The organism is Haloarcula amylovorans (assembly GCF_004681185.1).
Classification (GTDB): Archaea; Halobacteriota; Halobacteria; order Halobacteriales; family Haloarculaceae; genus Haloarcula; species Haloarcula amylovorans.
Window position 1 is genome coordinate 110,070 of the sequence record NZ_SRIF01000001.1, and the last position, 112,388, is coordinate 222,457.

111 protein-coding genes, 1 tRNA gene and 1 pseudogene (1 of these 113 only partly in view) are annotated in these 112,388 nt (G+C 66.1%); 64 read left to right on the forward strand and 49 right to left on the reverse strand.

The genetic code is table 11. The features are described from left to right. Positions 1–168 precede the first annotated feature (168 nt). The 5 genes from E4S61_RS00580 (at position 169) to E4S61_RS00600 (ending at position 5,834) form a co-directional block, all read left to right on the forward strand. A complete protein-coding gene (locus tag E4S61_RS00580) occupies positions 169–1,599 on the forward strand; it encodes a carotenoid oxygenase family protein (RefSeq protein ID WP_135301964.1) in 1,431 nt (476 codons plus the stop codon). A gap of 70 nt (positions 1,600–1,669) precedes the next feature. Continuing rightward, complete coding sequence (locus tag E4S61_RS00585; RefSeq protein WP_135301965.1) at positions 1,670–2,686, forward strand: M48 family metallopeptidase; 1,017 nt, start codon at positions 1,670–1,672, stop codon at positions 2,684–2,686. Positions 2,687–3,022: 336 nt separating this feature from the next. Then, on the forward strand, positions 3,023–4,228 hold the full coding sequence (gene lhgO / locus E4S61_RS00590) for an L-2-hydroxyglutarate oxidase (protein WP_135301966.1): 1,206 nt from the start codon (positions 3,023–3,025) through the stop codon (positions 4,226–4,228). Between the two features lie 63 nt (positions 4,229–4,291). Then, positions 4,292–4,642, forward strand: a complete 351-nt coding sequence (locus tag E4S61_RS00595; protein WP_135301967.1) for a cupin domain-containing protein — start codon at positions 4,292–4,294, stop codon at positions 4,640–4,642. A 52-nt stretch (positions 4,643–4,694) separates the two neighbouring features. Beyond that, positions 4,695–5,834 carry an acyl-CoA dehydrogenase family protein gene (locus E4S61_RS00600; protein WP_135301968.1) on the forward strand — a complete coding sequence of 380 codons (1,140 nt, stop codon included), beginning with the start codon at positions 4,695–4,697 and terminating at the stop codon, positions 5,832–5,834. A 32-nt stretch (positions 5,835–5,866) separates the two neighbouring features. On the opposite strand, the gene E4S61_RS00605 is transcribed toward E4S61_RS00600, so the two are convergent. Continuing rightward, entirely contained in the window at positions 5,867–6,655 is a 789-nt protein-coding gene (locus E4S61_RS00605; RefSeq protein ID WP_135301969.1) for an enoyl-CoA hydratase/isomerase family protein, read from the reverse strand. Positions 6,656–6,956: 301 nt separating this feature from the next. Here E4S61_RS00605 and E4S61_RS00610 point away from each other — a divergent pair, with 301 nt between their 5' ends. After that, the gene (locus E4S61_RS00610) at positions 6,957–8,429 is read left to right on the forward strand and encodes an acetyl-CoA hydrolase/transferase C-terminal domain-containing protein (RefSeq protein ID WP_135301970.1); all 1,473 of its coding nucleotides are present in this window, start codon (positions 6,957–6,959) and stop codon (positions 8,427–8,429) included. Positions 8,430–8,493: 64 nt separating this feature from the next. On the opposite strand, the gene E4S61_RS00615 is transcribed toward E4S61_RS00610, so the two are convergent. The 7 genes from E4S61_RS00615 to E4S61_RS00645 form a co-directional block, all read right to left on the reverse strand. Next, positions 8,494–8,745 (reverse strand): hypothetical protein, encoded by a 252-nt coding sequence (locus E4S61_RS00615; protein ID WP_135301971.1) that lies wholly within the window; start codon positions 8,743–8,745, stop codon positions 8,494–8,496. Continuing rightward, positions 8,742–10,733 (reverse strand): TRAP transporter permease, encoded by a 1,992-nt coding sequence (locus E4S61_RS00620; protein ID WP_135301972.1) that lies wholly within the window; start codon positions 10,731–10,733, stop codon positions 8,742–8,744. The genes E4S61_RS00615 and E4S61_RS00620 overlap by 4 nt, the downstream gene beginning before the upstream one ends. 62 nt (positions 10,734–10,795) lie before the next feature. Next, positions 10,796–11,923, reverse strand: coding sequence for a TAXI family TRAP transporter solute-binding subunit (locus E4S61_RS00625; RefSeq protein WP_135301973.1), 1,128 nt, complete (start codon positions 11,921–11,923; stop codon positions 10,796–10,798). A gap of 192 nt (positions 11,924–12,115) precedes the next feature. Continuing rightward, positions 12,116–12,937 (reverse strand): fumarylacetoacetate hydrolase family protein, encoded by an 822-nt coding sequence (locus tag E4S61_RS00630; protein ID WP_135301974.1) that lies wholly within the window; start codon positions 12,935–12,937, stop codon positions 12,116–12,118. Then, a complete protein-coding gene (locus E4S61_RS00635; RefSeq protein WP_135301975.1) occupies positions 12,934–13,281 on the reverse strand; it encodes a cupin domain-containing protein in 348 nt (115 codons plus the stop codon). The genes E4S61_RS00630 and E4S61_RS00635 overlap by 4 nt, the downstream gene beginning before the upstream one ends. After that, positions 13,278–14,066 (reverse strand): SDR family oxidoreductase, encoded by a 789-nt coding sequence (locus tag E4S61_RS00640; RefSeq protein ID WP_135301976.1) that lies wholly within the window; start codon positions 14,064–14,066, stop codon positions 13,278–13,280. The genes E4S61_RS00635 and E4S61_RS00640 overlap by 4 nt, the downstream gene beginning before the upstream one ends. A 62-nt stretch (positions 14,067–14,128) precedes the next feature. Continuing rightward, positions 14,129–15,427 carry a DUF362 domain-containing protein gene (locus E4S61_RS00645; protein ID WP_135301977.1) on the reverse strand — a complete coding sequence of 433 codons (1,299 nt, stop codon included), beginning with the start codon at positions 15,425–15,427 and terminating at the stop codon, positions 14,129–14,131. Between the two features lie 93 nt (positions 15,428–15,520). Between E4S61_RS00645 and E4S61_RS00650 the strand changes: the two genes are divergently transcribed. Both E4S61_RS00650 and E4S61_RS00655 read left to right on the forward strand, forming a co-directional pair. Next, positions 15,521–16,630, forward strand: coding sequence for a mandelate racemase/muconate lactonizing enzyme family protein (locus E4S61_RS00650; RefSeq protein ID WP_135301978.1), 1,110 nt, complete (start codon positions 15,521–15,523; stop codon positions 16,628–16,630). After that, the gene (locus E4S61_RS00655; protein WP_135301979.1) at positions 16,627–17,844 is read left to right on the forward strand and encodes a mandelate racemase/muconate lactonizing enzyme family protein; all 1,218 of its coding nucleotides are present in this window, start codon (positions 16,627–16,629) and stop codon (positions 17,842–17,844) included. The genes E4S61_RS00650 and E4S61_RS00655 overlap by 4 nt, the downstream gene beginning before the upstream one ends. Positions 17,845–17,857: 13 nt before the next feature. On the opposite strand, the gene E4S61_RS00660 is transcribed toward E4S61_RS00655, so the two are convergent. Both E4S61_RS00660 and E4S61_RS00665 read right to left on the reverse strand, forming a co-directional pair. Beyond that, on the reverse strand, positions 17,858–18,823 hold the full coding sequence (locus tag E4S61_RS00660) for a D-2-hydroxyacid dehydrogenase (RefSeq protein WP_135301980.1): 966 nt from the start codon (positions 18,821–18,823) through the stop codon (positions 17,858–17,860). 55 nt (positions 18,824–18,878) lie between these two features. Continuing rightward, positions 18,879–20,129 carry an MFS transporter gene (locus E4S61_RS00665; RefSeq protein WP_135301981.1) on the reverse strand — a complete coding sequence of 417 codons (1,251 nt, stop codon included), beginning with the start codon at positions 20,127–20,129 and terminating at the stop codon, positions 18,879–18,881. A gap of 150 nt (positions 20,130–20,279) precedes the next feature. Between E4S61_RS00665 and E4S61_RS00670 the strand changes: the two genes are divergently transcribed. Next, a complete protein-coding gene (locus E4S61_RS00670; protein WP_135301982.1) occupies positions 20,280–21,056 on the forward strand; it encodes an IclR family transcriptional regulator in 777 nt (258 codons plus the stop codon). Between the two features lie 625 nt (positions 21,057–21,681). Here the strand turns inward: E4S61_RS00670 and E4S61_RS00675 are convergent. After that, on the reverse strand, positions 21,682–22,638 hold the full coding sequence (locus E4S61_RS00675) for a hypothetical protein (RefSeq protein ID WP_135301983.1): 957 nt from the start codon (positions 22,636–22,638) through the stop codon (positions 21,682–21,684). A gap of 259 nt (positions 22,639–22,897) precedes the next feature. Between E4S61_RS00675 and E4S61_RS00680 the strand changes: the two genes are divergently transcribed. From E4S61_RS00680 to E4S61_RS00710, 7 genes are all read left to right on the forward strand, one after another. Beyond that, complete coding sequence (locus E4S61_RS00680) at positions 22,898–24,316, forward strand: sulfatase (protein WP_135301984.1); 1,419 nt, start codon at positions 22,898–22,900, stop codon at positions 24,314–24,316. Positions 24,317–24,322: 6 nt separating this feature from the next. Next, the gene (locus tag E4S61_RS00685) at positions 24,323–24,733 is read left to right on the forward strand and encodes a GtrA family protein (protein ID WP_135301985.1); all 411 of its coding nucleotides are present in this window, start codon (positions 24,323–24,325) and stop codon (positions 24,731–24,733) included. Positions 24,734–24,794: 61 nt separating this feature from the next. Then, positions 24,795–26,783, forward strand: a complete 1,989-nt coding sequence (locus E4S61_RS00690; protein WP_135301986.1) for a hydantoinase/oxoprolinase family protein — start codon at positions 24,795–24,797, stop codon at positions 26,781–26,783. Then, a complete protein-coding gene (locus tag E4S61_RS00695; RefSeq protein WP_135301987.1) occupies positions 26,780–28,414 on the forward strand; it encodes a hydantoinase B/oxoprolinase family protein in 1,635 nt (544 codons plus the stop codon). The genes E4S61_RS00690 and E4S61_RS00695 overlap by 4 nt, the downstream gene beginning before the upstream one ends. Before the next feature lie 40 nt (positions 28,415–28,454). Further along, on the forward strand, positions 28,455–29,300 hold the full coding sequence (locus E4S61_RS00700; protein ID WP_135301988.1) for a DUF4129 domain-containing protein: 846 nt from the start codon (positions 28,455–28,457) through the stop codon (positions 29,298–29,300). After that, positions 29,297–31,150 (forward strand): DUF58 domain-containing protein, encoded by a 1,854-nt coding sequence (locus tag E4S61_RS00705; RefSeq protein ID WP_135301989.1) that lies wholly within the window; start codon positions 29,297–29,299, stop codon positions 31,148–31,150. The genes E4S61_RS00700 and E4S61_RS00705 overlap by 4 nt, the downstream gene beginning before the upstream one ends. Further along, entirely contained in the window at positions 31,147–31,623 is a 477-nt protein-coding gene (locus tag E4S61_RS00710) for a DUF7519 family protein (protein ID WP_135301990.1), read from the forward strand. The genes E4S61_RS00705 and E4S61_RS00710 overlap by 4 nt, the downstream gene beginning before the upstream one ends. Here the strand turns inward: E4S61_RS00710 and E4S61_RS00715 are convergent. Continuing rightward, complete coding sequence (locus E4S61_RS00715; protein ID WP_135301991.1) at positions 31,620–32,567, reverse strand: AAA family ATPase; 948 nt, start codon at positions 32,565–32,567, stop codon at positions 31,620–31,622. The genes E4S61_RS00710 and E4S61_RS00715 overlap by 4 nt on opposite strands. 96 nt (positions 32,568–32,663) lie before the next feature. On the opposite strand from E4S61_RS00715, the gene E4S61_RS00720 reads away from it, so the two are divergent. Together E4S61_RS00720 and E4S61_RS00725 are read left to right on the forward strand one after the other, a co-directional pair. Beyond that, positions 32,664–32,748 (forward strand) — tRNA-Ser (locus E4S61_RS00720). Positions 32,749–33,062: 314 nt separating this feature from the next. Further along, positions 33,063–34,652: an FG-GAP repeat protein gene (locus E4S61_RS00725; protein WP_167768373.1), complete on the forward strand. Its 1,590-nt coding sequence runs from the start codon at positions 33,063–33,065 to the stop codon at positions 34,650–34,652. Between the two features lie 27 nt (positions 34,653–34,679). Here E4S61_RS00725 and E4S61_RS00730 read toward each other — a convergent pair whose 3' ends face one another. The 4 genes from E4S61_RS00730 to E4S61_RS00745 form a co-directional block, all read right to left on the reverse strand. Then, the gene (locus E4S61_RS00730; RefSeq protein ID WP_135301993.1) at positions 34,680–35,144 is read right to left on the reverse strand and encodes a hypothetical protein; all 465 of its coding nucleotides are present in this window, start codon (positions 35,142–35,144) and stop codon (positions 34,680–34,682) included. 74 nt (positions 35,145–35,218) lie between these two features. After that, entirely contained in the window at positions 35,219–37,081 is a 1,863-nt protein-coding gene (locus E4S61_RS00735) for a DUF2070 family protein (RefSeq protein ID WP_135301994.1), read from the reverse strand. Between the two features lie 52 nt (positions 37,082–37,133). Further along, positions 37,134–37,703 (reverse strand): GMP synthase subunit A, encoded by a 570-nt coding sequence (locus E4S61_RS00740; protein ID WP_135301995.1) that lies wholly within the window; start codon positions 37,701–37,703, stop codon positions 37,134–37,136. A 146-nt stretch (positions 37,704–37,849) separates the two neighbouring features. Beyond that, positions 37,850–38,500 carry a DUF7097 family protein gene (locus E4S61_RS00745; protein WP_135301996.1) on the reverse strand — a complete coding sequence of 217 codons (651 nt, stop codon included), beginning with the start codon at positions 38,498–38,500 and terminating at the stop codon, positions 37,850–37,852. 106 nt (positions 38,501–38,606) lie between these two features. Between E4S61_RS00745 and E4S61_RS00750 the strand changes: the two genes are divergently transcribed. After that, the gene (locus tag E4S61_RS00750; RefSeq protein WP_135301997.1) at positions 38,607–38,951 is read left to right on the forward strand and encodes a DUF192 domain-containing protein; all 345 of its coding nucleotides are present in this window, start codon (positions 38,607–38,609) and stop codon (positions 38,949–38,951) included. A gap of 1 nt (position 38,952) precedes the next feature. Here E4S61_RS00750 and E4S61_RS00755 read toward each other — a convergent pair whose 3' ends face one another. Continuing rightward, positions 38,953–39,294: a HalOD1 output domain-containing protein gene (locus E4S61_RS00755; protein ID WP_135301998.1), complete on the reverse strand. Its 342-nt coding sequence runs from the start codon at positions 39,292–39,294 to the stop codon at positions 38,953–38,955. A gap of 490 nt (positions 39,295–39,784) precedes the next feature. Between E4S61_RS00755 and E4S61_RS00760 the strand changes: the two genes are divergently transcribed. Further along, positions 39,785–41,329: a (R)-citramalate synthase gene (locus E4S61_RS00760; RefSeq protein WP_245180520.1), complete on the forward strand. Its 1,545-nt coding sequence runs from the start codon at positions 39,785–39,787 to the stop codon at positions 41,327–41,329. Positions 41,330–41,489: 160 nt separating this feature from the next. On the opposite strand, the gene E4S61_RS00765 is transcribed toward E4S61_RS00760, so the two are convergent. From E4S61_RS00765 to E4S61_RS00780, 3 genes are all read right to left on the reverse strand, one after another. Then, entirely contained in the window at positions 41,490–41,780 is a 291-nt protein-coding gene (locus E4S61_RS00765) for a HalOD1 output domain-containing protein (RefSeq protein WP_135302000.1), read from the reverse strand. A gap of 116 nt (positions 41,781–41,896) precedes the next feature. Then, entirely contained in the window at positions 41,897–42,256 is a 360-nt protein-coding gene (gene trxA / locus E4S61_RS00770) for a thioredoxin (RefSeq protein ID WP_135302001.1), read from the reverse strand. 245 nt (positions 42,257–42,501) lie between these two features. Continuing rightward, positions 42,502–43,623, reverse strand: coding sequence for an MBL fold metallo-hydrolase (locus E4S61_RS00780; RefSeq protein WP_135302003.1), 1,122 nt, complete (start codon positions 43,621–43,623; stop codon positions 42,502–42,504). Positions 43,624–43,816: 193 nt separating this feature from the next. Here E4S61_RS00780 and E4S61_RS00785 point away from each other — a divergent pair, with 193 nt between their 5' ends. Next, positions 43,817–44,185 (forward strand): rhodanese-like domain-containing protein, encoded by a 369-nt coding sequence (locus E4S61_RS00785; protein ID WP_135302004.1) that lies wholly within the window; start codon positions 43,817–43,819, stop codon positions 44,183–44,185. Positions 44,186–44,268: 83 nt separating this feature from the next. On the opposite strand, the gene E4S61_RS00790 is transcribed toward E4S61_RS00785, so the two are convergent. The 6 genes from E4S61_RS00790 to E4S61_RS00810 form a co-directional block, all read right to left on the reverse strand. Next, positions 44,269–44,673 carry a helix-turn-helix domain-containing protein gene (locus tag E4S61_RS00790; RefSeq protein ID WP_135302005.1) on the reverse strand — a complete coding sequence of 135 codons (405 nt, stop codon included), beginning with the start codon at positions 44,671–44,673 and terminating at the stop codon, positions 44,269–44,271. Between the two features lie 83 nt (positions 44,674–44,756). Next, positions 44,757–45,755 (reverse strand): sulfite exporter TauE/SafE family protein, encoded by a 999-nt coding sequence (locus E4S61_RS00795; protein WP_209309426.1) that lies wholly within the window; start codon positions 45,753–45,755, stop codon positions 44,757–44,759. A gap of 2 nt (positions 45,756–45,757) precedes the next feature. Then, on the reverse strand, positions 45,758–45,907 hold the full coding sequence (locus tag E4S61_RS25120) for a DUF7512 family protein (protein ID WP_167768374.1): 150 nt from the start codon (positions 45,905–45,907) through the stop codon (positions 45,758–45,760). A gap of 96 nt (positions 45,908–46,003) precedes the next feature. Next, complete coding sequence (locus E4S61_RS00800) at positions 46,004–46,471, reverse strand: DUF6691 family protein (RefSeq protein WP_135302006.1); 468 nt, start codon at positions 46,469–46,471, stop codon at positions 46,004–46,006. Then, positions 46,468–46,968 carry a YeeE/YedE family protein gene (locus E4S61_RS00805; protein ID WP_135302007.1) on the reverse strand — a complete coding sequence of 167 codons (501 nt, stop codon included), beginning with the start codon at positions 46,966–46,968 and terminating at the stop codon, positions 46,468–46,470. The genes E4S61_RS00800 and E4S61_RS00805 overlap by 4 nt, the downstream gene beginning before the upstream one ends. A 2-nt stretch (positions 46,969–46,970) precedes the next feature. Beyond that, entirely contained in the window at positions 46,971–48,152 is a 1,182-nt protein-coding gene (locus tag E4S61_RS00810; protein ID WP_135302008.1) for an MBL fold metallo-hydrolase, read from the reverse strand. A 205-nt stretch (positions 48,153–48,357) separates the two neighbouring features. Here E4S61_RS00810 and E4S61_RS00815 point away from each other — a divergent pair, with 205 nt between their 5' ends. Together E4S61_RS00815 and E4S61_RS00820 are read left to right on the forward strand one after the other, a co-directional pair. Then, positions 48,358–48,600 (forward strand): sulfurtransferase TusA family protein, encoded by a 243-nt coding sequence (locus tag E4S61_RS00815; protein ID WP_135302009.1) that lies wholly within the window; start codon positions 48,358–48,360, stop codon positions 48,598–48,600. A 64-nt stretch (positions 48,601–48,664) separates the two neighbouring features. Continuing rightward, positions 48,665–49,237: a DsrE/DsrF/DrsH-like family protein gene (locus E4S61_RS00820; RefSeq protein ID WP_135302010.1), complete on the forward strand. Its 573-nt coding sequence runs from the start codon at positions 48,665–48,667 to the stop codon at positions 49,235–49,237. Positions 49,238–49,270: 33 nt separating this feature from the next. Here E4S61_RS00820 and E4S61_RS00825 read toward each other — a convergent pair whose 3' ends face one another. From E4S61_RS00825 to E4S61_RS00835, 3 genes are all read right to left on the reverse strand, one after another. Further along, positions 49,271–51,670 (reverse strand): bacterio-opsin activator domain-containing protein, encoded by a 2,400-nt coding sequence (locus E4S61_RS00825; protein ID WP_135302011.1) that lies wholly within the window; start codon positions 51,668–51,670, stop codon positions 49,271–49,273. 116 nt (positions 51,671–51,786) lie between these two features. After that, a complete protein-coding gene (locus E4S61_RS00830) occupies positions 51,787–52,443 on the reverse strand; it encodes an HAD family hydrolase (protein ID WP_135302012.1) in 657 nt (218 codons plus the stop codon). 38 nt (positions 52,444–52,481) lie between these two features. Next, the gene (locus E4S61_RS00835) at positions 52,482–52,931 is read right to left on the reverse strand and encodes a bifunctional nuclease family protein (protein ID WP_135302013.1); all 450 of its coding nucleotides are present in this window, start codon (positions 52,929–52,931) and stop codon (positions 52,482–52,484) included. 73 nt (positions 52,932–53,004) lie between these two features. On the opposite strand from E4S61_RS00835, the gene E4S61_RS00840 reads away from it, so the two are divergent. Further along, positions 53,005–53,283, forward strand: a complete 279-nt coding sequence (locus E4S61_RS00840; protein WP_135302014.1) for a hypothetical protein — start codon at positions 53,005–53,007, stop codon at positions 53,281–53,283. A 68-nt stretch (positions 53,284–53,351) separates the two neighbouring features. Then, complete coding sequence (locus tag E4S61_RS00845) at positions 53,352–53,639, forward strand: hypothetical protein (RefSeq protein ID WP_209309427.1); 288 nt, start codon at positions 53,352–53,354, stop codon at positions 53,637–53,639. A gap of 12 nt (positions 53,640–53,651) precedes the next feature. Here the strand turns inward: E4S61_RS00845 and E4S61_RS00850 are convergent, their stop codons facing one another. From E4S61_RS00850 to E4S61_RS00860, 3 genes are all read right to left on the reverse strand, one after another. Next, positions 53,652–53,888, reverse strand: coding sequence for a DUF3194 domain-containing protein (locus E4S61_RS00850; protein ID WP_135302015.1), 237 nt, complete (start codon positions 53,886–53,888; stop codon positions 53,652–53,654). 2 nt (positions 53,889–53,890) lie between these two features. Beyond that, entirely contained in the window at positions 53,891–54,289 is a 399-nt protein-coding gene (locus tag E4S61_RS00855; protein WP_135302016.1) for a prefoldin subunit beta, read from the reverse strand. Positions 54,290–54,397: 108 nt separating this feature from the next. Continuing rightward, on the reverse strand, positions 54,398–54,709 hold the full coding sequence (locus E4S61_RS00860; RefSeq protein WP_135302017.1) for a DUF7344 domain-containing protein: 312 nt from the start codon (positions 54,707–54,709) through the stop codon (positions 54,398–54,400). 180 nt (positions 54,710–54,889) lie between these two features. Here E4S61_RS00860 and E4S61_RS00865 point away from each other — a divergent pair, with 180 nt between their 5' ends. Then, positions 54,890–55,132, forward strand: a complete 243-nt coding sequence (locus tag E4S61_RS00865; RefSeq protein WP_135302018.1) for a HalOD1 output domain-containing protein — start codon at positions 54,890–54,892, stop codon at positions 55,130–55,132. 52 nt (positions 55,133–55,184) lie between these two features. Here the strand turns inward: E4S61_RS00865 and E4S61_RS00870 are convergent, their stop codons facing one another. Beyond that, complete coding sequence (locus E4S61_RS00870; RefSeq protein ID WP_135302019.1) at positions 55,185–55,697, reverse strand: hypothetical protein; 513 nt, start codon at positions 55,695–55,697, stop codon at positions 55,185–55,187. Continuing rightward, complete coding sequence (locus E4S61_RS00875) at positions 55,694–55,996, reverse strand: UPF0175 family protein (RefSeq protein WP_135302020.1); 303 nt, start codon at positions 55,994–55,996, stop codon at positions 55,694–55,696. The genes E4S61_RS00870 and E4S61_RS00875 overlap by 4 nt, the downstream gene beginning before the upstream one ends. A gap of 344 nt (positions 55,997–56,340) precedes the next feature. Here E4S61_RS00875 and E4S61_RS00880 point away from each other — a divergent pair, with 344 nt between their 5' ends. The 3 genes and pseudogenes from E4S61_RS00880 to E4S61_RS00890 all read left to right on the forward strand — a co-directional run bounded on the left by E4S61_RS00880 (position 56,341) and on the right by E4S61_RS00890 (position 60,565). After that, positions 56,341–57,171 (forward strand): pantoate kinase, encoded by an 831-nt coding sequence (locus tag E4S61_RS00880; RefSeq protein WP_135302021.1) that lies wholly within the window; start codon positions 56,341–56,343, stop codon positions 57,169–57,171. A gap of 106 nt (positions 57,172–57,277) precedes the next feature. Continuing rightward, entirely contained in the window at positions 57,278–58,021 is a 744-nt protein-coding gene (locus tag E4S61_RS00885) for a 4-phosphopantoate--beta-alanine ligase (protein ID WP_135302022.1), read from the forward strand. 2 nt (positions 58,022–58,023) lie between these two features. Continuing rightward, positions 58,024–60,565, forward strand: a pseudogene (locus E4S61_RS00890) (AAA family ATPase). A 16-nt stretch (positions 60,566–60,581) separates the two neighbouring features. Here the strand turns inward: E4S61_RS00890 and hutH are convergent. The 4 genes from hutH to hutU are packed head-to-tail and all read right to left on the reverse strand — an operon-like array spanning position 60,582 to position 66,112. Beyond that, positions 60,582–62,186 (reverse strand): histidine ammonia-lyase, encoded by a 1,605-nt coding sequence (gene hutH / locus E4S61_RS00895; protein ID WP_135302023.1) that lies wholly within the window; start codon positions 62,184–62,186, stop codon positions 60,582–60,584. Positions 62,187–62,205: 19 nt separating this feature from the next. Further along, entirely contained in the window at positions 62,206–63,453 is a 1,248-nt protein-coding gene (gene hutI, locus E4S61_RS00900) for an imidazolonepropionase (RefSeq protein WP_135302024.1), read from the reverse strand. Then, a complete protein-coding gene (gene hutG / locus E4S61_RS00905; RefSeq protein ID WP_135302025.1) occupies positions 63,450–64,373 on the reverse strand; it encodes a formimidoylglutamase in 924 nt (307 codons plus the stop codon). The genes hutI and hutG overlap by 4 nt, the downstream gene beginning before the upstream one ends. Then, positions 64,370–66,112 carry a urocanate hydratase gene (hutU, locus tag E4S61_RS00910; RefSeq protein WP_135302026.1) on the reverse strand — a complete coding sequence of 581 codons (1,743 nt, stop codon included), beginning with the start codon at positions 66,110–66,112 and terminating at the stop codon, positions 64,370–64,372. The genes hutG and hutU overlap by 4 nt, the downstream gene beginning before the upstream one ends. Before the next feature lie 82 nt (positions 66,113–66,194). Here hutU and E4S61_RS00915 point away from each other — a divergent pair, with 82 nt between their 5' ends. Together E4S61_RS00915 and E4S61_RS00920 are read left to right on the forward strand one after the other, a co-directional pair. Continuing rightward, a complete protein-coding gene (locus tag E4S61_RS00915) occupies positions 66,195–66,839 on the forward strand; it encodes a helix-turn-helix domain-containing protein (RefSeq protein ID WP_135302027.1) in 645 nt (214 codons plus the stop codon). Positions 66,840–66,923: 84 nt separating this feature from the next. Beyond that, positions 66,924–67,322 carry a hypothetical protein gene (locus E4S61_RS00920; protein ID WP_167768375.1) on the forward strand — a complete coding sequence of 133 codons (399 nt, stop codon included), beginning with the start codon at positions 66,924–66,926 and terminating at the stop codon, positions 67,320–67,322. A gap of 134 nt (positions 67,323–67,456) precedes the next feature. Here the strand turns inward: E4S61_RS00920 and E4S61_RS00925 are convergent, their stop codons facing one another. Next, entirely contained in the window at positions 67,457–68,878 is a 1,422-nt protein-coding gene (locus tag E4S61_RS00925; protein WP_135302028.1) for a YjiH family protein, read from the reverse strand. A 133-nt stretch (positions 68,879–69,011) separates the two neighbouring features. Here E4S61_RS00925 and E4S61_RS00930 point away from each other — a divergent pair, with 133 nt between their 5' ends. After that, the gene (locus E4S61_RS00930) at positions 69,012–69,941 is read left to right on the forward strand and encodes a sulfide-dependent adenosine diphosphate thiazole synthase (protein WP_135302029.1); all 930 of its coding nucleotides are present in this window, start codon (positions 69,012–69,014) and stop codon (positions 69,939–69,941) included. Positions 69,942–70,116: 175 nt separating this feature from the next. Here the strand turns inward: E4S61_RS00930 and E4S61_RS00935 are convergent, their stop codons facing one another. Continuing rightward, the gene (locus tag E4S61_RS00935) at positions 70,117–70,767 is read right to left on the reverse strand and encodes a helix-turn-helix domain-containing protein (protein WP_167768376.1); all 651 of its coding nucleotides are present in this window, start codon (positions 70,765–70,767) and stop codon (positions 70,117–70,119) included. Between the two features lie 245 nt (positions 70,768–71,012). On the opposite strand from E4S61_RS00935, the gene E4S61_RS00940 reads away from it, so the two are divergent. From E4S61_RS00940 to E4S61_RS01015, 16 genes are all read left to right on the forward strand, one after another. Further along, complete coding sequence (locus E4S61_RS00940; protein WP_135302031.1) at positions 71,013–71,639, forward strand: hypothetical protein; 627 nt, start codon at positions 71,013–71,015, stop codon at positions 71,637–71,639. Beyond that, positions 71,639–72,322, forward strand: coding sequence for a QcrA and Rieske domain-containing protein (locus E4S61_RS00945; RefSeq protein WP_135302032.1), 684 nt, complete (start codon positions 71,639–71,641; stop codon positions 72,320–72,322). Before E4S61_RS00940 ends, E4S61_RS00945 begins: the two co-directional genes overlap by 1 nt. Further along, positions 72,322–73,710, forward strand: a complete 1,389-nt coding sequence (locus tag E4S61_RS00950; protein ID WP_135302033.1) for a cytochrome b — start codon at positions 72,322–72,324, stop codon at positions 73,708–73,710. Before E4S61_RS00945 ends, E4S61_RS00950 begins: the two co-directional genes overlap by 1 nt. Next, the gene (locus E4S61_RS00955; protein WP_135302034.1) at positions 73,703–73,897 is read left to right on the forward strand and encodes a hypothetical protein; all 195 of its coding nucleotides are present in this window, start codon (positions 73,703–73,705) and stop codon (positions 73,895–73,897) included. Before E4S61_RS00950 ends, E4S61_RS00955 begins: the two co-directional genes overlap by 8 nt. After that, entirely contained in the window at positions 73,894–76,785 is a 2,892-nt protein-coding gene (locus E4S61_RS00960) for a nitrate reductase subunit alpha (protein WP_135302035.1), read from the forward strand. The genes E4S61_RS00955 and E4S61_RS00960 overlap by 4 nt, the downstream gene beginning before the upstream one ends. Then, positions 76,782–77,840, forward strand: a complete 1,059-nt coding sequence (gene narH / locus E4S61_RS00965) for a nitrate reductase subunit beta (RefSeq protein ID WP_280662976.1) — start codon at positions 76,782–76,784, stop codon at positions 77,838–77,840. The genes E4S61_RS00960 and narH overlap by 4 nt, the downstream gene beginning before the upstream one ends. Next, positions 77,830–78,648: an ethylbenzene dehydrogenase-related protein gene (locus E4S61_RS00970; RefSeq protein WP_135302036.1), complete on the forward strand. Its 819-nt coding sequence runs from the start codon at positions 77,830–77,832 to the stop codon at positions 78,646–78,648. Before narH ends, E4S61_RS00970 begins: the two co-directional genes overlap by 11 nt. Before the next feature lies 1 nt (position 78,649). Beyond that, on the forward strand, positions 78,650–79,366 hold the full coding sequence (locus tag E4S61_RS00975) for a molecular chaperone TorD family protein (RefSeq protein WP_245180526.1): 717 nt from the start codon (positions 78,650–78,652) through the stop codon (positions 79,364–79,366). Continuing rightward, positions 79,363–80,292 carry a phosphate ABC transporter permease gene (locus tag E4S61_RS00980; RefSeq protein ID WP_135302038.1) on the forward strand — a complete coding sequence of 310 codons (930 nt, stop codon included), beginning with the start codon at positions 79,363–79,365 and terminating at the stop codon, positions 80,290–80,292. The genes E4S61_RS00975 and E4S61_RS00980 overlap by 4 nt, the downstream gene beginning before the upstream one ends. Beyond that, complete coding sequence (locus E4S61_RS00985) at positions 80,289–81,125, forward strand: HEAT repeat domain-containing protein (protein ID WP_135302039.1); 837 nt, start codon at positions 80,289–80,291, stop codon at positions 81,123–81,125. The genes E4S61_RS00980 and E4S61_RS00985 overlap by 4 nt, the downstream gene beginning before the upstream one ends. A 2-nt stretch (positions 81,126–81,127) precedes the next feature. Continuing rightward, positions 81,128–82,483 carry a P-loop NTPase gene (locus tag E4S61_RS00990; RefSeq protein WP_135302040.1) on the forward strand — a complete coding sequence of 452 codons (1,356 nt, stop codon included), beginning with the start codon at positions 81,128–81,130 and terminating at the stop codon, positions 82,481–82,483. Between the two features lie 46 nt (positions 82,484–82,529). Beyond that, positions 82,530–83,210: a molybdenum cofactor guanylyltransferase gene (gene mobA / locus E4S61_RS00995; RefSeq protein WP_135302041.1), complete on the forward strand. Its 681-nt coding sequence runs from the start codon at positions 82,530–82,532 to the stop codon at positions 83,208–83,210. Positions 83,211–83,356: 146 nt separating this feature from the next. Further along, positions 83,357–83,881, forward strand: coding sequence for an HTH domain-containing protein (locus E4S61_RS01000; protein ID WP_135302042.1), 525 nt, complete (start codon positions 83,357–83,359; stop codon positions 83,879–83,881). 98 nt (positions 83,882–83,979) lie between these two features. Then, complete coding sequence (locus tag E4S61_RS01005; RefSeq protein WP_135302043.1) at positions 83,980–84,750, forward strand: DUF7001 family protein; 771 nt, start codon at positions 83,980–83,982, stop codon at positions 84,748–84,750. Between the two features lie 65 nt (positions 84,751–84,815). Continuing rightward, positions 84,816–85,802, forward strand: a complete 987-nt coding sequence (locus E4S61_RS01010; protein WP_135302044.1) for a patatin-like phospholipase family protein — start codon at positions 84,816–84,818, stop codon at positions 85,800–85,802. Positions 85,803–85,936: 134 nt separating this feature from the next. Further along, complete coding sequence (locus E4S61_RS01015; RefSeq protein ID WP_135302045.1) at positions 85,937–87,205, forward strand: glycosyltransferase family 87 protein; 1,269 nt, start codon at positions 85,937–85,939, stop codon at positions 87,203–87,205. Here the strand turns inward: E4S61_RS01015 and E4S61_RS01020 are convergent, their stop codons facing one another. From E4S61_RS01020 to E4S61_RS01035, 4 genes are all read right to left on the reverse strand, one after another. Then, positions 87,206–87,856, reverse strand: coding sequence for a class I SAM-dependent methyltransferase (locus tag E4S61_RS01020; RefSeq protein ID WP_135302046.1), 651 nt, complete (start codon positions 87,854–87,856; stop codon positions 87,206–87,208). Further along, positions 87,853–88,749, reverse strand: a complete 897-nt coding sequence (locus E4S61_RS01025) for a thiamine-phosphate synthase family protein (protein WP_135302047.1) — start codon at positions 88,747–88,749, stop codon at positions 87,853–87,855. Before E4S61_RS01025 ends, E4S61_RS01020 begins: the two co-directional genes overlap by 4 nt. A gap of 1 nt (position 88,750) precedes the next feature. Continuing rightward, positions 88,751–89,338, reverse strand: a complete 588-nt coding sequence (gene dcd, locus E4S61_RS01030; RefSeq protein WP_135302048.1) for a dCTP deaminase — start codon at positions 89,336–89,338, stop codon at positions 88,751–88,753. Between the two features lie 81 nt (positions 89,339–89,419). Continuing rightward, positions 89,420–90,175, reverse strand: coding sequence for a Yip1 family protein (locus tag E4S61_RS01035; protein ID WP_135302049.1), 756 nt, complete (start codon positions 90,173–90,175; stop codon positions 89,420–89,422). A gap of 77 nt (positions 90,176–90,252) precedes the next feature. Between E4S61_RS01035 and pth2 the strand changes: the two genes are divergently transcribed. The 3 genes from pth2 (at position 90,253) to psmB (ending at position 92,091) form a co-directional block, all read left to right on the forward strand. After that, positions 90,253–90,591: a peptidyl-tRNA hydrolase Pth2 gene (pth2, locus tag E4S61_RS01040; protein WP_135302050.1), complete on the forward strand. Its 339-nt coding sequence runs from the start codon at positions 90,253–90,255 to the stop codon at positions 90,589–90,591. A gap of 73 nt (positions 90,592–90,664) precedes the next feature. After that, positions 90,665–91,399: an archaeal proteasome endopeptidase complex subunit alpha gene (psmA, locus tag E4S61_RS01045; protein WP_135302051.1), complete on the forward strand. Its 735-nt coding sequence runs from the start codon at positions 90,665–90,667 to the stop codon at positions 91,397–91,399. Beyond that, positions 91,399–92,091: an archaeal proteasome endopeptidase complex subunit beta gene (psmB, locus tag E4S61_RS01050; protein WP_135302052.1), complete on the forward strand. Its 693-nt coding sequence runs from the start codon at positions 91,399–91,401 to the stop codon at positions 92,089–92,091. Before psmA ends, psmB begins: the two co-directional genes overlap by 1 nt. An 86-nt stretch (positions 92,092–92,177) precedes the next feature. Here the strand turns inward: psmB and E4S61_RS25125 are convergent, their stop codons facing one another. Beyond that, positions 92,178–92,342: a hypothetical protein gene (locus E4S61_RS25125; protein ID WP_167768377.1), complete on the reverse strand. Its 165-nt coding sequence runs from the start codon at positions 92,340–92,342 to the stop codon at positions 92,178–92,180. 165 nt (positions 92,343–92,507) lie between these two features. Here E4S61_RS25125 and E4S61_RS01055 point away from each other — a divergent pair, with 165 nt between their 5' ends. Beyond that, positions 92,508–93,890 carry an MFS transporter gene (locus tag E4S61_RS01055; protein WP_135302053.1) on the forward strand — a complete coding sequence of 461 codons (1,383 nt, stop codon included), beginning with the start codon at positions 92,508–92,510 and terminating at the stop codon, positions 93,888–93,890. A gap of 17 nt (positions 93,891–93,907) precedes the next feature. Here E4S61_RS01055 and E4S61_RS01060 read toward each other — a convergent pair whose 3' ends face one another. After that, complete coding sequence (locus E4S61_RS01060) at positions 93,908–95,767, reverse strand: molybdopterin biosynthesis protein (protein ID WP_135302054.1); 1,860 nt, start codon at positions 95,765–95,767, stop codon at positions 93,908–93,910. A gap of 73 nt (positions 95,768–95,840) precedes the next feature. Here E4S61_RS01060 and E4S61_RS01065 point away from each other — a divergent pair, with 73 nt between their 5' ends. Next, the gene (locus E4S61_RS01065) at positions 95,841–96,716 is read left to right on the forward strand and encodes a molybdopterin synthase (RefSeq protein WP_135302055.1); all 876 of its coding nucleotides are present in this window, start codon (positions 95,841–95,843) and stop codon (positions 96,714–96,716) included. A gap of 18 nt (positions 96,717–96,734) precedes the next feature. Here the strand turns inward: E4S61_RS01065 and E4S61_RS01070 are convergent, their stop codons facing one another. Continuing rightward, entirely contained in the window at positions 96,735–97,925 is a 1,191-nt protein-coding gene (locus E4S61_RS01070) for a molybdopterin molybdotransferase MoeA (protein WP_135302056.1), read from the reverse strand. 78 nt (positions 97,926–98,003) lie between these two features. Between E4S61_RS01070 and moaA the strand changes: the two genes are divergently transcribed. Continuing rightward, a complete protein-coding gene (gene moaA / locus E4S61_RS01075) occupies positions 98,004–98,978 on the forward strand; it encodes a GTP 3',8-cyclase MoaA (RefSeq protein WP_135302057.1) in 975 nt (324 codons plus the stop codon). Between the two features lie 298 nt (positions 98,979–99,276). After that, positions 99,277–101,394 carry an assimilatory nitrate reductase NasA gene (gene nasA / locus E4S61_RS01080; RefSeq protein WP_135302058.1) on the forward strand — a complete coding sequence of 706 codons (2,118 nt, stop codon included), beginning with the start codon at positions 99,277–99,279 and terminating at the stop codon, positions 101,392–101,394. A 93-nt stretch (positions 101,395–101,487) separates the two neighbouring features. Here the strand turns inward: nasA (E4S61_RS01080) and nasA (E4S61_RS01085) are convergent, their stop codons facing one another. After that, positions 101,488–103,629 carry an assimilatory nitrate reductase NasA gene (nasA, locus tag E4S61_RS01085; protein ID WP_135302059.1) on the reverse strand — a complete coding sequence of 714 codons (2,142 nt, stop codon included), beginning with the start codon at positions 103,627–103,629 and terminating at the stop codon, positions 101,488–101,490. Positions 103,630–104,206: 577 nt separating this feature from the next. On the opposite strand from nasA (E4S61_RS01085), the gene E4S61_RS01090 reads away from it, so the two are divergent. The 5 genes from E4S61_RS01090 (at position 104,207) to E4S61_RS01110 (ending at position 108,698) form a co-directional block, all read left to right on the forward strand. After that, the gene (locus E4S61_RS01090; protein WP_135302060.1) at positions 104,207–105,526 is read left to right on the forward strand and encodes an MFS transporter; all 1,320 of its coding nucleotides are present in this window, start codon (positions 104,207–104,209) and stop codon (positions 105,524–105,526) included. Between the two features lies 1 nt (position 105,527). Next, positions 105,528–106,112, forward strand: a complete 585-nt coding sequence (gene mobA, locus E4S61_RS01095; protein WP_135302061.1) for a molybdenum cofactor guanylyltransferase — start codon at positions 105,528–105,530, stop codon at positions 106,110–106,112. Positions 106,113–106,188: 76 nt separating this feature from the next. Further along, positions 106,189–107,559 (forward strand): tRNA pseudouridine(13) synthase TruD, encoded by a 1,371-nt coding sequence (gene truD, locus E4S61_RS01100; protein ID WP_135302062.1) that lies wholly within the window; start codon positions 106,189–106,191, stop codon positions 107,557–107,559. Positions 107,560–107,618: 59 nt separating this feature from the next. Then, the gene (locus E4S61_RS01105; RefSeq protein WP_135302063.1) at positions 107,619–107,888 is read left to right on the forward strand and encodes a hypothetical protein; all 270 of its coding nucleotides are present in this window, start codon (positions 107,619–107,621) and stop codon (positions 107,886–107,888) included. Positions 107,889–107,963: 75 nt separating this feature from the next. Beyond that, positions 107,964–108,698 carry a DUF2103 domain-containing protein gene (locus tag E4S61_RS01110; protein ID WP_135302064.1) on the forward strand — a complete coding sequence of 245 codons (735 nt, stop codon included), beginning with the start codon at positions 107,964–107,966 and terminating at the stop codon, positions 108,696–108,698. A gap of 21 nt (positions 108,699–108,719) precedes the next feature. On the opposite strand, the gene E4S61_RS25130 is transcribed toward E4S61_RS01110, so the two are convergent. Then, positions 108,720–108,893, reverse strand: a complete 174-nt coding sequence (locus tag E4S61_RS25130) for a hypothetical protein (protein ID WP_167768378.1) — start codon at positions 108,891–108,893, stop codon at positions 108,720–108,722. 121 nt (positions 108,894–109,014) lie between these two features. Here E4S61_RS25130 and E4S61_RS01115 point away from each other — a divergent pair, with 121 nt between their 5' ends. The 4 genes from E4S61_RS01115 to E4S61_RS01130 all read left to right on the forward strand — a co-directional run. Beyond that, positions 109,015–109,323, forward strand: a complete 309-nt coding sequence (locus E4S61_RS01115) for a 50S ribosomal protein L37ae (RefSeq protein ID WP_209309449.1) — start codon at positions 109,015–109,017, stop codon at positions 109,321–109,323. Positions 109,324–109,349: 26 nt separating this feature from the next. Further along, positions 109,350–109,484 (forward strand): DNA-directed RNA polymerase subunit P, encoded by a 135-nt coding sequence (locus E4S61_RS01120; protein ID WP_004517024.1) that lies wholly within the window; start codon positions 109,350–109,352, stop codon positions 109,482–109,484. Then, entirely contained in the window at positions 109,484–109,726 is a 243-nt protein-coding gene (locus tag E4S61_RS01125; RefSeq protein WP_135302066.1) for a KEOPS complex subunit Pcc1, read from the forward strand. The genes E4S61_RS01120 and E4S61_RS01125 overlap by 1 nt, the downstream gene beginning before the upstream one ends. 97 nt (positions 109,727–109,823) lie before the next feature. Beyond that, on the forward strand, positions 109,824–112,388 hold the 5' portion of the coding sequence (locus tag E4S61_RS01130; RefSeq protein ID WP_135302067.1) for a PAS domain S-box protein. It continues 993 nt past the right edge of the window; the window shows 2,565 of its 3,558 coding nt (coding positions 1–2,565); the start codon lies at positions 109,824–109,826; the stop codon falls past the right edge of the window.

The following is a 112,388-nucleotide window of genomic DNA, read 5'->3' on the forward strand; positions in this document are numbered from 1 at the left end:
CTGACAGCGCCCACCGGATGTGGAGGGGGTCTCCCCAGGAGATATTCCGACAGTGAGCATCCTATACTTACCCTCCGGTAGGTGTTACAGCCCCTAAAACACCCTGCCGCAGGCCGGCGATTATCCGGCGTGGGGAACCCTCATACGAGCGGCCACCCAAGGGGGAACGTGCCCACTCAGCACCGACACGGATTCGAGACACAGCGGGAGACGGTCGCCGGTCACTCGCTGCCGGTCGAGGGGACGATTCCCGAGTGGCTCTCGGGGCGGTACGTCCAGAACGGTCCGGGGCAGTTCGAAATCGGCGAGACGGCCCTGCGCCACTGGTTCGACCCGCTCGCGATGCTCCGGGGCTTTCGAGTCGACGATGGCGAGGTCACCTACACCAACCGATTCGTTCGCAGTCGGGACTTCGAGTTCGCGCGCGAACACGACAAGGTCCGGACGCCGTTTCCCGGGACGCCAGCGCAGCGGCCGGTCTGGCGGCGGCTCTGGCAGGCGCTCACGGGCGAGTTTCCGGACAACCCGGTCATCGGCGTCGCCCGCATCGGCGACGAACTCGCCGCTGTCACCGAGTCGCCGGTGGCACTGACTGTCGACTCCGAGACCCTGGAGACGACCGGGCGTATCGACCTGACCGCGGGCGTCGACGCCGACCTAACGCTCGGGCATCCACACTACGACCCGCGGCGGGAGGCCCTCGTCAACCTCGGCGTGAGCTACGGACGGAAGACGACGTTTACGCTGTTTCGCCGCGGTGAGTCCGGCGTCGAGACGACGATTCGCCTGCCGTTCGAAGACGCCCCGTACGTCCATTCCTTTGCGCTGACCGACCGGTACGCCATCATCCCGGCGATGCCGTTCGGGCTCGACCGCTCCTCGCTGCTCGTCGGGGCGGTCACCGGCCGCACCTTCCTCGATGCCTTCGAGCGGTTCGACCGCGACGGCGAGTTCGTCGTCGTGGACCGCGAGACGGGATCGGTCGTCGCTCGACCACAGGTAGCCCCCTTCTTCGTCTACCACCACGCCAACGCGTTTCCTGACGGCGACGAACTCGTGGTTGATTTGGTCGCCTACTCCGACGAGCGAGCGGTGACGGACCTCACACTGTCGAACCTTCGGAGCGCCTCGCCGTCGGTCCCGCAAGGGGACTTGCGCCGGTATCGCCTGCCGCTCGACGGCGGCCGGGCGACCCACGAGACGCTCCGTGAGGGTCACATGGAATTTCCTGTCGTCGACTACCCGCGCCGGTTGGGCGAGCCGTACGACCACGTCTACGTCGCAGAGACGGACGCGGCGTCGAGCCTGCCGACTCGATTGGCGAAGGTTTCGGTCCCCGACGGCGGGGCGACGACGTGGGCTGAGGACGGGACTTTCCCGGGCGAACCGATGTTCGTCCGCACGCCCGGCGCGACGGCGGACGACGAGGGTATCGTCTTCTCGATAGTATTGGACGCCGAGGCCGACCGCTCGTTCCTGCTGGTGCTCGACGCGGCGAGCTTCGAAGAGTTGGCGCGTGCGCCGCTCCCTCATCGGCTTCCCTACGGCTTTCACGGCCAGTTCTACGCCGACGACGACCCGGTGCGGAGCATGGCCTGAGCCGTCGAGGGTCGCTCCGAACGTCCGAGCGAGGCCGATATTTATCCCGCGTTCGGCCGAACACCGGAGCATGGATTGGTCTCCTGCTCGCGGCCTCCGGATACGGATGGCTGTAGCGTTGTTCTTCCTCCTCGCCGCAGTCGTCGCGGCGACGCTGGCGACCGGTGCTGTCCTGACGCTGTTGCTCGGCGGTGCTGTGGCCATCGCGGCACCGAACGCGGAACTGCTCACGCTCGAACTCATATTGCTGATCGGCGCGGCGGCGACGCTCGTCGTCCTCCTCGCGGTCGTCTGGGGCGAGCGCGACACACCGAGACACGCCGTCAGGGCGGTCGGTGCCCGGCGAATCGACGACTACTCACACCCCGACCTGTTGACGGAGGTCCGCGCGGTCGCTCGGCAGGCCGACGTGCCGGTCCCCGCGGTGTACGTCGCTCCGACGGACACGCCGCTGTCGCTGGCGACCGGCTTTCGCCCCGTGAACGCGAACCTCGTCGTCAGCGAGGGGCTGCTCGATTTGCTCTCGGCCGCGGAGCGCGAGGCGGTCCTCGCTCACGAACTCGCTCACGTCGCCAACCGGGACGCCGCGGTGCTGACCACGGTGTCCCTGCCCATCGGCGCGGCCGAGCGAGTGCTGGACCTGCTGTCGGGACCGACCGCTGGCGTCGAACACGGCGAACCGAGCGAAGCCGACTACGCCGACGGCCTCCTGACGGTCGGTTTGGGACTGGTCGCGCCGGTGTGGCTCGCCGCGCAGTTGCTCGCGGCGTCGCTGTCCCGAACGCGGGAGTTCAGCGCCGACGCGGGCGCGGTGGCCATCACGGGTGAGCCATCGGCACTGGCGAGCGCGCTCGAACGCATCGACGCGGCCGTCGCCGAGCGGCCGAGCCGGGACTTCCGGACCAACTCGGTGGCCGCCTTCGCCATCGTCGAACCGTCGGCCGACGACGCCGGTGACGGCGTCCTCGCGCCGCTCCGTCGACTGATTAGTCGTGCGTTCGCCACCCACCCGCCGACGGAGGCGCGACTCGCGCGGCTCCGAGAACTGACACGCGAGGCGGGCGAGACGACGCCGAAAGACGACTGACTGGGGCAACGCTACTCGTCGTTCCCTGTGGACGGGAGAAATACATAGCTATCGAAGCTACTTCTGTCTACACCTACCTGCTATCTTGTCTACTTTGCCTAATTAGATATCATAAATAGGGAAGTATGGATATACTTCGTCACATATCTGCCAGATAGCGCCTATATTAGTATACTATGGACTTTTATATGAATATATCGAATATCTCTATACAAATTTCGGATATTTACACTCATACCTGGACGAGTGCGTGCGACGTGCCCTCACGTCGTCCGACGCGCTCGCCGAAGCGATATACATAACTGACGCCCCGTCGAATCGTGGCACTAGTCAGCAATGATGAGCCACGATGTCGCCGTCGTCGGCGGCGGCTGTGTCGGACTCTCTGTCGCGAAGCATCTCACCGAGCGGACGGACCTCGACGTGGCCGTTCTCGAGAAGGAACACCACCTCGCCCAACACCAGAGCGGCCGGAACTCCGGCGTCCTCCATCCCGGATTCAACTACCCCCCGGACTCGAAGAAGGCCTACTTCGCTACCGAAGGGACGCGGCGGATGAAGGAGTACTGCGCCGAGCATGGCGTCCCCTGTGAGGAACTGGGCGTTCTCGTCGTGGCGAAGACCGACCGCGAGGAGGCCCATCTAGATGACCTCGCAGCGCAGGCCGAGGCCAACGGCGTCGAGTACGAACTCCTGCGTTCCCAGGAGGCGATTCGCGAACACGAGCCCCACGCCGTCGGACAGGCGGCCCTCTACGCGCCCGAGGCCGCCTCGGTCGACTCACAGCAGTACGTGTACGCGCTCGCACGCGAGATTCAACGGCGTGAGAACGCCTCGCTGTACACCGGACACGCCGTCTCGCAGATAGAACACACGGCGGCGGGCTATCGCCTCACGACGAGCAATAGCGACGTCGAGGCGTCGTATCTGGTTAACGCTGCGGGGCTTCACGCCGATACGCTGGCCCACCAACTCGGCGTCGGTGAGGAGTATCAAGTCGTCCCGTTCCGCGGGGAGTACTACGAGATAACACCGGACCGGGCGGACCTCTGTCAGACCATGATCTACCCGACGCCGGACCCGGACCTCCCGTTCCTCGGCGTCCACTACACGCGCCGGACCGACGGGAAGGTCATCGTCGGGCCGAACGCGGTGCTAGCGTTCGGCCGCGAGGCGTACGATAACACGGACGTGAACCCCGCCGACCTCGCGGAGACGCTCACCTACGAGGGATTCCGGAAGCTCCTCTCCTCGAAGATGATGCTGTCGGTCGCGTGGGACGAACTGAACAAGTCCTACCGGAAACAGAAGTTCACAGAGGCGTCACAGCGGCTGGTCCCCGACGTCCGTGCCGAGGACTTAGAGAAGAGCTACGCCGGGATTCGCGCGCAACTCGTCAGCGACGACGGCGAACTGGTGAAAGACCCCCTCTTCGTCGAACGCGAGAACGCGGTCCACATTCTCAACGCGGTCTCACCGGGCCTGACGTCGTCGCTTCCCTTCGGCGAACACATCGCCGAGACGCTGGCCGCGAAGGTCTGAGTCCGTTGGACCCGCCTCGCGGAGAGCTACCTGACTTATGTGGCTGGCCGTTCACTCGCTCGCATGGAGTCGATAGCGAACCTCACCGTCGGAACGTGGGACGACCCGTTCACAACTGAGCAGGCCTACGAGGGCATCGAACGGCGCGTGCTCTGTTTCGACGACGAGACGATGCAGGTCCACTACACCGTCGAGGCGGACGCAGTCTTTCCTGAACACGAACACGAGGAGACGAAACAGACGGTGTACGTCATCGACGGCGCGATAGACCTGTTCGGCGACCACGAGCGGCGCTTAGAGGCGGGCGACTCGTTTATCGTCGGTCCGGGCGTCCGTCACGGGGTGCGCGGCGTGGCCGAGCGGACCGAACTGCTGGATACGTTCACGCCGCGCATCGAGGCGTACACGGAGTAGTCTGCCCGCTGATTCCGACCATTTATAATGCGGTATTCGAAAGACTAGCGTGATGCGAACCCTGACAGCGGAGCAACGCGACTACGCCGAGCGTGCGGAATCGGTCGCCGCGGAGTTCGCCGACGAAGCGTACACCTGGAACGGCGACGTCCCGTGGGAGAACCTCCAGCGACTCGCGGAGGCGGACCTGTACTGCCCGTCCATCTCCGAGGAGTACGGCGGACAGGGATTGTCCGACGTGACGGCCATGCTCCTGACCGAGGCGGTCGGTCGGGAGTGTCCCGACACCGGCTGGTTCACCTACATGCAGAGCATCGTCGCACCGCGGGCCATCGACCTCTTCGGCTCCGAGACGGTCAAAGAGGAGTTCCTCCCCGCCGTGACCGCGGGGGAGAGTTTCGTCTCCATCGCCATCTCAGAACCGGAGGCCGGCTCGGACGTCGGGTCGATGACGACGGAAGTGACCGAGGAAGACGGTCAGCTGGTCTGCAACGGCGAGAAGACGTGGGTCGGCGGTGTCCCCTTTGGCGACGCTGCGGTGACGTGGGTGCGGTTCCCTGAAGGACTTGGGTCGGTCGTCATCCCGTACGACGATCCTGGCGTCGAAATCGAGGAGGTGTACACGAACATGGCGGGCTACGCGCAGACGCACTTCACCATCGACGACGTGGTGATTCCGGAGACCCACGTCCTCACTCGCGGGAAGGAAGCGTTCAAAGAGCAGTTGGTGTCGCTCAACTGGGAGCGACTCGGGAGTTCGATTCTCACGGTCGCGTGGGCCGAAGCGGCGCTGGAACAAGCCTTGGAGTACGCGAGCGAACGCGAACAGTTCGGCCAGCACTTAGACGAGTTCCAGGGCATCGAGTGGAAACTCGCCGAGATGTACCGACAGGTCGAGACGGCCGCCTCGCTTGTCTACATGTCCGCGGCGGGCGCACAGGGTCACGAACGGGCCCCACCGCGACTACAGACTTCGACTGCCAAGCTCCACTGCTCGCAGATCGCCGAAGAGGTCGTCAGCGAAGCCGTCCAGATAGTCGGGGCTCGGGCTTACCAGCAGGGCCACCCGCTGGAGCATCTCTACCGATTCGCCCGGAGCAGGCGCATCGCCGCGGGCACCGACGAGATGCAGTTGAACACCATCGCCGGAGCGCTGAAAGACGACGGACTTCCCGCCGTCTCGGAGCGGTAGCCGACCCGCTCTCTCCTTTTTATCTTCTCTCCTCAGTCGTCGTAGGACCGGTCGAACTCCGGCGTTCGCCCCTCGTTGAACGCCGCGACCGCTTCCTTGTGTTCGTCGTCGACGACGCAGTCCCACTGGTACTCCGCCGCTTTCCGGCAGTACTCGTCGAAGCTCTGCTGGGGGTCGACGAGCCGGTTCGTGTGCTGGACGGCCGTCGCGGGTTTGTTTCGGATCTCCGCCGCGAGGTCGCCGGCCGCCGAGAGCGCGTCGTCGGCCTGTTCGACGGCGAGTCCGATATCGACGGCGTCCTCGGGAGCGATGTCTCGGCCGGTTAGCAGGTACTCGCGGGCCTTCGACTCGCCGACGAGGCGGGGCAGGAGCCACGCGCCGCCGTCGCCGGGGACTAGACCGACGTTGACGAACCCCTCGCGCATGACGCCCTCCTCACCGACGACGCGCAGATCACAGGCCAGCGCGAAGTCACAGCCGGCACCGATGGCCGGGCCGTTGACGGCGGCGATGGAGGGGGTCGCCATCGTCCGCATGTTCCAGACGAACTGCTGGATGAGCCAGAGGAACGCGCCGTACTCCTCGGGGGACTGTTCGTCCCAGTCGGGCATCTCCGTCGTGTCCGCGCCCGAGCAAAAGCCCTTCCCGGCACCGGTCAGCACGACCGCGTAGACATCCTCGTCGGCCTCGGCCGTCCGAGCCGCGTCGTTGAGTTCGAGCACCGTATTTCGCGTGAAGGCGTTGTAAACGTCCGGTCGTTCGATAGTGATGGTGGCGATACCGTCGGTGACGCCGTAGCTGACGTCCTCGTAGCGCTGCATGTCTCCGGTATCGGTCCGTTCCCACATATAGGTGGTCGTTGGGTCATGACCTCGGGCCGCTCCCTCGGCAAGGCGTACCCTACGATTTATTGTCTCAGATACCGATATCAGAGTAGCGACCGACAATCGGCGGCCAGTCCCGAGCGACAGCGAGAGCTACGGCGGACGTCGCCGGACACTGCGCCGCGTAACACCAGACAATGCCCCCTTTCACCGACGGTGGCGGCAGGACCGCTACCAGCGACAGTCGCATCGCTCGAATCCAGCACTCGGCTCGACGACGGCTTCGGGGTGTGCGCTCGTGACCCGCGCACCGCCGAACGACGGACCGGTCGAACGCCGGCTATACGGTGACCCGCCGCTCGTCGACGCGGCCGACGCGGCGGCGGACATCGCGGCCGACGCGACGATACTCACGAGCGGGTTCGGGAGCGTCGGCTACCCGAAAGCAGTCCCGCTCGCACTCGCCGAGGACGGCCGCGACCTCGCGCTCACCATCGTCCACAGCGGCAACGTGGGCGAGGAGATAGACGTCGACCTCGTCGAATCGGGTGCTATCGAGCGACGCTTCTCCTATCAGTTTTCCAGTACCGCGAGGGCGGCGACCAACCGCCGCGAGATTGCGTTCAGTGACCGCGACGCTTCCTCCATCGGCGACGAGGTGCAGTACGGTGGGTTAGTCGACCCCGACGTTGCGGTGGTCGAGGCCGTCGCGGTCGGCGAGGGGTGGTTTATCCCCTCGACCTCTATCGGGCAGGTCCCAGCGTTCGTCGACGCGGCAGATAGCCTCGTCGTCGAACTGAACCGCACGCAACCGCTCGAACTGCAGGCGCTCCACGACGTCTACCGACCCGGAAAGCCGCCCGAGAGAGAGCCGATACCGCTCACCGACCCGGGCGCGCGAATCGGAACGAACCACGTCAGTTTCGACCCCGAGAAACTGGTCGGGGTCGTCGAGACGGACATCGCCGACTCGACGTACACCTTCCGGGAGCCGACCGACGACGACCTCGCTATCGCGGCCAACCTCGGGTCGTTCCTCGCCCGGGAAATGGAGCGGTCGCCGGTGTTCGACGACGCGATTCACCTCCAGTTCGGCGTCGGGTCGCTCGGGAACGCGCTGATGGGCGAGCTGAAGGAACTGGACTTCGGCGACCGGGACGTCGTCTACTTCGGCGAACTCATCCAGGACGGCCTGTTCGATATGCTTGACGCCGGTCGCCTCGAATGTGCGAGCGCGACGTCGATGGCGCTCACCGACGAAGGACAGGAGCGTCTCTTCGACGACATCGAACGGTACGCCGAGGATATCGTCCTCCGACCGGCCGATATCGCCAACCACCCGGGGCTCATCGACCAGTTCGGCGTCGTCGGTGTCAACAGCGCCATCGAGTTCGACATCTACGGCAACGTCAACTCCACCCACGTCGGCGGGACGCGGATGATTAACGGCGTCGGCGGGTCGGCGGATTTCAACCGCAACTCGCTGGTCACCGTCTGCGCGCTCCCCTCCTCGTTGAAGGGCGGCGATATCTCCCGGGTCGTGCCGATGACGTTCCACGTCGACCACACCGAACACGACATCGATATCTTCGTCACCGAACAGGGCGTGGCCGATGTCCGCGGTCTCTCGCCCGTCGAGCGGGCGGAACTGATAATCGAGAACTGCGCTCACCCGTCGTTCGCCGACGACCTGCAGGCGTATCTAGATGACGTGCAAGAACAGGACAACCACATCCCACACGACGTCGAGCGTGCGGCGACTTGGCAGTAGTCTGTAGCCCATTTTTCGGCTTCCTTACGGGAAGGGGCGAGAATAGCGGGAGCGGCGAGTTCCCTCAGATAGGTGAGCCCGAGCCGCCCAGCAGGAAGAGATACACCCACCAGATGTAGCCGCCGGTGAGCGCGATGGCGGTCAGGACTTCGAGGGCGGCGACGTATTTATCGCCGTGGGTCTCACGGAACGACTGGACGCGCTCGACCTGCCGCCACGCCGGCATGAGTGGCTCGGGAATGACCTCTCCGAGACCGCCGGCCTTCTCCATCGATTCCTCTGCCATTGCTTCCGGGGTTTCTTCGTTCGAACTCATTGGCTTGCACCTCTGTTGAACGGTAGTTCCAGACCGCGAGTCATCACTTTCTCACCGAGGAAGACGCCGGCGAACACGAGGATGCCGGCGATCTTCACGAGCCGTCCCGGGTACGTCATGATGAGGACGCCCAGCACGGTCAGTGCGGCTCGGAGGAGAGAGCGCTTGCCGATGCTCATCCTGAACGGGTAGTTCAGCCCGTATATCATGGTAATCGCACCTAACATCACGAGCGTCCCGACGACGAGCGTGGTGAGGCCGACGTCCATGGCGATGAGGCCGGGGTTGTAGACGAACGCGATTGGGAGGATGAATAGCGGTGCGGCGATCTTGATGGCCGCCCCGCAGGTCTTCCAGAAGTTCGCCTCGGCGATGCCGGCCGCGACCACCGCCGCTGTAGCCACCGGGGGCGTGATACCCGCTAAGATGGCCGCGTAGAAGACGGTGTAGTGAGCCGTGATCTCGGCGACGCCGAAGTCCGAGACGAACGTCGGGACGATGAGGATGGCGACGATGACGTAGGCCGCGACGGTCGGCATCCCGACGCCCATCAGGATGGCGACGCCCATCCCCAGCAGGACGGCGAACAGCAGGACGCCGCCCGAGATGTTGATCATCAACAGCGCGATCTTCGCCGGGACGCCGGTCGTCCCGAAGATGTTGACGACGCCGCTGATAACCACGAGAATGATGGCGATGGGCGCGAGGATGACGGCCCCGCGGCGGAAGCCGAAGACGGTGTTCTTCAGTTCCGTGACGAACGTACTGCCGGGGCCCTTCTCGGAGCTACTCGCGAGGCTCTGGACGACGGGTATCGTGATACCGGTAATCACCATGGAGATGACCGTGTACAGCGCGGAGGTCATCACAGTGAACTGCGCGAACCCGAGCAGATAGATGAGTAAGCCGAACGGAATCCCGAACCGGATCGCCTCGAACAGCTTCTCCTGGTTCGACAGCGGGTCGTCGAAGAACTCCGAGAACTCCATCTCCTGACTGCTGGAGTCGCTGATCGCGGTGTAGTGGACCGCGATACCGATGGAGGCCACCAGAATCGCCGCCGGCATGAGGCCCGCGACGACGATGTTGAGGTACGGCACGCCGAGGTACGATGCCATCACGAACGCAGAAGCGCCCATGACCGGCGGGAGCACCTGTCCAGAGGTCGACGCGACGGCCTCGATGCCGGCCGCGCGGTGACCGGCCATCCCGCTCTCTTTCATCGTTGGAATGGTGAACGACCCAGTCATCGCGGCGTTGGCGGTGTATGAGCCGTTGATGGAGCCGATGACGGCCGAGGCCAACACGGCGGTCTGTGCGACGCCGGACTTGACGTACTTCGCCGCCACGATGGCGATACGGAGGATGAGGTCGAACGCGCCGTAGGCGAACAGCAGGCCCGCATACAGCAGGAACGGCGCGATCCACGAGGCCGTCAGCTGGGTCAGCGAGCCGTAGAACCCGTACAGGTCGGTCACTGTCGCCTGCAACAGGGTCAGTTCGCTCATCCCCGCGTGCCCGAGGACGCCCGGGATGGCGTCCCCGAAGAGGGCGTAGATCATCACGCCGATGACCAGTCCGAGGAACAGGTTCCCGAACTCCCGCCAGGTCAGGTACAGCAGGGAGATGATGATGAGTCGCGCCAGCATGTACTCATGTTCGAGCGCGAACCCCTGTCGGAGGAGGTACACCTGCTCGAAATTCGCCGCGAAGTACGCGGAGGCGGTGATGAGGACAATAGACGACGGTAGCAACACCGCACCGTCGACCCAGTCACCGTCCGCCATGGCCTGTCGGGTCTCGTTGAGGGCGTACACCGTCATGATTCCGCCGACGAACACCGTCGCGTATCGCACCGTCGACCACGTCTGGGTCGTGGACCACCAGATGACGATACCCCAGAAGAGGACTGCAGCTATCGTCACCGTGATCTCCAGCCCCTGGGCGAGCCCCGAGGAGTGGTCAGCGTGTTCAGTTTGTGTGCTCATTATTGGTTGAATCTATGTAGCGCCTGGCGTCCGTCACCGGAGGACACCGCGCTCGGCATCGCTTACTCACCGACCGTGAGGCTGTCGTCCCACGCGTCGTTGTCTTTGTAGTACTGGGCCGCACCGGGGTGGACCGGGATGCTCTCCCGGGCGGACCCGTACATCTCCTCGACGTTGGCGAAGTCGTTGAACTGCGCCTCGCCCTCGTTGACCACGTCGTTGTTCTCGTAGACGACACGGCAGAGTTCGTAGACGGCCTCGTTGTTGGCGTCGGGGTTGAACGTGTAGTTCACCTCGAGGTCCCAGTGGAACAGTTCGTCCGTGTCGAACTCCAGGTTGCCGAGCTGCCAGTCGCTGTACGGTGTCGTGCTGGCACCGGCCCCGCCGTAGGACTCGGCGGACTCGCGGAGCGCGTCGGTCGGTTCGACGTAGTGGACGTCGAGGCGGGACGCGATCTCGGTCACCCACCCGGTGTAGCGGACGCCGGGGGTCCCGTAGGCGATACAGGCGTCGATGTTGCCCTCCTCCATCGCACCGGGCGCGGAGTCGACGCCCATGTTCTGGATGTTCATCTGGTCGTAGACGTCGGCCGTCGGGTCCTGCGACCAGACGTCGAGCGTCGTCGCTCGCGTCGAGTAGCCCGGCTCGGCCGGGTAGACGTTCGCGCCCGCGAGGTCGGAGAACGTCTCGATGCCCGTGCCGTCGCGGGCGATGACGTAGATGCTGTACGGGAACGCGAAGAATCCGTAGTGCGGGATGCGCTCGACGGCCTGTTCGGAGAACCGACCGCGCTCTTGCTGTGCCTTGAGCAGGGAGTTGTTGTCGGTGATGCCCGCGTTGAACTGGCCCTGAGCCATCCGGTAGATGGTCCCGATGTATCCCGGGCTCTCGATGGTCGAGTAGTCCAGCGAGTCGCTCGACTGGCTGACCGCGCGCTCGACGGCTAGGCCCACGTCGCGGGTCCCGCCGGCGGAGGTCCCGACGCGCAGCGAGAGGTTGCCGCTACCGCCGTCGCCGCCGTCGCCACCCTCGCTGGTGCCAGTGCCGGTCGACCCGCCGTCGCCACCGTCGCCGCCCGATCCGCCGTCGCCGCCGTCGCCACCGTCGCCGCCACAGCCGGCCAGGCCGATGACGCCAGCAGTTGCCGCTCCGTACAGGAATTTGCGTCGCTGCATACTCTCGTCTGACATCGTCATTAGTGGACACTACCGGCATCCTTAACAATCTATCTATTTTGTCCATGAATGTCCGTTGGCAATATTCGACCAGTCCTCAGGCGGTACCGTCGCTGAAAACGTCCGAAATACCGTGAAAGCGTCGGAGAACGGTGCTACATGGATTAGCGTGCCAGCGCAACGTTCGAGTTCGCCAGCGAGACGGAACTACCGCGTCACGGGCGCGTCGACGGAGCCGATTCCTTCGACGGTCGCGCGCACGTCGTCGCCGGGTTCGATGGGAGCCGCGCCGGGCGTCCCCGTACTGAACAGGTCGCCGGGTTCGAGCGTCATCACGTCGGAGTGGAAGGCGACGATCTCCTCGGGCGGAAACAGCATGTTCCGAATCTGGTTCTCCGACCGTACCTCGCCGTTGACCGCCGTGCTGACGGTCACCTCCGTGAGGTCCAGCGGCTCCTCGGGGACCGCGATGGTCGGGCCGACGACGAGGAAGGAGTCGTAGCTCTTCGCGCGCGTGAGGAATCGCGGGTTGCGCTGGAGCACGTCCTCGGCGGTCATGTCGATGACCGGGAGGTAGCCGGCGACGACGTCGTCGGCCTCGGCTTCCGAGACGCCGCGACAGGTCTTCCCCATCACGACGGCCAGCTCCGCCTCGGCGGTCACGCGCTCACTCTGTGACTCCGGCGGCAGGCGAATCGGTCCGCCGGGGCCGGTCAGCACCGTCGAGGGTTTCATGAAGCTCGCCGGTTCCTCCGGGCGCTGTTCGTCTAAGTCGCCGGCGTGTTCGGCGTAGTTCAGCCCGATTCCCCAGAGCTTCCCGAACCGTTCGAGCGGCGGCCCGAACGTGAGGTCGGCAGCCGGCACTCGCTCGGCGGGTGCGTCTGCGACGTCCCCCAACGTTCCGGCGGCGGCCCGGGGTAGCGCCTCGCGGACGCTGTGGAGGTCCGACTCGACCGCTCCGAGCGGCACGAACCCCTCGTCGTCCCCGAGCAGCGGCCGCCCGCTCGCGGTGCGTGCGAGGTAGTTCATTCCTCTCGGTCCGTCCAGAAGTCGAACGAGCGGCCCGGTGCGAAGACGTCGAGCCCGACCGCCAGTTCGTCGCCCGTGTTCTCGACGCGATGGGACTCGTTCGATTCGAGCAGGACCGAGTCGTTCGGTTGGAGCGTGACCTCGTCGTCCTCGGTGGCGACGGTGAGTTCCCCCTCCAGACAGAGACAGACCTGCTCGTTCTCGTGGTCGTGCATCGGCGAACTGTGACCTGGCGGCTTCTCGAACCACTCGAAGGAGAACTGGTCGCTGCCGGCCATCGAGACGCGCCGCCACCCGTCCTCGGGTTCGTAGGTCTCGGCCTCGTCGAACGGGACGGGTTTCATAGGTTCGCCCCCGTCGAGCCGCCGTCGATAGGCAGGGCGGTGCCGTTGATGAACCCGGACTTCGGCGAGGAGAGGAACGCGACGGTGTTGCCCAGTTCCATCGGGTCGCCGATTCGCTCTAGGGGGTTGCCGGCCCAGCCCTCCAGTCCCTCCTCGTAGGAGTCGTACTCGCCGCGGTCGACGGCGGCGTTCACGAGGTCCTGAATCCGCGAGGTCTCGTGGGGGCCGGGGAGGACGGCGTTGGCTCGCACCTCGGGAGCCAGTTCCTTCGAGAGCGTCTTCTCCAGTCCGATGACGCTCATCCGGACGGAGTTCGACAGCACGAGACTGTCGAGGGCCTCTTTGACGCTCCGGGAGGTGATGTTCACGATAGTGCCGTGGTCGCTCTCTTGGAGGTGCGGTGCCGCCTCTCGCGCCAGTCGGACGACGCTCATCACGAGCAGTTGGTAGGCGTGTTCCCAGTCCTCGTCGTCGGTGTCCATGAACGCGCCCGACGGCGGGCCGCCCGCACTCGTGACGAGATGGTCGAGACCGCCGAACTCCTCGACGGTCGCCTCGACGAGTGCCACCGTCTCGTCCGGGTCGGTGAGGTCGCCGGACTGTGCGAGCACCTCGCCGGTCGCGACCTCCTCGATTTCGTCTTTGGCTTCGGCCAGTCGGTCCTCGTCGCGGCCGTTGATGACCACGTTCACGCCCTCGCGGGCGAGGGCCTTGGCCGACGCTTTGCCGAGTCCGCTGGACGATGCTGTCACGAGCGCTGTGTTCCCGTCTAGTTGCAGGTCCATGTGACACCCAATCAGAGTCGAGCGTGAAAACGTTTCCGTACAGGCAACCGCCGTGGGCGAGCCTACGGGCCGGTGAACGCGGCGGTCCCGTCGGTGAAGGTCAGCGCCGCTCGTTCGACGACTTCCGCGGTGTCGGGCAGGGCAGGAAGTACCGGCTCGGAGACGTACAACTCCCCGAGATCCTCCGTGTTCTGTATCCAGAGGATGCGGACCGTCTCCGGGTCGTACCCGCCGAGGGCCGAAAGCGCCGTCCGTATGGCGAACTCGTCGTCCGGCGCGACAACCGGGAGTTGCCCCTTCGCGAGCGACCCGCTGGTGAACGTGTTGGCGTAGGTCTTCCGGAGGTCCAGTTGGTCCAGCGCTGCTTTGCGAGTGAGGTCGGCCAGCCCGATGCCGATGCCGTTGCCCTTCGTCGCCTCGGTGAGGCCGCGGGCGTAGATGATGTCTATCGCTGGCGTCTCGGGGTCCGGCGCGTTGAGGACGCGGTACCGACCGATGACGTTCGTGTCCATCCCGGCCCCGGATATCTCCTTGCCGAGTTCGTCGACGACCAGCAGGTCTACGTCGTCGACAGGCAGGGTCGGCATCTCCTCGTAGGCCCGTTCTAAGAGCGCGGGCTCGCGCTCGATAAACGATCCGGCCGGGACGGCCTCGACGTGGGCGATCTCCTCGTGGAAGTTCTCGACGAGAGCGATGCCGCCGACCAGCGGGGCGGCGTCTTCGATGGCCGACAGCGCGGGTTTCAGCGTCTCCAAGTACCCCTCGGCGATCGCCGTCGAGTGGAAGGACTTCGCTCCGCGCTGTTTGCCCAGGCCGACGACGGTCATCTTCGTTAGGCCGCTCTCGACCGGCCCGGTGAAGTTGGTGTGAGCCTTGACGCGGTTGACGACGAAGACGGCATCGGATTCGAGCGCGGCGACCGAGAGGTGGACCGGCATCTCTGTCTCACCGACGGTCACCGTCGCCACCTGCTCGGTGTCCATCCGTGCGTCTATCGAGGCGTCCATCTCCGATTGGGTGATGCCGAGCGACGCCAGCACCTCCCGCTGGCCCTCGGGGGTCGCCCCGCCGTGGCTCCCCATCGCCGGGACAACGACGGGGTCGAAGCCGCGCTCGGCGAGTCGCTCGACGACGGCGCGCGTGATGTCGTCGATGGCGTGGATACCGCGGCTCCCGACGCCGACGGCGACGGTGGCTCCCTCGGACAGGCCGTCGAGCGGGAGACGGCTGAGTTGCTCGCGGGCCGCTACGGCGGGCTCGGCGACTGTCTCGACGGGCGGTTCGTACCGGACCCGTGCGAACGACGGGAGCGGCTGGGGCTCGATGAGGTGGTCGACGTCACTGCGTTCGGGTACGTCCATACCGGCGTGTATCGACCGAGACGTACAAATGTGTGGGTGGTAAGTATTGCCGCGACGGCGGGCTATTACTCCGTGTGTCGCGGCGCTGTGTCTATGGAAATCGTAGATGTAGAATCGTATCCGATAGAGATTCCGCTGGAGTCCCCGGTCTCCTTCTCGAACCGGACGCTCACCTTCCGCGACCACGCGATAACGCACGTCCGGACGGCAGACGGTCGAGAGGGCGTCGGGTACTCGCTGGGCTACGAGGGGGCCGGCCTCATCTCGGAAGCGGTCGAGTCGCTTCTCGAACCCATACTGCTCGGAGAAGACCCGCGAGACACCACACGGCTCTGGCAGGAGATGTACGACGGCAACGTCCAGATCGGGCGGACGGGGCTCTTCCTGCGGGCCATCTCGACGGTCGACATCGCGCTCTGGGACCTGAAGGCGAAGGCCGCCGACGAACCGCTGTACAAACTGCTTGGCGGCTACGCTGATTCGGTTCCATCCTACGCCAGCGGTGGCTACTACCGCGACGACAAGGGTCACGAGGGCCTGCGCGAGGAGATGCGCCGGTACCTTGACGAGGGTCACGACGTCGTCAAGATGAAGGTCGGTCGCCGCTCGGTCAGCGAGGAAGAAGCACGGGTCGCCGCCGTCCGCGAGGAAATCGGTCCCGACCGGACGCTCTTACTCGACGCCAATGGCGTCTGGTCCTCGCCGACGGAGGCTATCCGGGCCTGTCGCGCCTTCGAACCGTACGACCCATACTTCATGGAGGAGCCGGTGATGATAGACAAAGTCGAGACGATGGCCGAGGTCAACGACGCCATCGACTACCCGGTCGCGACCGGCGAACTGGAGGGGACCCGGCACAACTTCGCCCGACTCAACGATACAGGCGCGGCGACCGTCCTGCAACCGGACGTGACCGTCTGTGGCGGCGTCACGGAGTGGCTCCGCATCGCCAACTACGCGGCCGCCTACGACATCCCCATCGCGCCCCACTACAACTGGAACATCCACGCCTCGCTGTTGGGGGCCATCGAGAACGGTCTCTGGATAGAGTACTTCTACCGGGACATGGACGTGAAGGTGTTCGACGACGTGGTGGCCGAGCCGCTCGCGCCCGACGACGACGGAATGATTCCGCTGCCCGAGACACCCGGCCACGGTGCACCGCTCGATACAGACGCACTCGACGAATTCAGAACTCAATGAGAGATTACTCCGACCAGATAGCGAACCGCGACCCGGACCGTGACGTAGAGATAACCGACATCAAGACCTGCGTGGTCGAAGGCAACTTCGAGTGGAACCTCATCAAGGTCGAGACCGACGCCGGCGTCACCGGCATCGGCGAGTCCTACCGGGGCGGCGGCGTTCCGGAACTCGTCGAGTACACCAAGCGGTTCCTCCTCGGGGAGAACCCGCTCGACGTCGAGCGCCTCAGTCGCTACATCTTCCAGGAGATGTCCGGACACGGCGGGACGACCGGCAAGGTCGTGACCGCCGCCTCGGGCATCGAGGTGGCGCTGTGGGACGCCGCCGGGAAGCTACTCGACCTTCCGGTCTACCAGTTGCTCGGATCGAAGTACCGCGACGAGGTTCGCCTCTACTGTGACTGTCACGCCGGCGAGGCCTACGCCGTCGAGGACGGCGCGACGGCCTACGCCGAGGCGGAGGCGTACTCGCCGGAGGCGTACGCCGCCGAGGCGGCCCGCGTCACCGACATGGGCTTTACCGCGCTGAAGTTCGACCTCGACCTGCCGGCGGACAACGAGCCTGACCCGTACAACGGCCGCCTGACGAACGCGGCCATCGAGGAGAAACGCGAAATCGTCGAGGCGGTGCGAGACGAAATCGGCTACGACGTCGACCTTGCCTTCGACTGTCACTGGGACTACTCCGTCGAGAGCGCGAAGCGACTGGCCCACGAACTAGAGGAGTACAAGCTGATGTGGCTCGAAGACCTCGTGCCCCCCGAGAACATGGACGCCCAGAAGGAGGTGACGAAGGCCACGCGAACGCCCGTTGCCACCGGCGAGAACCGCTTCCGGGTGTTCGAACTCTCGGAACTCGTCTACGATCACGGCGTCGACATCATCACACCGGATCCGACGACAGTGGGCGGCCTCGCCGAGACGATACGGGTCGCCGACCGGGCCGAGGAGAATTACATGCCGATGTCCCCGCACAACGTCTGTAGCCCGGTGGGGACGATGGCCTGCGTCCATCTGGGCGCGGCGACGCCGAACTTCGACCTCTTGGAGTACCACGCGCTGGAGGTCGACTGGTGGGACGACATGCTCGCCCGCGACGAGCCCCTGATTCAGGACGGCTACATCGAGGTGCCCGAGGAACCAGGGCTGGGTATCGAACTGGACGAGTCCGTCGTCGAGGAACACCGGCTCGACGGGACGACCGGGTTCTGAGGCCGAACCCGCCTCAGACGATCTGGTTCCGGAGGTTCTCGTAGACGCCCGATTCGGCGACTCGCTCCAGATTCTCCACGAGGATATCCGCGCGCCGCTCCCAGTACTTCGGGGTGTGCCCCGATACGTGGGGCGTGAGAAAGACGTTCTCGAACCCCCAGAGGTCGTGGTCGCTCGGGAGCGGTTCCGGGTCGGTCACGTCCAGCGCCGCGCCGTGAATCTTGTTCGACTGGAGCGCCCCGACCAGCGCCGGCGTGTCGACGACGCCGCCGCGGGCGACGTTGACGAGGACAGCGTCCGTCGGCAGGATACCGAGCTCGGTCTCGCCTATCAGTTTCTCCGTCGTCTCGGTCAACGGACAGGAGAGGACCAGGACGTCCGTCCGGGCTAGCGCGTCGTCGAGGTCGTCGTAGCCCATGACCTCGTCGGTCGGCCCGCCTTTCGACGGGGTGTGACGCACGCCGAGCGTCGTCACGTCGAACCCCGAAAAGCGCTGGACGATGGCCTCGCCGATGGAACCGAGACCGACGACGGTCACGGTGCTCCCGGCGAGTTCGGCGAACGACTGAAACCGTCGCCACTCCCGTCGCCGCTGCCGACGGCGGCCCTCGTCCAGTCGCCGGGTGAACGTCAGCACCCAGCCGAGGACGTGTTCGGCGATGTTTGGGCCGTGGACGCCCGAGGCGTTCGTCACGGCGATTCCCCGCTCGGCGAGCGCATCGAGTGGCAGCTGTTCGACACCGGCCGAGTTACAGGCGAACAGCCGGAGGTTCTCGGCGGTAGCGAGGTCGGCTTCGTCCAGTCCGCTCCCGGCGACGACGGTCGCCGTCCCGAGCAGTCGCTCCCGGTCGGAGGGCGTCCCCGCGAGACTGATGGTGTGGTCGGGCAGTCGTCGTCGGAGAACGTCGGCGTACGCCGCGGCGGGAATTCCGTGTGCGTCGTGGTCGAGGACCGCGATGTCGGGTCTGTCCGTGGACATGTGCTCTGTCGAAGGGAGTCGAGGCCGACTGACAAAGTACCCGCGGTCGCCCCACCTAGGCCTCTATCCGAATCGGTGACGACACGCTCATCAGGAGCAGGCAGACGATTCCGACGCCCGCCCCGACCGCTGCTGTCGCGATACCGACCAGTCGAACCGAGGAGACGAACCCGAGTTGCGGGTTCAGGACGGCGATGGCGATGCCCATGAGGATGGGCGTTATCGTCGCCGCCGCGCGGCCGCTCCCCTCGCTGAGACTCACCAGCCCGCCGCGGAGCGTCGGCGGTGCGAGCGTGGTGATGACGCTCCGGTATATCGAGAGGACGACGCCGAATCCGAGGCCCATGAACACGACGCCGACGCCCGCCAGCCAGAGCGCGTCGGCGAGGAAGACGACCGCGAGGCCGGCACCCAGCGAGACGTTCATCGCGACGAGCGGGTACAGTCGACGGTCGAAATGCGCGGTGATGCGACCGGCTTGTGTCGCCGCGACCGCGTAACTGGTGCTAGCGAGGGCCGCAAGTATGCCCGCCTGCGCCGGCGTTCCACCGAGGCCGTCGACGACGACGATGGAGTTGTAGGTGAGAAAGCCGAACCACACGAGGTTAGCCGAACCGCGGGCGACGACCATCGTCCACGCTCGCCTGTGCGAGACGAGCGTCCAGAGGTCGCTCAGTTGTGCTCGGAGCGGGCGCTCGTCGTCGGTGTCGGCGTCGGAATCGATGGGCTCCTCGAACCAGACGTAGACGACGGCGGCGATGGGGAACGCGATGGCGTACAGGAGAAACGGATACTGCCACGCGAGGCCGACCAGGAGCCCGGCAGTGAGCGGGAAGACCGTTTGCGTGATGCCGGACCCAGTGAAGCGAAAGCCCTGCGCCGTCGCCTCCTTGGTCCCCGAGTAGAGGTCGCCGATGCTGGTGATGATGACCGGCGTGAGCGCGGCGAAGCCGAATCCCTGACAGAACCGCAACAGTAGGGCGGCCTCGAACGTCGAGACGAGCGAGATGGCCGTGCCAGTGATACCGAACCAGAGGAGCCCGACGAGGATGACCGGCCGTCGCCCGTACCGGTCGGCGAGGACGCCAGTGATGGGGATGACGACGACGGCGGGCGCAGTGAACGCCGACATCATCAACCCGATATTCGCCGGTGTCGCGCCGAGTGGCTCGACGAGCGAGTTCAACACCGGGGAGAGGAGTGCGGTTCCGAGCGGCGGGAGCATGTTCGTGAGGAACAGCAACTGAAAGGGACGTTCACGAATGACGCCCGCGTCGGTCCCGGCGATCGATGAGAGCGATGCCACAGGCCCGACCACTCGGCTGAGCGAATTAAATCTGACCATTAGTCGGCCGCCCGGCAGTATCGACGACCGCCGTACGAGGTGAGTCCCCGCCGCCCTCTCCCGTTCGAAGCCGTCGAACACTTTTTATCGTTGAGGATATACTGACTGTGTATGGGAATGCAATCCGGCGGCGAACTGGCCGATTCGGTCAAGACGGCCCAGACACTGTTCGACGTCGTGCAGTTCGTCAAAGAGGAGGAGGGAACGACGCTCACGGAGATGGCGGCCGAACTCGACTACGCGAAGAGTACGATTCACCGCCACCTCCGGACGCTCGAACACCTCGGATACGTCGTCGAGCGAGACGACGGCTATCAGGTGGGCCTTCGCTTTCTGGACATCGGCGTGACCGCACGGAACAGCTACTGCGGGTACAAACTCGTCCGCGACAAAGTCGAAGAGATTGCCAACGAGACGGGCGAACGCGCGCAGTTCTTCGTCGAAGAACACGGTGAGGCAGTGTATCTCGCTCGCTCGGTCGGTAACCAGGCGGTACACACTGACCCAGGAATCGGGAGTCGTATTCCCCTCTACGCGGCGTCTGCGGGAAAAGCGATTCTCGCGGAACTTCCGGAACCGAAGCTGTTCGAAATGGTCGAACTGATGGACTTCGAACCGGTGACCGAGTACACGATAACCGACCCGGACGAGCTGTTGCGGGAACTCGACGAGATACGCGAGCGAGGATACGCCTTTAACCGCGAAGAGTCGCTGCAGGGGACACACGCGGTCGGTGTCTCTATTTGCGATTCAAACGGTGATGTCATCGGTGGACTCAGCGTCACGGGTCCTTCTCACCGACTGAAGGGCGAACGGTTCGAGACGGAACTCCCCGACCTGTTGCTCGGGGCCGCGAACGAACTCGAACTCAACATCGCCCATTCGTAGCTCACGCGCTCTCTGGACCATCTATTGATTCGAGGGCATCGCTACAGCTCGATGACGTACACGGTGACAGCCGCTCCTGTGCCTCTATTCGAAAATATCGAACGCATGTCGCTGATGACCGAGTCCATTTCGCAATCACTGTGGTGTGTGTTGTCACGTTCCATTGAACGTCTTGAGACACGCTCACAGTGGAATAACATGCGTACTATAGTTAGTACCTGCCGGTCGTGGGGCGCTACTGCAGTTCCCCACACGTGATCGCTCTAACGGCATCGAAAGTCAGAGACGCTCTCGGCCGACGTAGCGTGTTCGGCGACATCGAACCTCCTATAAATACAATAATTCAGTATCAGAACGATCGCTAGTATATTCATATATCAGTCGTATATTTAGAAATCAGGATAATCTACGCAAAGTGTGAGTTTTGAAGAACAGAATGGGGTGAAAATAGATATAGAATACGATACTATATATCTGATAGCAGAAGCGCCGGAAAGATGGATATAAAACTCTCATATTAGCCGATACCTCTCTATATATCTCCTGCCTGCGCCCATCTAGTAGGGATATAGGTCTATATGGGTGCGATAGAGATATGCTGGGCCCTGAGCCGAGTCCGGCCGCGCTACGCCTCGACGTACAACTGGCAGTCGTAGTACGCGCCGTCGTAGGCGAGATACTGCGTCTCGTAGGCCTCGTTCTCGCAGTTCGACTGCGAGCAACCGAGCGCTTCTCGAAGGTGGAGCGCCGACAGCAGCGACTCGAAGTCTGTCGAGAGCGGCATCGTCTCGGTGTACGTCTCCCGTCTACGCGCTCGTTCGAATAGGTCGCGCGCGTCCGCGCTCAGGTCGCTTGAGGAGAGGCGAACTTCGACGGTGGCGGCGTCGGCGACAGCGGCGAACGCCTTCGGACTCGTGGCGACCTGCGTCGCCGTCGCCGTGTGTTCGACTTCAGTCAGCGTCTCGTAGCTCACGTCCACTCGGAGAACGGTGTCGTGGACCGAGACGTACTCGTGGTCAGGCGTCGGCGTCAGTTCGCTTTCGGCCCGGTCGGCGTAGCGATAGACGTAGCCGCCTTCTTCGACCAGATCCCACGGGGCACCACCGTCGTACTCCCGGGCGCGAGCGGCGAAGTACGCCGGCAGCACGGCGTGCTGGTCGAGTTCCGGGAGCGAGTCCCGGGGAGTCGCGTCCGGCACGTTTTCCTCGTCTGCGCGATCGACCCAGTGCAGTCGCAGCACGGGGCGTTCGATCCGCTTGCTTCCGGTGACGGCGTCGTGGAGCTGATAGTACGTGCCGTCGTGTTCGGTGTACTCGCCGTCGGGGACGGCGCTGTGTCCGTAGGTGCTGTCCCGTTGGCCGGTGACCGCGGCCGCCCACGCGTCGCGGCGGACGGCGGCGTACGGGTCGTCCTCGTTCGTCTGGGGTTTCCACTGGATGATTTCCGTGAGTGGGCGGTCCGGCGTCTCGACGTAGAGCGTGTACTCGACGCTACGACTCGACTGGAGTGAGTCACAACCGGCCAGCGAGGCGAGACCGGCAGACGTCGCGCCGATGAAGGTCCGGCGATTAGTGGAGGGCATCGAGTGAGGTGTTTACGAGTGACCGCCTAAAGCTATCGATTAAAAAACACGAACGCTACTGATTCTCAGGCTATCGCGGTACGGCACGGGTCTCGCTGTCGCTCTGTTCTCACGCTCGGAACCGAGGAAACCAGAACATTCAGTACCGCCTGCCGCGTTTGAGGGGTATGCACGATTCGTGTGGCGCAGTTGCGGCAGCAACGCCCCATCCGCTGTCGTCACCGCGTCACCCCTTTGGCGGGACAACGAGGTGGCACCGATGCCACACGACGTGAACAACGTCGTTCTCGTCACCGTCGATTCACTACGGGCCGACGCGCTCGGCGGCCCTGACAGCGTCTCGCCGGTGTTCGACCGACTCGCCGAGGAAGGCGTCGTTTTCGAGAACGCCATCGCCCACGGCAACTGGACGCCCTTTTCGTTTCCCAGTATCCACGGCTCGCGGCCGGTGTTCGACGAAGGGAGCGACATCGGCGTCGCCTCGACGCCGACGCTGGCCGAACGCCTCTCTGCGGCAGACCTATCCACCGCCGGCTTCAACGCCGCCAACGGCTTTCTGACCGAGCACTGGGGATACGACCGCGGGTTCGACGAGTTCGAACCGTTCGTCGAGAGCAGCGTCTACAGTAAGTATCTGGCCGCCCACCCGACGGTACAGGCGTGGGTCCAACTCCTCACGTCGCCGTTTCGCCGGGCCGCCACGATACTCGGGGGTGGGTCGGACGAACGCCCCTTCGCCGACGTTTCGCGGATGGGTGACCTCGAAGACCACGCGACCGAGTTTCTCGAATCGACGGACGGGGGTTTCTTCCTCTGGGTCCACTACATGGACACCCACACGCCCTACGTCCCGGCCCCGCGCCACCTTCGAGAGGTCTCAGACACGCACTTCGGTCTGTTCCGGATGCTGGGGTCGCACGTCCGGACTGGACTGGGCTGGGACATCGACGAGAAGCGACTCGGAACGCTCCGGACGCTGTACGACGGGACGATTCGGCAGGTGGACGCGAGCGTTGGCCGGCTGCTCGATACGCTCGAAGGCGAGGGACTGACCGACGACACGGCCGTCGTCGTCGCCGGCGACCACGGCGAGGAGTTCTTAGACCACGGCCATCTCGCACACTATCCGAAACTCTACCGCGAACTCGTCGACGTACCGTTCTTCGTGACCCACCCCAACGGGGAGAGCGGAACAGTCGAGCAGCCGGTCGGCCTGAACACGATCCCGCCGACTGTCTGTGAGTTGCTCGGCATCGATCCGGCCGAGGCGTGGGAGGGCGAGTCCGTCGCGCCAGCGTTGGACGGCGACGAAATCGAGGACCGGAGCCCGATACTCTCCGTCGCCGTTCGCGGCGAGAGCGTGACGAGCCAGCCGATACCGCGCCGCCTCGACGACGGCGAGTTGCTCGTGAGCGCCCGCGACGCCGACTGGACGTACATCGAACACACGAAGTCGGACCACTGCGAACTGTACGACCGCCGTGAGGACCCAACCGAGCAGCGAGATCTCTGTGCCGAGGGCGTCGCACCGCCGCCGGTCGTCGACCGACTCTCCGAGGCTGTCGCCAGCCACGTCGACCGACTCGAAACGGCGTCAGACGCCGATTCAGGGGAGGGAGCGGCGGAAGAAGCGTCAGACGAAATTGCGGCACGCTTAAAAGCACTGGGTTACAAGTAGGCCGACATGTCGTACGCCGTCGCAACCTCACCGCGACGACAGCGACTCCTTCGGTTCTTCCTCGTCGGGCTGAGTGCGGCGGCCGTCCAGACGGTACTGCTCTGGGCGTTCGTCGACATCGGCGGGTTGAACTACCTGTTCGGGGCGTTCGTCGCCATCGAGATCACCATCCTCTTTCAGTACGTCCTCAACAACGCGTGGACGTTCCACCGCTCGAAACACACCTCGCGCCGGGAGTACATTATTGGGATGGGGAAGACGAATCTCGTCCGGGGCACCGCCATTCCCCTGCAGTTGGGGATCCTCTACGCCCTGGTCTCGGCGACCACGATTGAGTATCTCATCGCCAACGGCATGGCCATCGCCGTGACGGGCCTCTATCGGTACGCGCTCGACGCCACCTGGACGTGGAGCTGACGACGAGACAGAACTTGCGACGACGCCCACCGTTTTTGCCGCCCCCGACCCGAGTAGTCGCATGGACGATTCGGTTCGACTGGGCGTCGACGTCGGCGGGACGTTCACCGACGTCGTCCTCGCCGCTGTGGACGGGGTGACGACGGCGAAGGTCCCGACGACGGACCCACAGCACGAGGGGGTCTTAGCGGGCATCACGACGGCCTGCGAGACGGCAGCCGTAGACCCCGACTCCGTCTCCCGGTTCCGCCACGCGACGACCGTCGTCACGAACGCACTCTTAGAGGAAGACGGGGCCGAGACGGCGCTCGTGACCACCGATGGGTTCAGAGACGTGTTGGCCATCGGTCGGCAGGACCGCCCGGAACTGTACGACCAGTCGGTCGCGCGACCGACCCCGCTGGTGCCGGCCGAACGCCGATACGAACTCGACGAACGCGCGACGACCGACGGTATCGAGCGGCCGGTCGACCCCGACGCGGTTCGTGACCTCGCTGGCGGCATCGAGGCCGACGCCGTCGCGGTGTCGCTGCTCCACGCCTACGCGCATCCCGACAACGAGCGCCGGGTCGCCGAAATCCTTCGCGAGGAACTGGACGCGCCCGTCTCGGCGAGCCACGAGGTGCTGTCGGCGTTTCGCGAGTACGAGCGCACCGCGACGACGGTGGCCGATGCCTACGTCACGCCGGTCGTCGACGCGTATCTCGGTCGCCTGGTCGAGGGCGCGACCGGACGCGGCCTGCCCGAACCGCGGGTGATGCAGTCCAACGGCGGCATCGCCGACGCCGACACCGTCCGCGAACACGCCGTGACCACTGCGCTCTCCGGACCAGCGGCGGGCGTCGTCGGTGCCAGCGCGTTCGAACCCGACGCGGCGGGCGTCGTTACCTTCGACATGGGCGGGACCTCCAGCGACGTCTCGCTGGTTCGCGACGGCGTGATCGAGCGCACGACCGACGCCGACATCGGCGGTCGGCCGGTCCGAGTCCCGATGGTCGACGTGGAGACGGTCGGTGCCGGCGGCGGGTCTATCGCGTGGGTCGACGCCGGCGGTGCGCTCAGAGTCGGCCCGCGGTCGGCCGGTGCGGACCCCGGTCCGGCCTGCTACGGACAGGGCGGCAGCGACCCGACGGTGACGGACGCGGCGCTCCTGTTGGGATATCTCGGGCCGAATACGACGCTCGGGTCGGGGCTGTCGCTCGATGCCGACGCGGCCCGAGAGGCGCTCGCGGAACTCGCCGACGACGCGAATCTCGACGGGCCAGTAGCGGCCGCCCGCGGGGTCTACCGCGTGGCGAACGCGACGATGACCCGGACGATTCGCAGCGTTACCGCCGAGCGCGGCGACGACCCCCGCGAGTTCGCCATCGCGGCCTTCGGCGGCGCGGGACCGATGCACGCCGCGGCGCTGGCCGACCGACTCGGCGTCTCGACGGTCGTCGTGCCGCGAGCCAGCGGCGTCCTCTCGGCACTGGGACTGCTGGCGGCCGACGAACGCCACGATGCCGTCCGAACATTCCGCGCACGTCTCGACAGCGTGGACCCCGACTCCGTCGAGAGCGTTCTCGGAGCTCTCGAAGATAGCGTCCTCGACGAGACGGCGACGCCCGAGGCGGCGACAGTCACGTTCGAAGCCGACTGCCGCTACGTCGGGCAGAGTCACGAACTGGGCGTCGGTATCGAGGATTTCGATCGTGCCACGCTGGCCGCACGCTTTCAGGCGGCCCACGAACGAGCCCGCGGCTACCGCCTCCCCGACGCCGACGTCGAACTCGTGACGCTCCGGGCGACGGCGACCGTCAATCACGCGATGCCGGACCTCACACGCGCCGCAACTGACGACACGGACCCGCAGACGGGGACGCGAGACGCCGCCTTCGGCGGGGCGTGGCACGAGACGCCGGTGCTCGGCTGGAGCGGACTCGCTGCCGGCACCCATCGGAACGGCCCGGCCCTCGTCGAGGGCGGTGAGAGCACCGTCGTCGTCCCGCCCGAGTGGTCGCTTTCCGTCGACGACCGGGGGACGCTCCGACTGGAGGGTAGCGAATGACCGCGAGCCACGGCGATACCGACCTCGACGCGGTCGAGTTAGAGATTCTGCGAAACCAACTGGAGAGCGTCGCCGAGGAGATGGGGCAGGTGTTGATCCGGGGTGCGTTCTCGCCGAATATCACCGAGCGACGGGACTGCTCGACGGCGCTGTTCGACGCGTCGGGCAAACTCGTCGCCCAGGCCGAGCACATCCCCGTCCACCTGGGCGCGATGCCCGAAGCCGTCGATTCGGTTCTCGACCGAGACCCGGACCCCGGCGACGTGTTCGTCCTCAACGACCCTTTCGAGGGCGGGACGCACCTCCCGGACGTGACGCTCGTCTCGCCGATCGTTCCCGACAGCGAGGCGCTCCGCGCCTCGAAGCGGTCAAGCGGCTGGAGGGCGCGAGACAGCGAAATCGTGGGCTACGCCGTCTCGCGCGCCCACCACGCCGATGTGGGCGGGATGGCTCCCGGGAGCATGCCCGCGGGCGCGCGAGACATCCAACAGGAGGGGCTTCGCATCCCGCCGACGCGACTCGTCGCCGACGGCGAGCGACGCGAGAGCGTCTGGAACCTCTTGGCGGCGAACGTCCGCAATCCCGAGGAACGCAGGGCCGACCTCAGCGCGCAGCTGGCGGCCAACGACCGCGGGGCCGAGCGAGTCGAGGAACTGCTCGACGACCACGGCGACCGCTTGCTGCACGCTTTCGACGCGGTGCGGGCGTACTCCCGTCAGCGCGTCGAGGCGGAGATTCGGGCGTTTCCGGACGGCGTCTACGCCGCCAGCGACGTGCTGGAGGGCGACGGCGTCGTAGACGACGACATCCCCATCGAGGTGACGGTGACCGTCGACGGCGCGACGCTCGACGTGGACTTCTCGGGGACCGCCCTGCAGGTCGCAGGCAACGTCAACGCGCCGCTGTCGGTCGCGAAGAGCGCGGTGTACTTCGTCGTCCGGTCGGTCACCGACCCCGACGTGCCGCCCAACGGCGGTTGTTACGACCCCGTGACCGTGCGCGCGCCGCCGGGGTCGCTCCTCAATCCCGAACCGCCGGCGGCCGTCGTCGGCGGGAACGTCGAGACCAGTCAGCGCGTGACCGACGTGGTGTTCAGAGCGCTCGCTGAGGCAGTGCCCGACCGCGTCCCGGCGGCCGGACAGGGGACGATGAACAACGTCGTCGTCGGCGGCCCCGAGTTCAGCTACTACGAGACGGTCGGTGGCGGGATGGGCGCGAGCGCGGACGCGGACGGTCCCTCGGGCGTGCAGGTCGGAATGACGAACACGCTGAACACGCCCGTCGAAGCGCTGGAAGCGGCCTACCCACTCCGCGTCGAGGAGTACGGCCTGCGGTCGGGGAGCGGTGGCGACGGCGAACACCGCGGCGGCGACGGGCTGATTCGGGAACTCACCGTCGAGGCGGCCGCCACCGTCTCACTGTTGACCGAGCGCCGCCGTCACGCACCGTGGGGGCTAGCGGGTGGCGACGACGGCGAACCGGGCCGAAATCTCCTCGACGGGGAGTCCGTTCCGGCGAAGGTGACCCGCGACGTCGAGGCGGGAACGACGGTCAGAGTCGAGACGCCCGGCGGCGGCGGCTACGGTCGCGACGGTGACGGTCGCAGTGGAGACGATACCGAACGACGCTGAGTAGGACGTGATTTTTGTTCTCTCGCGTCACAGCCAACGCATGGACAGCCGACCGCTCTACGCCGCGGTCGCCCTCCTCACCGTGTTTGCCCTCGTCGTCGGTGCGCCGACGCTCGACCGGCCCGTCGAGTCCGGCGACGGAAGTGTGGTCAGCGGCGAGCGCCGCGGGTTCAGTTCCAGTAGCGCCGAGGCACCCTCGGCGCTCCGCGACGTTTCCCTGCTCGTCTTCCTCCTCGTCGGCGCGGGCGCGCTCGCCTACGGACTGCGACAGTATCGGTCGAGCGACTACGTGACGATGGGCGTGACCGTCGTCGTCCTCACGATTGTCTTCGTTGTCGTCGGCTGGAACCCGAGCACGGCGGGCGGGTTCGCCGGCCCGGTCGTCAACAACGCCACCGCTGGCGCGGTCGCCGCGACCCGACCGGGTTCGCAGTCGGCGTGGCTCGTCGGCGCGGTCGGCTCGTTCGCACTCGTGGTCTTGGCGGGCGTCGTACTCGTTCGGGCGACGGACGCCGAAACGTGGACGGTAACGGACGCCGACTCCGATGCGGAAGACGGTTCGGCGACCGAGGACGCGACAGCGCTCGGCGAGGCGGCGGGCCGAGCGGCCGACCGAATCGCCGAGGACGCGTCCCTCGACAACGCAGTCTACCGGGCGTGGCGCGAGATGACCGACGCGCTGGACGTCGCGGACCCAGCGACCATCACTCCAGGCGAGTTCCAGACGGCGGCCGTGGACGCCGGGATGGACCCCGAGGACGTAGCAGTGTTGACGGACCTCTTCGAGACGGTTCGCTACGGCGACCAGTCCGCGACCGAGGAGCGCGAGCGGCGGGCCGAACAAGCCCTGCGGAACGTCGAACGGACCCACGGGGGGACGTCGTGAACTATCGCCGTCGAGCGGCGCTCGTCGTCGGCGTCCTCGTCGTAGTCGCCGGTCTCTGGGGCGCGCTAACCGGGGCGTTCTCGCTGTCGCTCCGGCCAGGGACGGTCGTCTTCGTCGGCGTCTTCGCTGTCGGGCTGGGGTTGTACGGTGCGTACCGACGATACCGGACAGAGCCGCGAAGCCCCGTGCTGCGAGACCCCGCGACCCGCGACGTCTCGCCGCCGGAACCGGCGACCGATGGGTTCGGCTCCGGATCGACGCGACGCATCGAACAGCACCGACTGACCGAGGACGTTCGGTCGCTGCTCCGACGGGCGCTCACTCGCGGCGAAGGCGACACTGACGCCGCCGACGCGGCTCTCGCGTCGGGCGAGTGGACTGACGACCCGTCGGCGAGCGCCGCGTTCGAGCGCGACGTGGGACGACGCCGGCAGTACCGCGACCGGCTGGCCGCACGGCTCGGCGAGACGACGCGACTGGCCTATCGACTCGAACGTGCGGCGACCGGTCTCCGGTCAGTGCTGGGGCTGACGGCGGACGACGATGCGCTGCCCGAACCGCGGCGGACCAGCGGACTGGGAACGGTCCAGACCGGACGTTGGGCGGGCTTTCGGGTGGTGCCGTTCGTCTTCGTCGGCGTCGGGCTCGTTGCCCGTCGGCCGGGACTCGTACTGGCGGGGGCTGTCGCCGTCGTCGCGCTGGCAGTCAGCGCTGCTTCGCGGGCCCCCGACCCCGACCTGATCGTGAATCGCGCCGTCGACGCCGCTGACCCGACCCACGGCGAGGAGGTGACCGTGACGATGCAGGTGCGCAACGACGGCGACCGGACGCTGTTCGACTGTCGCCTCGCGGACGGCGTCCCTGACACGCTTGCCGTGACCGAGGGGTCGGCGCAGTTAGCGACGGCGCTGCGCCCGGACGCGACGGCGACTGTCGAGTACACCGTCCGCGCGACCCGCGGCGACCACGCGTTCGGCCCGCCGCGGGCGGTCGTCGGCGACGCGGCCGGAACCGCGGCGACGGTGACCGAGCCGACCGTCACCGGCGACGACTCGCTCTCTGTCTCGCTGCCGCCAGAGGACCTTTCGGTGCCGGTTCGGTCCCGGACGACACAGCACCGCGGCCGCATCAAGGCCGATTCGGGCGGCGACGGCATCGCCTTCTACGCCACCCGCGAGTACCGCCCGGGCGACCCCCTCTCCCGAATCGACTGGAATCGCTACGCGAGCACGCGTGACCTCTCGACGCTTCAGTTCCGGGAGGAACAGGCCGCCACCGTCGTCGTCCTCGTTGACGCTCGCCCGGCGGCCTACCACGCGCCGACCGACCCGTCGCTGGATACGACCGTCGACCGGGCCGTCGTCGCCGCTCGCGGCGTCGTCGGGGCTCGCATCGACGCAGAAGACCAGGTCGGACTAGCGGCGCTCTCGACGGAGCGCCTGTTCGTCCCGCCGGGCGGGGGCCACGCGCATCGGAGTCGGCTGGAGACGGTGCTGTCGAGCGCGGACGCGTTCGGGCCGACGCCGGCCGACGGCGAGTTCTACGTCGGGCCGACGTTCCGCTGGCTCCAGCGCGAACTCCCGAACGCGGCGCAGGTGGTCTGCTGTTCGCCGCTGACCGACGACACCGTCGTCCGAACGTTGCGATATCTGGCCGCCTACGGCCACCCGGTGACGGTCCTCAGTCCCGACCCGGGAACCCGACCGACGGCGGCGGGGACCGTCGCGGCCGCGAAGCGTCTGTTCAGACTCTCCGACCTCCGACGGCAGGGAATTCCGGTAATCGACTGGCGACACGGGGAGTCGCTCGCGGCTGCGATCGAACGACAGGGACGGGAGTGGTCAGCGTGAGACACCTTCGTCCCGTCGGCGTCGTCGCCGTGGTGGCCGCGCTGTTCGGCGCGCTCGCCGTGGCGACGACCCGCGGTGGCCCAGTCGCACTACTGGGCGTCGTCGCGGTGATCGGCGGCGTCGTCCGCTCACACCGCGGCGCGGTGACGGTCGGCGCGGCGGTACTCGCACTCGGCGTCCTCGTCGCCGGCGTCTTCGGGAGCAACACCGTTTCCCTCCTCTTCGGCGTCGCGGCGGCGGTGCTCGCGTGGGACTTCGGCCACTACGCGGTCTCGCTCGACACCAGCCTGACCGAGGACGCGGTGACGCAGAACGCAGAAGTAGTTCGGGTTGCTGGCGGCACGCTCCTCGCCGCGCTCACGGTCGGCGTCGTCTCGGTCTCGGGGCTGGTGGTCGCCGTTCCCGCCGTAGATACGTTGACCGCGACGCTGCTGTTCGCGGGGACGATACTGACAATCTACGCGGTTCACTAGACTGTCGGGACCGGGATCTGTCCGAGTACGTCCGCCAACACGTCGCGTTTGTCGACCTGCTCGACGCGGGCGTCCGGCGTCAGAACGAGACGGTGGGCCAACACCGGCTGGGCGACGCGCTTGATGTCGTCCGGCGCGACGAACTCCCGGCCCTCGATGGTCGCCATCGCTCGGGCAGCCTCGAACAGCCGCTGTGTCCCGCGCGGGGAGACCCCCACCTCGACGCGGTAGTCCTCGCGGGTGGCACGCGCGACGTCGGCCATGTACGATAGCAGGTCGTCGTCGACGGTGACCGTCTCGGGGACGGCGCGCAGGTTCTTCACTTTCTCGTCGTCGAGGACGGCCTCGACGCTCGGACTCTGCTCGGTGCGGCCGGCCCGGCGGCGGAGCAGTTCGACCTCCCCGTCGCTGTCGGGGTAGCCGATAGTACTCTTCGCGAGGAATCGGTCCACCTGCGCCTCCGGCAGTTCGAAGGTCCCCTCCATGTCGACGGGGTTCTGTGTCGCGAGGACGAAGAACGGTTGGGGCAGTTCGTAGGTGTCGCCATCGACCGTGACCTGTCCTTCCTCCATCGCTTCCAGCAGGGCGGACTGGGTCTTCGGCGGGGCGCGGTTGATCTCGTCGGCCAGCACGACGTTGGCGAAGATCGGGCCCTTCGTGAACTCGAACTCGCGGGTCTGCTCGTTGAAGACGTGCGTGCCCGTGATGTCGGCGGGCAGGAGGTCGGGCGTGAACTGCACGCGCGAGAAGGACAGCCCCAGCGCCGTCGCCACGCTCTGGGCGGTCAGTGTCTTCCCCGTGCCGGGCACGTCCTCCAACAGGACGTGCCCTTTCCCCACCACGCCCAGCAGAACCGTCTCGAAGAAGTCGCGGTCCGCGATGACTGCGCTTCCCACCTCGTCCAGGACCTGATTCGACAGGTCACTCGCCTGAGTGACGTCCATATGCGCCCATGTCACGCATCCGGTAAATGCGTATCGAGAACACGACACCCGACGAATCGAAACGCCTAAAGACCAAACGGCGAAACTGTTGGGTGAGCCGAGGTAGCCTAGCCTGGCCAAGGCGGTTGCTTCGAGAGCAACTGTCCTCACGGACTCAGGAGTTCAAATCTCCTCCTCGGCGTTTCTGGCGGCGCAATACGCCGAGCGGCACGAGTCGTCAGCGCCGGCAAACGATTCAGTGGAGATTTGAGCCGACGAGTCGCAGCCCGCGAGTCAACAGAACCGTCTCGGCTCGTTCAAATCTCCTCCTCGGCGTTCCTGTCGAAAATCGACCTGTGAGCGGTGCGTTTTGGCAGTGAGAAGTAACTCTCTTCCGGACTGTTTCGGCGTTTAGTATCTCGATAGTTACGACTGTCGGTGACGAGGTGTGCATTGATGGAGTTGCCAGTGGGACGCGATGACTCAGACGGCGATCAGGCGGAAGATACGATTTCGATGTCACGACGTGACACGCTCAGGTCCGCAGTGGGACTCGGAAGTCTCAGCCTCCCGACGCTGGGCGACGGTCGCGGCTTCTTCGACCGACAGAGCGCCCTCGAAACCGACTCGGCAGGCAGTGGCTGGCAACAAGAGGCGAAACTGGTTCCACCAGACCCGAACTCGGACTTCAGTTACCCGCTGGCAGTGAGCGGGGACACTGTCATCGTCGGCGCACCCTGGGAGCGGAGAGAGCGGTTCGCTTCCGGAACGGCGTACGTGTTCACCCGACAAAACGACGAGTGGGTCCAAGAGGCCAGACTCCTCCCGGACCCGACGAAGCGCCAACGCGACCGCTTCGGTCGTGCGGTCGCGTTGGATGGTGACACCGCTTTCGTCGGGTCGAGGAGCGGGGTGTCGGTGCTGGCTCGTCGAGACGGAGAGTGGGCCCACCAGACGATACTACCTGACCAGACGTCGAACGGGAACATCGGGTCACCCATCGCCCTGAGCGGCTCCACGGCCGTCGTCGGCGTCGGATTCACCGACCGCCCCCAGTACCGTACCGGGTCGGTGCTCGTCTTCACTCGACGGGACGGCGACTGGGCCTTCGATGCGAGCTTACGGGCGGACGAGGGCGACATTTTCGACGGCGACATCGCGGTGAGCGGGGACACGATCGTCGTCGGCGGGAGGGACGAGAACGACGAACCGACCGCGCCCGGGTCGGCGTACGTCTTCACTCGGGAGGGTGGCGAATGGACCAAACAGGCGAAACTGCTCGCGGAGAACGGATACGTCGGAGACAACTTCGGTCAGAACGTGGCCGTCGACGGCGACGTGGCCTTCGTCGGCAAGCCCGGACGCTTCCAGTCCAGAGTGATCAGCGACGAACCCCTGCCGGGACTCCCGGGGAGAACGAGACCCGGAGAGGTGTACGTCTTCACCCGGAAGGGCGGCGAGTGGAGCCAAAAGCAGAGACTGACTGCCGACACGGAAGATACCAAGGGGTTCTTCGGGGCGTCTGTCGAATTCGACGGAGAGCACGCCGTCGTCGGCCGCGGGCCGGACGGCGCGGCCTACGTCTACGACTTCCGAGACGGCGAGTGGACACAGGCGGCGAAACTGCGCCCACCCGACGGAGGCTTGTCCGGATTGACGGTCGTGAGTCAGGGGAGAGTCGTCACAAGCGCCGTAAGAGCGGTGTACGTGTTCAGCGAGGACCGCTGTTCCGACGGCGCGCCTGAAGCCACGATAGAGTGTGGCGAGAGCCGAACGGAGTCCCTCGGAGACGACGGGCGAGACGCGCCCGACGGTACTGGATTCCGCGGCCCCTCTTACTATCAGGACGCCTTTGCGTTCGACGGCACTCAGGGAGCGCGCGTCGTCATCACGATGCGGAGACAGGACGACTCCGGCGACCCCTATCTGATACTTCTCGGTCCCGACGGAAACGTCGTCGCAGAAAACGACGACGGGGGAACAGGTATCACCGCCTGTTTCTCACCGCAACTTCCCGAGGACGGTGAGTACACGGTCGTCGCGACGAGCGCCGCGTCGAACCAGACGTTCGAATACACGCTCAGCGTCGAGTGCCGTCGGCCCTGAGCGTCCACCAGTCGGAGGGCAGCCGTCTCAGACCACTGCATGCGACTTGACCTCGACGGTCCCGTTCCGATTGACGACCAACTCGTAGAACTCGTAATGCTTGACGGTTCGGTTCCATCGAGTCTCGCCGCCTACGCGAACTGTAACGTGGTAGTCCCGTTCCTCGACGAAGACCGACTCGTTGTCGTTGAACGCGGGGAACGTGTCGGTCGTGTAGTTCCGGTCGACGACGACGCCGCGACCGTCCGCCCCGAGTTCTTCGACCGTGACGTGGACCGACGAACCCGTATAGAGTGCGAGGTCGACGTCGGCGGTGGTGGCCGGCACTACGCCGGTCACAGTGGCCGTTCGGTCAGCAGTGGGGGTCGGTCTCGGGGCGGCGGTCTGTGTGCCGTCAGCTATGGCGGTCTCGTCAGCCCCGTCGCTCGCGGTGGGCATCGCACACCCCGCAGAGACGACGAGCAGGCAGGCGAGTAGCGTTCGGAGGGCCATCGCTCGAGACGAGACAGACTGATGATAAGTGCTTTCTCCCGGCTGAGCGGTGTAACGCTCCGAGCGCCGCCGACTCAGAGCCCCGCCAGAACGAAGATGAGGACGCTGATGACCATCACGACGATGATGAACGCGGCCGCGAGCGCGCCGCCCAGCGACACCATCGCGTTGGCCGTCGAGGCCAACGTCTCGGTGCGGTCGTTGCCGAAGACGGTCACTTCGGCCGTCTCGCTGGCCATTCCCGCCTCGACGGGTTCGAGGTCGGCGACGGCGCGTTCGACGAGGTCGTCGATGAGTGCCACCACGTCTTCCTGGGGAATGGCCTGGCCGACCTGGTTCTCGGCTTCGACGGTGTTGACGATGTGGGTGTCGCTCGTCATCACTTCGAGTCGGTCGACGCCGTCGACGGCGGCGAGGATGCGGTCCCGGAGCCCCGGTTCCATGTTGTTGCCGTCGACGAGGACGTAGGCCGTCCGCTCGTCGTTGACCTCGAAGACGCAGGCGCGGATGCCGAGCGGACCGATACCCTCCTGGGGTTCCCACTGCGTTTCGTCCCACGCGACGCCACAGCGTAGCGGGCCGGTCTCGCTCCCGGTCAGCATCTCACCGAGGCGACCCGTGCCGTATATCATGTCGAACGAGCGCTGACTACCGGGGACGACGTGACCGAGGTCCTCACCGTCGAGGCCGTCGTTGCAGTTGTGGGCGTCCACGAGCAACACCTCCTCGACGTTGTCGGAGCGCGCCTCGGACATCGCCGAGAGGCCGACTGAGTAGTCCACGTCGTCGGCACAGCCGGGTGCGTACGTCGTCACGACGAAGGCGTCGCCGCCGAAGGCCTGTCCGGTCAGCGTCGCTTCGCCCTCGGTGATACGGTGACTCGTACTCGCCTCGGCGCTGTACTCGATGTTCTCGAACGCGGCCTCGGCGGTTTCGAGTATCTTGTCGACTTCGCCCTCGGTGACGAGATTGAAGTCGTGGCCGGCGGTGGCGTGGGGCGGGAACGCCACGCCGTCGGAGGAGTCGGCGACGCGCTTGGGGAGGTTCCCGCCGCCGATTTCGCCCATCGGTCCGGGGTGTATCATCGGCAGGACGAAGCGGGCCTTCTCTTCGCCGTCGGGACGGCGGACCGAGAGCACGGTCACGGGAACGATGGCCGCCTCGCCGATGTCCTCGAAGAACGCCTCCAGTTCGTTGGAACCCTCGGCGATGTGGCCGATGAACCCGCGCAGGAAGTCCAGCGCGGAGACGCCGAGCGAGGAGCGCCACGGGCGGTCGATGGTGACGAGGAAGAGCCACACCGCCAACGCGTAGAGGGCACAGATGACGCCCAGAAGCAGGAAGTCCTCGGGGATGAATCCCTGAATCTCCGGCGGGGCGACCTCCGCGCGGGCCAGCGTCTCCCGTAGGGTGGGATTGTCGAGGAGCAGCGCCGTCGCGCCGCTGTAGATGGCCAGTAAGCCCGCCGCGGCGACGGTCTGGACGCTTGCTGGAATGGCCGCCTTCAGCAGGGAGTGCCGCGAGACGGCCATCAGGATGAGCAGGCGAAACGCGAAGATAGAGGCTAACGCGACCAGCAACACGTCGAAGACGAAGTTCTGGCCGAGCCGCGGCGTGAGCACCGCGATGGCTCCCGCGACTGTCAGGAAGGCGATGGTGATGAGTTCGCAGATGAGCGCGAGCAGCGACGCGCGGTTGGGCGTCAACTGGCCGTCGAGCCGTCGGTCGACCCACGGCGTCACCGCGCTGGCGATGGCCGTCGGAAAACCGATGAAGAATACGCCCTGCCACGCGTCGTCTAAGACGAACCGGGAGTCGAAGGCGGCGACGCCGGTGACGGCGGCGATGAACAGGGCGAACGCGAGACTGGAGTACCAGTTCGGGGCCCGGAAGATGAACCGGGAGAGACCGGCGAGGTTCCCCTGTGTCGCGGTCATGTATCGTGTAGAACCGCGCGCCCGCACATAAGCGGGTCGCTCTCCGGCCCGTCTACTGTTTCGGAGCCGACTGCTGGGTACAGACCGCAAGGAAGTTCTCGAACACTTCTTCACCCTCCTCGGTGTGGGCGACCTCGGGGTGCCACTGGACGCCGTAGAGGTTCCGGTCTGTATCACTCATCGCTTCGACACCACAGACGTCCGAGGTTGCCGTACACTCGAAGCCCTTCGGGACCTCTTTGACCTCGTCGGCGTGGCTGGCCCAGACGCGCGTCTCGGGAGCGAGTGAGCCCACGAGCGGGTCCTCCTCGTCTAAAATCTCGACGGTCACGTCGGCGTAGCCGCCGTACTCGCCGCCGCCGACGCGTCCGCCCAACTGCTCGGCGATGAGTTGCATCCCCAGACAGATGCCAAGGACGGGCACGTCGAGGTCGAGATATTCGGGACAGTTGCCGATGTCGTCCATGTCCGGACCGCCCGAGAGAACGATTCCGTCGGCGTCGATCTCTTCCGGCGGCGTGGTGTTGTCGACGAGTTCCACGTCGACGCCCATGTCCCGGAGCGCGCGTTGCTCCAAGTGGGTGAACTGGCCGTGATTGTCGATGACGACGATGTGAGTCATTGGATAGTGTCACGCTCGGGGCGCGTATATATCCCCTGAAACGCCGCTAGCGGTGAGCGTCGATTCGAGTGTTGCGGGAGGTTTGACGACCGAGAACAGCCAGAAAGCCCCCTTTCAGTCCCACCCGTTGTTCGGTCGGTCGGCCATCACTCGCCGTTGTCGTACCGTTCGGCGGCCGACTGAAAGCCAAGCTCTGATTGCTCTTTCGTGCGTCGGCCCTCTTTCTCCGCGATGGCCTCGGGGTCGGGGTTCACGTCGTCGTCGATGCGCGCCCACGACCCGTGGACCTTCGAGTGACACCACCGACAGAGGTAGACCGTAATCTCGTGGGCGGGATTGTCCTCCTCGGCCGACTCGCTGTCTCGCGGTTCGCGTCGCTCCTCGCGCGCCTCGCTATACGACAGGTGATGCTCTTCCAGCAGCGGTCGCTCGTCGGAATGAGCCATCCGGCGCTCTTCGAGCCCACAGCGGATACACTCCCGGTCGCGGTTCCGACAGCGAAAATGTGGGCAATCAGACCAGTCCCACTCGGCACCCTCGGGGTCGCCGTCGACTCGCGGGTCGCGTGTCTCACACTCCCCGCTCGATTGGTCCGAGACGCGTTGCGTCTCGCTCGGTCCGACGGCCGCCGGACACCGGAACTCCTCGGCGCTTCGAGCGTTGGCGAACTCGGGGTCGTGCTGGCCGTGTTCGCGCGCCCACCGGCACTTCCCCTCGTCGGTGACGAAGTCACAGCGGTCGACGTGGTCGTAGGGGTCGTCGACGCCGACGCTCGTACCGCCCGGTGCCTTCTCCATACCCTCGCGTCGGGGCCGACGCTACCTGAATCTGTCTCCGGCAGTCGCAGGAACCCCTCGCGTTTCCGGCAGAATGCTTTTGCCGCCGCCCCCCATCGCCCGGCGTATGCCTGTCGTCCACGACCCGGAGGGGCGGTCCCGAACTATCGCCGCGACGGTCGACCGGGCCGAGACGATGTTCGAACAGTCTCGGGGCCTGATGTTCCGGCGATCCATCCCCGAGGACTACGCGCTGGTCTTTCCGTTCGATAGCGTCGGTCGGCGGTTCATCCACATGCTGTTCGTCCGCTTTCCTCTAGACGTGATCTGGCTGGCCGACGAGACGGTTCAGCGCGTGAGTACGTTACACCCGTGGCGGTCGATGGGCTACGCGAAAGCCGATGCCGTCCTCGAACTCCCGGCGGGCGCAGCAGACGGTGTCGAAGCGGGCGATAGCGTCGTCGTCGAGTAACTCAGGCCGCAGTATCGAAAATTCTGACCGTGCCGTCGCCGTGAATGCTGATTCGGAACCCGTGGAGGAAGAAGGTAAGCTGGCCGTTTCGTTTCGTCCCGTCCGGTAGCGGGCGAAGTATCCGCTCCATCGCGTCGGGGTTGACGGCTTCGTTGATCTTCGAGACGAACTTCGCGGGAGAGACGTTCAGCTCGCTGGCAATGGCGTCGACGATGAGAACTGTCAGCTCGTCGGTCTCGGTGCCGTACTCGTGGGTCGTCTCGAAGACGAGACTCGACGATGCGTCCTCGTTCGACGGTTGCAGGTCAGCGTACTCTGAGTTCTCGTTGACAGTCATGGTCATCGTAGCGCGAGTCTCCACGAGGTGTCTGCGAGGCTGATGGTGGTCGTTTCGAGAGTGAAAGTCTCTGAGGGTCTGTGAACGGAACGAGTCGCGTAACGCTGCTCCATAGTTATCCAATTAGATACCACTTCAATAATATCTGCCCGTATACTGATAGCCATTCCATATGCATATAGAATATAATGTTAGTCTGGGTGGCCCCCGGCGGGTAACGTGCGGTAGCACTATGGATCCACTCAGACGGCCACAGACGAACCTTGTACAAAAAATTTCTATAAACATTTTCCGAACCGAACTGTCAGCGGTTCGGCGGCTGACGGGACGAATTAGTATTCAGGCCGTCTCGGCGCGGCGACATCCAACAGACTTTAGACCATGAACGTTCGAGTGGGTAGCACTATGTCGGAACACCCGACGGAGGATAGAGGAAGTCGCCGCGAGGCGGCTGGGTGCGAAATTCGCCCCACAGCGTGAAGGACGTGAATCTTCTGTGAGTCAGCACACATTGTTCGGGGACCATCCAGCGACGCGTCCCCTCGAGGAAGTCGGCGAGGTACAGTTCTTGGATACGACGCTGCGCGACGGCGAGCAGGCACCAGGCGTCTCGTTGACGCCCGACGACAAGGCCGACATCGCCCGCAAGCTCGATGACGCGCGTATCGACGTGGTCGAGGCAGGCAGCGCCTGCACCGGTCCCGGCGAACGCGAGACTATCTCGCGGGTCGCCGGGCTCGACCTCGACGCGACGGTGACGAGTTTCTGCCGGGGCATCCAGCGCGACATCGACCTCGCGGTGGAGTGTGGCGTCGACGGCGTCAACCTGGTCGTGCCCGCGAGCGACCGTCACGTCGAGGGAAAAGTCGGCACCTCGAAAGCGGAGAACGTACAGAACACGGTCGAACTGGTCGAATACGCCAAAGACCACGAGCTCTGGGTCGAGGTCATCGGCGAGGACGGGTCGCGCGCGGACGTAGACTACCTCGAAGAGTTGCTCGGGGCGGCACTCGACGCCGGAGCTGACCGCATTTGCTGGGCCGACACCGTCGGCCACGCGACGCCGGACCGCGCGCTCGAATGCGTCTCGCGGCTCTCGGAACTCGGGCCGGTCAGCGCCCACACCCACGACGACCTCGGGATGGCGGTGACGAACGCGCTGGTCTCGGTCGCTGCGGGCGCAGACCTCGTCCATGGCACCATCAACGGCATCGGCGAACGCGCCGGCAACGTCGCCCTAGAGGAGGTCGCCATCGCACTGTCTCACGGCTACGGCGTCGAGACGATGGAACTCACCGAGGTGTACGACCTCGCGGAACTCATCGCCAACCGAACGGGCATCCCGCTCGCCCCGAACAAGGCCGTCGTCGGCCAGAACGCCTTCACCCACGAGTCGGGCATCCACACCGATGGCACCCTGAAAGACGACGCGATGTACGAACCGTACCCGCCGGAGAAAGTGGGCCGCGAGCGCCGTCTCGCACTGGGCAAACACGCCGGTCGGGCCGGCGTGCAGGCGGCCCTCGACGAACACAACGTGACCGTCACCGACGAGCAGCTCTCTGACATCGTCGCCCGCGTAAAGGAGATTGGCGACCGGGGCAAGCGAGTCACCGACGCCGACCTGCTGACTATCGCCGACGATGTCACGGGCAAGGAGAAAGACCGTCGGGTGGACCTACTCGGCCTGACCGCCGTCTCCGGGTCCGATACACCCACAGCGAGCGTGCGCCTCTCGGTCGACGGCGAGGAGCGCAAGGAGGCCGCCGTCGGGTCCGGTCCCGTCGACGCCGCGATGAACGCCGCTCAGACGGCGCTTTCACACACCGCCGACGCGTCGCTCGAACACTACCACGTCGACGCCATCACGGGCGGGACGGACGCGATGGTCACCGTCGAGATCGAGATGGCGCGCGGCGACGACTCCGTCGCGGTATCGGCGAGCGACTCGGACATCACCCGCGCGTCCGTGCAAGCGATGGTGGACGCGATGGACCGCCTCATCTCGGACGAGGGCGAGACGCTGGTCGCAGACGACTAAGTGCCGTCTCGCTTCGATCGATGGCTGGTCGGCAGAGCGTTCTAGACCAACGCTTGGCGAAGCGAACGACGAGAAGAGAGCGGTATCGATCCCGACGATAACGTGAGCAGGTTCGTCTCGTCGACGAATCGGTGTCTGCCTATCGGCTCGCAGAATCCGATTACGCGGGTACCTCGGGCGCTGATGGTTCCTCGGGTTCGCTTACGACGACCACGACCTCGCCGTTCTCTATCTCGACGCGACACCCGGCCATCGAGAACGTGAGCGCCGCGTGCTGCTCGGGATCGGGCTCTCGAAACAGTTCGTCTAACGCTTCGGGATTGATGTGATCGTAGAGACGTTCGTCGAGATCGAGCGGATCGACTCCTTTCGCCGCCGCGATGGCGTAGACGACGGCTTCGCTCAGCGGTTCTGACGGTGATGTCGAATGTACGTGCTTCGTTCCGGTCATCCTTGTGCTCCGTAGCGGTCAATATCTGCCCCGTCAAAAGCGAGTTCTGGCTACACAGATTGCGTCAATCAAATGCGGTCACTACGTAGATAGCGACGCTGTCTCGAATCCGGACGTTATTGACCGTACCGTTCTATCAGCGACCGGAGTTGGTCTTCGGACTGAACGCCGACGACTTCCTCCACCTTCTCGCCGTCGGCGAAGAGGACGAGCGTCGGCACGCCGCGCACGCCGTAGGCCTGTGCGAGCGGTTGGTTGGCGTCGACGTCGACTTTCGCGACGGCGGCGTCGGTGTCGGCTGCGAGTCCTTCGACGGTCGGCTCTAGCATCTTGCAGGGTCCACACCAGTCTGCGTAGAAATCGGCGAGGACCACGTCGTTGTCCGCCACGAACTCGTCGAGGGCCGCCTGTCCGTCGATAGCGACCGGCTCCGTAGGCGTCTCACTGCTCGAATCCGTTGAAGATTCTACTGTCATCACTTCGTAGTACGTGCCATCAGTAGTTAAGAGTTTTGGGCATATAACGCAATACTATCTCCCGACGGTTGCCCCACGACGAGCATCGACCCGATGTCGAGGCCCATACGTAGTGCCAAGACGACGTTCCGTTCGGCCCCGATAGTGAGGCCGACCGCGAACACCGTCAGTAACTGGAACGCAAACTGCGGCCAGTTTCGTCTAATTGCCTGTGTGGCTGGCATACCAGAAGAGAACGGAGTGGCTTAGTTGGCGGCGCAGTTGTTCGGGCCGAGTTCGAGCGACTCGACATCACCGCCCGGTTGCTCCTTGCCCCAGTTTATCTGCTTGATTTCGTTGTAGTTCGCGGGTTCGTCGGCGAGGCTCTCGACGATGGTTTCGACGAACGACTCCTCGTCGCCCTCTTCGACGTAGCTCAGGAGTTCGTTGTTCGACTCCGCCACGAGGTCACCGAGTTCGGTCGCGAGCGGGCGCACTTCCTCGTCGCTGAAGTGTCCCGGGAGGACGACGGTTTCGTCGTCGAGGTCGGTCAACTCGTCGAGGCTGTCGAACAGTTCGCTCGCGGCCTCCCGAATGGCGTCCTCGGAGCCGTCTTCGAGGTCCGGTCGGCCGACGCTGCGAAGGAACAGCGTGTCGCCGGAGAGGAGCGCGTCGCCGAACTCGAAGGAGGCGCTCCCGGGCGTGTGGCCGGGCGTGTGGTGGATGTCGAGTTCGCAGTCGCCGACGGTAATCGTCTCACCGTCCTCGATTTCGGTCACCTCGTCGAGTTCGCCGGCGTCCTCACCGTGGAGGTAGTAGGGGACGTCGAGCTCGCCCGCGAGGCGACGCGCACCGGAGACGTGGTCGGCGTGGGCGTGCGTGTCGGCGACGCCGACGATTTCGAGGTCGCGTTCGTCCGTGGCTTCGAGGTACTCCTCGATGTACTGTGTCGGATCGACGACGACGGCCTCACCGTCGTCGTGAGCGAGATAGGAGACACAGCCCGTGCCCGGCCGGACGATCTGGACGACGCCGTCGGCTCCCTCGACGTCGTACTGGCGGTGAGCCCGCCCCCAGCCGTTCATCCCGTCGTCGACCGACTCGGCGTCGTAGCCGTGTTCACGCAGGAACTCCGCGGCGCGAGCGGACGTGACGCCCGCGACACAGACGACGGCAATTTCTTCTTCTTTTGGGATATCGTCGAGTCGCTCCTCCAGCGAGGAGTAGTCGTACTCGAGGAGGTCGTCGTAGATAGGGACGTTCGTGCTGTCCGATATCTGCCACTCTTCGTAGTCGTCTTCGTTCCGGACGTCGAGGACGAAGAGGTCCTCGTCGTCGTCCTGAACGCGACGCGCGAGCTCGCTCGGCTCGTATCCAGTATTGCTCATCGTATCCATTACTATGGGGTCTTGGATTGATAAACCCGTTGGCCGTAGCGCGACGTGCCGGTTCCGAATTGCCGTCAGACGCGCGAAATTCCGTTCTTGAAGGCACCGGTACTGGATATCTCTCTGTAGAGAAAAACGATCTGTCGCTGGTGGACCGCCAGATATTTTATATTTCTTGCACAACTATCAACAAATGAGCCAGATCGGACCGTCCGGACTCGACGACCGGCTTTCGAGCGACGACGTGTTCGTCCTCGATCTCCGCCCGGCGGTCGACTATCGGACGGACCACATCACGGGCAGTTACAATGTCCCGGTCTACGAGGACCTTCGGCAGGGTGACACCGACTCGCTCGACGAACACGTCGCAGAGATTCCCGACGAGCAGGAAGTCGTGACGGTCTGTAAGGCGGGGATCGTCGCGCGGAAAGCGACTGATCACCTGAACGACCGCGGGTACGAGGCGACCACGCTGACCGGCGGCTTCACGGGCTGGCGACACTACCGCGAGCGGACGATACTCTATCGCGTGGCCGCTCTTCTCCGACGGTTCCTCCCGTAAGCGCGCGAGTGCACAGCGACCGAGCCGAGACCGTAGTCTCCGGATAGGTGATGAGTTGCGCGCGTAGCGCGAAGAAGGAAAATCTAGTTCTCGGCGGCCGCAGCGGGCCGCGACTCCTCGTCGTACTTCTCGCCGAATTCCCCGATGAGCTGTCCCATCTGGGCGTACCAGTCGTTGAGGGTCCGCTGCATCTCTTGGGCGATCTCCTCGCCGTCGCGTGGCCGGTAGACGTGGTAGTACCCCCCCTGATCGTAGTTCACCTGCTCTTTCTGGATGAATCCCGCTTGCATCAGGCGCTGGACCCCGCGGTAGGCGGTCGAGCGCTCGCGGTCGACCTGTTCTGCAATCTCGTCGACGGTGAGCGGCTCCGCGTGGTCGTGCAGTAACTGGAATATCTCTTTGTCGATCTCCTTGAGGTCGTGGAAACATTCCAGTAGCCCCTCACACTGCATGTCTTTGCGGAGCATCTCGTTCATGGAGTCGGCCATTAGTAGTAGTAGGTACGAACCGGATGCGCAAAAGTGTTTGCATAGATGGCACAATACTGCGCCTATCTCCGACGCCGTGATGTCTACGACGTGGTGAGTCGGCACCACGTGCCGCTCGAATCGCCACGGAGTCGACAGACCGCGGCGAGGACGACCGCCCCGCTCACCAGCAGCGCCGACCCGAAGATGAGGACGGTACTCAGCGTGTTCAGCAACTCGATACCGTAGACGGTCCCGAGTTTGTTCGAGGCGACGGCGATGCTGCCGGCGAGCAACATTGCGGCGAAGTAGCCCTTTATCTCGCCCTCGTCGACGAGGTTGGTCGCTCCGGCTCCCACGCGCGCGCCGAGTGCGCTTCCCACCAGTAGCGCGCCGACGACGGGGAGTGCGACCGACCCGGACTGCGCGTAGGTGAACGCGCCGAACGCCCCAGATATCGTAATCTGGAGGATGTCGGTCCCCACGGCGATGGCGGCGGGCACGCCGAGGCCGTACATCATCGCTGGCATCAACAGGAAGCCGCCGCCGACGCCGAGGAATCCCGAGAGGACGCCGATGACGAGTCCGACGGCGAAGACGATGGTCCCGGAGACCCGAACGCCGCCGCGTAAGGTCACCATCGGCGGGATGTGGATGGACTGGACGCGGTCGGCGAGGTCGCTGCTCGTCTCGTCGTCTTCGTCGTCCGACCACGCGTCGCGGAGCGTGAACAGCCCAACTATCGCGAGGAGACCGACGTAGGCGACGTTGATGATGAGGTCGGCCATCCCGGTCGCGTCGAGGAAGAACACGACGCTCTTGCCGCCCTCGATACCGAGCGTCATGGCGACGGTCATTATCACGGCGAGTTTGTAGTCGACCTGTCCGTGGTCGCGGTGACGGAGCGCACCGATGACGCTCGTCCCGAAGACGAACGCGAGGCCGCTCCCGACGGCGACCGTCGAGGGGTAGCCCATCACGAGCAAGGCGGGCGTCACGAGGAACGACCCGCCCATCCCGAAGAACCCGAAGAGGGTCCCGATGAGCAGCCCGAAGCCCACGAACAGGGCGACCATCCCGAGGCTCAGTCCGAGTATCGCCATCGTCAGTCACCTCCGAGCGCGTCGAGTACGGTCGGACCGAGCGTGCTGCTGAGCGCACCGTACCCGACGTACAGTGCGATGGCCTCCGCGAAGACGAGACCAACGGTGGTGACGGCCTGTGCGGAGCCGCTCAGCGATTCGAGCCCGAACATCTCATGCTCCCTCTATTTGTTTGGGTAGTATATTCATCATTATGCAATACTGCTTCCGAACGGTCGGTGTATCGGGTCGAAACATCTGTGGTACTGTTAGCGTGTAGTCGCGTCGGTCGTGGTCGCGTCGTCTGTGCTGGTCGAGCGTAGGTACCCCTGCGCGTACGCGCCGAGGAACATGCCGGCTATCGCCCACAGAATCGGGTAGTTGCCGATCCCGAAACTGGCGTAGGCGGCACCCGGACAGATGCCCGAGAGCCCCCAGCCGACGCCGAAGATGGCGCCGCCGAGGACGACGTTTCGGTCGAAGTCTTTCACGCGGCGCGTGTACTCGCGAGCGGTCAGCGGCGCTCGGTCGAGATACCGCGTCGCGACGGTGAACGTGACGCCGCTGACGACGGCCGCCCCGCCCATCACGAACAGGAGGCCGAAGTCTTCGAACTGGAGGAAGTCCAGCACGACTTCGGGTCTGGCCATCCCGCTGACGGCGAGACCGAGGCCGAATATCAGCCCCCCGACGTAGATTACCGGGAGGAACAGCGGGCTCTGTTCGGCGTCGCTCATGGGCTCACCCCCAGGGCTTGCACTATCTGGGCGGTGCCGATGGCGAACGTCATGAACGTAGCGACGTTCACGAGCGACGTGTTCGACAGCGACCCGACGCCGCAGACGCCGTGTCCCGAGGTACAGCCTTTCCCGAGGCGCGTGCCGACGCCGACGAGGAAGCCGCCGCCGAGCAGTCGCCACCAGTCGACTCCCGTCGTCCAGATGCCAGGGTCGGGCGCGAGGACGAGTCCCCAGAGCGCCGCGCCGCTGACGATACCCGCGGTGAACACGAGCCGCCACCCCCGCGATTGGCGGTATGTGAAGCGATTGAACCGGTCGACGTTCGAGACGTACGAGAGCGTCGACTCGAGGAACGTACTCGCGCCCGCGATGATGCCGGTCGAGAGGTAGATGACCGACGCTCCGAGTCCGACGAGGAGGCCGCCGACCAGATACGGCAGCGTCCCGCGGGGGAAGGGATCACCGAACGCGAGCAGCGGTGTGAGTGGGTCCATCGTCAGTTAGTCAGCGCGTCCTCGCTGGCGGCGCAGTTGTTCGGCCCGAGTTCGAGTTCGAACGCTGTCTCGTCGTCGGGGGACTGTTGCCCGAGGTTGGTCGCGATGATGTCCTCGTAGTTCGCGGGCCGTGGCGGCATGTCGGCGACGATGAACTCGACGAACTCGGATTCGTCCATCGAGAGCGCGTCCATTCGCGCTTCGAGGTCGCCGAGTTCGGCCGTGTACGTGTCGTCGGCGGCGGGCGTCGCCGCGTCGCTGAAGTGCGCCGGAGCGACGACCGTGTCGTCGGGCAGCGAGAGGACGCGTTCGGTCAGGCTCTCGTAGAGCGTCCGAGCGGCATCTTTCGCGGCCTCGGGGTCTTCGAGGTCCGGCCGGGCGACGCTCTCGGTGAAGAGACCGTCGCCGGTGAACAGGACGTTTCCGACCTTGTAGGCGGTCATCCCAGTCGTGTGCCCGGGAGTGTGAACGACCTCGATTTCGGTGTCGCCGAGCGAGAGCGTCTCTCCGTCCTCGACCGTCTCGAAGTCCACGTCATACTCGACGCCGCGGCCGGCGGCCGCTTCGGGCAGGACTGCCGTTGTGTCGGTTCCAGCCGCGAGGTCGCGGATGCCAGAGATGTGGTCCGCGTGGACGTGCGTGTCGAGCGCGTACGTCAGGTCGGCTCCGAGCGCCTTCGCGTCCTGGACGTACTCGTCGGCGAAGGCGCGAAGCGGGTCGACGACTGCGGCTTCTCCGTCGGAGACGACGAGATATGCGAGACAGCCACTCGACGGGCGCTGGTACTGCGCGACGGTCACGTCGTTGGCCGCGTCCAGTTCCTGGTACTCGTAGATGCGCGCCCAGCCTTTCATGCCGCGTTCGAGGTGGTCGACCTCGTACCCTTCGTCCTCCAGGTGCTCGGCGACCATCTCGCTGGAGCCCCCTTTCGCACAGAGGACGGTGATGCGCTGGTCGTCCGGGAGTTCCTCGTGGAGGTCCTCGGGGATGCCGTCGAGCAACTGGAAGTACGGGTAGTTCACGACGTCGACGGACTCGCCGTCGATGCGCCACTCCTCGAAGTCACCTTCCGAACGCGCGTCGAGGATGAACACGTCTTCGCCGCGATCGATGCGGGCTTTCAGTTCGGCAGGCGTGGTCGATGCAACCGTTTCGCTGGTGTCGGGGTTGGCACCTTGCGTCATCGTTCACTCCCATCTATCGGTTGCTCCCAAATAAGGCTTTGTATAGTAGTTCAAAATCTGTGCAATACGACGAACACGAAAGCCACTGAAAAACGTCTTAAATCCAATTCGAGCGCGCACTCGCGATAGAGATGTGTGTGAGTTTGTGATTACTACCGATACATTTTTTATACTGCACCCAATATTGGATGGTGAAGACAATACCATGACTGAATACGAAGTCACTCAGACGCTCGACGTGAAAGGACAGAACTGCCCGATGCCGGTCGTCAAGACCAAGCAGAACGTCGACCAGTTGAGCCAGGGCGAGGTCCTCGAAGTGCTCGCCACCGACCCGGGGAGCATGAGCGACCTCGGCGGGTGGGCTGACACGACCGACGGCGTCGAACTCCTCGACCAACATGAGGGCGAGGAGATCTTCAAACACTACGTCCGCAAGACGGAGTAACCAGAATGGAGCGAAGCCGAATCACCACTGACGGACCGACGACGACTGAGCCCACATTCCACTCATGAGTACGGATACGCCCACCGCGTCCGGCGACGAGGCCCCGACCCGTGCCGAACTCGCCGCGCGCATCGATGAACTCGAGGAATCGCTCGCCGAAGCGACCGAGGACGACGGCCAGCAGAAGATGTCCATCATCGCCACGAAAGGCACGCTGGACATGGCGTACCCGCCGCTCATCCTCGCCAGCACCGCCGCCGCCTTCGGCTACGACGTGACGGTCTTTCACACGTTCTGGGGACTGGACATCCTCCACGAGGAGCGCTCGAAGAACCTCAAACTGAGCTCGGTCGGTAACCCGAACATGCCCGTCCCGAACGTGCTCGGCGCGCTGCCGGGGATGGACCGAATGACGACGAAGATGATGGCAAAGAAGATCGACGACAACGACACGGCCACCATCGAGGAACTCATCGAGACCTCTCTGGACATGGGCGTCGAGTTCCAGGCCTGCCAGATGACTATCGACCTGATGGACTACGACGAGGACGACTTCTACGACGGCGTCACGACCGGCGTGGGTGCTGCAACGGCGATTCAAGACATGGCTGAGAGCGATATCCAACTGCTGGTCTGATCGACGAGCCGATCGTTTCTCTCTGGAAGATGCTCATACGTCGCCGAAAACGAGGTCTAAGAGCTTTCGCTCGCTGACGCGGAGGTGGCGGTTCACCGTCGGCTGCGTGATGTCGAGCATCGACGCGACCTCCTCGCCGGTCGTCTCTCGGGGCCACTCGAAGAAGCCGCTCAGGTACGCCGTCCGGAGCACTTCGAGTTGCCGGTCGGTGAGGCGCTCTTCGAGCGCAGCGCGCGTCCCGCTTTTCCTCCAGTGTCGTGTCGCCTTCTCTCGCCGTGCGTCCAACTGTACGTCGGCGTAGCGACTCGCAAGTTGCTCGACGAACGTCCGGACGTTCGTCTCGGCGGAGAGGTGGACGACGAGTTCGATGCCAGTGGCAGTCGCTTCGAGCGTCCCGAGTCGAGCCCCCTGTTCGACGACGGTTCGCGGCACTGTCGGCCCGCCGACGACCACCTCGTAGACCCCGTCGTCCGAGATCGAGGAGACGGATTCTACGTTCGGGACTCCCTCGACGTACTCGCTCACGGCCGCCAGGTCCCGGTCAGGGATCCGGAGAAACAGCCGTGTCCGGTCGTCGCTCGGAACCACGCCCGAACAGGTCACGGCGCAGTCGAACCGCCGTGCCAATTGAACAGGCAGGCAGTCCGGCGCAGACAGCGAGAGGTCGAGTTCGACCACGCTGTCGGTCAACCGGCGCTTGCGCGATTCCAGTTCCCGAATCGCGTTGGCGATGCTCTCGCCGAGTTCGACGAACACCGACTGGAGCGTCTCGCCGAAGCGGTCCGCCTGGTCGGCGTAGACCGTCAATACGCCATAGAGGAAGTCGTCGTATCTCAGCGGGACGCTGATGGCCGACTGGAAGTTGCGGGAGATCGCTTCGGTTCGCCAGTGCTCCCCTCTGAGGTTGTCTGCAATGGCAGGAACGACGGTCGGTTCGCCCGACCGAGCGGTCTGGACGGCGGGCGTCCCGCCGTCGCCGACCGCCGACGTCGAGACCGTTTCGAGAAAGCCCTCCGGTCGCCCGTCCCACGTTCGGGGTTCGACGCTCGCGTTCTCACACCGTCCGAGCCACGCGAAGGTGACCCACTGTGACTCCGTCAGTTCGTCACAGACGGCTTGCTCGATCTCCTCGCGGGTTTCGGCCTCGACGAGCGCGCGGTCGACCCGACGGATGATGGCGTTGACCTGTTTCAACTGCCTGAGTTCCTCGTTCTGGTGACGGCGTTCGGCCTCGCGCTCTCTGAGGACCGTCTCCCGGTCGACTCGTGCAAGCGCGGCCCTCGCGGTGTCTGCGAGCAGGTCTACGAGCTCTCGGGTTCGACCGTTCTGCTCGGAGGTCGGTGCCCGGACGGAGAGCACGCCGTGGTCGTCGAGCGGGCGATACATATCGCCCGTCCCGAGCGTGACGCCCTCGTCGTCGACGAAGACATCCCAAATGAGGCCCTCGTCGGGACCGACGGTCGCCGGCTGCTCGTCGGTCGTCGACGCGTCGTCGACTGCAGCCGGTCGAAGGACGTTTTCCGCCCGGTCGAACAGATAGACGGTCGCGCCGGGTACGTCGAGAACGTCGCTTGCGGTTTCGGTGATGATCGTCGCCACCTCGTCGGTGGTCTTCGCGTGGAGCAGTCGTCTCGTCGACTTCTGGAGGGCTTCGAGCGTGCGCGCGAACTGCTGTCGGTCGCTGATGTCCCGGACGACGCCGACTGTCTGCTGTGCGCCGTCGGCCCGTTCGAACGCCGAAAACCGCGTCTCGGCCGGGAGGCGTTCCCCGTCGGCCACTTCGAGTTCTCCGGTGAGTGTCACGTCCTCGCGATCCCCGTCGAGTAGCTGTTCGCGTAACTGCGCGACTCGTTCGACGGTCGAGTCGGCGGCTAACACGTCCGCGTCCGACCCGACGAGGTCCTCCCGGTCGCGGCCGGTCAGCGCCGCGACGGTGTCGTCGACCGTCTCGACGGCGAACGACTCGTCGAGGGTGTAGACGCCGTCACCCATCGCCTCGACGAGCCGGCGGTACCAGTCGAGTTCGCGTTCGCGCTCCCGGTGGGCGGTAACCTCGTGGCCGACGACGAGAAATCGCGTCCGTCCGTTCGAGCGGTGCCGTTCGACGGTCAGCTCGATCCAGCTCTCGGACTCGTCCCCGCAGCGAGCGGTGATCGGCTCGTCCGAGCCGTCGGCGGCCGATGCGACGGTCTCGCAGGTCACCGAGGGGAACAGCGACGGCAGCGACTCGCCGACGATTGCGTCGCTGGCGCGTCCGAACAGTTCCCCGAACGGGTCGTTGGCAGCAACGATAGTCGCTTCCTCGTCGGCGACAAACGCGGGTTCGGGAATCCGCGCGACCAGCGTGGTCAACAGGGCCGCTGGTGTCTCTTTTCCCATCCCGCCGCTCTCTCCCCCAGCCTCATCAGCGGAATCGCCAACCGACTTCTTCATACACCCCGGTCAACGCGTAGGGTACGAAAGCGTGATTTCGGCGTCCACGTCAACTACGTCACTGTAGTCCGACGTTGGTTACCACTCACTGCGTGCAGTGACAGCGGGAAAAAGTCTCACTCGGCGATGTCGACCACGTCGTCGAGCCCCCAGATCTCGTAGTCGGGACGCACCGCCAGCGACGTATCGACGCGGTGTGGCCGGCGGATGAACGCCGAGTCGATGCCGGCGCTGTGTGCTGCCCGCACGTCCGACTCGTTGTCGCCGACGAAGAGGGCGTCCTCGACGTTGAGGTCGGCCAGCGCCCGTTTGACGTAGTGCGGGTGGGGCTTCTTCCGTTCGAGGCTCTTTACCGTCGGCTCCCGGCCGTACACTGTCTCGAAGTGTGCGGCGAGTCCGAAGTGATCGAAGGCGAACTCGACTGTCTCCTGCTGGTTCGAGGAGACGATTCCGAGCGGCGTCTCGAACGCATCGAGCGCGTCGATGTCGTCGTAGGGCCGCTTCTTCCCGGCAGTCATCTCGGCTTGCTGGGCCGCCGAGATGGCGGCGTCGCGGGTCGACCAGAACGTCTCTGGGTCCAAGTCGTAGCGCTCACAAATCGCTTCGAGTTCCGCGATGTCCACGCCGATGCTCATCGCCTCGACGTGGTCGGGGTGGGGGTCGGGGACGCCGGCGCGGGCGAACGCGTCGCGCGACCCTTCACGGTGGGCCTCCATGCTGGTCCGCGTCAGCAAGACCCCGTCGTTGTCGAAGATGACTGCGTCGTATCCCATGTGAGAATAGCGGGGCTGACTCTCCGAGAGCGTTTCTATTACCGGCCGAGTTCGTCGTTGGTGTCGAAGTCCTCGGGCGGGCGGCCGGCCTCGTCGATGACTTCGTCGGAGACGACGAGCGGACAGTCCACCCGCAGCGAGATGGCAATGCCGTCGGAGGGACGAGCGTCGAACACCATCTCCTTGCGGCGGTCGTCGATGTACTGCTCCGTGTCGATCTTTGCGTAGAAGGTGCCGTCGGCGAGGTCGTCGATGCGCACGCGGTCGATGGCACTGCCGAACTCCGCGACCATCTCGACGAGCAGGTCGTGGGTCAGCGGTCGCTCGAAGGGGTCGCCGTCGATGGCCAGTTGCATCGACTGGGCCTGGTCGGAGCTGACGAAAATCGGCAGTATCTCGCCGCGGACGTGGAGGAGGACGACGGGCGTTCCCGACCCCTCTTCGCTGACGCCGACACCGACCCCTTCGACCGTTGCCTCGTGTTCCATGCCCACTAGTTTGGTGTGCGGGTATGAAAAGCTAGGCCGGGGCGCTTTACCGACGCCGCCCTGTAGTTCGCCCGTGGCTGAGGACTGCTACTACGTCGTGGTGAAACCGTCCGCGCGCCGGGTGAGCGCCCGCGTCGGTCGGTGGGTCAACCGGGTGGGACCGCGTCGCACTTTCGAGTCGAAGGCGCTGGCTCGCGAGTGGGCGCGAGCGTGTCGCGGGCCGACCGCGCCGGTCTGGATTCAGGACGCCCCGCCGTGGGCCGAGGACGACGCCGACGGCTACCTCGTGGGCCGCTCTCGCGGCGTCTCACGACCCGATACGCCGGGCCGACAGCGGACGCTCGGAGAGTGACTGCGCGCGTCCGGTGACGCCCGACGACCAAACACGGTCTTTTTCCTCGTCCGGGACCGAGACCAGCTATGGACGATACAGCCGACTCCGGCGTCCGAAGCGAAGGCAGCGAGCGGACCACGGAGGACCTGCTGTCGGCTGATTCAGACGACGTACTGAATACGGAGGGCGTCGACCGCTGGCAGGCGACGAAGTACATATCGCCGTTCGTCGCGATCGGCCTTTTCGACCTCGTGTTGTTGCTCGGCTGGGGACTCGACCCGCTGTGGGGGTTCATGATTCTCCCGCCGATTCTGTTCGTCAGCGCGCTGGGTTGGATCGCGTTCCGAACCGGGTTCGCCAGCGACCGGACCTGACCGACTGCAACGCTACTCCTCGAAGAGATCGTCGACGGCCGACCGAGCGGCCAGCGCGGCGTCCTCCGCGACTCGTTCCTCGTCGAGACGGCTCTCCGGCGCGTTGACGTAAACGTCGACTTCCAGAACGTCGTCTTCGAACGTGACCGTCACGTCGATGTCTTCGACATCGCCCTTATCGAACCGCGAGAAAACGACGTTCTCGGCCGCAGAAGCGGCCGTCTCAACGACCTCGTCGTCGGTCGGCATCCTTACGCGCCGCCCGCGCCGGGACCGCCTGCCGGACCACCGGGGCCGCCTGCACCGCCACCGCCGAGCATCTGCTGGAGGTCACCCTGCAGGTCCTCGAACTGCTCCTGGACGCGCTCCTCTTGCTTTTCGAGGGTCTCGACGCGGACTTCGAGGCTGCTGACCTTCTCTTCGAGGTCGTCCTGTGCCTCGTCGAACTCCGTCTTGACGAGCAGCTCGCCGACCTCGCGGTACATCGTGGTGTCCTCGTTGATGTCGTCGAGTTCGTCCAGCGCGGTGCGGGATTCCTGAAGGTTCGTCTCGGCCTGCTGTTTCTGTGCGGCAACCTGCTGTGCGGTCTCCTGCAGGTCCTGCAGTTCCTCGAGCTTCTCCTGTGCTTCCGGCGGAAGATTGCCCTGCATACTCCGACGGTTGGGGTCCGGCGTGTTAAACCCACGCATCTGGACTCGTGGGTGGCTGTCAAGAGCGGCGGCGCTCGCCGATAGAAGGACGAGGCTGGTGAAGACTACTTAGTGCTGTGTCATTTCGAGTGACGGTTGGAGCAGTTCTGACTTGACTTCACTGCCGAGTTCGGTGAGTACGACCACCGATTGTCGGTCGTCGTACTCCAGAAGGCCAGCGTCACACAGAAGCGGGATATGGCTGTGATACAGTTCGACGCGCAGCGTTTCGACCGAATCGGCGACTTCGTCCGTGGTAGCTGATTTTGCTATCATCTCAGCGAGGGCCGATAGCGAGACGGTGTCACCGACCTGCACGCAGGGAAGAACCGTACGGCGGATCTCGTCGGCCAGCCCCCGATAGACGAGGTCCAGATGCATGGGTAGTGATTTTATGTCATTCTATCTATATATAAACGCTTTGTTTGGATTAGCCACCAACGCAAGTAGAACCTCACAAAATTAGCGAACTAGCTGAGTATATATTCATCTGATTCGGGAGTAATACAACGGCTTAATATCCAATAGAGTTTTGCTAATTCTGTCCGAAGTGCCGTTACAATGACTATGGGAGAGGAGTCTCGTCCTGGCTCCGTAGGGTCGGTCGTTCACGAGATCGTCGACCGTATCGCGGACAGAGAGGGCGTAGAACCGACCGAGCTACCGGCACTCTCACAATACACCGACCCGGCGGCGCTGAACGCGCTCCTCAAAGCGACCGAGTCGATAGAGATTACGTTCGAACTCTACGGGTACGAGGCCACTGTCGACGCCGACGAGACCGTACGCATCGAACCAATATAGCTTCCGGGTTGTCTTTTCCCTCTGCACCCTCGGTACCGCGAGTGCGGAGGTGCTACTCTGCCACTTCACCGACTGCTCGTTCGCGCAACTCGCCGGTCAGGTGATTTCCATGCTGATCGATGCGACGGACGATACGTTTGGCCTGCCGCGGACTGAGATATTTGTCTTCGATGGCTGCACGGACGACGACGCCGAAACTGCTGGTGATTTCAGCGCCGAGTCCCTGGGCCATCCGGCGGACAGTGCGGTCTTCCGAGACGACGGCGACGGCCGAGCGGTCAGACTGGTCGCGGTAGGCGAGGACCCCGGCGAGGACGGTGACGGCAGCGCCGATATCCTTCTCGCCGAGCAGCGACCGGGCCTGTTCGACGTGGTCGTCGTCGACAGTCGTCTCGACACCGGTTTCGAGATACTCCGAGAGATTCGTCGCGGTCGGTTCGACGCGAACGTCATCGATAGCTGGCTCCGGAATGACGATATCGCCGTCGAAGGCATCGAGGAGGGCGAGTTCGCCGACCTGCCCGAGACTGTACAGCGACGTGGGACCGATGTAGATACGCGTCATAGCTCCGCGGCGGCGTCGGCGTCGAGTTCGAGATCGGAGAGTTCGAGTTGCGTCGTCAGGTTTCGCTCGCGGGCCACGTCCAGCCATTCGGCCATCGAGAGGTCGGCAATCTGGGCGGCCTCGGCGGCGGAGACATCGCCGGACTGGTACTGCTCGACGGCGACACGGATGCGAAGCGTCTCCAGTCCCTCTCGGAGCGCCTTCCGAATCGTCGTCGAGCGGTCTTCCGAGAGCAGTTCGGCCACTTCGTCCAGTTCGGCTTTCTCCTCGTCAGGAAGCCGTGCGCTAATCGTTGGCATCGTTTGCGCAGTAGTGTAACGTAAACGTACATCAAGGTAGGGGTCGGGGAAACGCGTGTCAGCGAGCGTGAAATACCGGGAACGATTTAGCACGCTCCGTTCGAAGCAGCGGTATGGTTTCCGCCGAGATGACCCTGCTTCGCTACGGACTGTACGTCCTCCTCGTCGGGACAGCGTGTGGCTGGTACGTCTCCACCGAGACGGCCGACCGCTCGCGGTTTTGACGCCTGGGATGGGCCTCGGTCGCGATCCTGTTCGGCGTCGGCGGACCACTCGCGTTTCTCGGGTTTGGCCCGGAAGGAAGAACCGTCAACCGTTAAGCGGGCCGTCCCGACACCACGGGCATGAGCGACGACGCACGGGCGTTCGTCCCGGGGCACGTGACCGGATTTTTCACGGTCGACCGGGCCGACGACCCGACGAAGACCGGGTCTCGCGGCGGCGGACTGGCTCTCTCCGACGGCGTTTCGGTGACGGTCGAACCCGCCGCGGAGACGACGGTCGAACTCGACGGCGAGCGAGTCGAGATGGCGGCCGTCGAGCGTGTGTTGGATGCGTTGCGAGCGTCGGCGACCATCACCGCCGAGACGCCGCTGCCGCTGGGAGCGGGGTTCGGCGTCTCCGGTGCGATGGCGCTAGGAACGGCGCTCGCGGCCAACGCCGTCTTCGACCGCCACCTCTCGTACAACGAACTAGTGACGGTCGCCCACGGCGCGGAAGTGCAGGCCGGGACCGGACTGGGCGACGTGGTCGGGCAGGCCCGCGGCGGGATACCGCTTCGCCTCGAACCCGGCGGGCCACGGCACAACTACGTCGACGCGGTCCCCGCCCGCGCCCGCGTGGAATATCATACGCTCGGCGAACTCTCGACGGCCGACGTGGTCGGCGGCGACACCGAGACGCTGACGCGGGCCGGTGAACGCGCTCTCTCGATGGTGGTCGAGGAGCCGACACTCGAAACCTTCACTCACGCCGCCCGCCAGTTTTCTCGCGAAGCGAATCTACTGACCGAGAGCGTGCGAAGCGTCGTCGAGGACGTGACGGCGGCCGGCGGCGACGCCGGGATGGCAATGCTCGGCGAGACGGTGTTCGCCATCGGAACCGGTCTGACCGACGCCGGTTACGACGCTAACGTCTGTGAAGTGTATCCGCCCGGGGCGACCGTCGAGGAGTGAGTCGGCGACGATGTGCGTCGACGAGGACAGTGACCGATAGAACCCACAGTGTCCGCGTTCGCCGCTGACCGACGACTTTTCTACACTCGGCTATAGAACGCACACTATGAGCGACGAGGTCGAGGTCCCCGAGAGCCACCCCCGCTACGAGTCACTGCTGACTCGTCATCGAATCGAACGCGGCGTCGACCGCGGTATCACCTCCAGACAAGGACTCATCGCGCAGGGTCGCGGTGAGGCCTACGACTACCTGCTTGGCGAGCGGACCATCCAGAGCGCCGACCGCGCCGAACGCGCCGCCGCCGCCTACCTCCTCCAAGCCGAAAACGCCGTAATTTCCGTCAACGGCAACGCGTCGGCGCTCGTCCCCGGCGAACTCGTCGAACTGGCCGAGGTGACCGGCGCGGCGCTGGAAGTGAACCTGTTCAACCGTACCGAGGAACGGATGGAAGCCATCGCCGAGTTCCTTCGGGAACACGGCGCGACAGAGGTACTGGGACTCGAAGCGGATGGTCGTATTCCGGGACTCGACCACGAGCGCGGGACGGTCGACGCCGACGGCATCGAGAGTGCTGACGTGGTGTTAGTCCCGCTGGAAGACGGTGACCGGGCGGAGGCGCTGGGCGAGATGGGCAAGACGGAGCTCGTCGTCGACCTCAACCCCCTCAGCCGGTCGGCACAGGTGGCGACAGTCCCGATAATCGACAACATCGTCCGGGCGATACCGAACGTGACCGACCATGCGCGGGAACTCCGCGACGACCCGGACGCACAGGCCGCAGCTATCGAGGCGTTCGACGCCGCCGAAGCGTTGTCGGCCGCCGAGCGCGCGATTCGGGAGGGCGAGTAGATATGGGATTGCGACCGTACATCTACGCCGACCGGCGACTGCCGGACGCCGAAACGGTCCGTGCGACGCTCGCCGACCGGACGCTGACGAAGTTCGGCGACGACGAGCGACTGGCTCGCCTCCATCGCGTCTTCTACCCCGTCTTTCGGGTCTTCTACGCCTACGAGAGCGGGAAGGGCAAACTGTTCGGCACCGAGCGAAAGGAGTCGACGGCGCTGCTCGATGGCCTCTGGGCGGACAACGACAGCGAACTGGTCCGATACGCCGACGGGACCGAGAGCCCGGTGCGGCGAGCCACGAACGACTACGACTTTGGCCTCGACGACCCAGGGCTGGGCGAGTCGGTCCTCCTCCGATTTCAGGTGCCGACCGGCGACGCCGAGTCGCTGCTCCCGCGCCGCGTCGAGGAGTATCGCGAACAGCGCGGCGGCACCGCGAACGTCTTTCTGCGGAAACTCCGCGATTCGTACGGCCTGCCCAGTGATTTCGACCCTGACGGGTTCGAGGGCGTGACCGATGTCGAGCGGTGGTATCTCCCGTTCTGGCTGGCGGAGTTCCACTCACCGCACTCCGAGGACGCCGCGATGGTCACCTTCCGGGACCCCGACGCCCCGGCCGAAGAGATGCGAGAGCACGCGTGGCTGGCGACGTTCGTCAGTGAGCGGCCCCGTCGACTGGCGACCTACGGCTACGAGGTCGACCCCGACCGCCTCGAACGGAACATCCGTGAGCGCATTCGGGGCGAGCGGTGACGGCGAGCAGACGGAGCGGGGCGGGACGGACACACCGGCGCAGTCGCCAAACGGCGACGGCGCGCCGACGGTGAACCGAGAGCGACCCGACGAGGGCGGCGTCGTCCAACCAGAGGGCGTCGAGATGTCTGCCGAGGGATTGGTCGACCCGAATCCCGACCGAAGTTTCGCCGACGTGGGCGGGATGAGCGAGCTGCTCTCGACGCTCAACCACAAGGTCGTCCGACCGCTCGAAGACCCCGAGACGTTCGAAGAGTACGGCATCGGCGTCGTCAATGGCGTCCTCCTCCACGGCCCGCCCGGCTGTGGGAAGACGTACGTCGCAGGCGCGCTCGCCGGCGAAGTCGGCCACTCGTTCGTCGAGGTGACGCCCGCCGACGTGACGAGCAAGTACATGGGCGAGCCCGCGAAGAAAGTCGAAGAGCTGTTCGCCATCGCCAGAGCGAACGCCCCCTGCATCCTCTTCATCGACGAGATAGACGGCATCGCCGGGTCTCGAGACGGCGACAGCGACATGAACGCCAGCGAACAGCAACTCGTCAATCAGTTGCTGACCGAACTGGAGGGCATCGCCGAGGAAGACGTAGTCGTCGTCGGCGCGACGAACCTCGTCGAGGACGTCGACGGCGCGATCCGGCGCTCGGGCCGCTTCGACGAGCGCGTGGAGGTGCCGCCACCGGATCCCGAGGCCCGCCGGGAGATTCTCCACCTCCACCTCGCGGGTCGTCCAGTCGCCGAGGACCTCGAACTCGATTCGGTGGTCGAGGAGACGGCGGGGTACGCGGCCAGCGACCTCGAACTGCTCGCAGAGAACGCGGCTCGGGCGGCGCTCCGGGCGGACGAGCCCATCGGCACGGCTCACCTCCAGTCGGCCGCCGACGATTCTGCGACGAGCATCCCCGACTGGGTCGACCCGGCGGACGTGGCCGAGGGTGGCGTCGTCCAACCCGACGGCGTAGACCTGCAGGCGGCGAACCTAGTCGAGCCGAACCCGGGCCGAGACTTCTCGGCTGTCGGCGGCATGGCCGACCTGAAGGCGCGGCTCGAAGGCACCGTGTTAGACCCTATCGAGAACAGCGATGCCTACGCCGAGTACGACATCGACGTGCTCTCGGGCCTGTTGCTCTACGGGCCGCCGGGCTGTGGGAAGACCCACCTCGCCGGGGCGCTCGCGGGCGAACTTGGCCACAGTTTCCTCGAAGTATCGCCCGCCGACGTGACGAGCAAGTGGATGGGCGAACCGGCCCGCAACGTTGCCGACCTCTTCGCCATCGCGCGGGCGAACGCCCCCTGTGTCCTGTTCATCGACGAGATCGACGGTATCGCTGGGTCCCGCCGCGGGTCGATGAACACGAGCGAACAGCAACTCGTCAACCAACTGCTGACCGAGATAGAGAGCGCCGCCGAGGCGGACGTGGTGGTCGTCGGCGCGACGAACTTCGTCGAGGACGTGGACGAGGCGCTGCGTCGTTCGGGTCGATTCGACGAACGCGTAGAGGTGCCGCCGCCAGACGCGACGGCCCGACGCGAGATTCTGGAGGTTCACCTCCGAAACCGGCCGGTTGCCAAGGGCATCGACTGGGACGCCGTCGTCGAACCGACCGCGGGCTACGCGGCCAGCGACCTCGAACTGCTGGCAGAGGATGCCGCTCGCCACGCCCTCAGAGCTGACTCACACATCACCCAGGCCCACCTCGAAACCGCCGTCCGGGAGACCCATTCGAGCATCGCCGACTGGGGTGGCCGCAACCGGTACGCCGACGCCGACGACACGTCGGCGCTGAACCTGTAGGTGGGGACGACGGCGGCTATTCGAGGTCGACGGCCTCGCCGACGCGTTCGACGAGCAGGCCCTCGGCGACCAGTGTTCGCGCCCGGTCGATGTCAGTATGGACCTCGCGGTCGGCATCAAGTTTCGGAATCACGTCTCTGACGGTCTCGTAGGCCGCGGCGGTCCCGACGCCGTGCGAGAGTGAGCCGTCCAGAAACTCCGCGGCCTGTGCCGCACACAGGAGTTCGATACCCACGACAGTCTGGACGCTCTCGACGACGCTGCGGAACGAGAGCGAGGACTGCCCGCTCATGCTGACGTGGTCCTCCTGATTGCCGCTGACCGGCGTCGAGTCGATCGAGGGTCGCCCGGTCGCTCGACACTCGTTGAGCAGCGCCGCCGCGGTGTACTGGGCGATCATGTACCCGGACATCAGGCCGCCACGGTCGGTGAGAAACGGCGGTAGGTGGTCCTCCTGTAAGTTCGGATTGAGCATGCGGTCGACGCGACGCTCGCAGATGGCCGCGAGTTCGGTCAGCGCGCTCGTCGCGTAGTCCAGCCGGAGCGCCAGCGGTTCGCCGTGGAAGTTTCCGGCCGACAGCACCGCGGCGTCGCCGGTGCCGCTCGCCCGGTCCGGGGCGTCCTCGGGGGCGAACAGCAACGGGTTGTCCGTGGCGCTGTTGAGTTCCGTCTCGACGGCCTCGCGGAGGTGGTCGAGGGCGTCCCGGACCGCGCCGTGGACCTGCGGGAGACACCGAAGCGAGTAGGCGTCCTGTATGCGGTCGCAGTTGCGGTGGGACTCGACGATACCCGATTCGGCGGTGAGGCGGCGGACGTTCCGCGCGCTGGCGGCCTGCCCGGGATGAGGTCGAACCGCCGAGATGGCCTCGTGGCTCGGCACCGTCGACCCCATCGTGACCTCCGTCGTGAGCGCGCCGGCCACGTCCGCGCTCCGGAGAGCCACCGTCGCGTCGTGGACGGTCAGCGCACCGAGGCCGACGCTCAACTGCGTGCCGTTGATGAGCGCGAGCCCCTCTTTCGCTTCGAGGGTAACTGGAGCTAAATCCGCGCGAGCGAGGGCCTCGTCGCCAGGAAGCCGCTCGGTTTCTCGCTCGTTCGAACCGCCGCCGTCGATGCTCACCGCTCCCTCGCCGATCAACACCAGCGACATGTGAGCCAGCGGCGCGAGGTCGCCGCTCGCGCCGAGACTGCCGCGCGAGGGGACGACCGGGTGAAGTCGCTCGTTCAGCATCGCCACCAGCAGGTCGACCACCTCCTCGCGGACGCCCGAGTACCCCTTCACGAGCGCGTTCGCGCGTGCGACCATCATCGCCCTGACTTCCTCACGGGTCAGTTCGCGGCCAACGCCCGCGGCGTGGCTCCGCAGGAGGTTCTCTTGGAGGGGTTCGAGGTCCGAGCTCGGGATGCGTTCGTCTACTAACTCGCCGAAGCCCGTGTTGACGCCGTAGACGGCCTCGCCGCTCTCCAAAACGGATTCGACGCGCTCGCGAGACTCACGGACGGCCTCGCGTGCGTCCTCGGCGATGGAGACGGTCGCGCCCTCGCGGGCGACGGCGACCACCGCTTCGGGGGTGAGCGACGCGCCGTCGAGGACGACGCTGTCCGTACCAACTCGTGACATGTATCGACGTACGTACCACTCACTGATACGTCGTTCTCCCGCCCTCGCAGACCACGTTGCCGTCCGCGAGCACCGTCTCCACGACGTTCGTGCCGTACTGGTAGGGGACGTGAACGTGCGTCAGCGCGTCGAGGACGAGAACGTCGCCCGGCGCGCCCTCACGGAGCGTGCCGCGGCCGTCCTCGCGGTCCAGCGCCAGCGCGGCGTTGTGCGTGCCCGCAACTACCGCCTCGGCGGGGGTCATCCGCATCTCGACGCAGGACAGGGCCATCGCGAAGCCCATGCTGTGACTGTGGCAGTTCGGGTTGAAGTCCGTCGCCACGGCGACCGGCGCGTCCGCCTCCAGGAACGCCTCCGCGTCGGCGTACTCCGCGCCGAGACCGAACGCCGTCCCGGGAAGCAGGACCGGCGTCACGCCCGACTCGACGAGGGACTCGATGTCGTCGTCCGTGGCGTGCAACAGGTGGTCGGCGCTGGCCGCGCCCAACTCGGCGGCTAGTTGCGTTCCGCCGATGTGGGCGAGTTCCTCGGCGTGGACCTTCGGGGTCATCCCCGCTGCCTCGCCCGCTTCGAGGACGCGTCGGGACTGGGAAACGGAGAAGACCCCCTCCTCGCAGAAGACGTCGCAGAACTCGGCGACGCCCTGTGACTCGACGGCTGGAATCTGCTCCTCGACGACTTCGTCGGCGTAGTCGTCGGCGTCGCGGCCCTCGGGGACGGCGTGTGCACCCATGAACGTCGGTACCACGTCGACTGGATGGCGGTCGTCCGCCCGGTCGATGACATTGAGCATCCGCAGTTCCGTCTTCGTATCGAGGCCATACCCCGACTTCACCTCGACGGTGGTCGTCCCGTTTTCGAGCATCGTATCGAGGTGGCCGAGCAGATTCGAGAGGAGCATCTCGTCGTCGGCCTCCCGAACTGCCCGAACCGTGCGGAGGATGCCACCGCCCTCCGAAAGGATGTCCTGATATGACTTCCCGCGGAGTTTCGCGGCGAACTCGTCGGAGCGGTCGCCCGCGAACAGGCCGTGCGTATGCGGGTCGACGAAGCCCGGGAGGACCGCCTGACCACCGGCGTCGATGGCGCGGTGCGCGTTCGCCGGCGGGTACTCGCGAGTGATTTCGTCGGTCGGACCGACGGCCGCCACTTCGCCGTCGACGACCGCGACCGCGCCGTCCTCGACGGTTTCCAGTTCTCGGCCGCTCTCTTCGGGGCCGACGACGAGTTCGTTCGCGCCGTGGACCACCGCGTTGAGGTCGGTCATCGGCTCACCTCCAGTCCGCCGAGGAAGTGTGCGACCGCGCGGGCGGCGACGCGAGCGGTCCGGAAGCCGTCGTCCAGCGGCGGCGCGCACTCGACCACCTCGAACCCGGCGACTCGGTCGTGGGCGGCGACGTGGCTGAGCATCTCGAACAGTTCGCGGGTCGTGAGGCCGCCCGGAGTCGGCGCGCTCACGCCCGGCGCGGCCGCCGCTTCGAGGACGTCCAAATCGAGGCTGACGTATATCGAATCTACGCTGTCCATCGAATCGAGGGCCTCGTCCACCGCTGCCTTCGGGTCCGATTCGACGGTCTCGGGCGTCACGACGTGCCCGCCCTGTTCGGCGACGTACTCGTGGTACGCCGTCGAGGTCTCGAAGTGGCGCGCGCCGACGACGGCGAAGGCGTCCAGCCCTGCCTCGTGGAGTTGGCGATAGGGAGTGCCGCTGGTGGGGTCGTCTCGGACCGCGCGACAGTCCAGATGGGCGTCGAAACTGAGTGCCCCGAGCGTTCCGTCGGTCAGTAGGGGCGCGGCGTTCGGGAACGTGAGCGAGTTGTCACCGCCGAGAAATACGGGGAACGCGCCCGCGTCGTAGATGGCAGTCACGGTCTCCTGGACAGCGAACTGGACGCCCTCGACACAGTCGTCGGGTATCTCCACGTTCCCGAGGTCGCCGATGGCATCCACCGCGCCGCGGTCGACGTGGTGAGTCTTCGTCCCGGCGAGCTCCCGACGGATGGCCTCGGGTCCCTCGTGAGCGCCTTTTCGACCGATGACCGCGCCGTCGTACGGTTCGCCGACGAGGACGGCGTCGTAGTCGGTCGCCGCGTCGAGTGTCGTCCCTTCGATTACGTCCCCGAACTGCTCGTCGTTCGGGTCCGTGGAGGGGCCGTCCCATTCTGGTGGTGCAGTCAGCCCGCTCATCGCTCGCGGTCCCGCATCGGCACGGCCACGTCGTCGGCGTCGGCCTGTTCGATGGCCTCGTCGTAGCCCGCGTCGGCGTGGCGAATCACGCCCATGCCGGGGTCGGTGGTAAAGACGCGGCGAGCCTTTTCGGCGGCGAGGTCAGAGCCGTCCAGCACGACGTGGTTGTTCGTGTGCAGCGCGTTGCCGATGCCGACACCGCCGCCGTCGTGGACGCTGACGATGTCCGCGCCGGCCGCGCAGTTCAGCAGCGCGTTCAGGATGGGCCAGTCGGCGACGGCGTCGGAGCCGTCCCGCATCGCTTCGGTCTCGCGGTTCGGCGAAGCGACGCTCCCGGCGTCTAAGTGGTCGCGTGTGACGACGATGGGTGCCGATATCTCGCCCTCGGCGACGAGTTCGTTGATGCGGAGCGCGAACCGCGCGCGCTCGGTCAGGCCGTCCTCCGTGGCGTAGCCGAGCCAACACACCCGCGAGGGGAGGCCCTGGAAGGACACCTGCTCCTGTGCCAACGCTATCCAGCGGTGGAGCGACTCCTTCTCGGGGAACAGCTCCGTCACCGCCTCGTCAGTGCGGTGGATGTCGTCGGGGTCCCCCGACAGCGCAGCCCAGCGGAACGGTCCCTTCCCCTGACAGAACAGTGGGCGGATGTATGCGGGGACGAACCCCGGGAAGTCGAATGCGTTCTCCATCCCGCGATGTTCTTCGACCTGTCCGCGGATGTTGTTGCCGTACTCGAAAGCGATGGCTCCGCGGTCCTGCATCTGCAAAATACCCTCGACGTGGCGTTCCATCGTGTCGAGACTCTCGGAGACGTACTTCTCCGGGTCGCGCTCTCGCAGGTCGTCGGCTTCTGAAACGGTGTAGCCCGACGGGTAATACCCCTCCAGTTCGTCGTGGGCGCTGGTCTGGTCGGTGATCACGTCGGGGACGAACCCTCGTTCGAGCATCGCTTCGAGCATATCGGCGGCGTTCATGTGGACGCCGACGCTGTACGGTTCGCCGTTCTCGGCCGCTTCGTTCGCTCGTTCGATGGCCTCGTCTAAGTCGTCGGTCTTCTCCTGACAGTAGTCGGTCTCGATGCGGCGGTCGATGCGCTTCTCGTCGACTTCGGCGGCGATACAGACGCCGTGATTCATCGTCACCGCGAGTGGTTGCGCGCCACCCATACCTCCCAAGCCGCCCGTGACGACAATCTTCCCGCACAGGCCCTCGTCGTCGGGATAGTGCTTCCGGGAGAGGGCCGCCAGCGTCTCGTAGGTCCCCTGGATGATTCCCTGTGTACCGATGTAGGCCCACGACCCGGCGGTCATCTGCCCGTACATGATGAGCCCCTTCGCTTCGAGTTCGTGGAAGTGGTCCCAGTTGTCCCACTTCCCGACGAGGTTCGAGTTGGCGATGAGGACCCGCGGTGCTTTCTCGTGGGTCTCGAAGCGGCCAACCGGCTTGCCGCTCTGGACGAGCAGCGTCTCGGTGTCGCCCAGTTCGCGGAGTTCGTCCACGATGGCGTCGTAGGCGTCCCACGAACGGGCGGCCCGGCCAGTGCCCCCGTAGACGACGAGATCCTCGGGCTTTTCGCCCACCTCTGGATCGAGGTTGTTGTTCAGCATCCGGAGGGCGGCCTCTTGTCGCCACCCCTCGCACTCGATGTCCGTCCCGGTCGGTGCGCCCTGGTACTCGCGCCACTGCTCGGACGGTTCGCCGATCCCGTGGTCGTCGTCGGTCGTGGGTTGTTGTGACATGGTCTGACGTATGACTGCGAACGGGATAGCGAATCCCCTCCTCAAGGTGGTTATTTTATATGCGGCGTGCGTACTGATAGCTATGTACGAGGCCGTCTTCCGCGTCGCCGGTGACGGGGCGTACACGGTGGCCACCGACGGCACCGATACGACCATCGAACTGTGGTGTAACGACCACCGCGACCTGTTGCACGTCAGCGGGCGCGGCGCGGACGCCGTCTTGGAGGAGGTTCGGGACACCGTCGGCGTCAGCGAACAGCTCCGGCAGGGCGACGAACTGGTCGTCGTGACGGCCGAGTGTCTCACGTCCCACCTCGAACACAACGTCGAGGGGTATCTCGCCGACCACGGTTGTCTGCTCGTCCCGCCGCTGAAGTACACCGAGGGCGCGAAACTCGCTCGCGTCCTCGCGCTCGACGCCGAGTCGCTGTCTGCCGTGTACGCGGCGATGGCCGACGACTACGCGGTGACCGTCGAGTCGAAACGAGAGATTCGGTCGGTGACGCCCGACGCGCCGCTGCTGACGGTCGACGCGCTCCTGCCGGACCTCTCGGCGCGCCAGCGCGAGGTGTTCCTGACGGCCTACGAGATGGGCTACTACGAACTCCCGCGAGAGACCTCGACGGCGGCGATTGCGGATGCCGTCGGCGTGACACGGCGGACCGCGGAGGAACACCTGCGCCGCGCGGAGAAGAAGCTGACCGAGGCGCTGGTGGAGTTCCTCTAGGACCGGGTGACGCCAAAACGGAGCCGACGTTGGTCTCGAACGAGCGGCGAGAGCATATTTGTCGTTTGCAACCGTGTAGCTGGTATGAGTTTCCGACTCCGGACTGCGGTGGGGCCCGTCGTCGAATCTATCGATGTCAGTGAACGCCGTCGCGTACTGGTTGCGCTCGGTGTCCCGCTTGCGTTCTGGCTCGTAATCGAGCTAGCGGCGAACCTGGGATTTCTCCCGCTCGCTCTCGCTGTGGGTCTGGCCGCGTATCTCTATACACGGCGCACAGCCCAGGAGACACTAGCGGCCAGTTTCGCGGTGACGGGTCTCCTCGTGGTCGCGCTGTTTCTGCTCCAGCTGTACTGGGTCGGCGCGAGAGGGAGCACGGAACCGTTGGCTGGTGCTCTCACGAGACTCGTCGGCTGGCCGCTGACCGGGACTGTCCTGATGGTACTCGGAGCGTGGCTGTACAAAGCGGACCGCTTAGACGAATAGCGAAAGACGACGCGCGGTGACCGAGGGGAGGAGCGTCTCTCGACTCGTGTCTCCCTTGTGCTGACTACCCCGTTGCCACGGGGCCTGCGTCCAAACCCCTGCGAGAGACGCGCGACCTATTCGACAGGCTGTTCTCAGAGGAACCCGAGGGCGTCGAGCGCGTGGGTGATGCCCGCGATAAGTGGCAACAGGATGATGGTCCGCATCACGAACAGCGCGACGAGTTCGCGGAAGCGGATCGGCACGTCGCTGAACATGTCCATGATCATCGGGCCGACGCTGGAGAAGAAGATGAGTTGCGACACCGCCAGCACCGCGACGAAGAACTTCGCCTTCGTCGCCGTCTCGGTCACTAACAGGACGGGGACGTACATCTCGGTGATGCCGACGATGGTCGCGGGCGCGACGACCTCGGCGTTCGGGATGCCCAGCGCCGCGATAATCGGCGTCAACGGCCGGCCGAGGATGTCGAACAGCGGCGTGTTCGCCGACAGCAGCGTCGCCGCGAGGCCGACGGCGAGGATGGTTCCGAGGATGAGACTCGTCAGTTTCAGGCCGTCGACGAAGCCGCGTTTGGCCGCCTGTGCGAACGTCTCGCCCTCTTTGGCCTTACCGATGGCCTCGCTGATGGCGAGTCGGACGTAGTCGGTCGGCGACCCGGAGAAGGCGACTTCGGGGTCGGGTTCGGCGATGTACTCCTCGGGCGTGGTCGAGATGGGCGGGAGGCGTACGAGAATCGCGCCGGTGACGACGACACAGAGGAAGTACGCGCCGAAGATGAGCGGGAACAGCGGCAAGATCTCCAGCGTCGCGGCGACGACGCCGACGAAGCCGATGGAAACCGTCGAGAAACAGGTGGCGATGGTGAACACGTCGCGCTTGTGGTAGCCGCCTGCTTCGAAGACGTTGCGGGTGACGTAGAGGCCGACGCTGTAGGAACCGACCCACGACGCGAGGCTGTCGAGCGCCGCGCGGCCGGGCACCTTGAACAGCGGTCGCATGATGGGCCGAGCGAGCGTCCCGACGAACTCCAACCCGCCCAACTCGACGAAGATTGTGATGAAAATCGCGCCGATGGGGATGATGACGCCAACGCTGTAGACAAGCGTGTTCCACATCAGGCCGCCGGTGCTCGGGGTGTGTAGCCACCCCGGTCCGAGTTTGAAGAACATCACCGGCGCAAGGACGAGGCCGGCGACGCGAAGCAACCAGAAGACGGTCGACGTCTCGAAGTACGAGACGTCGTACCCGCTCACCTCGCCGTCCCCGACCATCGCCAGCGTCGTCAACACGCCGCCCGCGACGATGATGGCCAGCGAGTACACCCCGACGGCGTCCGGGAAGGTTCCCGTGATGTTGCTGACGACGATGTCGAACGGCACCGTCACCTCGCCCTGATAGGGGACTGGGAGGAGGAAGAACACGCCCCCGATGAGGAAGGCAACGACGAACTTCACCACCGGCCGCATATCGTACTCGTGTAGCTCTATCTCCTCGATGCTCTCCACTGCCGGTTCGGTATCGACGGTGTACGTCTTGCCTGTTTCGGTAGACATTACCACACACTACCAGCATCGAAGTGTTAGTTCCGAAACCACCGTGTGGTGCGGGATTTATCAGTGTCTCCGGACGGCAGTGGAAGCCAGCACCGCAACATCTATTTACCACACCAAAATATCACTAGGTGGTATGAGCGATTTCGATCAGTTCAGCGACGTCGGCGAGGCGGAAGTCACACGCGCCATCGGTCAGGAGTGGACCGAGGAGTTCATGGACTTCTCGGATTCGGACGTCATCATCGTCGGTGGCGGTCCCTCGGGGCTAATGGCCGCGAAGGAACTCTCAGAACGCGGCGTCCAGACGATGGTCGTCGAGAAGAACAACTACCTCGGTGGCGGGTTCTGGCTCGGTGGCTTCCTGATGAACAAGGTCACGGTGCGCGACCCCGCCCAGAACGTTCTCGACGAACTCGACGTCGAGTACAAACGATCGCAGGACAGCGAGGGTCTCTACATCGCCAACGGGCCGGAGGCCTGTTCCGGTCTCATCAAAGCCGCCTGCGACGCGGGCGCGAAGATGCAGAACATGACGGAGTTCACGGACATCGTCATCCGCGAGGACCACCGCGTCGGCGGCATCGTGATGAACTGGACGCCGGTTCACGCGCTGCCCCGCGAGATTACCTGCGTCGACCCCATCGCCGTCGAGGCGGACCTCGTCATCGACGCGACGGGTCACGACGCGATGGCGGTGAAGAAACTCGACGAGCGCGGCGTGTTGAACGCGCCGGGCATCGAGGACGCGAAGTCGAACTCGGGGATGGACCAGACCGGCGACGACACGTACGGCGCGCCCGGCCACGACTCGCCCGGCCACGACTCGATGTGGGTCGGCGAGAGCGAGGACGCCGTCGTCGAACACACCGGGCTGGCCCACGACGGCCTCGTCGTCACCGGTATGGCCACCGCGACCACCTACGGCCTCCCCCGCATGGGACCGACCTTCGGCGCGATGCTCGTCTCGGGCAAGCGCGCCGCGCAGGTCGCGCTCGACGAACTGGAGGTCGACGCCGAGGAAGTCGACATCACCAGCCGCGACGCCGCCCCCGCCGACGACTGAGGGCGTCTTCTGCGTCGGCCGCCCCGCTTGACCCCGCTGACGTTCCGACGGCCTCCAGCGTTCCCGGTTCAGCCGTTAGCGTCGCCACCATCGACACTCGTAGTCGACAGCGTCTAGACGGCCATCTCGCTGGCGATTCGAATCCGTTCGAGTAGCACGTCGGGTTGGACCGCTCTCAGTCCAGTTCCGTCGTCTCTTCCTCGAAGAGTGCGTCCATCAGCTTCGTCTGTGCGGCGGCAAGATGCCCGGCGAACGTCGAGGGGCAAATACCCAGTTCGGCGGCAACGTCGCCGGCGTTGGCCTGTTTGGGTCGTTGGAAGTAGCCCAGTTCGTGGGCCATCTGTAACACTTCCCGTTGGCGGTCGGTAAACGCCTGCCGGTCGACGAAGACGGGTTCTGAGTCGCCCTCGTCGGAGCCGGACCGTCGTAAACTGCGGACTGTCACCGATTGTTCGTGGCTCCGGAGGTCGGAAACGATATCGCGGAGTTCGGAGAGGTCGGGCGCGATAAAAGTGACAAGGAGTTCCCCGCCCTCGGCGCTGATATCTCGGACAAGGCAGTCGTGGCGTTCGACGCAGTCACACGCACAGTCCTGATCGACGGGTCGGTCGAGCCGATAGACGGTCTCGGCGTCGTAACTGAAGACTGCCTCGCCGGGATGGTCGTCGTGGTCTAGGGGTTCGTCGGTCGTCACTTCCAGCGGAATGTGCCCTTCAGCGGGCTGTCCGGCAGTAACGGACCGAACGCGTCGGTTCTGACCGAACTCGACGACCGGACAGGCGGCGGGCTCTCGCACCGTCACGGTGGCGAGGATTCCTGTCGTCATAGTGGGGGGTTTCCCCGGCACTGCTGTTAAGCGTTTGTCCACTCTGCACCCCCCATTTAAATTCCCCAAATATAGTGTGTCTCTCTTTAACATGGTTCGACTCCGAAATCGAACCGAATTCGGGCAAGGGCTCCGGTCCGGGCCGGCGGTCGAGCGGTGCCACGGCGGCCACGCGAGCAGCGTCGGGTCGGGTTCCGCGTCTGAGCGGCAGTGGTACCGACAGCGAACTGATTCGACCTGTATCCATGCAACTGAGAACGATACTCATCGTCCTGGTGCTCCTGGCGGTCCTGCTCCCGATGTGGTTCGTCGCGCTACACGGCGAACCCCCCTCGGAGGAGATAGAGATCGACCAGAGCGTCAACGAGATACGACCCCTCGAAGGGTTCGTGGAGACGCCGAACAAACTCTCGCCCAGTCAGGTAGGTGTCGTCGTCTGGGTGGCGCTGTTCGTCCTCGTCGGCACGCTCGCCTTCTTTCATCGGTTCATGAACGAGGCGGCGAGACCGGACGCCGACGTCGACGCGACGGTCACCGACGGCGGCACTGTCGGTGGCGGGAGCAATACTGCTTCTGACGCACGGTCCGGTGGCGGCGTCTCGACGTTCCCGTGGCTCGAAACCGACGATCGCTGGATAACCAAGTATCACCCGTCGAGCGACGCCATCGAAGGGCTGGTCGCGATGGGCGGCCTGACGGTACTCACCATCACCTTCGCCGCGCTGTTCACCGGGGAGTACCTCACGCTGGCCCGGACGCAGTACTTCGGCGTCTACGCCTTCGGCATGTTCATGTCACTGACCGGGCTGACCGTCTCGTACTACGCCTGGTTCATGCCCCACGTCGAGGTCGCCGAGCGGAGGGGGCACTGATGGCCGACGACGACCTGCTCGGCCGGGAATACCCCGGTGGAGACGGGGCCGAGGCGACCGAGTGCTGTGCGGACCACGCCGACGGTACGGACGAACCGAGCATCTATCAGGCGTTCTGGCGGGACGCCCGCGGCGAGATGGAGCGGCGGGACTACGCCAAGGCGCTCGCGACCATCGGCGGCCTGACGGCGCTGGGAAGTCTCGCCGCCCCGCTCGTCAGCCTGACGCAGGTCTTCGAGCGGGAGTACACCGGCCCGGTGTACTCGGACGGCGTGGCGCTCGTCGACGCCGAGGGCGAGCAGATAGCCGAGGGTCGCCTCGCGCCGGGCGAGCAGTTGACCGTGTTCCCGGCGAGCCATCCGGGTATCCAGCGCGCACCGACGCTGCTGGTCCGCTTCGAGGAGGGTGAGTTCGGCGGCGAGACGCGGACGGAGTTCACCGTCGGCGGGTACGCCGCCTTCTCGAAGGTGTGTACCCACGCCGGGTGTATGGTGGCAGACCGGGACGGTACGACGCTGGTCTGTCCCTGTCACTCCGGCCGGTTCGACGCGCTCTCGGGGGCGACCGTCGTCGGCGGGCCGCCGCCGCGGTCGCTCCCGCAACTCCCGATAACGCTGTCGAGCGACGGGTATCTCGTCGCCACGGGTGACTTCGAGGGGCCGGTCGGCCCCGGGGGCGAGTGATGAGTCGCCGAGACCGCCTCTACGGCTGGGTCGACGACCGACTCGACGCCGAAGAGGCCCAGTCGTTCCTCGGGAAGGCCTTCCCCGCCGAGGACTCGTTCCTACTCGGGGAGGTCGCGCTGTTCTGCTTCGGGATACTCGTCCTGACCGGGACGTTCCTCGGCTTCTTCTTCGAGCCGAGCACGACCGCCGTCGAGTACGAGGGCAGCGTCGCGCAGTTCCAGGGCGAGGAGCTGCCGGCGGCCTTCGCCAGCGTCCTGAACATCACCTACGACGTGCCCTTCGGCATGTTGCTCCGGCGGATGCACCACTGGGCGGCCCACCTCTTCGTCGCCTCGATGGCGCTGCACATGCTCCGGGTGTTCTTCACCGGTGCCTACCGGAACCCACGCGAGCCCAACTGGCTCGTCGGCACGGGTCTCGCTGGACTGTCGATGTTCGCGGCCTACACCGGCTACGCGCTGCCGTTCGACGAGTTTGCCAGCACCGCCGTCGGCATCGGCTACAACGTCGCGCTGTCGATCCCGCTCGTCGGCGAGACCCTCGCGCATCTGGTCTTCGGCGGGTCGTTCCCCTCCAGCGCGACGATTCCGCGGCTGTTCTTCCTGCACGTCTTCGTCCTGCCGCTGGCCATCGCGGGGCTGATCGGCGCTCACATGGCGATACTGATACGGCAGAAACACACCGAGGCCGAACGCGACGCGGACGTTCCCGGTCGAGAGCGAGTCGAGAAGGACGACGGGAGCGTCGTCGTCGGCTTACCGGCCGTGCCGAATCAGACGGCGGTCAGCGCCGTCGTCTTCTTCCTCACGCTGGCGACGCTGTCGCTGCTGGCGGGGTTCCTACCGGTCCACAACATCGCCGAGTACGGCCCCAACGACCCGGCGACGACGCCGTCGCTCATCATGCCCGACTGGTTCCTGATGTGGGGCTACGGCTTCCTAAAGCTCGTCCCGTCGTGGCTGAGCTTCGACCTGCTTGGCGTCCACATCAGCTCTGAGTTCATCGGCGGCCTCGTCCTCCCGGGCGTCGTCTTCGCGGTAGTGGCCCTCTGGCCCTTCATCGACTACGAAGGCGAACAGCGGCACTTCTCGGCGAACCCGCTGACCCGTCCGTGGCAGACGGCCTGTGGTATCGCAGGCGTGGTGTTCATCATGCTCGCCTCTATCGCCGGAATGGACGTCATCGTCGCGGACATCGTGGGGACGACGACGGACGCCATCAAACCGTATCTCATCGCGTCACTCGTGGTGGGCCCGCTCACCGCGGGGCTGATCACCTACGCGGCGCTTCGGAGCGACATCGGCGACGACCCCGCGAAACCGGCAGAACCGGAAGCGGCGGACCGAACCGACTCGGCGACGAGCGGGGAGGGCGACGATGACTGACGGGCACGCCTCTGGCGGCGTCACCCTCTCCCCGCGACAGTATCGCTGGCTGGACCGGGCGACCAAAATCACCGGCATCACGCTGATAGCCGCCGGACTGGAGGCCGGCGGCGGCACGACGACCGGCCTCGTTCTCGCGACGCTCGGCGTCGCGTGCGGACTCGCTACTGTATTCATCTCACAATGAGCAATCAACAGGAGACAGACGACACGACACCTGACGACTTCAGTACCGGACGACGGAACTTCCTGAAGGGCCTCGGCGCGGCCGCGGCCGTCGGCGCGACGGGTACCGGGCTCGCAGACGACCTCTTCGCGATGGACGGCCTGGAGGTCGTCGACGACCCCATCGGCTCGTACCCCTACCGCGACTGGGAGGACCTCTATCGCGAGCAGTGGGACTGGGACTCGACGGCCCGCTCTACCCACAGCGTCAACTGCACCGGCAGTTGCTCGTGGGAGGTGTCCGTCCGCAACGGACAGGTCTGGCGCGAGTCACAGGCGGCCGACTACCCGCAGTTCGACGAGAGCCTCCCGGACCCGAACCCGAGGGGCTGTCAGAAGGGGGCGTGTTACTCCGACTACGTCAACGCTGACCACCGCGTGCTCCATCCGCTCAGACGGACCGGCCAACGCGGCGAGGGCAAGTGGAAGCGCATCTCGTGGGACGAAGCGCTGACCGAGATCGCCGAGGAGGTCGTCGACACCGTACAGGCTGGTGAGTACGACGGTATCTCGGGGTTCACCCCCATCCCCGCGATGAGCCCCGTGAGCTTCGCTTCGGGGTCGCGACTCATCAACCTCCTCGGCGGCGTCTCGCACAGCTTCTACGACTGGTACTCGGACCTGCCGCCGGGCCAGCCCATCACGTGGGGAACCCAGACGGACAACGCCGAGAGCGCCGACTGGTACAACGCCGACTATCTCATGGCGTGGGGCTCGAACATCAACGTCACGCGCATCCCGGACGCGAAGTACTTCCTCGAGGCCGCCTACAACGGCACGAAACGCGTCGGCGTGTTCACCGACTACTCGCAGACGGCCATCCACTGCGACGAGTGGCTGGGCCCGGAGCCGGGAACCGACACCGCACTGGCGCTTGGCATGGCTCGCACCATCGTCGACGAGGGGTTGTACGACGAGGCCCACCTCAAGGAACAGTCGGACATGCCTCTCTTGGTGCGTGAGGACACCGGGAAGTTCCTCCGCGCGAGCGAGGTCGAGGGACTCGGCGTCGATGTCGACCGGCCCGACCAGATGTTCGTCATGCTCGACGGCGACGGCGACCTCCGAGTCGCCCCGGGGTCGCTCGGGGAGCGCGACGGGCAACACGACGACTCGCTGAGCATCGAACTGGAGTTCGACCCGCAGTTGGCCGTCAACCGGACCGTCCAGACGACTGACGGCGACACGCCCGTCCGCTCGGTCTGGACCAATCTCAACGAGGAACTGGCGAACTACACACCAGAATATATCCAGGAGGTGACCGGCGTCGGCCGCGAGACCCACCAGGAGATCGCCCGCGAGTTCGCCGAGGCCGAGCGCGCGAAGATAATCCATGGCAAGGGCGTCAACGACTGGTATCACAACGACCTCGGCAACCGGGCTATCCAGTTGCTCGTCACCCTCACCGGCAACCTCGGTCGGCAGGGGACCGGTCTCGACCACTACGTCGGACAGGAGAAGATATGGACGTTCCACGGCTGGCAGGTGCTCTCGTTCCCGACTGGGAACGTCCGCGGGGTCCCGACGACGCTGTGGACGTACTACCACTGTGACGTCCTGGACAACGCCGACCCCGAGACCACTGCACGCGTCCGAGAGGCCGTCGAGAAGGACTGGATGCCGGTCTACCCCGAGGAGCGCGACGACGGGTCGAGGCCGGACCCCAGCGTGCTGTTCATGTGGCGGGGCAACTACTTCAACCAGGCCAAGGGCAACGTCGCCATCGAGGAGCAGCTCTGGCCGAAACTCGACCTGGTGGTCGACATCAACTTCAGGATGGACTCCTCGGCGCTGTATTCGGACATCGTCCTCCCGACGGCAAGCCACTACGAGAAACACGACCTCTCGATGACGGACATGCACTCGTACGTGCATCCGTTTACCCCTGCCGTCGAACCGCTCGGGGAGTCGAAGACCGACTGGCAGATATTCAGAGAGCTGGCCGCGAAGATTCAGGAGGTCGCCACCGAACGGGGCGTCGAACCGGTTCCAGACCGGGCGTTCGACCGCCAGATCGACCTCCAGTCGATTCACGACGACTACGTCCGGGACTGGGAGACCGACGAGGATGGCGCGCTGGCCGAGGACAAGGCGGCCGCCGAGTTCATCCTCGAACACTCCGAGGAGTCGAACCCCGAGGGCACCGACGAACAGATAACCTTCGACGACACCGTCGAACAACCCCAGCGGCTACTGGAGGCCGGCGACCACTGGACGTCCGACATCGAAGACGGGGAATCCTACACGCCCTGGAAGCGCTACGTGCAGGAGAAGAACCCGTGGCCGACCTTCACCGGCCGTCAGCAGTACTACATCGACCACGACTGGTTCCTCGACCTCGACGAGGCGCTGCCGACCCACAAGGACTCGCCGACGCTGCAGGACAAGGCCAACTACCCGCTACGGTACAACACGCCCCACGGCCGGTGGTCCATCCATTCCACGTGGCGGGACAGCGAGAAGATGCTCCGCCTCCAGCGCGGCGAACCGACAGTCTACCTGAATCCCGAGGACATGGAAGAGCGCGGTATCGAGGACGGCGACACCGTCCGCATCTACAACGATATCGGTGAGGTCGAGGTGATGGCCAAGCGCTACCCCTCTAGCGAACCCGGCACCGCCCGGATGTACTTCGCCTGGGAGCGGTTCCAGTTCCCCGACCGCAACAACTTCAACTCACTCGTGCCCCTGTACATGAAACCCACACAGCTCGTCCAGTACCCGGAGGATACCGGCGAACACCTGCACTTCTTCCCCAACTACTGGGGGCCGACCGGCGTCAACAGCGACGTCCGCGTCGAAGTGGAGAAGGTTGGCGACGGCGAGGCGAACGGAGGTGCGGACTCGTGAGCCAGTCCGAGGAGGGCGATGCCGTCGACCTCGCGGAGGGAATCGACCACCAGGTCGCGATGGTGATGGACCTGAACAAGTGCATCGGCTGTCAGACCTGCACCATCGCCTGCAAGACCAACTGGACCGACGGCGGCGGCCGGGAGTACATGTACTGGAACAACGTCGAGACCAAGCCCGGCTCCGGCTACCCGCGCGACTGGGAGGAGATGGGCGGCGGGTGGGAGTCCGACGAACACACCGAGCGAAGCCCCGGCGACCTCCCCAGCGAAGAGGACTACGGCCGGCCGTGGGACTTCAACTACGAGCAGGTGATGTTCGAGGGGAGCGACGAACCGCTGCGGCCGATGGACAACGCCGAATGGGGGCCGAACTGGGAGGAAGACGAGGGTGCCGGCGAGTACCCCAACTCCTACTACTTCTACCTCCCGCGCATCTGTAACCACTGTACGCACCCCTCCTGTGTCGAGGCCTGTCCCCGGTCGGCGCTGTACAAGCGCGAGGAGGACGGCATCGTCCTCGTCGACCAGGACCGCTGCCGGGGCTACCGCTACTGCGTCGAGGGCTGTCCGTACAAGAAGGTGTACTACAACGCGATGAAGAAGACCTCCGAGAAGTGCATCTTCTGTTATCCCCGCATCGAGGGTGAGGGGCCGGACGGCGAGGTGAAACCGCCCTCCTGTGCAGCTGACTGTCCGCCGCAGCTCCGGATGGTCGGCTTCCTTGACGACGAGGAGGGCCCCATCCACAAGCTCGTCAACGAGTACGAGGCCGCGGTCCGCCTCCACCCCGAATACCGCACCGAACCGAACGTCTACTACATCCCGCCGTTCGCCCCGCCCCAACACTCCGACGCGGGCGAGTCGTTAGACGCCGAACGTATCCCGCGAAACTACCTCGAAGAGCTGTTCGGGCCGAAGGTCAACGACGCGCTCAACGTCATCAACCGCGAGCGCGACAGGGTCGAGCGCGGCGAGGAGAGCGAACTGATGGAGATGCTGACCACGACCGATACCGCCGACCAGTACCGGCTGGAGGTCTTCGATGAGGGGTAAGGAACTCCGGCTGGCGGCCCTGCTCGCGGTCGGATTGCTCGCCGCGACGGTCGTGGCCCCGATGACCGTCGACGCCCGGCCGGCCTTCGAGATTCCGGTGCACTACGCGACCGACGGCGACTCCCTCGACAGGGTCGACGGCGAGGAGTGGGGGCAGGCACCGCCGGTGACGGTCCCGATGAGCAGCGCCGGGGCGGCCGTCCCATCCGCCGACAACACGACCGTCGAACAGATTCGCGTCTCGGCCGCCCGGACCGACGAGCGGCTCTATCTCCACCTCGCGTGGGCGGACCCGACGAACGACACGTCCACGGAGCGCGTTCGGGCGTTCGCTGACGCCGTGGCCGTCCAGCTACCGTCGGACGCCGACGAGCGGCCGCCGATAGCGATGGGCGGGACGGACAACCCAGTCAACGTCTGGTACTGGAGCGGGTCCGGACAGACCCAGGAACTGCTGGCCGGCGGGCCGGGCTCGACCACGCAGTTCCGCAACGGCACCGTAGCGACGAACTACACGCACAGTGACGGTCGCTGGGAGGTCGTGTTCTCGCGCCCGCTGTCGCCGCCAGGAGAGAACCGGACGACGGTCCCGAGCGATCAGGACATGGACGTGGCCTTCGCGGCGTGGAACGGGTCGAACATGGAGCGGTCGGGCCAGAAGTCCACGAGCCAGTGGTACTACCTCGCGCTCGGCCCCGGTCCCGAGGGACCGCCCTACGAGGCCATCCTCTGGGCGATTGCGGGCATCGGCATCGTCGTCACGACGCTCGTGACGATTCAGGGCGTCCGCCGAACGGGGGGTGGCTGACGTGGCGACCCCCGACCCCGACGGCACGCCAGCGGAGACCGACGAGCGGCGACTGCCGGACGACGTCGCCCTCGAACCGGCCGCTCGCGGCGACGTGTACGCCCTCCTCGCGACCCTCTTCGCCCAACCGGACGAGGAACTGTATCGCGCCCTCGACGGCGGCGCGGTGACGGCGGAGTTCGAGCGCCTCGTCGACCGTTCGGGCCTCGACGTGGACCCGCCGGACTGTACGGTCGAGGACGACCACGACACGCTGTCGGCGCGGTTCAACGACCTGTTCGTCGTCGGCTACTCGGAGGTCATCGACAAGACCGACGGGACCGTCGCCAACGAGGGGCCGCCGGTGTCGCTGTACGAATCTGACTACCGCCCGGCGGTCTCCTGGAACGACGTCAACCTCGACCTGGCGCGCGCCTACGAGTACTTTGGCTGTCAGGTCGACCAGGAGGTCCGGCGCAACCACGACCATCTCCGCCTGCAACTGGAGTTCGCGGGCTACCTCTGTCGGCGCGAGGCGGCCGTCGACGCCGACGTGGCCGCCGCCCGCCTCGACTTCCACGACCGACATCTCCGCGTCATCTCCGAGGGCGTCGCCGACGCGATAGACGCCGAACCCGGAACCGGGCTGTTCGGCCGGCTCGCCGACTTCCTCGACCGATTCACGGCGGCGGACGTCGCGGACCTGGCCGCTCGGCGCGAAGGGGGTGACGGCGCGTGAGTAATGAGACACAGCGAGCGAACCCGAACGGCGATTCGGCGTTCTCGCCGGCGCGAGTCGCTTCGGCGCTCGCCCGTGAACGCTATCGAATCGTCCGCGTGGCCGGCGGCGTCGCGCTGGCGGCGGTCGCGTTGCGGACCCTCCTCCACGTCCTCCACAACGTCCCGTTCGACCCGGTGACGCTCGGGTCGGCGCTTCGGGCGGGCGTCACACTCGGGACATCACTCGTTCTGTCGCTCGCGCTGCTAGTGTGTGCGCTCGCGGCCACGGCGGCATCCGCTCGTGTGGGGCTGCTGTTCGCGGGCGTCTTCGGACCGATGGCCGTCCTGAGCGACGCCGCGACGCTGCCCGCCGTCGCCGCCGTCACCATCGGTGGCGGTCTCGCGCTGCTCGGGACGCTCGGCGCTCCGGACTCCCGAAACGACTGGCTGCGATGGGTCGTCGCCGCCGGTCTTGTCGCCGCCGTCGGCATCTCGCTCGGGAGCAGCGTCGGCGTCGTCGACGGCGGCGTCCGCGCGCTCGGCACCGCGCTCACGCTGGGGAGTCTCGCCGTGCTCCCCCTCGGGACGGCGGTCGACCGTACTGGCGCGGTGGCCGGCGGCGTCGGCTTCGCCACCGTCGCGATCGTAAGCGGTGCGAAGCCCTACGTCGTCGGCAGCGCGCTGGTGACCGGCTTCGCCGTCGTCGGCGTCCCGCACGTCCTGGTCGCTCTGGCCGTCGCCGGCGCGGTCGGGGCCGCCGTCGCAGGCGTTCGACGAGACGCGCTCTCGCTTTCGATAGGTGCGTGTCTGCTCTTACTGGCGGGCGTCCCGGCCACGCTCCCGCGAGCGATGGCGGTACTGGTCGGCGCGACGCTGGTGGTGCTCGGCCGCGAGGCCTTCGAGGGAGCGCACTCGACCGGGGCGACGACGGAGGGGTCGGCATGAGGGACGAGGAAGAGGCGACCGACGGCCCCACCGACCCGCGCGTCCACCCCGAGGAGAGCCCGGGCTTCGGCGTCGACCCCGACGGCCTCGAAGACATCGAGGTGGACCGGGACGTCACCATCGGCGAGGCGACGCCCCGAGAGCTACAGGCGACCGACATCAGGCCGGTCGCGGACGACTCGGTCGCGGAGAAAATCACGGCCCTCGCGGAGGGAGACGTCGTCGAGCGTCGCCGCGTCGCGCTCGCGCTCGGCGAGGAGTCGGCCAGCGAGGGACTGCTGGACGCGCTCATCTCTGTCGGGCTGACCGACGACGACGCCGACGTGCGGCAGTTCGCCGTCGAATCGCTCGGGAACCTCGGCGGCGACCGGGCCGGTGCCGCCGCCGTCGAGACGCTCGCCGACGAGAACCCGTGGGTGCGGTCGGAGGCGCTCGTCGCGCTGGACCGCATCGACAGGGAGGCCTTCGAATCTCACATCGAGGCGGCGCTAGCGGACGACCACCACGCCGTGCGCCGGAACGCCGCCGTCTCGCTGTTCAAGCTCCGCGGCGAGGAGACGCTCGATATCTTACTCGAACAGTCCCACGACGAGAGCGAACGGGTTCGGGAGTGGGCCGCCCACCTGCTGGCCGGTATCGACGACGACCGGGCCGAGGCCCGACTCACCGAACTGGCGAGCGACGACGCCGAACCGGCGGTCGTCCAGAGCACGGCCGCTCGGTCGCTCGAAGCGGACCCCGGCAAGTTCCGGCGGCAGTTCACCGGCGGCACCGAACAGGACAGCGCACAGCTCCCCGGCGAGAGCCGACTGAATCGTCGCCCGGACCTCTGATCATGTCACAGGACACATCCACGAACGAACGCGAAGACGGACCGAACCCTGACGAATCGACCGCCGACGAACCGACTACCGACCGGCCCGACGCCGAGGAACCGAATGCGGACGACGACCTCTCGGACGCCGTCGAAGCGGCGCTCAGACAGGTCCGCGACCCGGAGGCCGACGTCACCGTCTTCGAAGCGGGGCTAATCGAGGACGTCCGCGTCGCCGACGGCGACGTGACCGTCGAGGCGGACTTGAGTGATTTCCCACCACAGGAGGCGGAGGCGGTCACGGCGACGATGGTCCGCGCCCTCTCGGACGTCGAGGGCGTCCGGCGCGCCCACGTCGAACACGTCGACGCCACGCCGGAGGTCGAGGGTCGAGAGGCGGGCATTACCACTGCTGACCGCGTCGTCGCGGTGGCGAGCGCGAAAGGCGGCGTCGGGAAGACGACCGTCGCCACGATGCTGGCCTGCGCGCTGGCGGCCGACGGAGACGACGTCGGCCTCTTCGACGCGGACATCCACGGCCCAAACGTGCCGGAGTTGCTGTCGGTCAGCGGGCCGGTCCACTCCGACGAGGACGGCAACCCGATTCCGGTCGACGCCGACGGACTCGACGTGATGAGCGTCGGTCTCATGTCCTCCAGCGCGCCGCTGGCGTGGCGCGGAGCGATGGCCCACGACGCGCTCTCGGAACTGTTCGAGGAGACGGCGTGGGACGACCCGGACACGGTCGTTCTCGACCTGCCACCGGGGACGGGCGACATCGCGCTGACGACGCTGCAGGAGGTGCCCGTCGACGGCGTCGTCTTCGTGACTACGCCGTTTCACGCCGCCGTTTCGGACACCCACCGCTCCATTCAGCTGTTTCGCGAGAACGACGTGCCGGTGCTCGGCGTCGTCTCGAACATGGGCGAGTTCGTCTGTGACAGCTGCGGGGAGGCTCACGACCTTTTCGACGGCCGAGACCCCATCGATGCCCTCGATGTCCCCCTGCTGGTCGACATCCCGTTCGACGGCGAGATGCAGGGGACGCCGCGGCCCACCGCCGACGGCGTCCCGGCCCACGCTCGGGAACTCGGTGACGCGGTACGAGAGCGACTCGACGACATCTGGAACGTGGACCTCCCCGACTCCGCCGTCGACCTCAGAGGCGTCGCGCCAGCGGACCGTCACGACCTGGTTCGGGAGAGGTTCGAGGCGCTCGACTCGGGCGCGGAGTTCTACGTCGTGAGCGACCGCAATCCGGCGGCCGTCCGCGAGTACCTGCTCGACATCGCCGGCGACGGGGTCGAATCGCTGGAGCGCTTCGAGGTGAAACAGCAGAACCCAGAGACGTGGCTCGTGCGCACGGTCCGGCCGTGAACGAGTCGGCTTTAGGGACCCGACTCCTCGAACCGTGTATGTCCCTGTGGGCCGGCGACCGAGCGAACTGTTGGAGACGGAGCGCGGCGGGCCGATGACGCTCGCCGACGTCCGAGGCGTCGTCCTCGCTGGCGGGCAGAGCAGGCGGTTCGGGAGCGAGAACAAGGCGCTGGCCGTACTCAGCGGGACGACGCTGCTCGAACGCGTGGTGACTGTCCTCGAAGCCGCCACCGGTGCGCCGCCGCTCGTTGCCGTCCACGACGAGACACAGCGGGCGCAGTTCGACGCGATACTCAACGCCCACGACGTGACGTACGTCTACGATACTCCGGAGTTCGAGGGACCGGTCGCGGGGCTCGCAGCCGCGGCGACGGCCGCCGCCGAGGAGTGGCTGTTCGCCTGCGGCTGTGACATGCCGTTCGTCTCAGCCGACGTCGTTCGGTGGCTCGGCGACGAACGGACCGAGTGCGACGACGCGGTCTATCTCGAAACCGACGACGGACCCGAGCCGCTCCACGCTTTCTACCGGACGGATGCGGTGGCGTCCGAACTTCCCGACCTTCCTAAAGCCGCCGGGCTCCGGGCACTCCTGTCGGCGCTGCCGAACTGTCGCCCGGTAGCCGCCGCGGACGCCCCGGTGGCCCTCGACGCCGCGCGGTCGGTACTGAACGTGAACACGAAGGCCACACTCCGCTCGCTCAGAGACGAACTCGGCGACGAGGAGTGAGGACGAGCTCGCTGACAGTCGCTAACGTGACCTCGGTGGCTGAGAGTATCAGGTTTAATCAGACTAGTTTATACATGTCCACTAATACAACATTCACACAAACGATTATGTTCCTTTGCCCAAAATATGATTGTGATTGACACGCTATGGCGAACGAAGTGGGACAAACGGACGAAACGGACATCGTAGAACTGTCGGTGTCAGACGGGCTAACGGTCGACCTCTGGACCCGACGCCCGGTCTGTGGGCCGCGGACGACGGTCATCGACCGACTGAGTAGCCTTCGAACCGCAGGAACGCTCGACGATTTCGCGGTGACGACGTGGCCCGAGGAGATTGTCGTCTCCGGACGGACCAATCACAGCCGATTGCTCGACACCGTCGACGGCTTCGAGGAGTGGGCGGCGGAGAACGGCCTGACGCTTCGCCCGCCCTTCGAGACGCGGACGGCGTCGCTCTTAGTCGGCGGGAGCAAGGAAGTGCTGACGACGCCGATGATGCTGGCCGCCGCCTACGAGGACGGCGAACTCGTCGGCGTCTACCCCTGTACCGACGGCGAGCGAACGTGGACCATCGGGGAGTTCTTAGACGCGCTCGAAGACGACGAGACGACGCTCTCCGATGCCGACGAGGGAGAGGCGGTCGCGGTGTCCGAACAGGGGACGCCGTAATCCAGACTGCCGCCCCGATGTGGGTCCCTCTGGACCACTCAACGGGGGGAACTCCGCGGCTCCGCAACTGGTATCTTTGGGTAGTACCACCCAACGATATGGTCGAGCAGGTCACGCTCTATCGCGCCCCGACGACCGAAGCGGACGCCGACACAATCGCGGCGTGGTTGGCGGAGCGAATCGACGCCGAGGTACGGGTCCGCGACCGATTTCTCTCCCGGTACGCCGACGGCGATCTCCCCGAAGAACTGGCCGACGTACGCGTCCTTGATCCATACGAGCGCGAGACGGGCAACACCATGCTGGGGATCGTCCGCTACGAGGAGCGGGCGCTCGAACACCCCGAACGGGCGGGCGGCGTCATCTACGACGGGCAGGCGCTCCAGCGTCTCCTCCACCACCGGACCCCCGCCGACGAACGGTCGCTCTCGCACCTCCACGTTCCGCTACTGGACCGCGTCGTCGGGACGTGGGGCGGCCACGACGGCCGGTGGCACAAGCGCGTGAACGTCCTCGGGCAACCGGCGCTGGTGTCGGTGCCGGGACTGTACGAAGCCCCGGCCAAACCCGAGCGCTACTACAAGGAACAGCAGAAACACGCGATGCTCTCCGGTGACGCCCCGCCCCGCGAGGTCCTCGAAGAACAGGTCGACGGGGAGTTCCTCGTCGCCGACGACCCGCGGACGACCGAGGCGCTGAAGGGGTACATCTTGCAGGCGTATCACTACCTCTCGACGGGCGAGGCGTTCTGCGACGAGAAGGGTTGTCGTCTCCACAACGCCCACCGCCAACCCGCCGTCGTCGTCGCGCAGTTACATGGCACCGAATTCTGTCCGCGCCACGCCGAGCGATACCGACCGTCGGCGTGACCGATGCGCTCGTTGAGCAATCATGGTTGCCGTTTACGTACGGAGCGGTTCACGCATCACCCGAGATGGTTCCCGAACGAAGCGACGTGACGACGGTGGCGCTGGCCTGTCAGGGCGGCGGGTCACACAGCGCGTTCTGTGCCGGCGCGCTCCAGACCCTGCTCGTCGACCTCCCCGAGGAGTACGAGATCGTCGGTTTCAGCGGCACCTCCGGCGGCGCGCTCTGTGCGACGACGGCGTGGTATGGCCTGCTCGAAGAGGGGCCCGAAGAGGCTGCCGACCGGCTCGACGCGCTCTGGTCCGACGTGACGGCGCGAACCCCGTTCGACCGGGCCGTCAACGAGACTGCCAGATGGACGATTGCGCTCGACAACAGCGGTGTCCCGCTACCGGACGTGAGCCCGTACCTCTCGCCGGCGTCCGAAATCGCCCAGCGCGACCTTCGCAAGTCGATGGAGTCGGTCGTCGACTTCGACCGTGTTCCGGAACTGGCGGGCGATCCGAGTCCGCGATTACTCGTCAGCGCCGTCGACGTGACCGGCGGCGACGCTCGCATCTTCGCCGACGGGGACGTGACCGCTGACGCGCTGTTGGCCTCCGCCGCGGTCCCGATGCTGTTCGAGGCGGTCGAAATCGACGGGAGCCCGTCCTGGGACGGCATGTTCGCCCAGAACCCACCAGTGACGAACTTCCTCTCCGGCGTCGAGGACGCCGACCGCAAGCCGGACGAAATCTGGGTCCTCCGGGTCGCGCCCGAACGTCGCGAGGAAGTTCCCACTTCGCTACGGGCCATCGCGGACCGACAGAACGAGCTCTCGGGCAACCTCGCACTGGAGACGGAACTGGCGTTCGTCGACCGAATCAACGAGTGGATCGCCGAGGGCCGGCTCGACGGTGAGCGCTACAAACGCGTCGCGGTCGAACAACTCAGACTCGACGCCGATCTCTCGCTGTCGTCGCGGTTCGACCGATCGCCGTCGTTCATCGACGATCTCTTCGAGCGGGGCCGGACGACGGCGAGTGCTTTTCTCGACGCGAAAGCGAGCGAGTGACGGTCGGGGGCTTTCTGGTTGTCTTCAGTGGAGTCCGGGTAACCAACCCCGATGAGAGTCGGCGACCGACGCGTTGAAGCGACTGGTGGGCGCAGTGGCGGGTACTCCGGCGACTCGCCGCCTACTCCCCACCTATGTCTGACTCGTTGTCTCGAACCCGCCGTGACGTCTGGCTCGCGCTCGGCACCGCCCTCCTCCTCGGTGTTGCGCTCGGGGCGTACTACGTCCTCGCCCGCCCGGTCAAAGTCGGGCTGAACTACCGCGTCTACGACGTGGCCGCGCGGACGGCGCTAGCCGGCGGCGACTTCTACGCCGTGGCCTCCCCTGAGAACTTCTACTACCTCTACCCGCCGGTGACAGTACTCGCGTTCGTCCCGCTGGTGTGGCTGGGACCATGGCTGGTCGGATACGCTGTCGTGACGCTGGTTTCGCTCGTCGTCACCGCCGCGCTGACGCATCTGCTCGTCGGGTACATCGAGTCGCTGGGCCACGCCGTCCCGACCACAGACCGCCTCTTGCTCGGGACGTACCTCCTCGTCTCCGTCCACTCGGTACCGTCGCTGGCCTACGGGCAGGTGAACCACCTGCTGGTCGCCGCCTTCGCCGCGGGACTGATCTGGCTCGAACGCGACCGGGAATGGCTCGCGGGCGCGGCGCTGGCCCTCCCCGCCTTCGTCAAGGTGTTCCCGGCGGCCATCGGTCTCTGGCTCCTCCGCGAGCGCGCGTGGCGAGCGATCGCGGCCGCCGTCGCCACCGCGAGTGCGCTCACCGTCGCGGGACTGGCCGCGTTCGGTCTCGACACCTACCGAACCTACGTCGTGGACGCGTTGCTCGCTCGGCGGGACACCGACGCCTTCGTCGGTGGACTGGACCCGGGCGTCAGTTACGTCACGCTTCGACGGCCGCTGTCGGTCGCCTTTCCCACTGTCGACCCGACGTGGTACGCCGTCGGCGCAGCGCTCCTGCTCGCGCCTGTCGTCGCCCTCTGCTACTGGCGGACGCGCGGCGTCACTGACCGCCTCGTGGCGCTCTACGCGACTGTCACGGCGATACTACTGTTCTTCCCGTCACTGTTGCTGTACTACGTCTACCTGACGTTCCCGCTCGTCGTCCTGCTGTACCACCTCCCGCGTGGGCGGGGTCGACGGCTGTTCGTCGGCGGGACCGTCCTCGCCAACGTCTCGCTATCCTTCCGAACGGTCCCGCAGGTGCTCGGGCTCGCGCCGATTTCTTCGGCGACGGCCGACGCCGTCACGGCGGCGCTCCGTCCGGTCTTCGCCGTCGGGACGCCCGTGCTCTACGGCTGCCTCCTGACGCTGTTGGGCTGTGTGGTCTACCGCATCGAGAGCGGCGGGCTAGAGATACCGGATATCGTCCGCAGAACCGACGCGGCCGACCGCTGATTACTCCACGCGCCCGGAGACCAGTCCCAGGAAGCCGCCGCCGAACGTCTCGTAGCGTCGATCGACGGTGCGCTCGGCGAGACGGTCGCGGGCGGCCGCGACCCGGCGCTCGAACGCGTTGGCGTGTGACTGCCGCGAGAGCCGAGCACCGGGCGCGGAGAGTCTAACGAACCCCTCGAAGACGATGTCGAGGGGCGCAGCCAGGGGGTTCTCACTCCGCTGGAAGTTCAGCAGGGCGACCCGACCGCCGGGTCGGACGCTGTCACACCACGCGTCGACGGCTGCTGCGGGGTCCGCGAAGATACCCGCGACGAACGTCGCCAGCACGGCGTCGGCCCCGTGAACCGGCGGTCGCGTCGCGTCACCGAGCAGGTAGTGGATTCCGTCGCCCGCTCTGTCGGACTGTCCGCGTGCACGCTCGACCATCTCCCGTGTCAGGTCGAGGCCGACGACGCGGCCCTCGGGGCCGACCCGCCGACGGAGGACGGGGACGTTCGCGCCGGTGCCACACCCCATCTCGACGACGGTGTCGCCCGGCGAGAGGGCGAGCAAGTCGGCGGCGCGTTCACGCCACGACCGAGCGAAGGGCAGGCTCGCCAGTCGGTCGTAGAGGTCGGCCCACCGACCGTAGAACTCGCGCGCGTCGCTCACAGCAGGTCCCGCGCCCGCTCGGCGACGGCCACGGCGTCCTCACCCAGCAGATAGACGACGGGTTCGACGCCCACGCCGCCGGTCTGGTAGATGACGTCGGCGTCGGGTGCGTCGGCAAGCGCTTCGTCGATTGCCGCCTCGACATCTGTCTCCGCGTCGAACTCGACGGCGGTGTAGCCCGCGGCTTCGAGCGCCTCGACGAGTTCGGGCTCGTAGCCGACGTTCAGTGCCGCGAGCGCGTCGCTTCCGGCGGCCCGCGCGGCCAGCAACACGCTGGCGACGTGTTCGCTGACGCCGTACTCCGGGTCCGCGGGGATGGTCGTCCGCCCCTTCACGTCTAGCAGTCGGCCCGGCACCGCTGCCACGTCTTCGATGTTTTGACCATCGGGCAACGCTTGTACGAGGTTCGACCCGACGGCAGGGATGAGCGTGGCGAAGCCGCTGGTGTTTTCGAGAACGCGCAGGCCCTGTCGGACCGACGACAGGGTTCGCTCGGCGGCCCGCAGCGTCGAATCGGGGTCGTGGACGGCGAACTCGCCGCCGTACTCGCCGAGTTCCGGCACCGCCTCCTCGTGAAGCGCGGCGAGCAGGCCGCCGTGTTCGAGTTCGCGGACGAACACCTCGGCCTCGACGAGCGCCTGCACGGGACTCATCTCGCCGTCGGCCAGTCCCTCGGCCAGTCGCTCGACGAGTTCGTTCATGCCCCGATGATCGAGCAGTCGGTCGTTGCGCTCGACGTCGCCATGGACGTACTTCGAGACGGCGCTCTGGCTGATGCCCAGCAGGTTCGCCACCTCCGACTGAGTCAGCTCTCGCTCGCGGAGGGACTCGGCCAGCATCGAGCGAAACGTCGGTAGGAACTCCTCGACGACGATCTCCTCGATGAAGCGCATTCTATTGGTCGCCTCCGAACTCTCTGTCCCCCTGTATCTTCGACGCTTGCGGTCCCCGTTGGCCCTGATACTTCGACCCGCGTTCGGCCCCGTAGGGGCGCTCGGCCGGGTTTTTCAGTTCGGTAAAGGTGAGCTGAGAGATGCGCATCCCGGGGGTGAGTGCGACTGGAGCGGTGCCGAGATTGGAGAGTTCGAGGGTGATCTGTCCCTCGTAGCCGGGATCGCATAGGCCCGCCGTCGCGTGGACGACGATTGCGAGACGGCCGAGCGACGACCGGCCCTCGACGTGGGCGATGAGGTCGTCTGGAATCTCGACGCGCTCGTGGGTCGTTCCGAGCACGAAGTCGCCGGGATGGAGGATGTACTCCCCGTCGTCGTCGATTTCGGTCTCCTCGACGTAGTCGGCGACCTCCCCCTCGGCGTTGGGGTGGATACAGGGGATGTTGGCGTGCTGGAACTCCAAGAACTCCCGGCCCAGTCGGAGGTCGACGCTGGCCGGCTGAATCTGGATGTCGGGGTCGTCGAGCGGTTCGACCACGAGGTCGCCCTCGCGGAGACGACGCTCGATGTCGGCGTCCGAGAGTATCATTACCCGAGGTAGCGGCGTGTGGTGCCTAAAGCGTCCCGCCTTGTATCGAGCGGCGGACGGCGGCGCTCGCGGACTCCTCGCCTACGACAGCAACACCGGAACCAGCGCGACCAGCACGGCGACGGCGACGGCCGCTCGCCGACTGACCTCGTGGACGACCCGGAGGCCGGCGGCCCAGACGTACGCCTGCCACGTCGCCCCGAGCAACTGAATCACGAGGAGCGTGAGCCCGGAGACGCCCGACTGCAGCGATCGGATCGCCGGAAGGAGCGCCTCGGGCGAACTCGCCGAGAGGTCGGTGCGACTGGCGAAGAAGAGCAGCGCCGCGCCGCCGACCACCGACGTGACGACCGTCGGCAGGAGGCCCCACGCCGTCACTTCGAGCGTCTGCCCGAACCGGCCAGAGCCGCTGCCGAGTAGCGCGCCGACGTGGAGGGCGACGGCGAGGCCGAACCAGACGAGAAGCAGGCCGACGGCGATCCAGGGAACGATGCCGGCCATCTCGTCCCAGAGGAGCGAGCTGATCTCGACCGACTTCTGCTTCGGCTGGTCACACCCGCTCATCGTCACCGTCATATTTAGCCCTTCGAGGCCGCCGTTCTCGCAGATCATGTCGCCCGGATACGAGGGGTTGTCGACGGTCGTCGTCCCGGTGAACAGCGTGGTGAACTGCCTGAGGATACTGCCGAGTATCACCGTCGCAACGACGCTGAATAGGAATGCGAGCCCGGCACCGCGGACGCCGCTCAATTGGTCGACACGCGACTCGAAGAACGCGCCCGGACGGGCCAGGAAAGTTCGAACTGTGGAGGGCATCCCCGACGAATGCTCACCCATACGGTAAGTGCCCTGTGGTACGTGCAACTGGGTGGGTACTCCGACGGGGGTTTAAGTCGGGGTCGTCATATGTGGGTATGAAGCAGGCCATCGTCGCGCGGGCCGACATCGGGATGAGCGAGGGGAAACTCGCCGCTCAGGTCGCCCACGCGTCGCTGTCGGCGTACGAGGACGCCGAACGGAAGGCCCGCACCGCCTGGAAGGGCGAGGGTCAGAAGAAGGTCGTCCTCAAGGCGACCGGCGAGTCCGACCTGTTCGAACTCGCTGACGCCGCAGAGCGCGAGGGCCTGCCGCATGCCATCATCAGGGATGCTGGCCACACGCAGTTGGAGCCGGGAACGGTCACTGCGCTTGCGGTCGGTCCCGCCGACGATGACCTGGTGGACCGCGTCACCGGCGACTGTTCGCTGTACTGAGGGCAGCGAACTCGACGATACGGTTATATACCAAAAGGCCTAACCTCAGGTGAATAACAGAGAGTAACACACAATGCAAGGAAATGATCAGCAGGCGTACGACCGCGGGATCACCATCTTCTCGCCGGACGGTCGCCTGTACCAGGTGGAGTACGCTCGTGAGGCAGTCAAGCGCGGTACCGCAAGCGTCGGCGTCCGCACCGCGGACGGCGTCGTCCTGGCGGCCGACCGCCACGCTCGTTCGCCGCTCATCGAGCGCGACAGCATCGAGAAGATTCACGAAATCGACGATCACGTCGGCGTTGCAAGCGCCGGCCACGTCGCCGACGCCCGCCAGCTCATCGACGTGGCCCGTCGGCAGGCACAGGTCAACCGCCTGCGCTACGACGAACCGGCAAGCGTCGAATCGCTGACCAAGGAAGTCACCGACTATATCCAGCAGTACACCCAGACTGGCGGCGCGCGGCCGTTCGGGGTCGCCCTGCTGGTCGGCGGCATCAAGGACGGGCAACCCCGCCTGTTCGAGACGGACCCCTCGGGGACCCCCTACGAGTGGCAGGCCGTCGCCATCGGCGGGTCCCGAGAGGACATCCAGGGCTTCCTCGAAGACGAATACACCGAGGAGATGGACTTAGAGGGCGGCGTCGAACTCGCGCTTCGCTCCCTCGAATCGGTCAACGAGGACGGTCTGGACGCCTCGGGTGTGGACATCGCCACTATCGATGTCGAGAGCAAGCAGTTCAGCAAGCTCGACGAGGACGACGTCGCCGCGCGCCTCGACGAGTTCGAACTCGGAGGTGAGAACTGATGCACGACCCCGAGAACCGACTGACCGACGCCTACGAACCCGAGGTCGGCACCCTCCCGAACGACGACGAGGGCCGCGACGAGGAGACTGTCACCAAGACCGGGACGACCACCGTCGGTATCAGCACCGACGACGGCGTCATCATCGCCACGGACCGCCGCGCCTCGCTGGGCGGCCGGTTCGTCTCGAACAAGAACGTCCAGAAGGTCGAGCAGATTCACCCGACGGCCGCGCTCACGCTGGTCGGCAGCGTCGGCGGCGCGCAGTCGTTCATCCGCTCGCTGCGCTCGGAGGCGAACCTCTACGAGGTCCGTCGCGACGAGCCGCTCTCGATTCACGCGCTGGCGACGCTCGCGGGCAACTTCGCTCGCGGCGGCCCGTTCTTCGCCATCAACCCCATCCTTGGCGGGGTCGATGCGGAGGGAAGCCACGTCTACAGCATCGACCCGGCCGGCGGCGTCCTCAAGGACAAGTACACCGTCACCGGCTCCGGAACGATGGTCGCGACGGGGACCATCGAGGGCGAGTACGACCCCGAGATGGACCTCGAAGACGCTCGGAACCTCGCTATCCGCGCCGTCGAGGCAGCGGCCGAGCGTGACACCGGCTCCGGCAACGGCGTCGTCATCGCCGAGGTCACCGCCGACGGCGTCGATATCGACCGCTTCGACGACTACGACTCGGCGGCCTAATTCCGTCCGCGAATCGCTCGCTTTTCGTCACGTTTCGCTACCGTTCGCCGCTGTGCAACGCTATTCGACGCCGTTCGAGTAACGACTCACCGCGGAACGTCGACCCAGCCGCAGATCCAGGCGTCGTCGGCGTCCGGAAGGTAGGCGACGGTGCGGCCGCCGAACTCCCGTATCTCCACCTCGTCCGGTCGTCCCTGCTGGCTCGGTTCGTGCCGTTCCCTGTTCTCGGATTCGGAATCGTGTTCGCTCACTGGTGCTCTCGGCCTGAGAGACGGTACAAGGCCTTCTGGTTATGCGTTCGCTAACCGTAGACGGCCGCAGTCTCCGACCGTCGCTATAGCCCGATGTAGCTCACTATAGCTCCCGAGATTCCCGAACCCTGGGGTATAGGTACTATCCGCGTCTGGCTTCGACCGATGGCTACGGATCACGGTAGCGACGGGGACGGCGACGTCGATCTGCTCTCGGCGTTCCGGCAGTTCTTCGCCCTAGAGCGGGACGTGCTGGTGCTCTCGCTGTCGATGCTGGCGTTCTCGCTGGCGTTCCAGATGACCAGCCGCTACGTCCCGGAGTACATGCGAATTCTCGGCGCGAGCGCGAGCGTCATCGGCCTCTACGGGAGCGTCGGCAACCTCATCAGTGCGGTGTACCCCTACCCCGGCGGGGCCGTCTCCGACCGTATCGGGTCCCGCTTCGCGCTGACGGCCTTCGCCGTGTTGGCGACGGTCGGCTTCGGGGTCTGGTATCTCGCCTCGGTCGTCGGGGACATCGCGGTAGGGCCGGTCACGATGCCCGCGTGGGGTCTCGTCTTCGTCGGTCTCTTCCTCGCACAGGCGTGGAAGTCGTTCGGCCTCGGTGCGACCTTCGCCATCGTCAAACAGAGCGTCCCGGACGAACGGTTGGCGATGGGCTTCGCCAGCACCGAAGTGTTCCGCCGACTGGGCTTTCTCATCGGACCGCTGGCCGCCGCGGGGCTGCTCGCGGCGACGGCGACGTTCGTTGGCGGCTTCCAGTTGGTCCTGCTCGCCGCGGTCGGCTGTGGAGCGGTCGCCACGGTGGCCCAGCACGTCCTCTACGACGCCAGCGAGGACTCGTTAGGGAAGTCCTTCGAGGGCGTTCGGCAGGTTATCGACGACCTAAGAGCGATGCCCGAAACGTTGCGCCCCCTGCTCGTCGCCGACACGCTGGTCCGCTTCGCCAACGGGATGGTATACGTCTTCTTCGTCATCGTCGTCACGGAGTTCCTCTCGGTCGGCTTCTCGGGCTTCGGCGTCACGCTCCGACCGGACGCTTTCTTCGGCATCCTGCTCGGCGTCGAGATGGTGGTCGCCATCGTCTCGATGCTCCCCGTCTCGAAGCTCACGGAGGCGTTCGGTCTCAAACCCGCCGTCGCGCTCGGGTTCTCAGTGTACGCGCTGTTCCCCCTCGCGCTCATCTACGCGCCGGCCGACCAGTGGGTCCTGCTCGCCCTCTTCGCGTACTCCGGGCTCAGATTCGCGGGCCTGCCCGCCCACAAGGCGCTCATCGTCGGCCCGGCCGAGCGCGACGCCGGCGGCCGCGTCACCGGCACCTACTACCTGATTCGCAACACCATCGTTATCCCCAGCGCCGCGCTCGGCGGCTGGCTCTACGGCAGCGAGTGGGCCGTCTCGCTCCCTGAACGCGTCGGGCCGCTCTCCTTACCCGACCTGACGATACAGGCCGGCCCGGAACTGGCCTTCGGCGTGGCGACCGCCATCGGCATCGTCGGCGTTCTGTACTTCCTCATTTTCGGCGAGGAGTTCGAAGCGTACGCGTGATCCCTTCTTCCTGACCGTCATTCCACTCGCTCGTAGCCCGGCAACTCTTCGACACCATCCAGCGCCGCGACCAGCGATTCGACGCCGTTCTTCTCGCGGCGGTCGGGTAGAGCCACCACGGAGAGTCGCTGTGTGCCGAGCGGAAGGAAAGAGAGACCGAGCGACGCGGCGCTGGGTCGTAGGGCGGGCGCGGCGTCCGCGTCGCCTGCGGCTACACGGCGCGCCGGGCCGTCGAGCCCGTGAGCGGTGACGCCGTAGCCCTCGACGGCGTCCCGCAGGTTCGCTCGCCCGCGCTCGTCGTCCAGCGCCGCCAGTGCGTCGTCGAAGGCGTTCCTGAGGCCGGTCCCGGCGGCCGCGTTGACGACGCTCACTCCCTCGTCCACCAGCGCGTCCAGTCTGGCGAGGTCGGCGCTCGGACCGAGCGCGAGACCCCATTCCCGGTCCCACGCGGAGAGGGTTTCGCCGTCGGGATTTTCGCCGGTAACGACGGCCACGTCGGGGATGCCGTCGGCGAGCCACTGCTCGCCTGCTTGGGTCCCACGAGCGAGATAGCGGACGCGCTCGACGGCCGAGAGCGCCGACGAGACGACGGGGTCGCGGTCGCCGACGCAGAGCAGGGCGGGCGGGCGCGCCTCGTCGTCGAACAGTTCGACGGTCACTCGCTCGCCGGCGGGGACGTAGTTCGTGGTGGCGGCGACGGTGACGACGCCGTCGGCGTAGGCCAGGCTCGTCGTCGCGCCACTGCCCTTGTCGACGGGATAGGCGAGCGTCTGTCCGTCGCCGTCCTCGACGAGTCCCACCGGGACCAGTCGGTAGCGTCCGCCCTCGTGACGGACGCGGGTCGCCAGTTCGGCCTCGGTCTCCATCGCGGGCGCGGGGATGCCCGTCGCCGCGCGAATGGCCGGCGCGACGAGCACGCGGAATACCGACAGCGCCGAGACGGGGTAGCCCGGCAGGCCGACGTACGGCGTTCCGGCGACGCGGCCGACGACGGTCGGCTTGCCGGGCTGGATGTCGACGCCGTGCAGGAGCAACTCCGTGTCCTCGCGCTCCTCGACCAGCGTGGCCAGCACGTCCGTGCTCCCGGCACTGGTCGAGCCAGACGTGAGCACTAAATCGGCTGTCTCGGCGGCCCGCGAGAGCGCGTCGGCCAGCGCCTCGCGGTCGTCGCCGACGCTGTCGAAGCGGACCGGGTCGCCACCGGCGGCGACGACGGCGGCCATGATCGCGGGCGTGTTCACGTCGTGTATCTGCCCGGCGTCGTGGTCGAGCGGCTCGTCAGCGGGGACGAGTTCGTCGCCCGTGGAGACGACAGCCACCTCGGGACGACCCCGGACGGGAACCGCGTTCTCGCCGAGCGCCGACAGCAGGCCGATAGTTCTGGGCGTCAGCCGCGTGCCCGCGCTCAGCGCGAAGTCGCCGACGGCCACGTCGGCCCCGGCCGGAAGGACGTTCTCGCCGGATGTGACGGTGTCCCGAACGGCGACCCGGTCGCCGTCGCGGGTCGTCCGCTCGACGACGACGACGGCGTCCGCGCCCTCGGGGAGGACGGCCCCGGTCGCGATCTCCATGGCGTCGCCCTCGCCGACGGCGTTCTCGGGTGGTTCGCCCGCGTGGAGTTCGCCCGCGACGGTAAAATCGATCGGCGACGCCTCCCCGGCCCCGACGGTGTCGCTTGCTCGAACCGCATAGCCGTCCATCGCAGCCCGGTCGAATCCCGGCACGTCGATGCTGGCCGATACCGCTGCCGCCAGCGTTCGGCCCTGTGCGTCGTCGAGCGGAACCGTCGTCTTCTCACTTGCGAGTCCCAACTCGGCGATGGTCGTCCGGGCCGTCTCTAAGTCGGCGAGCTCTCGCCGCTTCCCGCGTTCGGTCATGGTCGCCCTTCGCCGCGGCGGACAAAAAACCCGGAGCCGAGGGCTGATATTCCGTGAGGGCGTTGCCGGTCGTATGCACGTACTTCGCGTCGTCGGCCCGTCCGACGCCGGCAAGACGACGCTCGTCGAACGGCTCACGGAGCGACTCGCCGACGAGGGCCGCGTGGCGACCGTGAAACACATCAACTGCGACCCGGATGTCGACACCGAGGGGAAGGACACGGCCCGCCATCGGCGGGCGGGAGCCAAGGAGACTTACGGCGTCACGAGCGACGGGTCCTGGTTCGCGACGGGACGCGAGCGGTCGCTCTCGGACTTGCTCGACGACTTCGCGCCCGAGTACGACTACGCGCTCGTCGAGGGATACGGCGACGCCACCCTGCCGACGGTGGTGTTGGGCGGCGAGGGAGGAGACGAGGCGGACGACGACGGACGGGAGTACGCGGGCGAGATACTCCAGCGTGCGACCGATGCTGATTCGGTGGATATCGAGGTGCTGTTGGACGCGCTCGCCGATTGCGAACCCTACGAGACGCTCGAATCGCTCGTTCAGCGAGCCAAACGCTCGCCCGACGCCGAGTTCTCGGGTGCTATCGCCACGTTCACTGGCCGGGTCCGTGCTCGCGACAGTCCCGAGGACGCGGCGACGGAGTTCTTAGAGTTCGAGAAGTACGACGGCGTCGCCGAGGAGAAGCTGGCGGCCATCAGTGAGGAACTCGAAGCGCGCGACGGGGTCTACGACGTGCTGTTACACCACCGGACAGGCGTCGTCGAGGCCGGCGAGGACATCGTCTTCGTCGTCGTCCTCGCGGGCCACCGCACGGAGGCCTTCGAGACCGTCGAGGACGGCATCAATCGCCTCAAGGCGGAGGTCCCGCTGTTCAAGAAGGAGGTCACGGTCGAGGGGGAGTTCTGGGCGCACCAGCACGAGGAACACGGCCACGACTGACGAGTCGAGGATACGCGACTAGGGCCAGCGCTCGACGGTTACCGTTGCGTCGACATCCAGCACTTCGGTCTCCGGGCCGACGACGACCCAGCCGTCGGCCTCGACGGCGCTGGAGAGGACGCCCGCGCCGGACGCTCGAACCGGCGTCGCGTCGCCGCTGTCGAGGCTGACGCGGACGAACTGCGTCGTCCCGAGGTCGCTGTGGATGCGCTCGGTCAGCGTCGCCGTCGTCTCGGCGAGAGGCTCCGGTTCCGCGTCCGCGAGCCACGCCACGGCCGGCCGGAGGAAAGAGACCGCGCCGACGAGACAGGAGACAGGGTAGCCCGGGAGGACAAGTATCGGCGTCTCGTCCACGACGCCGAAGCCGAGGGGGTGGCCGGGTTTGATGGCGACGCCGTGGACGCGCATCTCGCCGCGGTCGGCGACCACCTCCGGGAGCAGGTCTCGTTCGCCCACCGAGGAGCCGCCGGTCGTCACCACCACGTCGTGGTCGGTGTCGCGTTCGATCGCCTCCCCGAGCGCCGCCACGTCGTCCGTGACGATATCGCGGTACGTCGCGGTCCCGCCCCAGCGCTCGACCAGTCGGGAGACCATCAGGGCGTTCGTCTCGACGGTCTGGCCCGGTCCAGGGTCGTCCTCGACCAGTTCCTCGCCCGTCGGGACGACGCTCACGCGGGGCCGCTCGGCGACGGTGAGTCGTTGGTGGCCCGTGCTCTTGGCGACCGCGAGATCCGCGGGCGTCAGCCGGTGGCCGGCTTCGAACACCTCGGTCCCCGCGGCCACGTCCTCGCCCGCGGGCGCGACGTTCTCGCCCGTGGCGACCGTCGCCCGCACCGCGACGTCGCCGTCTCGGTCCTCGGTCCGCTCGACTTTCACGACGGCGTCGGCCCCCGCCGGAAGTTCGCTCCCGGTGTGGACCGGAGCGGCTCGGCCCCGCCCGGCCCGGTCGTTCCGATCTAAGACCACCGGCGCGCGCTCGCTGGCCCCGAACGTATCCTCGGCGAGGACCGCGTAGCCGTCCATCGCCGCGCGCGCTTCGCCGGGCACGTCCCGCCGGGCGGTGAGGGCGTCTGCCAGCCAACGGCCGTCGGCCTCGGCCACAGGAACCGCGTCGGTGCGGCCGTGGGGAGCGACCTGCTCGCCGAAGCGGGTCAGTGCCTCCGAAAGCGGCGTGTGGTCCCGAAAGCCGGCGTCCTGACGGTCGGTCATAGCGGAGGCTGTGCCGGGCGAGATAATAATGGCACCGACCCGGATACTTTTCCCCACGGCTACCCGACTAGGAGTCGGATGCTCGTCGACGAGTTCGGACGGGAGGTCACCGGCGTTCGCGTCTCGTTGACCGACCGGTGTAACTTCGACTGCGTCTACTGTCACAACGAGGGACTGGGCGACACGCGCGGCCCGATGGACCCGCAGGACGACGAGATGTCCGCAGACGACGTGGTCCGCTTTCTGGAGGTCGCCGCGGAGTTCGACGTGGACGCGGTGAAGTTCACTGGCGGCGAACCGATGCTCCGGGAGGACCTCACGGACATCGTCCGCCGGACGCCTGACGAACTGGCGGTGTCGATGACGACCAACGGCACGTTCCTTCCGGACCGAGCCGAGGAACTCGTCGATGCCGGACTCGAACGGGTCAACGTCTCCCAGGACGCCTTGGACCCCGACGACTTCGCGAAGGTGACGCAGTCCGGGGCCTACGAACAGGTGCTGGAGGGTGTCGAGGCGGCCCTCGATGCCGGTCTCGCGCCGGTGAAACTCAACATGGTCGTCTTCAAAGGGACCAAGCCGTACCTCCCCGAGATGGTCGACCACGTCGCCGAGAACGACGGGTTGCGCCTCCAACTTATCGAGTACATGCCGGAACTGGTCGGCAACGCCGACTGGGCGGTCGACACCGCGGCGATGCACGAGTGGCTGGCAGGGCAGGCCGACCGCATCGAGCAACGGGAGATGCACGGCCGCTCGCGGTACTTCATCGACGGCGGGATGGTCGAGGTGGTCGACCCCGTCGGCAACGAGGAGTTCTGCGCGAACTGTCACCGGGTCCGGGTCACCCACGACGGCTATTTGAAGGGCTGTCTGAACCGCAACGACGACCTGCGCCCGATGGGCGAGATGACGCGCGCGGAGATTCGGGAGACGTTCCGCGAGACGGTCGACAATCGCGTTCCCTACTACGGCGAGTACATGGTCGAAGAGGATGGGGAGTGGGTCGTCAACGAGAAGTACCTCGACGACCCGCCGACGGCCGACGACTGACCGTCGGGCTCGTCCTATGTCGATGGCGAGGCGATCGCACGACAGCGGCGCGCTCGATGTGTGACCGTTCCGAGCGTACCGGCCGCGAACACAACGTTTCGTCAATCCGGCCGGGCAGTCGCGACGTTTCTGACCCGAATCGACGAACGTCCACTGATAGGTGCTTGAACATACTTTCGTCAAGGAATACTGTTTTATATCCCTGTTTCTTCTACCCTGGTAGTAGAATGGTGAACGAGCGTATTGGAAATGTCTCCCGGCGTGGACGGTCGTGCGCCCGACCGGCGCGTGATCGCCCGTGAGCGACTGGGTACCGACGACGTGTATGCGGTGTGCGGTCGGCTGTGGTCATATGCATCAGGCGGCCGACATCGGCTACGGAATCGACACCGTCCGCGGCGACGCCGCCCATCCAGTGAATCAGGGGCTGGCGTGCGCCCGCGGCATCCAGGAGAGCCGTGATCCCGACGGCCAGTGGTTGACGCGGCCGCTCGTCCGCAGTGATGGCGAACTCCGGCAGACGACGTGGGACGTGGCACTAGCTCACGCCGTCGAGGGACTGCGCGACGCTCACGAACGGGACCCCGACAGCGTCGCCGTCCTCGGGAGCGGCCAGCAGACGAACGAAGCCGCCTACGCGCTGGGCAAGGTCGCCCGCGGCGGATTCGGGACGCGCAACTACGACGCAAACACGACGCTGTGTATGGCCAGCGCGGTCACGGCGTACTATCAGGCGTTCGGGAGCGACGCGCCGCCGTGTACCTACGCCGACATCGAGGACGCCGACCGTCACGTCGTCTGGGGGGCGAACCCGGCGGTCGCCCACCCGGTAATGTTCCGCTGGATACGGCAGGCCGCCGACGAAGCGGGTGTCGAGATCGTCGTCGTGGACCCGGTGCGCTCCGAGACGGCCGAGAACGCCGAACACCACGTCGCGCCCGACCCCGGGACGGACCTCGCGCTGTCGCGGGCGGTGCTCGCCCGGATCGTCGAGACCGACCGCGTCGACGCGGCGTTCGTCGAGGCGGCCACCGACGGCTTCGACGCGCTACTGGACGTGTTGCCCGACGCCGAGAGCGCCGCGGAGATGGCGGGCGTCCCGATGACGAACGTCGACCTGCTTGCCGACGCCTTCGACGAGCGGGCGCTCGTCTACTGGGGCATGGGCATCAACCAGCACGTCCAGGGGACCGAGATGGCGCGGGCGCTCGTCGACCTGACGCTCGCCACCGGCAACCTCCGGCCCGGCGGCGGCCCGTTCTCGCTGACGGGACAGGCTAACTCGATGGGGACCCGCGTCTGTTCCTCGAAAGGGTCCTGGCCCGGACAACGACCCTTCGAGGACCCGAACCATCGCCGGACTGTCGCGGACCGCTGGGACGTGCCGGTCGACCGCCTGCCCGACGACGCCGGGCCGGGGCCAGTCGGCATCCTCGAAGCCGGTCCCGACGCGGTCTGGACCGTCGCCACGAACCCCGTCGCGGGGATGCCGGAGGCCGACACCGTCCGCGAGACACTTGACGACGCCTTTCTCGTCGCACAGGATGCCTTCCACACGGAGACGACCGCTATCGCCGACGTGGTCCTGCCCGCGGCGACGTGGGGTGAGAGCGAGGGGACGACCACGAATATGGAACGGACCATCTCGCGGGTCCGGGCGGCAACAGAAGTACCGAGCGGTGTCCGCCCGGACCTCGACATCATCGCCACTATCGGTTCCCGCCTGTTCCGCGGCCTCTTCGAGAGCACGTCGCCAGATCCTGCGGCCGTCTTCGAGGAGTTCACCGCGCTCACCGAGGGAACCGTCGCGGACTGTTCGGGCATCACCTACGACCGGCTGGAAGACGCCCACGCGGTTCGGTGGCCCGCACCCGACATCGAGAGCGCCGGCGGCTACCGGTACTACGAGGGCGACGAGAGCGGCGGCGACGCCGACACTGGTGCCGACGACGCCGGCGGTCCCGAGACCGAGTCGTGGTCGTTCCCGACGGCGTCGGGCAACGCGCAGTTCTCCACCGGTCGGCAGGGTGCCCTCCCGGAGCCGACCGACGACGACTATCCGCTGACCCTGACAACCGCCCGGGAGGCCGACGGCTACAACACCGGCGTCCGGTCGCGCGGCGGGGCCGCCGGTGACCTCGTGGCGCGGGTCCATCCCGACACCATCGACGAGCACGCCGACTCCGTCGCCGAGGACCGCCTCACGGTGGTCTCTCGACGCGGGTCCGCGACGGCTCGCCTCGACCCCGACGAAGGCGTTCCCCGGGGGATGGTGTGGCTCCCGATTCACCACCCGGCGACCAACCGGCTCACGCTCGCCGAACTGGACCCCCAGTCGAAGGAACCGCATTTCAAGCAGTGTGCGGTCAGACTCACCGCGCCGGAGACGGAGCTGCCACCGGCGACCGCGGACTGAACGGTCGGCGGTAGCGTTCGGTAGTGACCGACCGGTCGATTTCTCGGAAAATCGAGTCAGAAGCGGGGAACGGCGCGACCGTCCGCCTCACCGTCAGTCGCCGTCGAGCGTGCCGGTTCGCGGCAGCCCGTTTTGGGTCACCGTCGGGACGGCGTCCGGGGACGCCAGCCGGACGGCACACTGCTTGTAGTTGGGTTCGTTCGAGTCGGGGTCGACGGCCGGCACCGTCAGTTCGTTCACCGCCGGGTTGTGAACGTCCATCCAGATGGCACCGGTCGGAATGCTGTCGTCCGGCGCGAGGTCGACGGTGACGCGCGCGCGGCGCGATTCGACGACGGTTCGGCCGCGGTCCAGCAGGTCGATGTACTGGCCGGCCGTCTCCGGGTGGATACGTGCGGCGGGGACTTCACCCGTCGTCTCGCGGGTTCTGACGCCCGTGTTGTACGCCCCGGCCTGTCGTCCGGTCGTCAAGAGGAGCGGGTAGGTCGCGTCGGTCGGCTCCGGTAGTCCCCGGTAGGTTGCCGCTGAGAAGCGAGCCAGCCCGGAGTCGGTCGGGAACGACCACGACTCGGTCTCGGCACCGTCGTCGGCGTCACCGTTCTGGCTATCGGCGTCGTAGTAGCGGTAACCGCCCTGTGTCTCCTCGTCTGGGGCGGGCCAGCGGACGGCCAGCTCCGCGTCGAGGCGGTCGTAACTGATGCCCGAGCAGTCCGCGACGGTCCCCTCGGTGAGGGACCGAATCTCGTCGAAGACGGTCTCAGGGTCGAGCGGCGGCTCGTCGAAGAGGTTCTCGTCGATGCGGTTGCCGAGCGCCGCGATGATGTCGATGTCCTGCCGGACGGTGTCGACGGTGTCGCTCACGGCGGTGACCCTGGAGACGCGCCGTTCCATGTTCATGGTCGTCCCCTCGCACTCGCCCCACGTCGCTGCGGGCAGGACCACGTCGGCGTGTTCGACCGTCTCCGACCGGAACGCGTCCTGTGCGACGAGGAAAACGTCGTCGAGCGAGCGCCTGACGTTGGCGGCGTCGGGCATCCCCGCGACGGGGTTCGTGGCGACGGTCCAGCAGATGTCGATGTTGCCGCGGTTTATCTGGTCGACGATGCCGACCGGGCCGGGTCCCGAGGAGGCGGGCAGCCGGCTCAACGGGACATCCCACGTAGAAGTGACCGTCGCACGGTGGTCCTGTTCTGTGAACGGTCGCTGGCCGGGCCACGTCTCCTTCGAGGAGACGACTCGGGCACCCATCGAGTTGGCCTGCCCGGTCAGGGAAAACGGGCCGGTCCCCGGTCCCAGGTTCCCGGTGGCCAGACAGAGGTTGATGAGCATCCGTGCGGCGTCGGTGCCGTTCGTGCTCTGATTGACGCCCATCCCCCAGTACAGCAGGGTCGGGGCCGCGAAGGTGTCTGCCAGCGCGTCGACCGTTTCCATCGGGACGCCCGCCGTCTCCGCGGCGCTCTCGGCGTCCGGGAGCGAATCGACCAGGTCGTCGTACCCCTCGGTGGAAGCGTCGACGAACGCCTGGTCGATGCGGTCGGTGCCGACCAGTCGCGCGAGGACGGCGCGGGCGAGTTCGAGGTCAGTGCCGGGTTCGGGCGAGACGTACTGGTCGGCGTCGGCGGCCGTCTCGCTCTCGACGGGGTCGACGACGACCAGTCGGCTATCTGGGGCGGCGGCGCTGTCGAGAATCCAGCGGTACAATACCGGATGTGCAACCGCCGGGTTCGCGCCCCAGACGACGTGTGTTTCCGCCTCGGGGATGTCGTCGTACGTCGGCGGCGGCGCGTCGCTGCCGAACGCCTGATAGTACGCCGTGACCGCGCTGGACATACACAGTGTCGTGTTGGCGTCGAAGTGTTTGGTGCCGATACCACCGCGGGCGAGTTTGCCCAGCGCGTAGGCGGCTTCGTTCGTCTGTTGGCCGCTCCCGAGGACGGCGACGGAGTCCGGATCGGCGGCGATCGCCTGGATGAACTCGGCCGCGACGACGCCGAGCGCCTGCTCCCAGGAGGTGGGCCTGAGCGTGTCGCCCCGACGGATGAGGGGCTCCGTGAGCCACTCCCCATTCGGGTTCTCAGTCTCTCTGATGCCGCGTTCACAGGACAGTCCCTTCGTCGCGGGATGGTCGTAGTTGCCCCGAACCGTATCGACGCCGTACCCCTGATCGACGCCGCGCTGGTGCTGGCCGCAGCCGACCGCACACCGCATACAGGTGGTTGGCTTCCAATGGCTCATCTATTTCGTGGGGTCGCTGGTGCTGAGTCAGTAGCCGGGTCGCCGACGGCGCGACGGAGGCCCTCGCAGGTGGACGGGGAGTTGACGAGGTGGTAAGTGTGACACCTAGTCTCGCATTCGTACATGATTAGGGGGAATAAGTTAGGCATTGTTTCGAGAGTGGGCGAATAACTCTTTCGTTGCGCGAAAATATTCGTCATAGTGAAACGAATCATAGGAAATACACCAACCGGATCGGGACGGACACCGCTGCAACCCCTCGATTACGCGGATTTCGTCGCCTCGACGACGGCGTCGTCGCGGCGCTCCATCGACGATTGCACACTTGCCACGCCGCGTTTCTTGACGTTGCGAAAAAACGCGCTCAGCGCACGGAGGCAGACGGCGGGATTGTTCGAATGTGCGTCTGCGCTCCGAAAGTTGCGATTTTGTAAACAGCCACTGTTATTGTCTCCTGTTCGTTAGAGTATCTCGTGCTAATGTGCTCGAATGTGGCAGAAAATGGCAGTAAAGTTCGTGAAATACAATCAGGATCGGTCGGCACTGGTCGTTCGGTCACGTTCGCGGAGGTGATCGCATGGGACTGATCAAGATGACGAAGTACCGGACGCTGGTGCTCGCCACCATCGGATTCAACTTCTCCTTTCTCATCTGGTTCTCCTTCGCGCCGTTTACGGGACCGATGGCCGAGGAGTTCGGACTGACGACGGCCGAGATCGGTATCCTCGCCAGCTCGGCCATCTGGATGGCTCCGTTCGGGCGGATGCTCACCGGCTGGCTCTCCGATAAGTTCGGCGCGCCCGCGATCTTCGCCATCGTGCTGGCGTACGTCGGCGTGTTCTCGATGGCGAGTGCGTTCATCGAGACGTACTCGCTGTTCTTCGTGACGCGCATCATCGTCGCGACGGCAGGCATCACGTTCGTCATCGGCATCCAGCACGTCGCCGAGTGGTGGGAAGCGGAGAACCTCGGACTCGCCGAGGGCATCTACGCCGGCGTCGGCAACGCCGGGGCCGCAGCGGGCGCGCTCATTCTCCCGCGGGTGTTCGGCACCGGGTGGAACGGGCCGCTGTTCTCGACGAACTGGCGCGCCGCCTTCTTCTACACCGGCGTCGTTTCGATCTGCCTCGCCATCGCGTACTACACGCTCGGCGAGGCCGCAAAGAGCGAGGAGAAGCGCCAGGCGACCAAGGACAACGCGAGCTTCAAGGACTGGATCCACACGGCCACGCGCTACGGGACCGTCGTTCTCGCGCTGGCGTACATCATGTCGTTCGGCCTCGAACTGTCGATGAACGGCTGGCTCGCCACCTACTACCGCGAGGCGTTCAACCAGGACAACCTCGTCCTCGCGAGCACATTCGCCGCGACGTTCTCCGTCGCTGCCGGCCTGCTCCGTCCCATCGGCGGCTACGTCAGTGACGTGCTCGCTCGCAAGGAGATGAACATCCTGCCGTTCTTCCACGGGCACTACCGCGAACAGTGGACGTTCGTCACGCTGTGTTTCATCGTCGTGACGATGTTCGCGATGACGCTCGCCGGTCTCTCCGGCGTCCTGCTGAACGCCGTCGTCGTCGGCTTCCTCGTCGGCACGGCCTGTGCCTTCGCCGAGGGTTCCATCTTCGCGATGGTCCCCTCGATGTTCCCCAACAGCTCCGGTGCGGTCGCGGGCGTCGTCGGCGGCGTCGGAACGGTCGGCGGCATCCTCTATCCGCTGGTCTACTCCGCCCCGTGGCTGGCGAACCTCCACCTCGGCTACTCCGTCGTCGCAGCGTCGATGATTCCCATCGTGCTGCTGGCGGCGTGGGTGTTCCGGCCCGAGGTCGCGAAAGTCGCCAACACGGCCGGCTTCGTCGGCAGCAGCGAACCCGAGCAGGTCCCGAGCGGGAGCGACTGAGATGCGCTCGGCAGTCGTCCTCGCCGGTGGCTACTCCACTCGGTTCGGAGAGACCGATACGGCGACCGCCGAACTCGATGGCGACCCGTTGATCCGTCGCGTCGTCGACCGCGTCGACGGCGCGGTCGACGAGGTGGTCGTCAACTGCCGCGACGAACAGCGCGACTCCATCGCGACGGCGCTCGACGGCGTGGACCACCGCTTCGCCGTCGATCCGGTACCCGACGGCGGCCCGGTGGCCGGCATCCGAACTGGATGTCGCGTGGCGCGGGGCCGCTTTACGTTCGTCACGGCCTGTGATATGCCGTTCGTCCGGCCGCAGTTGGTGACACGACTGTTCGAGGCGGCGGCGGACGACGGCGCGGTCCCGGACATCGGCGACCGACTGCGCCCGCTGGCCGGCGTCTATCGCGCGGACGCCGCCGTCGAAGCGGCCGATACGACCCTCGGACTCGGTTCCCGCGCCCTGACAGACCTGCTGGACCGACTCTCGGTCGTCACCGTCCCGAGTCCCGCTCCCGTTCGAGCGGTGCGGGACATCGACACGCGCGATGACCTCGCCGCCGCCCAATCGAGCGGGACCTGAATCGGTTCTCCGTCTGTCCGCGTTTTCTCGGCCGGCGAACGCCAGCCATAAGCGGTGAGCCACGAACACCGTAGCAATGCGCGAGGCCCACCCAATCGAGCGGGCAGTCGGTATGGACTACTACGTCAGCGACGCCGACGGCGTGGGTGGCCGCCTCCGAGTCGCTCCCGAGGACTTTCGGGTGACGGAACTAGAGGCGTTCGACGTCGCGCCGGTCGACGCCGACACGGGCGGCTACCCACATGTCGTCTGCCGCGTCGAGTTGCGAAATTGGGATACCAACGACTTCGCCAGCGCCCTCTCGGACAGACTTGGCATCTCCCGCGAGCGCGTCTCCTGGGCCGGAACCAAGGACAAGCGCGCGGTCACCCGACAGCTGTTCTCCGTAGATGGTATCGACCCCGAAGACGTGCCCGAACTCGACGGGGCCGACGTCGAGGTGGTGGGTCGCGCGGGCCGTCCCATCCTCTTCGGCGACCTCGCTGGCAACGCCTTCGAAATCGTCGTTCGAGACGCCGACCGCCCCGAGAACGCCGCGGCGGTCTTCGCCGACCTGCGGGCGTTCGCGGGCGGAGACGACGAGAGTGCGAGCGTCGATGCGGAGTCGCTCTCCGACGAGGCGACCGTCGGCGTCCCGAACTACTTCGGCCAGCAACGCTTCGGCTCGCGCCGACCAGTCACCCACGAGGTCGGCCTCGAAATCGTCCGCGGCGACTGGGAGGGCGCTGTCCTCGCCTACGTCGGGAACCCCCACGACCGGGAACCCGAAGCGACCCAAGACGCCCGCGAGTACGCCGAGGAGACGCGCGACTGGGCGGGGGCGTTGGACCGACTGCCGCGGGCACTCGGCTACGAGCGGTCGATGTGTCACACGCTCGTCGACAACGGCGCAGACGGCCCCGAGGACTTCCGCGAGGCCGTCGAGACGCTCCCGACGAACCTTCAGACGCTGTTCGTCAACGCGGCTCAGTCCTACGTCTTCAACTGCATACTCTCGGCGCGACTGGAGCGAGGACTGCCGTTCGACCGACCCGTCGAAGGCGACGTAGTGTGCTTCGGTGATAGCGAGGCTCCCGACGACCTCTCCCTGCCGGACCCCGACCGGACCCAACGCGTGACCGAAACGCGCCTGCGAACCGTCGAGCGCCACTGTGAGCGGGGCCGGGCGTTCGTCACCGCGCCGCTCGTGGGGACCGAAACGGAACTCACCGACGGCGAACCCGGCGAGATAGAACGCGACGTGCTAGAGGACGTGGAACTCGAACCCGCCGACTTCGACCTGCCCGGGAACTTCCATAGCGAGGGGACCCGGCGGGCGATACTGCTCAGAACTGACCTCGGCGTCGACCGCGACGGCGACGACCTGACGTTCTCCTTCGCGCTGCCCAAGGGAAGCTACGCGACGGTGGTGCTTCGGGAGTTTCGCAAGGGCGACCCTGGCGAGTGACGGGGCCGCCCCTCGTTCTGGGCCCGAACGCCTAACCCGCCGCCGTTCGTCGTCTCGCTATGGCCGATACAGACGACGTGCGCGTGTGGCTCGTCGAACGCGGATACAACAACCGCGACCTCATCACGCTCAAGTACGCCACGCCCGAGGGGGACCGGCTGTTCCGAAAGGAGTTGGCGGCGTCGGCCGTCGACGCGGACACGGCGACCGCTGCGAAGGATGTCTCGCCCGACAACCTCGAATCCGTTGACGACGCGGCGACGCGCGAGCGGTACGCCGAGGAAGCCGAGCGCGTGGCGGACGACCACGACCCCGGCGACGCGATCTGACGCCGCTTCGGGACGCCTACCCACACTCCCACCGAACCGTCCCGCTTATCCCCGACAACCCACCTACTGCCGGGTATGGACTGCCGGCAGTGCGCGACGCCGCTCGACAGACCGGGCGATTACTGCCTGGTGTGTCACACTGCCAACGCCGACGCCGTCGTCCTCGAACTCGGCGACGAACGGGCGACGGTCACCTGTCTCTCCGACGGCGAGGTGCGCGGTGAGCGGACCGTCACCACCACGCCGGAAGACGGCGAGAGCGACGAGAAAGCGGTCGTCCAGTTACGCAACTTCGCCGGGCTGATCGCCGACGAAGTGCGGCGCAAGCGCCCGGAGGAGGTGTACGTCACCGGCGACCGCGCGGTCATCGGGGCGGTGCGAGAACAGCTCCACCACGAGTTCTTCCGCGTCGAGGGCGAGGACCCGGTCCAGCGCGTCGTCGAGCGACAGGGCGAACCCGCGCTGGAGGTCGTCGACGCCGCCCCCGCCGAGAAGCTCGGCGGCAGCCACTCGACGCTCATCGGCAACCGCGAGGGCCAGCGAGTCATCCAGACGGTCGCGGGGCATCCGCACGTCAAGAAAGTGATTCCCGGCCCCATCGACGCCGGCGGATCGAGTTCGCCGACCGGCGTCCGAGCGAAGGCGACCCGCGCCGACGGCAACGGCAACGTCCGCGTGCTCATCCGGGACGGGTCGAGCGTGCAGGAGAACCGCGTAGTCACGACGGCCGGCGACCGAGAACTGGGCGAACACGTCCGCGCGGACCTCAACGAGGCGCTACGGGACGCGGGGTTGCAAGACGAGGAGTGAGTCACGGATTCGACAGGCGTCTCAGACCGCTCGCGGCGCGTCGTTCAGCCGCCGGTAGACGAGAACCGCGAAGGCCGCGTTCAACAGCGCGCTGACACCTATCAGTAGCCGCTCGGTGTAGAGCCAGTACCCGCCCGTGACGACGAAGAACGCGAAGACACCGAGCAACGCGAGCCGGCCGTGTCCCATCTCCATGTTGCAGCGGAGAATCGATAGCGATATAAGCGTATTCGCCGCGGACCGTGTGTCGTTCTCACATCGCTCGTCCGCCTCGCGGCTCCTCTGTGGGGTCGAGTGCCTTTGTCTCGAAGGGCTTATGTGGCCGCTGGGCCGACCAACAGGTACTATGGCCAGCAACAGAGGACGCACCGGGAGCGCCGGTCGATTCGGCGCTCGCTACGGGCGTGTCGCCCGTCGCCGCGTCGCCGAGATCGAAGACGAGATGAACGACGACCACACCTGCCCGAACTGCGGCGAGGACCGCGTCGACCGGCAGGGAACCGGCATCTGGCAGTGCAGTTACTGCAACTACAAGTACACCGGCGGGAGCTACCGGCCCGAGACGCCCGGTGGCAAGACGGTCCGCCGCTCGATTCGCGCCGCGCTCGCCGAAGACGAAGAGTAAAGGGACTCTCGTCCCATCTATCAGTTATGAGCTACAAGTGTTCACGCTGTAAGCGCGACGTAACGCTCGACGAGTACGGTGGCGTCCGCTGTCCGTACTGCGGGCACCGCGTCCTGCTGAAGGAGCGCTCGCCCGACGTCAAAGAAATCAACGTCAATTAGTGACGCCCCACCGGACTGTTCTCACTTTCGAGTACCCGACCGCGGAGCAGGCGCGCCGAGTAGCGCGAAGTCTCCGTCCGGAGATCGGTGCCATCGATGGTGACCGGACCACCGCTCGTCTCGCCCGGGACGGTGCGACCCTCGAATGTGTCGTCGAGGCGACGGACCTCATCGCGTTACGAGCGGGGTGTAACACGTGGCTGACGCTGACCGATGTCGCCGAGACTGCCGGTGACTGTTAGCAATCGGGAATGATGCCCGCGCTGGGTTCGCCGACCGATAGTATATAGGCGACGGCGCTACTCTGTACCGACGACATCGAATGGTTGGAGTCAGAACATGACCGAGGGCTCCGACTCCACGTCGAGAATGGAGCACGCCGAGACCGCGTCTGCTCGCCAGTCGGCCGAGATACTGTACGTCGACGACGACGCAGCGACGCGAGAGCGGATACGGCGTGCGTTGACCGAGCACGCCACCGATATCTCCGTCTCGGGCGTCGGTAGCGTCGATTCCGCGGTCGACGTCGCGTCGGCAACGCCGCCCTCCTGTCTCGTAGTCGACCCCTGCAGCCTCGACGACGCCGACCGACTCGTGACGGCGGTTGACTGTCCGCTCGTTCTCTACACCGACCGAGACCCGTCGGCGGTCGACGATTCGCTGCTCGACGCCGCGGCGACGGTGGTCGAGAAGGGAGACGACGACCGCGGCGCGTTCCTCACCGAGAAGGTGATCGGGGTCACAGCAGAGACGACCGAACGAACCGAGTCCGCGCTAAATCAGGCGCTCGACGACATCGAATCGTGGGCGACCGATAGCGAGACGACGGTACTCGTCGCGACGGACGGCGCTGTCGTCTGGGCGAGCGACTCGATCGACAGCGTCCTCGGCGAAGCCGACGCATCGTCGATCTACGACCGATTGGCGGCCCAGTGTGTGGAGGCCGTCGACCGTTCGAGAGTCGACCGACTTCGGGAGGACCCGAACGAGACGACGACGCTCCGTCTCGATGGCGACGACGGGGAGCGATACGTGCTCTGTCACGGTCACAGCCTCCCCGAGCGTGCGGGCTCGCTTCGCCTGCTTCGACTCGCGGACGTGACCGATCGCGCACGACGAGGCGCCCGCCAGTCGCTCCTCGAACTGCTTACCGACCACGCACAGGACGGACTGTACACGCTGGACGAACGCGGCGTCGTCGATTTCTGTAACGAATCGTTCGCCGAGATGCTCGGATACGAACCCGAGGAGCTGTGCGGCGAGCACGCGTCCCTGACGCTTGCGCCGGGGGAACTGGAGAAGGGACAGCGTACCATCGAGCAGTTACTGGAGTCCGACGACGACGACGCGACGGTCGAACTCACGCTCCGCCGGAAGGACGGGACGGAACTGCAGGCGTCGGTTCACTACACGCTACTCCGTGACGACGTTCGGAAGGCGACAGAGTCGTCTTCCACAGCCCATCAGAACGCTCTGCGTTCTGCGGGCGACGGGGCCTATCGCGGGCTGATGGGCGTCGTCCGCGACGTGACGGAGCGTCGGGAGCGCGAACGTGAACTCCAGCGCCGCCGCGAACTGTTCGACAGCCTCGTCTCTCACTTCCCGAATGGTGGCGTATTCCTCTTCGACGAGGACTTCGAGTACCAGATGGTGGGCGGAATGGAACTGGACCGTCTCGGACTCGAACCGGAACATTTCCTGGGGAAGACCCCGCGGGATTTCTTCCCGCCGCATAACGCGGAACTGCTCGAAGACGCCTACGAGGCGGCGCTCGACGGCGAGGTTACCGACTTCGAAGACGAGTTCAGGGATACCCACTACCAGGTACAAGTGCTTCCAGTCCGGAACGATGACGGCACCGTCACCTCGGGGATGTCCATCGCGCAGAACGTCACCGAGCGTGTCGAGCGCGAACGCGAACTCGAACAGTCCAATACGCTTCTCTCGACGCTACTCGACGCGCTCCCCGTTGGCATCCTCGTCGGCGACTCGAACCGTGAGATACTGACCGCCAACGAGCACTTCGTCGATCTCTTCGAAATCTCGAACACGCCTGACGAACTCGTCGGGACGGAATGTGAGACCGTCGCCGAGCGAGTGCGCGAGCAGTATGTCGACTCCGAAGCGGCCACCGACGATTCAGAGTCGCTCATCTCGGCCCGTGAGCCCCACCTCCGAGAAGAACTCGAACTGGCGGACGGGCGGACGTTCCAGCGAAGTTACCTCCCCCTCGAACTGCCGAACGGCCCGGCGAACCTCTGGCTCTACCGAGACGTCACCGAACGGACGAACCGAGAGCGGGAACTGAGAGAGACGAGCGAGCGACTCGAACTCGCCATCGACGGGGCGGACCTCGGTGTCTGGGACTGGAACGTCAAGACGGGCGACCTCACGTTCGACGAACGCTGGGCGGGGATGCTCGGCTACTCGCGCGACGAACTCGACCCGCACGTGGATACGTGGGAGGAACTGGTCCATCCCGACGATCACGACAGGGCGTGGGACGCTATCCACACCCATCTCGACGGCGAGACGGATATCTATCAGTGTGATCACCGCTTGCGCACCAAGTCGGGTGACTACAGGTGGATACGCGACATCGGTCGGGTATTCGAACGTGACGACGACGGCGAGGCGGTCCGTTTCGTCGGCATTCATCAGGATATCACCGAGCGAAAGGAGCGCCAACGGAAACTCGAAGCCCACCGCGACGAACTCGCGACGCTCACGCAGGTCCACATCCTCATCCAGGACGTCCTCCACGCGTTGGGGTCCGCTGCCACCCGAGAAGAGATCGAGCGAACCGTCTGCGAGCGCCTCGTCGAATCAGATCTCTTCGAACTCGCGTGGATCGGCGACCGCGAGGGCAGGAGTACGCACCTCTCTCAGAGTACGACGGCCGGC

Excerpts from the sequence above, each read along its gene's own strand:
- E4S61_RS00585 (WP_135301965.1), top strand. The coding sequence starts at position 1,670 with ATGGATTGGTCTCCTGCTCGCGGCCTCCGGATACGGATGGCTGTAGCG.
- lhgO (WP_135301966.1), top strand. The coding sequence starts at position 3,023 with ATGATGAGCCACGATGTCGCCGTCGTCGGCGGCGGCTGTGTCGGACTC.
- E4S61_RS00595 (WP_135301967.1), top strand. The coding sequence starts at position 4,292 with ATGGAGTCGATAGCGAACCTCACCGTCGGAACGTGGGACGACCCGTTC.
- E4S61_RS00600 (WP_135301968.1), top strand. The coding sequence starts at position 4,695 with ATGCGAACCCTGACAGCGGAGCAACGCGACTACGCCGAGCGTGCGGAA.
- E4S61_RS00605 (WP_135301969.1), bottom strand. The coding sequence starts at position 6,655 with ATGCAGCGCTACGAGGACGTCAGCTACGGCGTCACCGACGGTATCGCC.
- E4S61_RS00615 (WP_135301971.1), bottom strand. The coding sequence starts at position 8,745 with ATGAGTTCGAACGAAGAAACCCCGGAAGCAATGGCAGAGGAATCGATG.
- E4S61_RS00620 (WP_135301972.1), bottom strand. The coding sequence starts at position 10,733 with ATGAGCACACAAACTGAACACGCTGACCACTCCTCGGGGCTCGCCCAG.
- E4S61_RS00625 (WP_135301973.1), bottom strand. The coding sequence starts at position 11,923 with ATGTCAGACGAGAGTATGCAGCGACGCAAATTCCTGTACGGAGCGGCA.
- E4S61_RS00630 (WP_135301974.1), bottom strand. The coding sequence starts at position 12,937 with ATGAACTACCTCGCACGCACCGCGAGCGGGCGGCCGCTGCTCGGGGAC.
- E4S61_RS00635 (WP_135301975.1), bottom strand. The coding sequence starts at position 13,281 with ATGAAACCCGTCCCGTTCGACGAGGCCGAGACCTACGAACCCGAGGAC.
- E4S61_RS00640 (WP_135301976.1), bottom strand. The coding sequence starts at position 14,066 with ATGGACCTGCAACTAGACGGGAACACAGCGCTCGTGACAGCATCGTCC.
- E4S61_RS00645 (WP_135301977.1), bottom strand. The coding sequence starts at position 15,427 with ATGGACGTACCCGAACGCAGTGACGTCGACCACCTCATCGAGCCCCAG.
- E4S61_RS00650 (WP_135301978.1), top strand. The coding sequence starts at position 15,521 with ATGGAAATCGTAGATGTAGAATCGTATCCGATAGAGATTCCGCTGGAG.
- E4S61_RS00655 (WP_135301979.1), top strand. The coding sequence starts at position 16,627 with ATGAGAGATTACTCCGACCAGATAGCGAACCGCGACCCGGACCGTGAC.
- E4S61_RS00660 (WP_135301980.1), bottom strand. The coding sequence starts at position 18,823 with ATGTCCACGGACAGACCCGACATCGCGGTCCTCGACCACGACGCACAC.
- E4S61_RS00670 (WP_135301982.1), top strand. The coding sequence starts at position 20,280 with ATGGGAATGCAATCCGGCGGCGAACTGGCCGATTCGGTCAAGACGGCC.
- E4S61_RS00675 (WP_135301983.1), bottom strand. The coding sequence starts at position 22,638 with ATGCCCTCCACTAATCGCCGGACCTTCATCGGCGCGACGTCTGCCGGT.
- E4S61_RS00680 (WP_135301984.1), top strand. The coding sequence starts at position 22,898 with ATGCCACACGACGTGAACAACGTCGTTCTCGTCACCGTCGATTCACTA.
- E4S61_RS00685 (WP_135301985.1), top strand. The coding sequence starts at position 24,323 with ATGTCGTACGCCGTCGCAACCTCACCGCGACGACAGCGACTCCTTCGG.
- E4S61_RS00690 (WP_135301986.1), top strand. The coding sequence starts at position 24,795 with ATGGACGATTCGGTTCGACTGGGCGTCGACGTCGGCGGGACGTTCACC.
- E4S61_RS00695 (WP_135301987.1), top strand. The coding sequence starts at position 26,780 with ATGACCGCGAGCCACGGCGATACCGACCTCGACGCGGTCGAGTTAGAG.
- E4S61_RS00700 (WP_135301988.1), top strand. The coding sequence starts at position 28,455 with ATGGACAGCCGACCGCTCTACGCCGCGGTCGCCCTCCTCACCGTGTTT.
- E4S61_RS00715 (WP_135301991.1), bottom strand. The coding sequence starts at position 32,567 with ATGGACGTCACTCAGGCGAGTGACCTGTCGAATCAGGTCCTGGACGAG.
- E4S61_RS00725 (WP_167768373.1), top strand. The coding sequence starts at position 33,063 with ATGTCACGACGTGACACGCTCAGGTCCGCAGTGGGACTCGGAAGTCTC.
- E4S61_RS00730 (WP_135301993.1), bottom strand. The coding sequence starts at position 35,144 with ATGGCCCTCCGAACGCTACTCGCCTGCCTGCTCGTCGTCTCTGCGGGG.
- E4S61_RS00735 (WP_135301994.1), bottom strand. The coding sequence starts at position 37,081 with ATGACCGCGACACAGGGGAACCTCGCCGGTCTCTCCCGGTTCATCTTC.
- E4S61_RS00740 (WP_135301995.1), bottom strand. The coding sequence starts at position 37,703 with ATGACTCACATCGTCGTCATCGACAATCACGGCCAGTTCACCCACTTG.
- E4S61_RS00745 (WP_135301996.1), bottom strand. The coding sequence starts at position 38,500 with ATGGAGAAGGCACCGGGCGGTACGAGCGTCGGCGTCGACGACCCCTAC.
- E4S61_RS00750 (WP_135301997.1), top strand. The coding sequence starts at position 38,607 with ATGCCTGTCGTCCACGACCCGGAGGGGCGGTCCCGAACTATCGCCGCG.
- E4S61_RS00755 (WP_135301998.1), bottom strand. The coding sequence starts at position 39,294 with ATGACCATGACTGTCAACGAGAACTCAGAGTACGCTGACCTGCAACCG.
- E4S61_RS00765 (WP_135302000.1), bottom strand. The coding sequence starts at position 41,780 with ATGACCGGAACGAAGCACGTACATTCGACATCACCGTCAGAACCGCTG.
- trxA (WP_135302001.1), bottom strand. The coding sequence starts at position 42,256 with ATGACAGTAGAATCTTCAACGGATTCGAGCAGTGAGACGCCTACGGAG.
- E4S61_RS00780 (WP_135302003.1), bottom strand. The coding sequence starts at position 43,623 with ATGAGCAATACTGGATACGAGCCGAGCGAGCTCGCGCGTCGCGTTCAG.
- E4S61_RS00785 (WP_135302004.1), top strand. The coding sequence starts at position 43,817 with ATGAGCCAGATCGGACCGTCCGGACTCGACGACCGGCTTTCGAGCGAC.
- E4S61_RS00790 (WP_135302005.1), bottom strand. The coding sequence starts at position 44,673 with ATGGCCGACTCCATGAACGAGATGCTCCGCAAAGACATGCAGTGTGAG.
- E4S61_RS00795 (WP_209309426.1), bottom strand. The coding sequence starts at position 45,755 with ATGGCGATACTCGGACTGAGCCTCGGGATGGTCGCCCTGTTCGTGGGC.
- E4S61_RS25120 (WP_167768374.1), bottom strand. The coding sequence starts at position 45,907 with ATGTTCGGGCTCGAATCGCTGAGCGGCTCCGCACAGGCCGTCACCACC.
- E4S61_RS00800 (WP_135302006.1), bottom strand. The coding sequence starts at position 46,471 with ATGAGCGACGCCGAACAGAGCCCGCTGTTCCTCCCGGTAATCTACGTC.
- E4S61_RS00805 (WP_135302007.1), bottom strand. The coding sequence starts at position 46,968 with ATGGACCCACTCACACCGCTGCTCGCGTTCGGTGATCCCTTCCCCCGC.
- E4S61_RS00810 (WP_135302008.1), bottom strand. The coding sequence starts at position 48,152 with ATGACGCAAGGTGCCAACCCCGACACCAGCGAAACGGTTGCATCGACC.
- E4S61_RS00815 (WP_135302009.1), top strand. The coding sequence starts at position 48,358 with ATGACTGAATACGAAGTCACTCAGACGCTCGACGTGAAAGGACAGAAC.
- E4S61_RS00820 (WP_135302010.1), top strand. The coding sequence starts at position 48,665 with ATGAGTACGGATACGCCCACCGCGTCCGGCGACGAGGCCCCGACCCGT.
- E4S61_RS00825 (WP_135302011.1), bottom strand. The coding sequence starts at position 51,670 with ATGAAGAAGTCGGTTGGCGATTCCGCTGATGAGGCTGGGGGAGAGAGC.
- E4S61_RS00830 (WP_135302012.1), bottom strand. The coding sequence starts at position 52,443 with ATGGGATACGACGCAGTCATCTTCGACAACGACGGGGTCTTGCTGACG.
- E4S61_RS00835 (WP_135302013.1), bottom strand. The coding sequence starts at position 52,931 with ATGGAACACGAGGCAACGGTCGAAGGGGTCGGTGTCGGCGTCAGCGAA.
- E4S61_RS00845 (WP_209309427.1), top strand. The coding sequence starts at position 53,352 with ATGGACGATACAGCCGACTCCGGCGTCCGAAGCGAAGGCAGCGAGCGG.
- E4S61_RS00850 (WP_135302015.1), bottom strand. The coding sequence starts at position 53,888 with ATGCCGACCGACGACGAGGTCGTTGAGACGGCCGCTTCTGCGGCCGAG.
- E4S61_RS00855 (WP_135302016.1), bottom strand. The coding sequence starts at position 54,289 with ATGCAGGGCAATCTTCCGCCGGAAGCACAGGAGAAGCTCGAGGAACTG.
- E4S61_RS00860 (WP_135302017.1), bottom strand. The coding sequence starts at position 54,709 with ATGCATCTGGACCTCGTCTATCGGGGGCTGGCCGACGAGATCCGCCGT.
- E4S61_RS00865 (WP_135302018.1), top strand. The coding sequence starts at position 54,890 with ATGACTATGGGAGAGGAGTCTCGTCCTGGCTCCGTAGGGTCGGTCGTT.
- E4S61_RS00870 (WP_135302019.1), bottom strand. The coding sequence starts at position 55,697 with ATGACGCGTATCTACATCGGTCCCACGTCGCTGTACAGTCTCGGGCAG.
- E4S61_RS00875 (WP_135302020.1), bottom strand. The coding sequence starts at position 55,996 with ATGCCAACGATTAGCGCACGGCTTCCTGACGAGGAGAAAGCCGAACTG.
- E4S61_RS00880 (WP_135302021.1), top strand. The coding sequence starts at position 56,341 with ATGAGCGACGACGCACGGGCGTTCGTCCCGGGGCACGTGACCGGATTT.
- E4S61_RS00885 (WP_135302022.1), top strand. The coding sequence starts at position 57,278 with ATGAGCGACGAGGTCGAGGTCCCCGAGAGCCACCCCCGCTACGAGTCA.
- hutH (WP_135302023.1), bottom strand. The coding sequence starts at position 62,186 with ATGTCACGAGTTGGTACGGACAGCGTCGTCCTCGACGGCGCGTCGCTC.
- hutI (WP_135302024.1), bottom strand. The coding sequence starts at position 63,453 with ATGACCGACCTCAACGCGGTGGTCCACGGCGCGAACGAACTCGTCGTC.
- hutG (WP_135302025.1), bottom strand. The coding sequence starts at position 64,373 with ATGAGCGGGCTGACTGCACCACCAGAATGGGACGGCCCCTCCACGGAC.
- hutU (WP_135302026.1), bottom strand. The coding sequence starts at position 66,112 with ATGTCACAACAACCCACGACCGACGACGACCACGGGATCGGCGAACCG.
- E4S61_RS00915 (WP_135302027.1), top strand. The coding sequence starts at position 66,195 with ATGTACGAGGCCGTCTTCCGCGTCGCCGGTGACGGGGCGTACACGGTG.
- E4S61_RS00920 (WP_167768375.1), top strand. The coding sequence starts at position 66,924 with ATGAGTTTCCGACTCCGGACTGCGGTGGGGCCCGTCGTCGAATCTATC.
- E4S61_RS00925 (WP_135302028.1), bottom strand. The coding sequence starts at position 68,878 with ATGTCTACCGAAACAGGCAAGACGTACACCGTCGATACCGAACCGGCA.
- E4S61_RS00930 (WP_135302029.1), top strand. The coding sequence starts at position 69,012 with ATGAGCGATTTCGATCAGTTCAGCGACGTCGGCGAGGCGGAAGTCACA.
- E4S61_RS00935 (WP_167768376.1), bottom strand. The coding sequence starts at position 70,767 with ATGACGACAGGAATCCTCGCCACCGTGACGGTGCGAGAGCCCGCCGCC.
- E4S61_RS00940 (WP_135302031.1), top strand. The coding sequence starts at position 71,013 with ATGCAACTGAGAACGATACTCATCGTCCTGGTGCTCCTGGCGGTCCTG.
- E4S61_RS00945 (WP_135302032.1), top strand. The coding sequence starts at position 71,639 with ATGGCCGACGACGACCTGCTCGGCCGGGAATACCCCGGTGGAGACGGG.
- E4S61_RS00950 (WP_135302033.1), top strand. The coding sequence starts at position 72,322 with ATGAGTCGCCGAGACCGCCTCTACGGCTGGGTCGACGACCGACTCGAC.
- E4S61_RS00955 (WP_135302034.1), top strand. The coding sequence starts at position 73,703 with ATGACTGACGGGCACGCCTCTGGCGGCGTCACCCTCTCCCCGCGACAG.
- E4S61_RS00960 (WP_135302035.1), top strand. The coding sequence starts at position 73,894 with ATGAGCAATCAACAGGAGACAGACGACACGACACCTGACGACTTCAGT.
- E4S61_RS00970 (WP_135302036.1), top strand. The coding sequence starts at position 77,830 with ATGAGGGGTAAGGAACTCCGGCTGGCGGCCCTGCTCGCGGTCGGATTG.
- E4S61_RS00985 (WP_135302039.1), top strand. The coding sequence starts at position 80,289 with ATGAGGGACGAGGAAGAGGCGACCGACGGCCCCACCGACCCGCGCGTC.
- E4S61_RS00990 (WP_135302040.1), top strand. The coding sequence starts at position 81,128 with ATGTCACAGGACACATCCACGAACGAACGCGAAGACGGACCGAACCCT.
- E4S61_RS01000 (WP_135302042.1), top strand. The coding sequence starts at position 83,357 with ATGGCGAACGAAGTGGGACAAACGGACGAAACGGACATCGTAGAACTG.
- E4S61_RS01005 (WP_135302043.1), top strand. The coding sequence starts at position 83,980 with ATGGTCGAGCAGGTCACGCTCTATCGCGCCCCGACGACCGAAGCGGAC.
- E4S61_RS01010 (WP_135302044.1), top strand. The coding sequence starts at position 84,816 with ATGGTTCCCGAACGAAGCGACGTGACGACGGTGGCGCTGGCCTGTCAG.
- E4S61_RS01015 (WP_135302045.1), top strand. The coding sequence starts at position 85,937 with ATGTCTGACTCGTTGTCTCGAACCCGCCGTGACGTCTGGCTCGCGCTC.
- E4S61_RS01025 (WP_135302047.1), bottom strand. The coding sequence starts at position 88,749 with ATGCGCTTCATCGAGGAGATCGTCGTCGAGGAGTTCCTACCGACGTTT.
- dcd (WP_135302048.1), bottom strand. The coding sequence starts at position 89,338 with ATGATACTCTCGGACGCCGACATCGAGCGTCGTCTCCGCGAGGGCGAC.
- E4S61_RS01035 (WP_135302049.1), bottom strand. The coding sequence starts at position 90,175 with ATGGGTGAGCATTCGTCGGGGATGCCCTCCACAGTTCGAACTTTCCTG.
- pth2 (WP_135302050.1), top strand. The coding sequence starts at position 90,253 with ATGAAGCAGGCCATCGTCGCGCGGGCCGACATCGGGATGAGCGAGGGG.
- psmA (WP_135302051.1), top strand. The coding sequence starts at position 90,665 with ATGCAAGGAAATGATCAGCAGGCGTACGACCGCGGGATCACCATCTTC.
- psmB (WP_135302052.1), top strand. The coding sequence starts at position 91,399 with ATGCACGACCCCGAGAACCGACTGACCGACGCCTACGAACCCGAGGTC.
- E4S61_RS01055 (WP_135302053.1), top strand. The coding sequence starts at position 92,508 with ATGGCTACGGATCACGGTAGCGACGGGGACGGCGACGTCGATCTGCTC.
- E4S61_RS01060 (WP_135302054.1), bottom strand. The coding sequence starts at position 95,767 with ATGACCGAACGCGGGAAGCGGCGAGAGCTCGCCGACTTAGAGACGGCC.
- E4S61_RS01065 (WP_135302055.1), top strand. The coding sequence starts at position 95,841 with ATGCACGTACTTCGCGTCGTCGGCCCGTCCGACGCCGGCAAGACGACG.
- E4S61_RS01070 (WP_135302056.1), bottom strand. The coding sequence starts at position 97,925 with ATGACCGACCGTCAGGACGCCGGCTTTCGGGACCACACGCCGCTTTCG.
- moaA (WP_135302057.1), top strand. The coding sequence starts at position 98,004 with ATGCTCGTCGACGAGTTCGGACGGGAGGTCACCGGCGTTCGCGTCTCG.
- nasA (WP_135302059.1), bottom strand. The coding sequence starts at position 103,629 with ATGAGCCATTGGAAGCCAACCACCTGTATGCGGTGTGCGGTCGGCTGC.
- E4S61_RS01090 (WP_135302060.1), top strand. The coding sequence starts at position 104,207 with ATGGGACTGATCAAGATGACGAAGTACCGGACGCTGGTGCTCGCCACC.
- mobA (WP_135302061.1), top strand. The coding sequence starts at position 105,528 with ATGCGCTCGGCAGTCGTCCTCGCCGGTGGCTACTCCACTCGGTTCGGA.
- truD (WP_135302062.1), top strand. The coding sequence starts at position 106,189 with ATGCGCGAGGCCCACCCAATCGAGCGGGCAGTCGGTATGGACTACTAC.
- E4S61_RS01105 (WP_135302063.1), top strand. The coding sequence starts at position 107,619 with ATGGCCGATACAGACGACGTGCGCGTGTGGCTCGTCGAACGCGGATAC.
- E4S61_RS01110 (WP_135302064.1), top strand. The coding sequence starts at position 107,964 with ATGGACTGCCGGCAGTGCGCGACGCCGCTCGACAGACCGGGCGATTAC.
- E4S61_RS25130 (WP_167768378.1), bottom strand. The coding sequence starts at position 108,893 with ATGGAGATGGGACACGGCCGGCTCGCGTTGCTCGGTGTCTTCGCGTTC.
- E4S61_RS01115 (WP_209309449.1), top strand. The coding sequence starts at position 109,015 with ATGTGGCCGCTGGGCCGACCAACAGGTACTATGGCCAGCAACAGAGGA.
- E4S61_RS01120 (WP_004517024.1), top strand. The coding sequence starts at position 109,350 with ATGAGCTACAAGTGTTCACGCTGTAAGCGCGACGTAACGCTCGACGAG.